This is a genomic window from Massilia sp. LXY-5, from assembly GCF_059801075.1.
The window spans coordinates 512,503-627,845 of the sequence record NZ_JBNNEH010000001.1; the positions used below are offsets into that span (position 1 = coordinate 512,503).

The 115,343-nt window shown below is 64.0% G+C and carries 94 protein-coding genes and 1 tRNA gene (2 of these 95 only partly in view); 39 read left to right on the top strand and 56 right to left on the bottom strand.

Annotated features, from left to right (window positions below; genetic code table 11):
- The 6 genes from ACI48I_RS02305 to ACI48I_RS02330 form a co-directional block, all read right to left on the bottom strand.
- Nucleotides 1-1,475, bottom strand: partial view of a glycosyltransferase family 2 protein gene (locus ACI48I_RS02305; RefSeq protein ID WP_498573217.1) — the 5' portion only. The gene continues 43 nt to the left of window position 1, outside the view; only the first 1,475 of its 1,518 coding nucleotides appear in the window; the start codon lies at nt 1,473-1,475; its stop codon lies beyond the left edge, outside the window.
- A gap of 8 nt (nt 1,476-1,483) precedes the next feature.
- Complete coding sequence (locus ACI48I_RS02310; RefSeq protein ID WP_498573218.1) at nt 1,484-2,341, bottom strand: hypothetical protein; 858 nt, start codon at nt 2,339-2,341, stop codon at nt 1,484-1,486.
- Nucleotides 2,338-5,283 carry a glycosyltransferase gene (locus ACI48I_RS02315; protein ID WP_498573219.1) on the bottom strand — a complete coding sequence of 982 codons (2,946 nt, stop codon included), beginning with the start codon at nt 5,281-5,283 and terminating at the stop codon, nt 2,338-2,340. The genes ACI48I_RS02310 and ACI48I_RS02315 overlap by 4 nt, the downstream gene beginning before the upstream one ends.
- 8 nt (nt 5,284-5,291) lie before the next feature.
- Nucleotides 5,292-5,573: a hypothetical protein gene (locus tag ACI48I_RS02320; RefSeq protein WP_193688461.1), complete on the bottom strand. Its 282-nt coding sequence runs from the start codon at nt 5,571-5,573 to the stop codon at nt 5,292-5,294.
- 2 nt (nt 5,574-5,575) lie between these two features.
- On the bottom strand, nt 5,576-6,466 hold the full coding sequence (locus ACI48I_RS02325) for a sulfurtransferase (RefSeq protein WP_498573220.1): 891 nt from the start codon (nt 6,464-6,466) through the stop codon (nt 5,576-5,578).
- A 61-nt stretch (nt 6,467-6,527) separates the two neighbouring features.
- Nucleotides 6,528-8,708, bottom strand: coding sequence for a glycosyltransferase family 4 protein (locus ACI48I_RS02330; protein WP_498573221.1), 2,181 nt, complete (start codon nt 8,706-8,708; stop codon nt 6,528-6,530).
- Nucleotides 8,709-8,856: 148 nt separating this feature from the next.
- Here ACI48I_RS02330 and dnaE point away from each other — a divergent pair, with 148 nt between their 5' ends.
- Nucleotides 8,857-12,354 (top strand): DNA polymerase III subunit alpha, encoded by a 3,498-nt coding sequence (dnaE, locus tag ACI48I_RS02335; RefSeq protein ID WP_498573222.1) that lies wholly within the window; start codon nt 8,857-8,859, stop codon nt 12,352-12,354.
- A 152-nt stretch (nt 12,355-12,506) separates the two neighbouring features.
- Here the strand turns inward: dnaE and ACI48I_RS02340 are convergent, their stop codons facing one another.
- Entirely contained in the window at nt 12,507-13,577 is a 1,071-nt protein-coding gene (locus ACI48I_RS02340) for a glycosyltransferase family 2 protein (protein WP_498573223.1), read from the bottom strand.
- A gap of 182 nt (nt 13,578-13,759) precedes the next feature.
- Here ACI48I_RS02340 and ACI48I_RS02345 point away from each other — a divergent pair, with 182 nt between their 5' ends.
- Nucleotides 13,760-15,022, top strand: coding sequence for an O-antigen ligase family protein (locus ACI48I_RS02345; RefSeq protein WP_498573224.1), 1,263 nt, complete (start codon nt 13,760-13,762; stop codon nt 15,020-15,022).
- Nucleotides 15,012-16,742: a lipid A export permease/ATP-binding protein MsbA gene (gene msbA, locus ACI48I_RS02350; protein ID WP_193688467.1), complete on the top strand. Its 1,731-nt coding sequence runs from the start codon at nt 15,012-15,014 to the stop codon at nt 16,740-16,742. The genes ACI48I_RS02345 and msbA overlap by 11 nt, the downstream gene beginning before the upstream one ends.
- Here msbA and ACI48I_RS02355 read toward each other — a convergent pair.
- Both ACI48I_RS02355 and ACI48I_RS02360 read right to left on the bottom strand, forming a co-directional pair.
- Entirely contained in the window at nt 16,739-17,470 is a 732-nt protein-coding gene (locus ACI48I_RS02355) for a glycosyltransferase family 25 protein (RefSeq protein ID WP_193688468.1), read from the bottom strand. The genes msbA and ACI48I_RS02355 overlap by 4 nt on opposite strands.
- Before the next feature lie 125 nt (nt 17,471-17,595).
- Complete coding sequence (locus ACI48I_RS02360; RefSeq protein ID WP_498573225.1) at nt 17,596-19,857, bottom strand: family 1 glycosylhydrolase; 2,262 nt, start codon at nt 19,855-19,857, stop codon at nt 17,596-17,598.
- Between the two features lie 247 nt (nt 19,858-20,104).
- Between ACI48I_RS02360 and ACI48I_RS02365 the strand changes: the two genes are divergently transcribed.
- Nucleotides 20,105-20,341, top strand: a complete 237-nt coding sequence (locus ACI48I_RS02365; protein WP_193688470.1) for a hypothetical protein — start codon at nt 20,105-20,107, stop codon at nt 20,339-20,341.
- An 87-nt stretch (nt 20,342-20,428) separates the two neighbouring features.
- On the opposite strand, the gene ACI48I_RS02370 is transcribed toward ACI48I_RS02365, so the two are convergent.
- The 6 genes from ACI48I_RS02370 to ACI48I_RS02395 all read right to left on the bottom strand — a co-directional run bounded on the left by ACI48I_RS02370 (nt 20,429) and on the right by ACI48I_RS02395 (nt 25,099).
- Nucleotides 20,429-21,115 (bottom strand): hypothetical protein, encoded by a 687-nt coding sequence (locus ACI48I_RS02370; RefSeq protein WP_498573226.1) that lies wholly within the window; start codon nt 21,113-21,115, stop codon nt 20,429-20,431.
- Nucleotides 21,112-21,642, bottom strand: a complete 531-nt coding sequence (locus ACI48I_RS02375) for a DUF2515 family protein (protein WP_407943888.1) — start codon at nt 21,640-21,642, stop codon at nt 21,112-21,114. The genes ACI48I_RS02370 and ACI48I_RS02375 overlap by 4 nt, the downstream gene beginning before the upstream one ends.
- Nucleotides 21,560-22,264: a hypothetical protein gene (locus tag ACI48I_RS02380; RefSeq protein WP_498573227.1), complete on the bottom strand. Its 705-nt coding sequence runs from the start codon at nt 22,262-22,264 to the stop codon at nt 21,560-21,562. Before ACI48I_RS02380 ends, ACI48I_RS02375 begins: the two co-directional genes overlap by 83 nt.
- A complete protein-coding gene (locus ACI48I_RS02385; RefSeq protein WP_193688474.1) occupies nt 22,261-23,331 on the bottom strand; it encodes a DUF2515 family protein in 1,071 nt (356 codons plus the stop codon). Before ACI48I_RS02385 ends, ACI48I_RS02380 begins: the two co-directional genes overlap by 4 nt.
- A 13-nt stretch (nt 23,332-23,344) precedes the next feature.
- Complete coding sequence (locus tag ACI48I_RS02390; RefSeq protein ID WP_193688475.1) at nt 23,345-23,896, bottom strand: PAAR domain-containing protein; 552 nt, start codon at nt 23,894-23,896, stop codon at nt 23,345-23,347.
- Between the two features lie 126 nt (nt 23,897-24,022).
- A complete protein-coding gene (locus ACI48I_RS02395) occupies nt 24,023-25,099 on the bottom strand; it encodes a substrate-binding domain-containing protein (protein ID WP_193688476.1) in 1,077 nt (358 codons plus the stop codon).
- Between the two features lie 121 nt (nt 25,100-25,220).
- On the opposite strand from ACI48I_RS02395, the gene ACI48I_RS02400 reads away from it, so the two are divergent.
- The 7 genes from ACI48I_RS02400 (at nt 25,221) to ACI48I_RS02430 (ending at nt 34,603) form a co-directional block, all read left to right on the top strand.
- The gene (locus ACI48I_RS02400; protein WP_193688477.1) at nt 25,221-26,864 is read left to right on the top strand and encodes an OFA family MFS transporter; all 1,644 of its coding nucleotides are present in this window, start codon (nt 25,221-25,223) and stop codon (nt 26,862-26,864) included.
- A gap of 153 nt (nt 26,865-27,017) precedes the next feature.
- Complete coding sequence (locus tag ACI48I_RS02405) at nt 27,018-28,733, top strand: NAD(P)H-dependent oxidoreductase subunit E (protein ID WP_193688478.1); 1,716 nt, start codon at nt 27,018-27,020, stop codon at nt 28,731-28,733.
- On the top strand, nt 28,730-31,531 hold the full coding sequence (gene fdhF, locus ACI48I_RS02410; RefSeq protein ID WP_193688479.1) for a formate dehydrogenase subunit alpha: 2,802 nt from the start codon (nt 28,730-28,732) through the stop codon (nt 31,529-31,531). Before ACI48I_RS02405 ends, fdhF begins: the two co-directional genes overlap by 4 nt.
- On the top strand, nt 31,528-32,415 hold the full coding sequence (locus tag ACI48I_RS02415; protein ID WP_498573228.1) for a formate dehydrogenase accessory sulfurtransferase FdhD: 888 nt from the start codon (nt 31,528-31,530) through the stop codon (nt 32,413-32,415). Before fdhF ends, ACI48I_RS02415 begins: the two co-directional genes overlap by 4 nt.
- A gap of 7 nt (nt 32,416-32,422) precedes the next feature.
- Nucleotides 32,423-33,130 (top strand): ABC transporter permease, encoded by a 708-nt coding sequence (locus ACI48I_RS02420; protein ID WP_498573229.1) that lies wholly within the window; start codon nt 32,423-32,425, stop codon nt 33,128-33,130.
- Nucleotides 33,127-33,810, top strand: coding sequence for an ABC transporter ATP-binding protein (locus ACI48I_RS02425; RefSeq protein ID WP_498573230.1), 684 nt, complete (start codon nt 33,127-33,129; stop codon nt 33,808-33,810). Before ACI48I_RS02420 ends, ACI48I_RS02425 begins: the two co-directional genes overlap by 4 nt.
- Nucleotides 33,797-34,603: an ABC transporter substrate-binding protein gene (locus ACI48I_RS02430; protein WP_193688483.1), complete on the top strand. Its 807-nt coding sequence runs from the start codon at nt 33,797-33,799 to the stop codon at nt 34,601-34,603. Before ACI48I_RS02425 ends, ACI48I_RS02430 begins: the two co-directional genes overlap by 14 nt.
- Nucleotides 34,604-34,664: 61 nt before the next feature.
- On the opposite strand, the gene pepA is transcribed toward ACI48I_RS02430, so the two are convergent.
- The 13 genes from pepA to ACI48I_RS02495 all read right to left on the bottom strand — a co-directional run bounded on the left by pepA (nt 34,665) and on the right by ACI48I_RS02495 (nt 47,282).
- Nucleotides 34,665-35,540: a flocculation-associated PEP-CTERM protein PepA gene (gene pepA, locus ACI48I_RS02435; RefSeq protein WP_193688484.1), complete on the bottom strand. Its 876-nt coding sequence runs from the start codon at nt 35,538-35,540 to the stop codon at nt 34,665-34,667.
- Between the two features lie 302 nt (nt 35,541-35,842).
- Complete coding sequence (locus ACI48I_RS02440; RefSeq protein ID WP_193688485.1) at nt 35,843-37,306, bottom strand: DUF7125 family protein; 1,464 nt, start codon at nt 37,304-37,306, stop codon at nt 35,843-35,845.
- Between the two features lie 11 nt (nt 37,307-37,317).
- Nucleotides 37,318-37,647, bottom strand: a complete 330-nt coding sequence (locus tag ACI48I_RS02445; RefSeq protein ID WP_193688486.1) for a hypothetical protein — start codon at nt 37,645-37,647, stop codon at nt 37,318-37,320.
- Between the two features lie 157 nt (nt 37,648-37,804).
- Nucleotides 37,805-38,695: a sensor histidine kinase gene (locus ACI48I_RS02450; RefSeq protein WP_498573231.1), complete on the bottom strand. Its 891-nt coding sequence runs from the start codon at nt 38,693-38,695 to the stop codon at nt 37,805-37,807.
- Between the two features lie 229 nt (nt 38,696-38,924).
- Nucleotides 38,925-40,388 (bottom strand): ribonuclease G, encoded by a 1,464-nt coding sequence (gene rng, locus ACI48I_RS02455; RefSeq protein WP_193688488.1) that lies wholly within the window; start codon nt 40,386-40,388, stop codon nt 38,925-38,927.
- Between the two features lie 193 nt (nt 40,389-40,581).
- On the bottom strand, nt 40,582-41,199 hold the full coding sequence (locus ACI48I_RS02460; RefSeq protein WP_193688489.1) for a Maf family protein: 618 nt from the start codon (nt 41,197-41,199) through the stop codon (nt 40,582-40,584).
- Nucleotides 41,200-41,212: 13 nt separating this feature from the next.
- Complete coding sequence (gene rlmH / locus ACI48I_RS02465; protein WP_193688490.1) at nt 41,213-41,683, bottom strand: 23S rRNA (pseudouridine(1915)-N(3))-methyltransferase RlmH; 471 nt, start codon at nt 41,681-41,683, stop codon at nt 41,213-41,215.
- A 16-nt stretch (nt 41,684-41,699) separates the two neighbouring features.
- A complete protein-coding gene (gene rsfS / locus ACI48I_RS02470) occupies nt 41,700-42,407 on the bottom strand; it encodes a ribosome silencing factor (protein ID WP_498573232.1) in 708 nt (235 codons plus the stop codon).
- On the bottom strand, nt 42,407-43,066 hold the full coding sequence (locus ACI48I_RS02475) for a nicotinate-nucleotide adenylyltransferase (protein WP_498573233.1): 660 nt from the start codon (nt 43,064-43,066) through the stop codon (nt 42,407-42,409). The genes rsfS and ACI48I_RS02475 overlap by 1 nt, the downstream gene beginning before the upstream one ends.
- Entirely contained in the window at nt 43,063-43,974 is a 912-nt protein-coding gene (gene hemF / locus ACI48I_RS02480; protein WP_193688493.1) for an oxygen-dependent coproporphyrinogen oxidase, read from the bottom strand. Before hemF ends, ACI48I_RS02475 begins: the two co-directional genes overlap by 4 nt.
- A gap of 187 nt (nt 43,975-44,161) precedes the next feature.
- Complete coding sequence (purD, locus tag ACI48I_RS02485) at nt 44,162-45,427, bottom strand: phosphoribosylamine--glycine ligase (protein ID WP_193688494.1); 1,266 nt, start codon at nt 45,425-45,427, stop codon at nt 44,162-44,164.
- 35 nt (nt 45,428-45,462) lie between these two features.
- Nucleotides 45,463-46,191, bottom strand: a complete 729-nt coding sequence (locus tag ACI48I_RS02490; RefSeq protein ID WP_193688495.1) for a YebC/PmpR family DNA-binding transcriptional regulator — start codon at nt 46,189-46,191, stop codon at nt 45,463-45,465.
- A 203-nt stretch (nt 46,192-46,394) separates the two neighbouring features.
- A complete protein-coding gene (locus ACI48I_RS02495) occupies nt 46,395-47,282 on the bottom strand; it encodes a DUF2182 domain-containing protein (protein WP_193688496.1) in 888 nt (295 codons plus the stop codon).
- A gap of 143 nt (nt 47,283-47,425) precedes the next feature.
- Between ACI48I_RS02495 and ACI48I_RS02500 the strand changes: the two genes are divergently transcribed.
- Genes ACI48I_RS02500 through ACI48I_RS02515 form a run of 4 tightly spaced genes read left to right on the top strand, consistent with a single transcriptional unit; the run spans nt 47,426 to nt 49,877 of the window.
- Complete coding sequence (locus tag ACI48I_RS02500) at nt 47,426-48,349, top strand: DMT family transporter (RefSeq protein ID WP_193688497.1); 924 nt, start codon at nt 47,426-47,428, stop codon at nt 48,347-48,349.
- A gap of 18 nt (nt 48,350-48,367) precedes the next feature.
- Complete coding sequence (locus ACI48I_RS02505; protein ID WP_193688498.1) at nt 48,368-48,763, top strand: methylglyoxal synthase; 396 nt, start codon at nt 48,368-48,370, stop codon at nt 48,761-48,763.
- Nucleotides 48,763-49,737: a quinone oxidoreductase family protein gene (locus ACI48I_RS02510; RefSeq protein ID WP_498573341.1), complete on the top strand. Its 975-nt coding sequence runs from the start codon at nt 48,763-48,765 to the stop codon at nt 49,735-49,737. The genes ACI48I_RS02505 and ACI48I_RS02510 overlap by 1 nt, the downstream gene beginning before the upstream one ends.
- Nucleotides 49,734-49,877, top strand: a complete 144-nt coding sequence (locus ACI48I_RS02515) for a hypothetical protein (RefSeq protein ID WP_193688499.1) — start codon at nt 49,734-49,736, stop codon at nt 49,875-49,877. Before ACI48I_RS02510 ends, ACI48I_RS02515 begins: the two co-directional genes overlap by 4 nt.
- Before the next feature lie 67 nt (nt 49,878-49,944).
- On the opposite strand, the gene ACI48I_RS02520 is transcribed toward ACI48I_RS02515, so the two are convergent.
- The gene (locus ACI48I_RS02520; protein WP_498573234.1) at nt 49,945-50,592 is read right to left on the bottom strand and encodes a DUF4136 domain-containing protein; all 648 of its coding nucleotides are present in this window, start codon (nt 50,590-50,592) and stop codon (nt 49,945-49,947) included.
- Between the two features lie 207 nt (nt 50,593-50,799).
- Between ACI48I_RS02520 and pepN the strand changes: the two genes are divergently transcribed.
- The 4 genes from pepN (at nt 50,800) to ACI48I_RS02540 (ending at nt 55,580) form a co-directional block, all read left to right on the top strand.
- Nucleotides 50,800-53,445 (top strand): aminopeptidase N, encoded by a 2,646-nt coding sequence (gene pepN, locus ACI48I_RS02525; RefSeq protein ID WP_498573235.1) that lies wholly within the window; start codon nt 50,800-50,802, stop codon nt 53,443-53,445.
- A gap of 28 nt (nt 53,446-53,473) precedes the next feature.
- Entirely contained in the window at nt 53,474-54,475 is a 1,002-nt protein-coding gene (locus ACI48I_RS02530; RefSeq protein ID WP_498573236.1) for a class 1 fructose-bisphosphatase, read from the top strand.
- Between the two features lie 102 nt (nt 54,476-54,577).
- Nucleotides 54,578-54,653: transfer RNA gene (locus tag ACI48I_RS02535), tRNA-Thr, on the top strand.
- A gap of 237 nt (nt 54,654-54,890) precedes the next feature.
- Nucleotides 54,891-55,580 carry a hypothetical protein gene (locus tag ACI48I_RS02540; protein ID WP_498573237.1) on the top strand — a complete coding sequence of 230 codons (690 nt, stop codon included), beginning with the start codon at nt 54,891-54,893 and terminating at the stop codon, nt 55,578-55,580.
- Nucleotides 55,581-55,668: 88 nt separating this feature from the next.
- On the opposite strand, the gene ACI48I_RS02545 is transcribed toward ACI48I_RS02540, so the two are convergent.
- Complete coding sequence (locus ACI48I_RS02545) at nt 55,669-56,001, bottom strand: helix-turn-helix domain-containing protein (RefSeq protein ID WP_498573238.1); 333 nt, start codon at nt 55,999-56,001, stop codon at nt 55,669-55,671.
- A 91-nt stretch (nt 56,002-56,092) separates the two neighbouring features.
- Here ACI48I_RS02545 and ACI48I_RS02550 point away from each other — a divergent pair, with 91 nt between their 5' ends.
- The 5 genes from ACI48I_RS02550 to ACI48I_RS02570 all read left to right on the top strand — a co-directional run bounded on the left by ACI48I_RS02550 (nt 56,093) and on the right by ACI48I_RS02570 (nt 64,407).
- Nucleotides 56,093-56,782: a hypothetical protein gene (locus tag ACI48I_RS02550; RefSeq protein WP_498573239.1), complete on the top strand. Its 690-nt coding sequence runs from the start codon at nt 56,093-56,095 to the stop codon at nt 56,780-56,782.
- Nucleotides 56,783-57,073: 291 nt separating this feature from the next.
- Nucleotides 57,074-58,627: a type I restriction-modification system subunit M gene (locus ACI48I_RS02555; RefSeq protein ID WP_498573240.1), complete on the top strand. Its 1,554-nt coding sequence runs from the start codon at nt 57,074-57,076 to the stop codon at nt 58,625-58,627.
- The gene (locus ACI48I_RS02560; protein WP_498573241.1) at nt 58,624-59,925 is read left to right on the top strand and encodes a restriction endonuclease subunit S; all 1,302 of its coding nucleotides are present in this window, start codon (nt 58,624-58,626) and stop codon (nt 59,923-59,925) included. Before ACI48I_RS02555 ends, ACI48I_RS02560 begins: the two co-directional genes overlap by 4 nt.
- Before the next feature lies 1 nt (nt 59,926).
- Nucleotides 59,927-63,097 (top strand): type I restriction endonuclease subunit R, encoded by a 3,171-nt coding sequence (locus ACI48I_RS02565; protein ID WP_498573242.1) that lies wholly within the window; start codon nt 59,927-59,929, stop codon nt 63,095-63,097.
- A gap of 287 nt (nt 63,098-63,384) precedes the next feature.
- Nucleotides 63,385-64,407, top strand: a complete 1,023-nt coding sequence (locus ACI48I_RS02570) for a J domain-containing protein (RefSeq protein WP_498573243.1) — start codon at nt 63,385-63,387, stop codon at nt 64,405-64,407.
- A gap of 1,226 nt (nt 64,408-65,633) precedes the next feature.
- Here ACI48I_RS02570 and ACI48I_RS02575 read toward each other — a convergent pair.
- Nucleotides 65,634-66,206: a recombinase family protein gene (locus ACI48I_RS02575; protein WP_498573244.1), complete on the bottom strand. Its 573-nt coding sequence runs from the start codon at nt 66,204-66,206 to the stop codon at nt 65,634-65,636.
- A gap of 304 nt (nt 66,207-66,510) precedes the next feature.
- Between ACI48I_RS02575 and ACI48I_RS02580 the strand changes: the two genes are divergently transcribed.
- Together ACI48I_RS02580 and ACI48I_RS02585 are read left to right on the top strand one after the other, a co-directional pair.
- The gene (locus ACI48I_RS02580) at nt 66,511-67,209 is read left to right on the top strand and encodes a PEP-CTERM sorting domain-containing protein (RefSeq protein WP_498573245.1); all 699 of its coding nucleotides are present in this window, start codon (nt 66,511-66,513) and stop codon (nt 67,207-67,209) included.
- Nucleotides 67,210-67,443: 234 nt separating this feature from the next.
- Nucleotides 67,444-68,694, top strand: coding sequence for a hypothetical protein (locus tag ACI48I_RS02585; RefSeq protein WP_498573246.1), 1,251 nt, complete (start codon nt 67,444-67,446; stop codon nt 68,692-68,694).
- 12 nt (nt 68,695-68,706) lie between these two features.
- Here ACI48I_RS02585 and ACI48I_RS02590 read toward each other — a convergent pair whose 3' ends face one another.
- The 8 genes from ACI48I_RS02590 to ACI48I_RS02625 all read right to left on the bottom strand — a co-directional run bounded on the left by ACI48I_RS02590 (nt 68,707) and on the right by ACI48I_RS02625 (nt 76,068).
- Nucleotides 68,707-69,246: a hypothetical protein gene (locus ACI48I_RS02590; protein ID WP_498573247.1), complete on the bottom strand. Its 540-nt coding sequence runs from the start codon at nt 69,244-69,246 to the stop codon at nt 68,707-68,709.
- 71 nt (nt 69,247-69,317) lie between these two features.
- Nucleotides 69,318-69,710 carry a hypothetical protein gene (locus tag ACI48I_RS02595; protein ID WP_498573248.1) on the bottom strand — a complete coding sequence of 131 codons (393 nt, stop codon included), beginning with the start codon at nt 69,708-69,710 and terminating at the stop codon, nt 69,318-69,320.
- 206 nt (nt 69,711-69,916) lie between these two features.
- Nucleotides 69,917-72,628: a hypothetical protein gene (locus ACI48I_RS02600; protein WP_498573249.1), complete on the bottom strand. Its 2,712-nt coding sequence runs from the start codon at nt 72,626-72,628 to the stop codon at nt 69,917-69,919.
- 6 nt (nt 72,629-72,634) lie between these two features.
- On the bottom strand, nt 72,635-73,102 hold the full coding sequence (locus ACI48I_RS02605; RefSeq protein WP_498573250.1) for a hypothetical protein: 468 nt from the start codon (nt 73,100-73,102) through the stop codon (nt 72,635-72,637).
- The gene (locus ACI48I_RS02610) at nt 73,099-73,311 is read right to left on the bottom strand and encodes a DNA-binding protein (protein ID WP_498573251.1); all 213 of its coding nucleotides are present in this window, start codon (nt 73,309-73,311) and stop codon (nt 73,099-73,101) included. The genes ACI48I_RS02605 and ACI48I_RS02610 overlap by 4 nt, the downstream gene beginning before the upstream one ends.
- Before the next feature lie 135 nt (nt 73,312-73,446).
- Nucleotides 73,447-74,358, bottom strand: coding sequence for a hypothetical protein (locus ACI48I_RS02615; RefSeq protein ID WP_498573252.1), 912 nt, complete (start codon nt 74,356-74,358; stop codon nt 73,447-73,449).
- 120 nt (nt 74,359-74,478) lie between these two features.
- On the bottom strand, nt 74,479-75,774 hold the full coding sequence (locus ACI48I_RS02620; protein WP_498573253.1) for a tyrosine-type recombinase/integrase: 1,296 nt from the start codon (nt 75,772-75,774) through the stop codon (nt 74,479-74,481).
- Nucleotides 75,775-75,933: 159 nt separating this feature from the next.
- Entirely contained in the window at nt 75,934-76,068 is a 135-nt protein-coding gene (locus tag ACI48I_RS02625) for a hypothetical protein (RefSeq protein WP_498573254.1), read from the bottom strand.
- A gap of 415 nt (nt 76,069-76,483) precedes the next feature.
- On the opposite strand from ACI48I_RS02625, the gene ACI48I_RS02630 reads away from it, so the two are divergent.
- Nucleotides 76,484-77,356: an ElaB/YgaM/YqjD family protein gene (locus ACI48I_RS02630; RefSeq protein WP_498573255.1), complete on the top strand. Its 873-nt coding sequence runs from the start codon at nt 76,484-76,486 to the stop codon at nt 77,354-77,356.
- Between the two features lie 85 nt (nt 77,357-77,441).
- Nucleotides 77,442-78,371, top strand: a complete 930-nt coding sequence (locus tag ACI48I_RS02635) for a hypothetical protein (protein ID WP_498573256.1) — start codon at nt 77,442-77,444, stop codon at nt 78,369-78,371.
- A 290-nt stretch (nt 78,372-78,661) separates the two neighbouring features.
- Here the strand turns inward: ACI48I_RS02635 and ACI48I_RS02640 are convergent, their stop codons facing one another.
- Both ACI48I_RS02640 and ACI48I_RS02645 read right to left on the bottom strand, forming a co-directional pair.
- Nucleotides 78,662-81,775 (bottom strand): efflux RND transporter permease subunit, encoded by a 3,114-nt coding sequence (locus ACI48I_RS02640; RefSeq protein ID WP_498573257.1) that lies wholly within the window; start codon nt 81,773-81,775, stop codon nt 78,662-78,664.
- A 10-nt stretch (nt 81,776-81,785) separates the two neighbouring features.
- Nucleotides 81,786-82,919: an efflux RND transporter periplasmic adaptor subunit gene (locus ACI48I_RS02645; RefSeq protein ID WP_498573258.1), complete on the bottom strand. Its 1,134-nt coding sequence runs from the start codon at nt 82,917-82,919 to the stop codon at nt 81,786-81,788.
- A gap of 151 nt (nt 82,920-83,070) precedes the next feature.
- Between ACI48I_RS02645 and ACI48I_RS02650 the strand changes: the two genes are divergently transcribed.
- Nucleotides 83,071-83,451, top strand: coding sequence for a hypothetical protein (locus tag ACI48I_RS02650; protein ID WP_498573259.1), 381 nt, complete (start codon nt 83,071-83,073; stop codon nt 83,449-83,451).
- Nucleotides 83,452-83,721: 270 nt separating this feature from the next.
- On the opposite strand, the gene ACI48I_RS02655 is transcribed toward ACI48I_RS02650, so the two are convergent.
- From ACI48I_RS02655 to ACI48I_RS02700, 10 genes are all read right to left on the bottom strand, one after another.
- Nucleotides 83,722-84,459, bottom strand: a complete 738-nt coding sequence (locus ACI48I_RS02655; protein WP_498573260.1) for a 2OG-Fe dioxygenase family protein — start codon at nt 84,457-84,459, stop codon at nt 83,722-83,724.
- 53 nt (nt 84,460-84,512) lie between these two features.
- Nucleotides 84,513-86,546 (bottom strand): TonB-dependent receptor, encoded by a 2,034-nt coding sequence (locus ACI48I_RS02660; RefSeq protein WP_498573261.1) that lies wholly within the window; start codon nt 86,544-86,546, stop codon nt 84,513-84,515.
- An 8-nt stretch (nt 86,547-86,554) separates the two neighbouring features.
- The gene (locus ACI48I_RS02665) at nt 86,555-87,043 is read right to left on the bottom strand and encodes a DUF6702 family protein (RefSeq protein ID WP_498573342.1); all 489 of its coding nucleotides are present in this window, start codon (nt 87,041-87,043) and stop codon (nt 86,555-86,557) included.
- On the bottom strand, nt 87,043-89,421 hold the full coding sequence (locus ACI48I_RS02670) for a M1 family metallopeptidase (RefSeq protein ID WP_498573262.1): 2,379 nt from the start codon (nt 89,419-89,421) through the stop codon (nt 87,043-87,045). The genes ACI48I_RS02665 and ACI48I_RS02670 overlap by 1 nt, the downstream gene beginning before the upstream one ends.
- A 90-nt stretch (nt 89,422-89,511) precedes the next feature.
- A complete protein-coding gene (locus ACI48I_RS02675; protein ID WP_498573263.1) occupies nt 89,512-91,923 on the bottom strand; it encodes a M1 family metallopeptidase in 2,412 nt (803 codons plus the stop codon).
- Nucleotides 91,924-92,033: 110 nt separating this feature from the next.
- Nucleotides 92,034-93,482: a serine hydrolase domain-containing protein gene (locus tag ACI48I_RS02680; RefSeq protein ID WP_193688511.1), complete on the bottom strand. Its 1,449-nt coding sequence runs from the start codon at nt 93,480-93,482 to the stop codon at nt 92,034-92,036.
- A 110-nt stretch (nt 93,483-93,592) separates the two neighbouring features.
- Nucleotides 93,593-94,720: a HupE/UreJ family protein gene (locus tag ACI48I_RS02685; protein ID WP_193688512.1), complete on the bottom strand. Its 1,128-nt coding sequence runs from the start codon at nt 94,718-94,720 to the stop codon at nt 93,593-93,595.
- Nucleotides 94,717-95,889, bottom strand: coding sequence for a tetratricopeptide repeat protein (locus ACI48I_RS02690; RefSeq protein ID WP_498573264.1), 1,173 nt, complete (start codon nt 95,887-95,889; stop codon nt 94,717-94,719). Before ACI48I_RS02690 ends, ACI48I_RS02685 begins: the two co-directional genes overlap by 4 nt.
- Before the next feature lie 58 nt (nt 95,890-95,947).
- Nucleotides 95,948-96,229 (bottom strand): hypothetical protein, encoded by a 282-nt coding sequence (locus ACI48I_RS02695; RefSeq protein WP_193688514.1) that lies wholly within the window; start codon nt 96,227-96,229, stop codon nt 95,948-95,950.
- Between the two features lie 15 nt (nt 96,230-96,244).
- The gene (locus tag ACI48I_RS02700; RefSeq protein ID WP_307727402.1) at nt 96,245-97,810 is read right to left on the bottom strand and encodes a DUF4331 domain-containing protein; all 1,566 of its coding nucleotides are present in this window, start codon (nt 97,808-97,810) and stop codon (nt 96,245-96,247) included.
- Nucleotides 97,811-97,993: 183 nt separating this feature from the next.
- On the opposite strand from ACI48I_RS02700, the gene ACI48I_RS02705 reads away from it, so the two are divergent.
- Together ACI48I_RS02705 and ACI48I_RS02710 are read left to right on the top strand one after the other, a co-directional pair.
- Nucleotides 97,994-98,575, top strand: a complete 582-nt coding sequence (locus ACI48I_RS02705) for a sigma-70 family RNA polymerase sigma factor (RefSeq protein WP_498573265.1) — start codon at nt 97,994-97,996, stop codon at nt 98,573-98,575.
- On the top strand, nt 98,572-99,300 hold the full coding sequence (locus ACI48I_RS02710; RefSeq protein ID WP_498573266.1) for an anti-sigma factor: 729 nt from the start codon (nt 98,572-98,574) through the stop codon (nt 99,298-99,300). Before ACI48I_RS02705 ends, ACI48I_RS02710 begins: the two co-directional genes overlap by 4 nt.
- Before the next feature lie 56 nt (nt 99,301-99,356).
- Here ACI48I_RS02710 and ACI48I_RS02715 read toward each other — a convergent pair whose 3' ends face one another.
- From ACI48I_RS02715 to ACI48I_RS02725, 3 genes are all read right to left on the bottom strand, one after another.
- Entirely contained in the window at nt 99,357-99,944 is a 588-nt protein-coding gene (locus ACI48I_RS02715; RefSeq protein ID WP_498573267.1) for a PEP-CTERM sorting domain-containing protein, read from the bottom strand.
- Between the two features lie 22 nt (nt 99,945-99,966).
- On the bottom strand, nt 99,967-101,529 hold the full coding sequence (locus ACI48I_RS02720) for a DUF4331 domain-containing protein (RefSeq protein WP_193688518.1): 1,563 nt from the start codon (nt 101,527-101,529) through the stop codon (nt 99,967-99,969).
- A 307-nt stretch (nt 101,530-101,836) separates the two neighbouring features.
- The gene (locus ACI48I_RS02725; protein WP_193688519.1) at nt 101,837-102,229 is read right to left on the bottom strand and encodes a response regulator; all 393 of its coding nucleotides are present in this window, start codon (nt 102,227-102,229) and stop codon (nt 101,837-101,839) included.
- A 168-nt stretch (nt 102,230-102,397) separates the two neighbouring features.
- On the opposite strand from ACI48I_RS02725, the gene ACI48I_RS02730 reads away from it, so the two are divergent.
- On the top strand, nt 102,398-102,787 hold the full coding sequence (locus ACI48I_RS02730) for a response regulator (protein ID WP_193688520.1): 390 nt from the start codon (nt 102,398-102,400) through the stop codon (nt 102,785-102,787).
- A 74-nt stretch (nt 102,788-102,861) separates the two neighbouring features.
- Here the strand turns inward: ACI48I_RS02730 and ACI48I_RS02735 are convergent, their stop codons facing one another.
- Nucleotides 102,862-103,926, bottom strand: coding sequence for a M29 family metallopeptidase (locus tag ACI48I_RS02735; RefSeq protein WP_498573343.1), 1,065 nt, complete (start codon nt 103,924-103,926; stop codon nt 102,862-102,864).
- Between the two features lie 228 nt (nt 103,927-104,154).
- Between ACI48I_RS02735 and ACI48I_RS02740 the strand changes: the two genes are divergently transcribed.
- The 6 genes from ACI48I_RS02740 (at nt 104,155) to ACI48I_RS02765 (ending at nt 112,507) form a co-directional block, all read left to right on the top strand.
- Nucleotides 104,155-105,636: a hypothetical protein gene (locus ACI48I_RS02740; RefSeq protein WP_498573268.1), complete on the top strand. Its 1,482-nt coding sequence runs from the start codon at nt 104,155-104,157 to the stop codon at nt 105,634-105,636.
- A complete protein-coding gene (locus ACI48I_RS02745) occupies nt 105,576-107,117 on the top strand; it encodes a hypothetical protein (protein WP_498573269.1) in 1,542 nt (513 codons plus the stop codon). The genes ACI48I_RS02740 and ACI48I_RS02745 overlap by 61 nt, the downstream gene beginning before the upstream one ends.
- A 26-nt stretch (nt 107,118-107,143) precedes the next feature.
- Complete coding sequence (locus ACI48I_RS02750; protein ID WP_193688523.1) at nt 107,144-107,569, top strand: hypothetical protein; 426 nt, start codon at nt 107,144-107,146, stop codon at nt 107,567-107,569.
- 12 nt (nt 107,570-107,581) lie between these two features.
- A complete protein-coding gene (locus ACI48I_RS02755; RefSeq protein WP_498573270.1) occupies nt 107,582-111,232 on the top strand; it encodes a tubulin-like doman-containing protein in 3,651 nt (1,216 codons plus the stop codon).
- A gap of 138 nt (nt 111,233-111,370) precedes the next feature.
- The gene (locus tag ACI48I_RS02760) at nt 111,371-112,087 is read left to right on the top strand and encodes a hypothetical protein (protein ID WP_193688525.1); all 717 of its coding nucleotides are present in this window, start codon (nt 111,371-111,373) and stop codon (nt 112,085-112,087) included.
- A gap of 66 nt (nt 112,088-112,153) precedes the next feature.
- The gene (locus ACI48I_RS02765) at nt 112,154-112,507 is read left to right on the top strand and encodes a hypothetical protein (protein ID WP_227496691.1); all 354 of its coding nucleotides are present in this window, start codon (nt 112,154-112,156) and stop codon (nt 112,505-112,507) included.
- Between the two features lie 24 nt (nt 112,508-112,531).
- On the opposite strand, the gene ACI48I_RS02770 is transcribed toward ACI48I_RS02765, so the two are convergent.
- Nucleotides 112,532-114,538 carry a GGDEF domain-containing protein gene (locus ACI48I_RS02770; RefSeq protein ID WP_498573271.1) on the bottom strand — a complete coding sequence of 669 codons (2,007 nt, stop codon included), beginning with the start codon at nt 114,536-114,538 and terminating at the stop codon, nt 112,532-112,534.
- A 353-nt stretch (nt 114,539-114,891) separates the two neighbouring features.
- Here ACI48I_RS02770 and ACI48I_RS02775 point away from each other — a divergent pair, with 353 nt between their 5' ends.
- Nucleotides 114,892-115,343: the start of an ATPase domain-containing protein gene (locus tag ACI48I_RS02775; RefSeq protein WP_193688527.1), read on the top strand. 1,108 nt of this gene lie beyond the right edge of the window; the window shows 452 of its 1,560 coding nt (coding positions 1-452); its start codon is at nt 114,892-114,894; its stop codon lies beyond the right edge, outside the window.

The following is a 115,343-nucleotide window of genomic DNA, read 5'->3' on the forward strand; positions in this document are numbered from 1 at the left end:
CCGTCGTAGTGCAGGTCGTATTCGCGCGCAAGGCGTTCACGCAGCGCCTGGCTGGCCCCACGCAAGCCTTGTGACTGGCGCAGCAGGGCCAGTTGCAAGGGGGGCAGGTTCAGGGGCAGGTCGGGCTCGACGTGCAAGATCATTGGCCAGTCCTCGTCCAGCAGGGCGGCCGCCTCGCCCGTTGCCAGCTGCGCCTCGACAGCGTCGACAGGGCGGTGCGTGGCGATGCGACGCAGTTCGTCGCGCGCTGCCACAGTCCAGTTCCAGGCCTCCGGCGTCATGCCCGGCGCGAGGCCGGAAACCGGCAAGGCGGCGCGTGCTGCTACGATCCTGTGCATCCACACGCCTTCCTCGAAATCGACGCGATTGAAATCCGGGCTGGCCGTGATGACGCACACGATATGGCCCTGCGCAGCCAGGTCGCGCGCCAGCTTTGCTTGCGGCTCAGGCAACTCGCGCGCAATGAACACCAGTGCCTTCGGCGCACCCGCCACGATCACCCGGTCGAAAGCAAGGAAATCGCCCGCGCGGGCGCGCTGCTTGTCCGGCGTGATGTACTCGTAGGCACCGGACAGCCCGCGCGTCATGCCACGTTCCCACGCGCTGCGCACTTGTCCGGCCAGCGCCTCGCGCTCGCTCGCCGGCAAGCGTCCCGCGGCGATATGGCTCTCGACTTCCTGTCTCTGTTCGTCGACGAAGCGCCGGCTGTCCTCGAGAATATCGGCCAGCGTTACGTACTCGCGCCCATGCTTGAGCGCGAAATACAGCTTGTTCTTGATGACCGGATAGCGGTAACGCGTGATCTTATGCTCGTTGCGGATATTACTCGGCGCGAACTTGTGATGCACATAGGCGTTGGGCAGCTGGCGGATCAGGTAGCCGGCATCGACCAGTCGGCAGCACAGCTCGGTCTCGTCCAGGTAGTACTCGATTTCCTCATCGAAGCCGCCCACCTCGAGCAGGGCGCTGCGCCGGAACGAGGTATTCGTGCCTTGAAGGTAGGGGAACTCGAAAGCGCCCGGATAGGCCAGGTGGTCGGCCGGACGGGTCAGGCGCCAGTTGGCGTTCGCCAGCCGCGTCGCACTGGAGTATTCGTACTGGTAGCTGTAGCCGGTCTGGTCGAACACCAGGCCGCCCGCGGCGCCCACTGCGGGGTCAATGTAGGCGCGGGCCAGCTGCTCGAGCCATTCCGGCTCGGGAATCGCGTCGTCGTCGATGAACGCGACGATGTCGCCGCGCGCCATGCAAATGCCGATGTTGCGCGAGACCGAGAGGTTCGCCACCTCGCAGCGGCCGGCGCGGATCGCGGGCAGCCAGGCGTCGATCACTTCCTGCGAGTGGTCGGTAGAGGGACCGTTGACGACGATGACTTCGAAACGGCCGCGGTATGTCAGCCAGCGCAGGCTCTCGAGCGTTTTCGCCAGCAGCGTCGCGCGGTTGAGGGTGTTGATGACGATCGAAAAGCTCGGTGGCATGGCAGGTTTCAGTGCGTGCTTGAGGACGGCGACGGCTTGTCGGCGACAGTTTCGAAGGCAGGGCGCCCATCGCGCATGCCTGTTTCCACGAGATCCGTTACCGTGAAGCCGGCTTCGCCCAGCAGGGAACCCAGGCTGGCCGGGCTGAGCATGTTCAGCTGCAGGCGGCCGTCGCGATCCGCCGTGCCGTACAGGATGTCGCGCAGCGCGTCGTAACCGCATTCGCCTTGCGCATAGGCGGCAAGGGCGGCGCCGGCGTCGGTGGCCTGCACGCGCAGTCGTCCACCATTTTGCAGGCAGGCGTACAGGTGCGGCAGCACGTGATTGCGCAGCTCGGCCTGGGTAAAGGTCTCGAACAGGCAGGCGACCTGGATTTCCTCGGCAGCGCCCGGCATGAGCGGCACGCCGCCAGCCGTGTCGTCGAAGCTGGCGCTCACGTAGCCGGCTGGTGCGGGCTCGCCCTGGCCCAGGTACAGGCGCAGCGGCGCGGCGGCTGCCTGTTCGGGCGCGACGCAGAGACGCGGGGCCTGGCCGCCGGGCGGGACCGCGTCCTTCTCCTCGCCCAGGCCGGCCGCATCGAGCCGCTGGCGCAGCGCATGCACTTCGCGGGTCAGCCGGCGCAGGGCGACCGGCACCGAACGGGTCAGGTTGACGTCGCCGGCTGTGCTTTCGCGCAGCTCGTGGACGGCGCGCCAGAGAGCCGGCTGAGCTGTCTTCGGCCCCTGCTCGTAGCTGCCGGATGCGAGCCCGATGACTTCGGCGCGCAGCTCCGGTAGCCGGACGATGGCGGCCGCAATGCGCACCAGGCGGCCAAGCACGGGCACGGTCTTGGCGCGGCGGGCGGTCTTCTTGAGGAATGTTTTCATTCTGTGGCTGGTGAATGCAGGTCGGCCAGCACGGCTGCCAGGCGCTGCGCCAGGTCGTCCGCGGCCGCGTCGCTCGGGTCGAGGCTGCAGGCGAGGACGCCGCGCGCCAGCCATTTCGCGGGCACGGTTCCAGGCTTGCTCTCTCCCGATGTGAGCCAGACGTCGCCGGATCCCGCCTCGGCGACCGCGTCTTCGATCCGCAGGTCAGGACGGCCGATCAGGTCGAGCGCGAAGCGCCGTGCGTAGCGGTGACGCGCGCCGTCGTGCCGCACCGGTTCGATGCGCCAGGCGCGCGGCGCCTGCATGATCAGCGCCCGCAACAGCGCAGGCTCGAATCCCGCCGTTTCGATATCGACCAGCACCTGGCGTGGGCCGCTGCGCGGCCGGTTGGCCCCGATCGCCGCTGCTGTCTGCATCAGATCGGGCGCGGCCACCCCGGCGCTGGAAGCGGCGATCGCCGCGATCAGGTCCTGTTCCGCCTGGCCACGGCTGTCGTGCGCACATTGCGCGACCGCGTCGCGGTAAAGCGCCGCGATCCGGGCCGGCGCATGGGTCGCCTCCATATAGGCTGCAGCCGCATTGCCCAGCCGTGCACGTAGCGCGCCGTCGCCGCGCAGGCGCTCGAGCGCGGCGCGCAGCGCTTCCTGGGTGAACGCGTCCTCCAGGCGCAGGCACGCGTGCTCAGGCACTTCCGCGGCCGAGCCATGGGCGTTCACGATCGTCGGCAGCCCGTACGAAAGGCAGTCGAAGACGGCGCCCGAGGTCTCGCCGCGCGAGCTGCCGCGCAGCTGGACCGCGGCGTCGGCGGCGGCCAGGTAGCGGCGGTAGAGCGGGGTGTCGGCGTAGCCGGTGACTTTTATGCGCGGGTGCGTGGCGATGCGGTCGCGCAGCGCGATGCCGAAACGACCTTGGGCGATTTCGCCCACGAATACCAGGTGACAGTGGGGATCGCTTCCGAGCGTGCTGTCGATCCAGGCCTCGACCAGGCGGTCGTTGCACTTGGGTGCCGACAGGATGCCGAATGAGCAGACCACGTAATCGCCGGGGCCGAAGCCGAGGTCCGCGCGGACCCGGTCCCGGTCGGCCGTGTCGCTGCCGGGACGCAGGCATACCAGCGGCAGCACGCGCCACTGGTCGCCGTAACCGGCGCCATACCAGCGCTCCGCCAGCCCCACCGCATGGCGGGAATGCACGATCACGCCGGTTGCGCGGTCGAGCACTTGCTTGTTCGACGGGTAGCGCATGACCGACTCGGTGCGCCCCGCGTCCTTTTCCTCGACCAGCGCTCCATACCCATGCGCCAGGTAGAGCGAGCGGCAATAATGGTTGGGCAATTCATGCTCGGCTTCGGCATGATGAAGGACGCCGCTGAGGAAGAAGTCGTGCAGCACGACCACGCCGGGATGGCGATCGAGTAGCCCGAACATGTGAGAATGGAATTCCGAATTGCCGAACTGGTAGACGATGTGGTCGAAGGCCTGCGCGTTGGCGTCGAACCATGCGGTCGTGCGCTGGGGGAAGCGGGTGGCAGGGCCCATGTCGTCGACGCTGTCCTGCTCCAGCACCAGCTCGATGTCGAAGTGTCGCGCCAGTTCCGGTAGCAGATCGGCGCTGTAGGCTGCGATGCCCGAGCGCACAGGCGGCAGCGGCGAGACATAGGCCAGGCGCGGCTTGCGTGTGGGCTCGGCGGGCATTGGCGACGCGCTTGCGCCGCACGCGGCACGCCGTTGGTGCGCCTCTTCGAAGGCCTCGATCGCACGGCGGGCGCTGGCATCCCACGAGAAGCGCCGCGCCTGGGTCAGGCCATGCTCGCGCAAGGACGCCTGGCGCGCCGGATCGAGCAGCACCTGCGCCATGGCGCCGCCGATGGCGTCGATGCTGGCTGGATCGAACAAGGCATCGGGCCGCCCGATCACTTCCGGGATGCTGCTGGTGTTCGAGCCGATCACCGGGGCGCCGCAGGCCATCGCCTCCAGCGCCGGCAGGCCGAAGCCTTCGTGCAGCGAAGGGAAGACGAAGAGTGCGGTGCAGTTATATAGCGAAACCAGGTCGTCGTCGGGAACGAAGCCGGTCAGTACCAGGTCGTCTTTGGCAAGACCGAATTTGGCGGCCAGGCGCTCGAGGCGGAAACGGTCGGGATTCTGGATGCTGCACACGACCGCCAGCTGGTATTGCTTGCGTAGCGTCGCTGGCAGCCGGGCGTAAGCCTCGACCAGGCCCTCGATATTCTTGCGATAGTCGATGCCGCCGGTGTACATGATGAACGGCCTCGAAAGGCCGTAGCGCGCCAGCAGCGCAGCGCGCGCGTCGGGTGCCAGTGCGCGCGGCTGGAACATGCCGTCCACCGCCGACGAGATGTTGACCACGCGTTCGGCGGGCATGCCCAGCAGCGCGATGCCTTCCTCGCGCGCCGAGGCGGAAATGGCCAGCAGCAGATCGGCCTTCCGCATGCCTTCGAGCTTGCGGTGATACCAGGCCGCGACGTTCGGGTCGCCAAGGTAGCGCTCCTTGCGCATCAGGGGAATCAGGTCGTAAAGCGTGACGGCGGTATCGAAGCGGCCGCCCGGGCGCGGTACCGAGCTGACGGCATTGTCGCCCAATCCCTCGAACAGGCTCGCCACATGCACGACGTCGGGCCGCAGGCTGGCCAGGTAGTGTTCACGGATGCGTGCGGCCGTGCGCACGCGCCAGGCATTGCGCGGATCTACTTCGCCCGCAGGCACCGGCACGCTGAAGGTCGAGATGTGCGACTGCGGCAGCAGCCCGTCGAAGGCCCGGCGCAGCGTTGCGACGGTATCAGGATAGTCGTCATTGAGGACGATGCGCAGCTCGTGCCCGCCGCTGTTGCGCGCCATGGCCAATGCCAGTGCCATCGAATAGCGGCCAATGCCGCGGTGCATGCTGGAGGCCTGGCAGGCCTGCAGGTCGAGGAGAATACGCATCTGGGCTCTTATTCTGGGCGGGGATGGTCGATGGCGCGGCGCAGGTCGCGCAGCACCTGGCGCGCGCTGTCGGTCAGCTCGGCTTCGTCGGACAGCAGCACTGGCAGCGCCTGCCAGTCGGCACGCCGCGAGTGGGCGACGGCTGCGCGCACCCGCCCGGCGAGCCCGGGAAATCGATAGATCTGGCGGCGCAGGAAGTCATCCAGGCGCGGACGCGCCACGACGAACGCGACCGCGCGCAGCGCGATTTTCTTGACGAGCTGGCGTGCGCCGGAGGGGCCACCTGCCATTCTCAGGCCACCGTCGTGTCCGCGCAATGCGGACACGACACTCCATACACATACTGCGGCGACAGCTGCTCGCGCGGCGTCACCACGGCGCGGCAGGCGAAGCACTGGGTCGTGACGGTCGGCTCGAGCTTCGGATTGAGCGCGGTACGGTAGTCGAAGACGAAGCAGTCGCCCGTATAGTGGGCGCCGCCGACGTCCTCGAAATACTTCAGGATGCCGCCCTCGAGCTGGTAGACGTTGTCGTAGCCGATGTTCTGCATGTGGATCGCCGCCTTTTCGCAGCGGATGCCGCCGGTGCAGAAGGTGACCACGGTCTTGCCGGCGAAATCGTCCTTGTGGGCGGCGATCACTTCCGGGAACTCGGTGAACTTGGCGATCCGGTAGTCGACGGTGTTGTCGAAGGTGCCGACGTCGACCTCGAAATCGTTGCGCGTGTCGACCATCACGACCGGCTTGCCGTTGTCGTCATGGCCCTGGTCGAGCCAGCGTTTCAGGGTGGTCGCTTCCACCGACGGCGCGCGGCCCAGTTCCGGTTTGATCAGCGGCATGCGCATGGTGATGATTTCCTTCTTGATCTTCACCAGCATGCGCTTGTGCGACTGCTCTTCCGAGTGGCTGTACTTGACTTCGATGTCGGCGAAGCGTGGATCCGCACGCAGCCAGGCGAGATAGGCGTCGATGTCGGCCGGCAGGCCGGACAGGAACATGTTGATGCCTTCCGGCGTCAGCAGGATCGTGCCGCGCAGGTTCAGTTCGGCGCAGATCGCCTGGAACTGCGGACGCTTTTCCTCGGTATCGTCGAAGCTGACGAATTTGTAGGCGGCGATGTTGACGTAGCGGCCGGCGCCGGCGCTTGCGTTGGCGGCGGCCGTTTGATGGGGGGTGGTTTGCATGATTGCCAAGTAGCTCAATTCTGGTCAACCGCTATTATAAGCCGTCGCGCCCGGGCGGAAATCATGCCGGCCCGGTTGCCTGCCTGGAAGCGCGCGAATCCGCCGCCAACTGTTGTGCAATCGCCTCCGTGGCGCACAGCAGGCGGTCGGCGGCCGCCGCGGCGGGCGGCAGCGTGCCGCCGTCCAGGCTGCGCACCAGCAGGTTGACGATGACGCCGCGCGCGCGCCAGGCTGCCAGGAGGCCGGCGTCGAAGGCCGCCGCCACGGCGGCGGCGGCGGTATCCGGTGCATAAAACACGTCGCCGGCGTGGACGTCGACGACCGGCTCGTCCTGTTCCGGCCAGCCCAGGCCCAGCAGGCGCCCGATGGCGTTGCGCGCCTGGCGCCAGCGCGGCGCGTCCCCGGCGGTGTCGAGCCAGACCGGTTCCACGCGCAGGTCCCCCCGCGTCCGGGCGAGCAGTTCGGCCAGCTGGCTTGCCGCCAGCGGGTCGGGACGGGTGCCCGGGCGCGACCAGGCGCTGACGTCGACCAGCACCTGGCGGCCTGCGGTCGATTCCTGTGCAGCCAGCGTGGCGGCGAGCAACTGCATCTGTCGCTCGTCCGCGGGGGCGGCCGCGGCCAGCGCCGTGCGCCAGGCCGCGTGCCGCGCATGCGTGGCGGCGCGTGCGGCGGCCAGCGTGGCGAGGTACAGCGCGGCGCAGCGGGCCGGCCGGAACTGCGCGTCGAGCAGCGCGACCGCGCCCTGGCCGAGTGCCGCCCGCCGTGCCGGATCGCGGCGTAGCGTTTCCAGCGCCGCTACAAGCTCCCCGGCCTCGAACGCGTCGGGCAGGCGCCAGACGGCGTCCGGCGGGAATTCGGCCATCGAGCCATTCGCATTGACGATCGTCGGCAGCGCGTAATTCATGCAATCGAGCACCGCCCCCGAGCTTTCACCGCGCGCATTCGTGCGCAGCTGGACGCCGACGTCGGCCGCCTGCAGGTAGTGCCGGTAGGCCGCGTCGTCGAGCCAGCCGGCGATGCGGATGTTGGCATCGGGTCCGGCGCTGCGGATGAGGGCTTCGACTTCGACGCCGTAGGGGCTGTCGTGATTCGCGCCGGCCAGCACCAGCGCGCAGCGGGGATCCGTGTGCAGGCTGGAAGCGATCCAGGCGCGCAACAACTCGTGGGTCAGCTTGTTCGGGGCGACGAAGCCGAAGCTGCAGACGAGGAAGGTATCGGCATCGATGCCGAGCGCGGCGCGTGCGGCGGCGCGGTCCTTGACCTCCGGCGGGGTGCGCGGGTGGGGGATGATGTCGATCCGGCGCGCGGCGTCCGCGCCGAACCAGTCGATGGCGAGCTGGCGCGCGTGGTGGGAGTGGACGATGGTGCGGGTCGCGCTCTCCAGCACCGGCAGGCTGCAGGGCCAGTCCTTGTGCGCCTGGACTCGCCCGTCCGTCGTCCGGCTCGCGCGGACGGCTGCATAGCCGTGCGAATACAGCAGGGCTTCGCTCCAGGCGCGCGGATCGGCGCCGCTCATCTGGGCGTGCGTCAGGGCGCCGCCAATGAAGAAGTCATGCAGCACGACGACGCCGGGATGGCGCGCCAGCAGCGCGAACATGTGGCTGTGAAACGGGCTGTTGCCGATCTGGTAGAGCACCTGGTCGTATTCGTCGCCGTGCTCGGCGAACCAGGCCGCCTGGCGCACGGGCAGGTGCGCGAGCGCCGGCGGCAGCCTGACGTCGAGCTGCGCGACGACCAGTTCGATCTCGAAATGCGCGCTCAGTTCTGCCAGCAGCTCGGTCGCGTACACGGCGACGCCGGTGCGCTCGGGCGGCAACGGCGAGACGAAGGCCAGGCGCGGGCGCGCGCCCGGCTGGCGCGGCGCCGCGGCCTGAAGGCTCTGCAGGCGGCGCAGGATCGCGTTCGCGCGCGGCGACAGCGTATCGACCCGGCCGGGCTGGACATCCGCACCCGCCGCCGCCGCGCTGGCGCCGGAGGCCATCATCATCCGGTAGGCCCGCGCATACAGGGCCGGGGAGCGCTTCAGGATGCGCAGCGCCAGCTGGCGCACTTGCGGCCGGCGCAGCACCACGCGCGCCGCCAGCAGCAGGGGTGCGGCCAGGCGGCGCAGGCCGGCGCCGGCGGCTGGGGCGGCGACGGCCGGCGCCAGGCCGGGTGCGGGCGGCGGCAGGACGGCGATACTGCCGGCGGCGGCATCGTCCGTCAGCAGCTCGAACAGGGTGGGGGACGCGGGTGCGCGCATGGGCGGCGGCGTCATCGGAGCAGGAAGCAGGGTTCGAATGGCATGGACACTATTATAAGAGGCGACGCACCGGAAAGCGTCTTGTTGTCTAGTTGCAACTACGTCCGCGGCCGGCGCCGATGAGCCGCCGGCGGGTTAAAATACGGGTATGACTTCCCCGACTTTCACCCACCTGCGCGTCCACTCCGAATACTCGATCGTGGACGGCCTCGTGCGCATCGACGACCTGGTCGGCGCCGCCGCCAAGGACAAGCAACCGGCCCTCGCCGTCACCGACCTCGCCAACATGTTCTGCATGGTGCGCTTCTACAAGGCGGCGCGCGGCAAGGGGATCAAGCCGATCGTCGGGGTCGATGCCTGGATCACCAACGACGACAACCGGGATAAACCCTCGCGCCTGCTGATCCTGGCGAAAAACCATACCGGCTACCTGCAGCTGTGCGAGCTGCTCTCGAAAGCCTGGCTCACCAACCAGTACAAGGGCCGCGCCGAGTTCCGCACCGAATGGCTCGAAGCACTGGCCACGTCCACCTCGACGCTGCACCCGGAGGCCGACCAGAGCAATGCCCTGATCGTGCTCTCGGGCGCCTGCTTCGGCGACGTCGGCCAGGCGATCGACAACGGCGATATCGAGCGCGCGGAACGCAATGCCGAGCGCTGGGCGCGCATCTTCCCCGGCCACTTCTATATCGAGATCCAGCGCGCGGGCGCGGCCAACCAGGAGCAGGCCGTGCGCCATTCGGTGGCGCTGGCCGGCCGCCTCGGGCTGCCGGTGGTGGCAACCCACCCGGTGCAGTTCATCAGCAAGGACGAATTCATCGCCCACGAGGCGCGCACCTGTATCGCCGAGGGCGAGATGCTGGCCAACGCCAAGCGCGTGCGCCGCTTCAACGAGGAGATGTGCTTCAAAACGCAGGCCGAGATGGCGCAACTGTTCGCCGACCTGCCGGGCGCGCTCGCCAATTCGGTGGAAATCGCCAAGCGCTGCAACGTCGTGCTCACGCTCGGCAAACCGCAGCTGCCGGACTTCCCGACGCCGCCGGGCATGACGATCGACGAGTTCCTGGTCGCCGAAACGAAGAAGGGCCTGGAGGAGCGCCTCGAGCAGCTGTTCCCGGACCCGGCCAAGCGCGAAGCGGAGCGTCCGCGCTACGAGGCGCGCCTGGAGTTCGAGAACAACACCATCATCAAGATGAAGTTCCCGGGCTACTTCCTGATCGTTGCGGAGTTCATCCAGTGGGGCAAGAATAACGGCGTGCCGATCGGCCCGGGCCGTGGTTCGGGCGCGGGCTCGCTGGTGGCCTACGCGCTGAAGATCACGGACCTGGACCCGCTGAAATACAACCTGCTGTTCGAGCGCTTCCTGAATCCGGAACGCGTCTCGATGCCCGACTTCGACATCGACTTCTGCCAGGAAAAGCGCGAGCTGGTGATCCAGCATGTGAAGGACCTGTACGGCCGCGATGCCGTGTCGCAGATCGCCACCTTCGGTACCATGGCGGCCAAGGGCGCGATCCGCGACGTCGGCCGCGTGCTCGACTACGGCTACAACTTCTGCGACGGCATCTCTAAGCTGATCCCGTTCAAGCCGGGCAAACCGGTCTCGATCGCCGAGGCGATCGAAGAGGAGCCGCTGCTGAAGGAACGCCTCGAGAACGAGGAAGAGGTCAAACAGGTGCTGGAGCTGGCGCAGCAGGTCGAGGGCATCACCCGTAACATCGGCATGCACGCCGGCGGCGTGCTGATCGCCCCCGGCAAGCTGACCGACTTCTGCCCCCTGTACACCCAGGGCGGCGATGCCGGCGTCGTCTCGCAGTACGACAAGGACGACGTCGAGGCCGTCGGCCTCGTCAAATTCGACTTTTTGGGCCTGACCACGCTGACCATTCTCGACCGCGCGGTGAACTACATCCGCGCGCTCGATCCGGTGGACGCCGAATTCAACCTCGAGTCGCTGCCGCTGAACGACCGGCCGTCCTACAAGCTGCTGTCGGATGCGAAAACCGTCGCAATCTTCCAGCTGGAGTCGCGCGGCATGCAGGGCATGTTGAAAGACGCGCGTCCCGACCGCTTCGAGGACATCATTGCGCTGGTCGCCTTGTACCGTCCGGGCCCGATGGACCTGATTCCGGACTTCTGCAAGCGCAAGCACGGCGAAAAATTCGATTATCCCGATCCGCGCACCGAGTCCATCCTGTCCGAGACCTACGGCATCATGGTCTACCAGGAGCAGGTCATGCAGATGGCGCAGATCGTCGGCGGCTATTCGCTGGGCGGCGCCGATATGCTGCGCCGCGCGATGGGCAAGAAGAAGGCCGAGGAGATGGCCGAGCACCGCGAGATCTTCCGCGCCGGCGCCGCCAAGGACGGCCTGTCGACGGAGAAGGCGGACGAGATCTTCGACTTGATGGAGAAGTTCGCGGGCTACGGTTTCAATAAATCGCACGCCGCCGCCTATGCGCTGCTGTCCTACCATACCGCCTATTTAAAAGTGCACCATACGGCCGCCTTCATGGCAGCCAACATGTCGCTGGCGATGGAAGACACGGACAAGATCAAGATCCTGGTCGAGGACGCGATCGACGTCTGCAAACTGACGCTGCTGCCGCCGGACGTGAACGAATCGCAGTTCCGTTTTACGCCGGAAGGCCAGCCGAAGTCCGTCACCGGCAAGCAGGTCAGCAATATCCGCTATGGCCTGGGCGGCGTGAAGGGCGCCGGCCAGGGCGCGATCGAGGCGATCGTCGCCGCGCGCAAGGAAGGCGGCAAGTTCAAGGACTTATTTGACTTCTGCAAGCGCGTCGACCGCAAGCAGATCAACCGCCGCACGATCGAGTCGCTGATCCGCGCCGGCGCCATGGACTGCTTCGGCGTCGACCGCGCGATCCTGCTGGCCTCGGTGACGTTCGCGATGGAAGTGGCCGGCCAGGAAGCGGCCGCCGCGAACCAGGTCAGCCTGTTCGGCGGTGATGATTCCGACCTGGTCGCGCCGCCCGAATACGTCAAGGCGCTGCCCTGGACCGACCGCCAGAAGCTGTCCGAGGAAAAGACCGCGCTCGGCTTCTACTTGTCGGGCCACATGTTCGACATCTACGCCCAGGAAGTGCGGCGCTTCGCCCGCACCCGCCTGCAGGACCTGGAGCCCTCGCGCGAGCCGCGCATGCTGTGCGGCGTGATCACCGGCGTGCGCACGCAAATGACCCAGCGCGGCAAGATCCTGATCGTCGCGCTCGACGACAAGACCGGCGTGGTCGAGGTCACGGTCTACAACGAGGTGTTCGAGGCGAACAAGAACGCCTTCCGCGAAGACGAATTCCTGCTGGTGGTGGGTAAAGTGTCGGAAGACCGCTTCAACGGCGGCCTGCGCATCACGGCGGAGAAGGTATTCGACCTGGCCAGCTCGCGCATCCAGTACGGCCACAAGCTGGAGATGGACCTCGAATGCACGGTCAGCCCGGCGAAGATCGCCGAGGTGATCGCGCCCTATAAACACCCGGACGGGCTGCCGGTCAGCCTGCGCATCAAGCCGAACAACGTCGACTGCATCCTGCAGCTGGGCGACGAGTGGAGAGTGGCGCCGTCGGACGCCCTGAAGCAGGCGCTCGAGCTGACGCTGGGGGCGAAGGCGGTGGCGGTCGAGTACTGATCGTCGCGTAGGGTGGGCTCCGCCCACGCGGTGATACGCGCGGGCTCCGTGTTCGTGCCCGATGATCTTGCGGTTACGTATCACCGCGTGGGCTCAAGAGCCCACGCTACGGTACTTGGCGGCCAACGAAACGTTACCGGCTTGCGCTTAAATCACGCGGCGGCCTTGCGCTGCCAGACCTTGATCTTGCGCGCCACCAGCTTGCCGAGCACGAAGCCGGGATTGCCGGCCAATAGCTTGCGCATCTGCGAGGCGGCGCGGCGGTCGGCACGGCGGTCGTGGCTGTCCAGCACTTCGCCCGCCATCGCGTCGAGTACCGTTTCCAGCGGATTGAACAGGTTCTGCAGCAGCAGGGCCCTGACGTCGGCGCGCGCGGCGCGTCCCTCGCGCCACGGCATTTCGTAGGTGCGCTTCAGGATCACGATGTAGTAATGGACGGTGGCGGCATCGATGTGCAGGCGCAGCGCAGCGCTCACCGGCAGCGTCTCGAAGTGGCGGCGGGTATGCAGCACGGCCTGGGCGAAGTCGGTGCACCATTTGTGCGACAGGCCGCGCTTCATGCTGCCCGGATGCTGGCGGTAGTCGAAGCAGGGGCGCGCCAGGCGGACCAGGCTGGCGCAGCCGGCGATCAGCTGCGGCGTCACCGTGATGTCCTCGAAGGTGCGGCCCGGCGGATACAGCGGCGCCGGCTGGCGCGCATAGATCTCGCGCCGCATCACGTTGGCCCAGGCATAGCATTGGCGGTCCATGAAGAAGGTGCGCAGGATCGCTTCGCGGTCGGTGAGCAGCGTGGCGGCCGGGTAGCCGCGCTCCATGCGGCGCGTGCGGCGCATGTTGTGCGGATGCCAGTCGTTGAAGTCGCAGGCGATCACGTCGGGCCGGTGCGCCGCGATGATGGCGTCGAGTTCGGCCAGGGTGCCGGGCAGGACCAGGTCGTCGGCATCGAGGAAGAGGATGTATTCGCCCGCGGCCGCGTCGAGCAGGCGGTTGCGGGTCGTCGCCAGGCCCGCGTTGTCCTGCCGGATCAGCCTTGTTTCCAGCGCCGGATACGTCGCCTGCAGGCGTCGGGCGACCTCGGACGTGGCGTCGGTCGAGCCGTCGTCGATGACGACCAGTTCATGGTCCGGGCCCATTTGTTCCAGCACCGAGCGCAGGGTCGCGTCGAGATGCTGCTGCGCGTTGTACGCGGGGACGAGGATGGAAAGCCTTGGTGCCGTGTTCATTCGTGATTCTCTTTCTCCGCTGCGCCGGCCCGGGCCGTGTGTTGGCAGTTGTGGCGGCATCAGCGATAATGCGGTGAAAATTCTTGTCGGCGCGGCGCAAACACGCCGCCGGCGCGCCTCGCCGCCGCCTGGTCCCCATGCGGCCTTCGCCGGGCCCGACAGAATATCTTATATGCAGAACAATGGACAATATGCTGACGAAGACGATGGCCCCGTTGCGGGTATGGACCGGCGCCCTGGTTTTCGCAGTTCCTTCCCTGATCCTGACGACCGGATTCGGCATCGGCCTGGCCAGCTTCCTGTTCATCCTGACCCTGCCGTTCGTGTGGACCGATGCCCGGGCCGCGCTGGCGCGCCACTGGCCGGACCTGCGCTGGGTGGTGCTGGCTTTCCTGTTCAATTTCGCGGTCGTGCTGCTGTACTTCCTGGTGCGTCCGGAAGAGCCGCTCCACAGCCTGGAAAAACCCCTGCGCATGTTCTGCGCGGTGAGCGCGCTGATGGTGGTGCTGGCGGCGCGCCCTTCGCGCCGGATGCTGTGGTGGGGCGCCGTGGCCGGCGGCGTCGGCGCCATGCTGCTGGTGGGCTACCAGCGCATCGTGCTGGGCATCGAACGGCCGGGAGGGCTGACCAACGCCATTACCTTCGGCGACATTTCCCTGTGCCTGGGCCTGGTCGCGCTGACGGCGACACTCGATGTTGTCAATAAGGTGCAGCCCGGCTCGCGGCAGCGCGTCCTGTGGCTGTCGCTCGGCGCCCTGGCCGGCCTGCTCGGTTCGGTGCTGACCGGCACCCGCGGCGGCTGGCTGGCGCTGGTGCTCGCCCTGCTGCTGCTCCTGCGCCAGAGCCACCTGGGGCATGGGCAGCTGAAAGTCCTGCTGGGCGGCGGCGTGGCGCTGGTCGCCTTGCTGTATTTCGTGCCGGCCAGCGGCATCCAGACGCGCATCAACGAAGGCATCAGCGACGTGCGCAGCTGGAACGCGGGCGGCAACAAGTTCACCAATCTCGGCATCCGGCTCGAACTCTGGAAGGGCGCCGGCATGCTGATCGGCGAGCACCCCCTGTTCGGCACCAGCGTCAAGGCCGGCCATGCGCGCTTCGAGCAGTGGGTGAAGGAGGGCCGCCTTGCCGATGTGGTACTGACACCGCTGCACATGCATAACGATGCCCTGCAGGCCCTGAGCACCGGCGGCGTGCCCGGCTTCATCGGCTGGCTGGGCATCCTGGGCGCGCCCTTCGCCTTTTTCGCGCGCGCCGCGCACCGCGGCGCCGCTGCCGGACACCCGAACGCCGCCGCGCTGGCGGGCATGCTCATCCCGCTCAGCTACTTCGCCTTCGGCCTGACCGAAATGATGTTCTGGTCGGGCAGGGCCTGCATGTTTTACGCACTCATGGTCTTCGTGCTCATGGGGCTCACCCTGAATTCGGAAGAAGAACATGGAAACTAGGACCATCGTCAAACGCCTGCTGGCCATCGTCAAACCCTACCAGGGACGCGCCTTCTTCTCGCTGCTGGCGATGGCCGGCACCGCCGCCACCCAGCCGGCGCTGGCCAAGGCCCTCGAACTCCTGCTCGACAAGGGCTTCGGCCCGAACAAGGTCGCGTTCAGCCTGTGGCTGGTGCCGGGCATCCTGATTTCGATCTTCGCGCTGCGCGGCGTGTTCACCTTTTCCACCGCCTACCTGAACAACTGGGTGATGAGCCGCGTGCTCAACGATTTGCGGCGCATGGTGTTCGAGCGCGTGCTGCGCCTGCCGGTGGCGCGCTTCCATGAAGAGTCGACCGGCAAGATCATCAACACCGTGATCGGCGACGTGCGGCAAGTGGTCGACATGATCAATTCGGTCTTCGTCGCTTTCGTGCGCGACGTGCTGGTCGTGCTCGGCCTGCTGGCCGGCCTGCTCTACCTGAACTGGGCGCTGACCCTGATCGCCATCGTCGTCGTGCCCCTGACCGCCGTCATCGTGCGCACCACGACCGGACGCCTGCGCCGCCTGAACCGCGAGAACCAGCGCGTGACGGCGGAGATGACGCAGGTGGTCGAGGAAGCCACGCGCGGCCACCAGGTGATCCGCGTGTTCGCCGGCGAACGCTACGAGCGCAAGCGCTTCGAGCAGCGCAGCGAAGCCCTGCGCGGCTTCTCGCAGCGCATGACGGTCGCCTTTGCCGCCACCACCCCGATCACGCAGGTCGCCACTGCGGTGGCGGTCTCGGTGGTGATCGTGATGGCGATCCGTTCCGACATGACGGTGGGCGAGTTCACCAACTTCACGACCATGATGCTGATGCTGCTCACGCCCCTGAAATCGCTGGCCGAAGTCAACGGCCCGATGCAGCGCGGGATCGCGGCGGCGGAAACCGTGTTCTCGATGGTCGATGCGCCGGTCGAACAGGACTCCGGCACCCGCGTGCTCGGGCGCGCCGCCGGGCGCCTGCAGTTCGAGGGCGTGACCTTTACCTATCCGGGCGCGCACGCGCCGGCGCTGTCGAACGTCTCGCTCGAGGTGGAGCCGGGCCAGACCGTCGCCCTGGTCGGCGTCTCGGGCGGCGGCAAGTCGACCTTCGTGAACCTGGTCACGCGTTTCTACGATCCGCAGGCTGGGCGCATCCTGCTCGACGGCGTGCCCTATGAGGAGCTGGCGCTGGCCAGCCTGCGCGCGCAGCTGGCGATGGTCAGCCAGAACGTGGTCCTGTTCGACGACACCCTGGCCGCCAACATCGCCTACGGCGCCGAGCGCATCGACTACGAGCGGCTGGCGGCGGCAGTCAAAGCTGCGCACCTGACCGACGTGGTAGCCAGGCTGCCCGAAGGCGTCGATTCGATGATCGGCGAGAACGGCATGCGCCTCTCCGGCGGCCAGCGCCAGCGCGTGGCGATCGCGCGCGCGATCTACAAGGATGCGCCGCTGCTGATCCTGGACGAGGCGACGTCCGCGCTCGACAACGAGTCCGAACGCGCCGTCCAGGCGGCGCTCGACACGCTGATGGCGGGCCGTACCACGCTGGTGATCGCGCACCGCCTGTCGACCATCGAGCGTGCCGACCGCATCGTCGTGCTGGAAGGTGGACGGATCGCCGAGCAGGGCACGCACGACGAGCTGCTGGCGGCCAACGGCATGTATGCGAGTCTCTATCGCCTGCAGTTCGCCGCGACCGTCAGCGCTTAAAACCGGCGCAGCCCGTTTGCAAGATTGGTAAACAGGTTGGCGAAGCGGTAGAAGGTTTTATAGGCGAAGCGCTTCAGACCCAGCAGCGTGCCCTTTTCGCGCTGGTTGCGCACGTCGATCCCGATCACGGAGTCCTCGTGCGTCGGGTACACCCCGTGCGGCACGATGGCGTGAATCAGCTCGCCATGGTCGAAGGTGTATTTCAGGAACAGGTCGATCGGCGCCCGGATCGTGGCCGCATGCTCCAGCAGCCGCTGCGCGCCACGCGGGGTGATCACATAGCCGGTCATGCACATGCCGACGTCGAGCTGTTTCACGAGGCTGAAACGCTCGCCCTTGTCCGAGGTGAGAACCGTGTGCTTTTCCAGCGGCTCGAGGCGCACGAACGAGACCCGGTCGGCGAAGCGCTCGAGATAGGCCAGGCCCGCTTCGAAATCCGGCGTCAGCTGGAAATCGTCTTCCAGCACCACGATCGGCTCGCCCAGCGCCACGCATTTTTCCCACGCCAGCAGGTGGCTCACGTAGCAACCCAGTTCGCCGGGAGCGGCCTTGCGCCGCCGGTGCACCAGGAAGCTTTTTTCGTCGTAGCGTTGCAGATAGGGGTGGTGGTCGACGCGGCCGTCGACGGCGTCGATGAAGGCGAAAGGCAGCTTGCGCTCGCCGAGCTTCTGCGCCACGAGGGCGCGCCGCTCGAGGCTGGACGGAAGACTGATAACGAATATTTTCAAGATAAGCCTGTAGGGATGCGACATGGAAGGGTCCGGAGCGCGCACGCGATCCGGACCATCCCGAATGTTACATCATCGGCCGCGCAGGGCGTTCGGCAGAACCGCCCTGTACCAGCCGGCGGGCCTCAGCGCGCGTAATGCGCCGCTTCCCCCACCATCGCGCCGTCGTCGACCGCGTGCTCCTCGAGCGCATGCAGATAGCGTCCCAGCGCGTCGTCGAGCGAAGGCAGCAGCATGCCGCGTTCGCTGCCCAGCGCAGAGTAGTGCGGACGCACCGCCACATAGCCCAGCTCCGTCGCCGGACGTTCCTGCAGGGTGCGCGGATCGACGCCGGCCACCGCGCAGGCCTTGCGCGCCAGCTCGGCCCAGGTCACGGCTTCGCCATTACTCAGGTGCCAGACGCCGCGCTCGCGGTCGATCAGCAGGTCGAGGCTGACGTTCACCAGGTCCGGCACATAGGTCGGCGTCACCACCAGGTCGTTCGAGGCCGTGAACGGCCGGCCGGCCTTCAGGGCGCCGAGGGCCTGGGTGACGAAGTTGTGCTTGTCCCAGGGGCCGAAGAAGGAACTGGTGCGGATGATCAAGGCCTGCGGATCCGCTTCCAGCACGCGCCGCTCGGACTCGGCCTTGCTGCGGCCGTAGACGCCCAGCGGCGCCACCGGATCGGATTCGACATAGGGCGTGTCCTTGGCGCCGTCGAACACCAGGTCGCTCGAGAAGGTCATGAAGCGCAGCGCGTGGCGGATGCAGGCCAGGGCCAGCACCGTCGGGCCGTGCGTGTTCCCGTTCATGCAGCCTTCGACATCGAGTTCGGCCTCGTCGACACGCACATAGCCGCCGGCGTTGATGATCGCCCAGGGTTTGAAACGCTGGATCGCCGCTTCGACCGAGGCCGGATCGGTGATGTCCATCTCCTGGCGCGTCAGCACGTGGTGCGCCAGGTTGCGCCGCTCGCAGATGCGCGCGAAGGCCGAACCGAGGGTGCCGGTGGCGCCCGTGATCAGGATCGGCTGCACGTGGTTCGATTTGAACTGGCTGCGCACCGCGATGTCGGCCACCGCCGTGCGCGTGGCGACCGGCTTGCAGAAGAAGCGGCCCGGCCGGCGCCACCAGCCCTGGCCCTGCAGCACCGGGTTCGACAGCGGACGGCCGCTGGCCAGTTCGCGCATCATGTTGGCGAGCGCCGTCGGCCGCGGTTGCGGGCCGCGCACGTCGAACGGACCCGGCTCGTAATAGCCGCGGCATTCGGTGACCAGGCAGTTCCAGTCGTAGGAGCCGAGCAGCGCCCAGACCGTGACGGCGCGGATGTCGGCGCCGGCCGCCCTGGCCTTGCCGGCGGCGTTCCAGATCTCGAGCAGCCAGCGCAGCTGGTCTTCGCGGTTGGCGTCGATGTGGGCTTCGGTGACCGCGACCGGCAGGCCGTAGCGCTCCCAGGTTTCCATCAGCAGCGGGCCGATGCCGGGCGTCGGCGTGGCCAGCGCGCGCGGGGTCTCGATGTCGGCGTGCAGGTGGCCGTCGTAGGTGTGGACGCGGTCCTGCGGATAGCGCTCGGTGCGGTGGTCGAGCCAGCGCTCGCTGGTGGCATAGTAGTTGGCGCCGATGATGTCGGGCGGGCAGGGGTTGTCGCGGAACCAGAGCAGTTCTTCCGGCGTGGCCTCGGCCTCGAGCAGGTAGGTCCACAGCTTGTGTTCGGGATCGACCTTCCCGCACAGGATGTCCCAGGCCAGCCAGCGCCGTTCGTTGAAGAAGTTCGCCAGCCAGGCCATCTCGGGCGTGCCGTAGGTTTTCGAGAGGTCGTCGGTCTGCACCAGTTTGGCGTCCGGGTTGACGGCGCGGATCGCGCGCATCGACAACACGGTGGCCTTGCATTGATGGAGAAGGGCGCGCACGAAAGTCGCGTGGCTCTTTCCGTGCGGGTACCAGACGCCGGCCAGACCGGAAAAGCGCGCCGTCGTCAGGATTTCGTTGACGGGGGTGTAGTACTCGACCCAGGGGTAGCGCTGGGCTACCGCGCCGGCGTACTCGGCGAGCTTTTCGGGGAAGGCCGGATCGACCAGACTCGTATGTTCGGGACCGCTGCCATGGTGGATCAGTCCGACGATGGGGGTGACGCCCAGGCGCTGCAGCGCGGGCAGGCGGGCGTCGGACCAGGACCAGTCGGCGCTGTCGATGCCGTCCGGAGCGGTGCGCTCCCACAGGACTGGATAACGGATCGCCTTGATGCCGAGCGAGGCGAAGCGTTCGATGTCTTCCACGCGGTCTGCGTGGCCATTGCGTTCCATTTGACTGAAGTAATTGTCGCGTACACGATTGACCGTGCATTCAAGGCCGCCCCAAAGCGCCAGCTCGGTTGCGGTCTCAGGCTGGATCTGCTTGTCGATGTTCATGAGAAATACCTACTATTTATGAAACAGGCCCTAGACTAACGGTCCTGCGCAGCCTGTTATGTGAAACGGCGAACATATAAGAGACATTTCGGACTAGTCCTACTTTTTGGCTTCGTATCCATTTCCTCTGCTAAATATCTGCTAACTGCTGCGAAACCGTGCGCTTCTGTTTCCGCGAGGCGCGCAAAATTGTTGGCAAGATTGTTTGTTCAGCAATTCCGTCAAAACGCCTTTCTGGAGCGCTTGTATGTACATGGTGTACTGGACCATTATTGAGGAAACCGACTGCCGTCCACACGCCCAGGGTTTCGGCACCGAGGAGATGGTCAAGGCGATGGGCTTCATGGAAGACTTGCGGCGGCGCCAGCGCGAAGGCGAGGGCGTGCGCTTCATTACGATGTGTTCGGAGCATCCGGATGTGGTGGGGCATCCGGGGGTGGATGTGACGGGGCCGGATTACGACTGGAAGAAGCGGCGGCGGTGAGGCGGGGTGAACCCATGTTCGGAATCGTTGAGTCGGATGATGACGGCTGACTCCGTGATCCAGGTCGCCCCAGCCGCTTGCGGAGTCTCATTTCACACTGCCGCTCATGGCGGCAGCTTGAGGTCCCTCCGCGTTGCCCGGCATCCAGCCAAGCACGTCGTCGCTGAGCCCGATATCGATGAGGAAGAGGTAGGGCGGTTCCCGCGTCCAGCAGCCTTCATTGCACTTCAGCCGGAAGGTCATGCCATACAGCTTGGGGATGCGCAGGGTTGCCTCCTGTGCGTAGCCCGGTTCGAACATTCTTGCATACAGCCGCTTCCTGCCCTCCGGGGACAAGTCGAACCAAACGCTGTCGTTTTTCTCCCAGGGTTCCCAGCCGCCTGCCTTGAACTGGTTCTGCAGGTTGTCGAGCACGGCCACGGCCTCGTCGAAAGGTAGCGCATCGAGCATCGGCGACGTTGCAAGCGTAGCGACAACATTCCGCTGGTAGCTCAGCGCAGCAAACTTAGTCGGGGGCAGGGTGAACCCATGTTTGGAATCGTTGAGGCGGATGATGACCGCCGGCTCGGTGACCCAGGTCGCACCCCAGCCGCTGTCGGCATCCGGGATATTGGATCGCGCCAGGACTGGGAAGGTGGAGTCTTTCACCACCCCTTCGAAGGATTGCCCGGGTCTGAAAGAGAGGAGGGTCGGTTCAGATGTGCCAGAACGCCACCAGAAGGCGGTGAGGATGAGGCACGATGACATGACGAGGAATCGATACCAGCCTTTCATGCGACGCCTCCGCCAGCGGCGATCGCCCGGATCGACGCCTCGACATAGGGACGCTCGGGACTGTTCAGGAGCTGGCCGAATCGCTTTGCTGCCTGCTTCACGAACTGCATGCGCTCCTCAGCGACCCACAGCTTTGCGTCTTTGTTCTGTGGAAACCAAGCAGTAAAGCCTGTCCTGGCCCGGCACTCGGCCGACAAAGTCAGCTTTATCTCCTCATGGTCGCCAGTCGGAAATCCGGTTGCCCAGGCATACTGGTTCGTGGCAAGCAATTTCTGCAGCACGAGATCGTTGTACATGATCTTTTGTGGGATGTTCACCTGCTCATGTCGCGCGATATGCTCGACGCTCTCGCGGATGCTTCCCGCTCCGGGGAAAAGCTGGCGGACATCGAGCGCTCGTTGGCAATGTCCGGTGCCGGCATGCTGACTCGGCGATAGCGCGACTTCATTGCACGCTGCTGCCCGTGAGTGCCTTTTCGGGCAGCGTCCAACGCAGCGGTTGACCTGGCTTCCAGCCATATACGTCATCGCCGAGGCCGATATCGATGAGAAAAAGGTACGGCGGTTCTCGCGTCCAGCAACCTTCAGTACATTTCAGCCGGAAAATCATTCCGTAAAGATTAGGAACACGCAAATCGGTCGATTCCATGTATCCCGGCCTGAACATCCGCGCATAAAGCCTCTTCTTTCCTTCCGGAGTCAGGTCGAACCAGGTGCTGTCGTTCCGCGCCCAGGGTTCCCAGCCCCCTGCCTTGAACTGGTTCTGCAGATTTTCCAGGATGGCAACGGCCTCGTCGAAAGGCAGTGGGTCGAGCATCGGCGAGGTGGCAAAGGTGATCGCCTGGTTTTCCGAAAAGCTGAGGGCGGCGAATTTAGTAGGCGGGAGCGTGAACCCATGTTTCGGATCGGTGAACCGGACAATCACGGATGGTTCCGTGACCCAGATCGCACCGAACTTGTTTCCGTCCCAGTCGTCTCTGGGGCGGTTTGAGCGCTTCAGCGCTGGATAGCTGGAATCTCTGACGACCTGCTCGAAAGTCTGGCCAAGGCGAAAGGCCAGGACGGTCGGCTCAGGAGGGCGAGCATGCCAGCAGATGGCCGTAGCGATAAGGCCGGCGAGTATGGCAATGCGTTGATAGCTGCGCCTCATGCGACACCTCCGCCAGCGGAGATCGCACGGATAGATGCTTCGACGTAAGGGCGTTCGGCGCCGTGCAAGAGAGCATGAAATTGTCTGGCGGCGGTCAGCACGAACTGCATGCGCTGCTCGACCACCCACAGCTCCGCATTCTTGTTTCGGGAAAACCAGGAAGTGAAGCCCTGCTTGGCCCGGCACTCGGCCGACAGGGTCAGCTTGATCTCCTCGTAGTCACCAGTTGGAAATTCAATCGCCCAGGCATATTGGTTCATTGCGAGTAATCGCTGTAAGACGGGATCGTTGTACATAATCCTCTGCAAAATATTGACTTGCTCATGCTGGGCAAGCTGATCAACGCTTCGCTTCAGGTCGCCTGAATTGATGAGTCGGAATCCTTCCTTAATCTCGGCAAATGGCGTCCCAAACCGAAGCGTGTTCCTGTTGACCGCCCAATGCACCGGATACTTATCGTTCTGCCGCTTGGCAAGATAGGTATTGAACTCCTCCCATCCCCGCTCCATGAAAAACCTGTGCAGCGGATAAATATCCAAAAACAGGTGCGCATTCCCGAAGCCCAGCTTGCGGTACATGTACTGTGCCGCTGCCTCCGTGGTGGACTGCACCATGGTGGATGCCCCGGCGCCGGGATACGCGGCGAAGGCCCGCCCCACCTGCTCGCGCACGCGGCGGTTCTTTTCGCTGAGCTCGGCAGAATGCAGCAGCCCGCAACCGACCTGCTTCGAGGCGAACGCCGCTAGTCCGGCCCACTGGAAGCGATGATCGGCCAGCCATAATTTGGCGTAGGCCGCATTGATGCGCCGATTCCTCTCGCGGTCGTTGCCCTCGAAACTGCCGTTCACTTTCAGGATTTCCTCGGCCTCGGCCTGGAAGGTGCTCCATAGATGCTCGGGCGTGAGGATGGGCACGGCGATGGCCCGCTCCACGGTGGCCCCGGGCCCGACACAGTGATGCAGCTTGCATTCCCGGATCGGCTTGATGTTCCGGTAGACGGGAATGCCGTGGTAGGTGTGCCTGGCGAACCAGGGATTCGGCGCTCCGGGGACATAGCTGGCGGACACGGACGGTCCCGTCTCAGTCGGTGGCTGCATGCGGCTGCACGATGACGCCTGCATCCCGTTCGGTCTCGCTCAAGGGCTCGGTCCAGCCCTTGTGATCGAGCATGCCCTGCGCGCCTGGCAGGTCAAGCCGGTAAGGGAGCCCGGTGATGGCTTCCATGGTCCCCGGATCGATCAGGGCCAGCGGCAGGTCCTCCAGTTCGGGAACATCGAGATCTGCCGCGTTGGCTTGCGCCGCCGCCTGCGCGGCCGCGGCCTCCTGGCCGGCATACCAGTCGCTGTCGATCGATTGGCACATGAAGGCTTGCGAAGCGACCAAGCGCGGCGGCGGCTTGCACTTGCAGATGCACAGGTCGTCGTGCAGGGCGACCTGGCGGCCGTCGATCGATTCGGACAGGCGTGGCCCGTCGGGACGGATCACGCCTTCGGACAGACAGGCGGGGCACCAGCAGCTGTCACCTTCGACGGCCAGCGGCGCGCCGTTGATGGTCTCGAAGCGGCTGCTTGAAGTCACCTTGCCGCCGGCCGTGGTGGGCGCGCCGAGCGTGATGAAATATCTGTTGAGCATGGCGTCCCTGTCCGCACGGCGTGCGCGCAAAGACTCCAATCTATCGATGGACGAGACCGCTTAATTGAGGAAACTCAGGAGTGGTTTGTCGACCTTCGCAGAAGCGACGCCAGCACCTGTTTTGTCCTATGCCTGAAGCGAAAAAGCCTCGGCGATCGACACCAGTTCACCCGTGCCGCCGGCATCGTAGCCGGGCAGGGCGGCCACCAACTTGTGGTAGGAGGGATCGCGCATCAGCTCGAGCAGCTGGCGCATGATCGGTTCGTCGACGGCGTCGCGGCGCAGCGCAAAGTAATAATGCTCGCGCACCAGCGGCAGGAAATCGAGCTTGAACTGGGCGGCCGCGGCACGCATGCCGATGCCGGCGTCGGCCATGCCGCTGGCGATGTAGGCGGCCACCGCCGAATGCGTGAACTCGGCGCTGTTGTAGCCGTTGATGGATTCGAGCGGCGGGCCGTCGGCGGCCAGCATCATCTCCAGCAGCATGCGCGTGCCGGAGCCGGCCTGGCGGTTCACGAAGCGCACCTCGGGGCGCGCCAGGTCGGCCAGGCCGCGCAGGCCGAGCGGATTGCCGCGCGCCGTGATCAGGCCCTGCTCGCGGTCCGCCACGCGCACCAGGCAGTGCTGGTTCGGATCGAGCCAGCGCAGGTACCAGGCGATCGTCTGCGCCTCGAAGCGTCCGAGCGGGATGTGAAAGCCGGCCAGGTCGCATTCGCGCCGGGCCAGCGCGGCGACCGCGTCAGTGCTGGTGCGGTAGCGCAGGTCGAGCGGCAGGGCGTCGCGGTCGATGCAGCCGGTCAGCGCGGCCACCGCGAAGCCGTGACTGGCGTCCATGCGCAGGGTGCGCAGCTTGTTGGCGGTGATGCGCCCCAGTTCCGCTTCCAGCTCCGAGGCCAGGCTGTGCAGGGTGGGCGACAGGCGCGCCGCGATGCGGCGGTCGGCCCAGACCAGCTTCTGCGCCAGCGGCGTCAGGCTCGTGCCGCGTCCGCGCCCCGTCTGCAGCAATTGTTCGCCGAACAGGCTTTCGGCCGAGCGCAGCAAACCCCAGGCATAGCGGTAGGACAGGCCGACACTCTTTGCCGCCTGCGCGATCGACCCGGTGTCCTGGATCGACAGGAGCAAGCCCAGCAGGTCCTTGGTATCGAGCGGGCTCTCGCCCTTGACGCTGATTTCCCAATGTGGACGGATATGAACTTTGAGCATATGCTGAAAATAACCTATTTCGCTGCGAAAAACATCATGTTACCCTCCGCAGGCAATAAAAGATGCCTGATAGATATGCTTAAAAAAGCATATTCAGGAATGATAAAAACCGGAGGGGACAATGGGTTTATTCGATTTTCTAAGTAAAGAGCGCACCATCGCGGGACCGGGCTTCAACCGCTGGCTGGTGCCGCCGGCGGCGCTCGCGATCCACCTGTGCATCGGCATGGCCTACGGCTTCTCGGTGTTCTGGCTGCCGCTGTCGAAAGCGATCGGCATCACCGAGTCGCGCGCCTGCGCGGCCGACATGGGCTTCATGGCCGAGATCTTCTCGACCACCTGCGACTGGAAGATCTCGATGCTCGGCTGGATGTTCACGCTGTTCTTCGTCTTCCTGGGCCTGGCTGCCTGGCTGTTCGGCGGCTGGCTCGAGCACGCCGGCCCGCGCAAGGCCGGTATCGTGTCGGCCGTGTGCTGGTGCGGCGGCCTGGTGATTTCAAGCCTGGGCATCTACACCCACCAGATCTGGCTGATGTGGATCGGTTCCGGCGTGATCGGCGGGATCGGCCTCGGCCTCGGCTACATCTCGCCCGTGTCGACGCTCATCAAATGGTTCCCGGACCGCCGCGGCATGGCGACCGGCATGGCCATCATGGGCTTCGGCGGCGGCGCCATGATCGGCGCCCCGCTGGCCGACAAGCTGATGAAGCATTTTGCTACCGCCACCTCGGTCGGCGTCTGGGAAACCTTCCTGGCCCTGGCCGCGATTTATTTCGTGTTCATGGTAGCGGGCGCACTGACCTACCGCGTGCCTGCTTCGGGCTGGAAGCCTGCGGGCTGGACCCCGCCGGCGCAGACCGCCAACACGATGATCACCGCGCGCCACGTGCACGCCAGCCGCGTCTGGGGCATCCCCCAGTTCTGGCTGATCTGGGGCGTGCTGTTCCTGAACGTCTCGGCCGGCATCGGCATCCTGGGCATGGCCTCGCCGCTGCTGCAGGAAGTCTTCGGCGGCAAGCTGATCGGCGTCGACCTCGGCTTCAACGACCTCGACGCGGCGCAAAAGAGCCAGATCGCGGCCATCGCCGCCGGCTTCACGGGCCTGCTGTCGTTGTTCAACATCGGCGGCCGCTTCGCCTGGGCCTCGTGCTCGGACTACATCGGCCGCAAGGCGACCTATTTCGTGTTCCTGATCCTCGGTTTCTTCCTGTACGTGTCGATTCCGTCGATGGCGCACGCCGGCCAGCTGGCCTTGTTCGTCGGCTTCATTTGTATCATCCTGTCGATGTACGGCGGCGGTTTTTCGACCGTGCCTGCCTACCTGGCCGACCTGTTCGGCACGCAGATGGTGGGCGCGATCCACGGCCGCCTGCTGACGGCCTGGGCGGCAGCTGGCGTGCTCGGTCCGATCCTGATCAACTACATCCGCGAGTACCAGATCGCCCATGGCGTACCGAAGGCGCAAGCCTATGACATCACGATGTACGTGCTGGCCGGCCTGATCGTCGTCGGCATCGTGCTCAACACGATGATCCGCCCGCTGGCCGACAAGCACTTCATGACGGACGCCGAACTGGCGGCCGAGAAGAAGCTGGCGCATGAGCGCGACGTTTCCGCCGCGAGCGGCACCCGCGTCGGCGGCGGCAGCGGCAGCAGTGCTGCCAGCAGCCCGCTGGTCACGGCCTTTGCCTGGCTGGCGGTCGGCATTCCGCTGATGTTCGGCGTGTGGGTGACGCTGCAGAAGGCGGCGGTGCTGTTCAAGTAATCGCTGTTCTGGCGGTGAACGCGTGGGCTCGAGACCCCACCCTACGGTGCACAACAGTTCGTAGGGTGGAGTCCTGACTCCACGCGGTGCACCGTTCGCAACACCGCGGCATCAACGACCAACCAACGTAATATCGAACAACTGGGACGAATCATGAACCACCCCATCATCCCGATCGCCGTCGCCAACGCCGGCGCCAGCCGCCAGCGCAAACGCGAAGCCCCGAAAGGCCGCCGCGTCGACCCGCAGGCCCTCGCCGAAGTCCAGGCCCTGCTCGGCGGCGCGTCAACCCAGCGCGACCTCCTGATCGAGCACCTGCACAAGATCCAGGACCATTTCGGCTGCCTGTCGAGCGCCCACATGGCCGCGCTCGCGCAAGAAATGCGCCTGGCGCAGACCGAGGTCTACGAGGTCGCCACCTTCTACCACCACTTCGACGTGGTCAAGGAAGGCGAAGCCGCCCCGGCGGCACTGACGGTGCGCGTCTGCGCCGGCCTCTCGTGCGAGATGGCGGGCGCCCGCGAACTGCTGGACAAACTCCCGGCGCTGCTCGGCCGCGAGGTGCGCCTGCTCGAAGCGCCCTGCATCGGCCGCTGCGAACAGGCGCCGGCGGCGGTGGTGGGGCAGCATGCGGTCCCGCATGCGACGGCCGAGAAGGTGGCCGCGAAAGCAGCCGCCGGAGTGACGCCTGACGAGATCCCGGGCCATGCCGACTATGCGACTTACCGCCGCGCCGGCGGCTACCAGCTGCTGCGCGACTGCGTCGCAGGCCTGCGCGACGTCGAACAGGTGATCGGCACGCTGGAAGCCTCCGGCCTGCGCGGCCTGGGCGGCGCCGGTTTCCCACTGGGCCGCAAATGGCGCATCGTGCGTGCCGAGGCCGGCCCGCGCCTGATGGCGATTAACATCGACGAAGGCGAGCCGGGCACCTTCAAAGACCGCGTCTACCTCGAGCGTGACCCGCACCGCTTCCTGGAAGGCGCCCTGATCGCCGCCTGGGCGGTCGGCATCGAGGCCATCTACATTTATTTGCGCGACGAATACCACGGCTGCCGCGCCATGCTGGAAGCCGAGCTCGAAAAACTGCGTCTTGACCCGCCGGTGCAGGGCATGCCGCCGATTCACCTGCGGCGCGGCGCGGGAGCGTACATCTGCGGCGAAGAGTCGGCCATGATCGAATCGATCGAGGGCAAGCGCGGCATGCCGAGATTGCGTCCGCCCTATGTGGCGCAGGTCGGCCTGTTCGGCCGTCCTACGCTGGAACACAATTTCGAGTCCCTGCACTGGGTGCGCGAGATCCTGGAACGCGGCGGCGACTGGTTCGCCAGTTTCGGCCGCAACGGCCGGCGCGGGCTGCGTTCGTTCTCGGTCTCGGGCCGCGTCAAGGAGCCGGGCGTCAAACTCGCCCCGGCCGGCATCACGATCACGGAACTGATCAATGAATACTGCGGCGGCATGCAGGACGGGCACAGTTTCTATGCCTACCTGCCGGGTGGCGCCTCGGGCGGCATCCTGCCGGCCAGCATGGGCGACATCCCGCTCGACTTCGATACGCTGCAGCCCTACGGCTGCTTCATCGGCTCGGCCGCCGTCGTGGTGCTGTCGGATCGCGACAGCGCCAGCGCCGCCGCCCGCAACACGCTCGCCTTCTTCAAGGACGAGTCCTGCGGCCAGTGCACGCCCTGCCGCAACGGCACCGCCAAGGCGCTCGACATCATCAACAAGCCGGTCTGGGACGTGCCGCTGCTGGGCGAACTGTCGCAGGTGATGCGCGACGCGTCGATCTGCGGCCTCGGCCAGGCCGCGCCGAATCCCTTCGACTGCGTCATCAAGTACTTCCCGCACGAGCTGGAGGCAGTGAAATCATGAATGCGATTATCCGTACCGTTTCGTTCGAACTCAATGGCCGTGTCGTCGAGGCGCTGCCGCACGAGACCCTGATCGAGGTCGCAGGCCGCGAGGGCATCGAGATCCCGCGCCTGTGCTACAAGGAAGGCCTGGAGGCCGTCGGCAACTGCCGCTCCTGCATGGTCGAGATCGACGGCGAGCGCGTTCTCGCGCCATCCTGCTGCCGCCACCCGAGCCAGGGCATGAAGGTCAGCACCGACAGCACGCGTGCCGTGTCCGCGCAAAAGATGGTGCTCGAGCTGCTGCTGGCCGACATGCCGGAAGCCGAGTACACGCGCAAGAACGAAGTCGACCTCTGGGCCGAAAAACTCGGCGTCGGCAAGCCGCGCTTCGTTTCCACCCGCCGCCAGCCCCAGATCGATGCGACCCACGCCGCGATCACGGTCAACCTCGATGCCTGCATCCAGTGCACCCGCTGCGTGCGCGCCTGCCGCGACGAGCAGGTCAATGACGTCATCGGCCTGGCATTCCGCGGCGAGAACGCGAAGATCGTGTTCGACCAGGACGACCCGATGGGCGCCTCCACCTGCGTGGCCTGCGGCGAATGCGTGCAGGCCTGCCCGACCGGCGCCCTGATGCCGGCGCGCGAGGTGGCGCTGAACATCCCGGACAAACAGGTCGACTCGGTCTGCCCGTATTGCGGCGTCGGCTGCCAGCTGACCTATAACATCAAGGACAACAAGATCCTGTACGTGGAAGGCCGCAACGGCCCGGCCAACCTGGGACGCCTGTGCGTCAAGGGCCGCTACGGCTTCGACTACGCGCACCATCCGCACCGCCTGACGAAACCGCTGATCCGCCGTGAAGGCATGCCGAAGAACGGCGAGTTCACGATGGACCCGGACCGCGTACTGGACGTCTTCCGCGAAGCGACCTGGGAAGAAGCGCTGGCGCTGGCCGGCGGCAAGCTGGCCGCCATCCGCGACACGCATGGCGGCAATGCGCTGGCCGGCTTCGGCTCGGCCAAGGGCAGCAACGAAGAGGCCTACCTGTTCCAGAAGCTGGTGCGCACCGGCTTCGGCACCAACAACGTCGACCACTGCACGCGCCTGTGCCACGCTTCCTCGGTCTCGGCCCTGCTGGAAGGGATCGGCTCGGGCGCCGTCTCGAACCCGGTGATGGACGTGACACGCGCCGAGGTCATCCTCATCATCGGCGCCAACCCGACCGTGAATCACCCGGTGGCCGCCACCTGGATCAAGAATGCCGTGCGTACGGGCGCGAAACTCATCGTGCTCGATCCGCGCCGCTCGGAACTGGCGCGCCACGCGCACCGCTACCTGCAGTTCAAGCCCGACATGGATGTGGCGCTGCTGAACGCCATGATGCACGTGATCGTGACCGAAAAACTAGTCGACGCCGACTTCATCGCCAGCCGCACGGTCGGCTACGCCGACCTCGAAGCGAACGTTGCCGACTACAGCCCGGAAGCGATGGCCCCGATCTGCGGCATCGACGCCGAGACCATCCGCTACGTGGCGCGCCTGTACGCCACCTCGAAGGGATCGATGATCCTGTGGGGCATGGGCGTCTCGCAGCACGTGCACGGCACGGACAATGCGCGCTGCCTGATTGCCCTTGCCCTGATGACCGGCCAGATCGGCCGTCCCGGCACCGGCCTGCACCCATTGCGCGGCCAGAACAACGTGCAGGGTGCGTCGGATGCCGGCCTGATCCCGATGATGCTGCCGGACTACCAGCGCGTCGACAACCCGGCCGCGCGCGAGAAGTTCGAGAAGGCCTGGGGCGCAACCCTCGATCCGAAGCCCGGTCTCACCGTGGTCGAGATCATGGATGCGATCGACCATGGCCAGATCCGCGGCATGTACATCATGGGCGAAAATCCGGCGATGTCCGACCCGGACGCGAACCACGCGCGCGCCGCGCTGGCCGCCCTGGAACACCTGGTGGTGCAGGACATCTTCCTGACCGAGACCGCCTACCTCGCCGACGTGATCCTGCCGGCCTCCGCCTTCCCGGAAAAAACCGGCACGTTCACCAATACCGACCGCCTGGTCCAGCTGGGCCGGCAGGCGATCGACCCGCCCGGTGACGCGAAGCAGGACCTGTGGATCATCCAGCAGATCGCGAACCGCCTCGGCCTGCCGTGGAACTACGGCCATGTGTCGGAAGTCTTCGACGAGATGCGCCACACGATGGCCAGCATCGGCGGCATCACCTGGGAGCGCCTGGAGAAGAATGGCGCCGTCGTCTACCCGTGCATGAACGAGGGCGACGTCGGTCAGCCGGTGGTGTTCACCGACCAGTTCCCGCGCGAGGGAGGCAAGGCGCGCTTCGTGCCGGCCGATATCATCCCGGCCGACGAGCGTCCCGATCTTGAATACCCGATGGTGCTGATCACGGGCCGCCAGCTCGAGCACTGGCATACCGGCAGCATGACCCGCCGCGCCACCGTGCTCGACGCGATCGAGCCCGATCCGGTGGCCCTGGTGCACCCGCTCGACCTGGAACGCCTTGGCATCGCACCGGGCGCGCCGATCACGATCGCCTCGCGCCGTGGCGAAGTGGTGCTGTATGCGCGCGCCGACGACAGCTCGCCGGTAGGTGCGATCTTCGTCCCGTTCTGCTACTACGAGGCGGCGATCAACCGGCTGACGAATGCCGCGCTCGACCCCTACGGGAAGATCCCGGAGTTCAAGTATTGCGCAATTAAAGTCACGCCGGGCGGGGAGGTCGCACACCAGAGCAGCTACGGTGGCGGCCAAATTCTGGCCGGCATGGCACAATTGGCAACATGAACTGTCCCGACCTGCCACCGTCTTTACCAAATGCGCGCCCGATCCTCTCCGATGCACGCGCCCACCTTACCCACGAGGTAAGCGTGCTCGACGAGCGAGGCCGCGCATCGACGATCTCGATTCCGGCCGAGCGCCCGCTGACGGTGTACGTCGACAAGCGCGAGCTGGTCACCCTGATGACCCTCGGCGGCGCGCCCGAAGCCCTGACCCTGGGCTACCTGCGCAACCAGCGCCTGGTGCGCTCGATCGAGGACGTGGTGTCAGTGCAGGTCGACTGGTCGGTCGATGCGGTGGCGGTCGTTACCCGCAACGGCATCGCCGACGTCGAAGAGCGCACGGCGAAGAAGGTCGTCACCACCGGCTGCGGCCAGGGGTCGGTCTTCGGCGGGCTGATGGATGAAGTCGACAAGATCGCGCTGCCTGTTGAGGCGAGATTGAAACAGTCGGTGGTCTACCGCATCGTCGACACCATCCGCACCCAGCAATCGATCTATAAACAGGCGGGCTCGGTGCACGGCTGCGCGCTGTTCTCGAACACGGGCGAGCTGCTGTATTTCGTCGAGGACGTGGGCCGCCACAACGCCGTCGATGCGATCGCCGGCCTGATGTGGCTGGAAGGGATGCGCGGCGAAGATAAAGTGTTTTATACGACGGGCCGCCTGACCTCGGAGATGGTGATCAAGGGTGCCCAGATGGGCATTCCCTTCCTGCTGTCGCGCTCGGGCACCACGCAGATGGGGCATATGGTGGCGGAGAAGGTCGGCATGTCGCTGCTGGCGCGCTGCACCGGCAAGCATTTCCTGCTGCTGGCCGGGCAGGAGCGGCTCGTATTCGAGCCCGAACTGCTCGAGCTTCCCCCCGCCGCACGGCCGGCCGCAGTGTAGCCCATCCATGCCGTTGTTCGACGCCACGGCGCACGCCTTCGCGCTGCTGTTTTCCGGCGACGCGGCCCTGTGGCGCATCATCTGGGTCTCCCTCAAAACCAGCGTCATCGGCCTGCTGCTGGCCACGCCGCCCGCCGTGCTGCTCGGTTACGCGATCGCGATGCACCGCTTCCCGGGCCGCCGCATCGCGATCTGGCTGGCGCAATGCGCCTTGTCCCTGCCGACGGTCCTGATTGGCCTGCTGCTGTATTTGCTGCTGTCGCGCCGCGGTCCGCTCGGGCCGCTGGAATGGCTGTTCTCGCAGTCGGGCATCATTCTCGGCCAGTTCGTGGTCGGCCTGCCGGTGCTGCTGGCCTTTACGCTGGCGGCGGTGCAAGCGCTCGACGCCCGCTATGCCGAGACCGCACGGGCGCTGGGCGCCTCGCGCTGGCGGGTCATGGCCACCGTGCTGCACGAAGCGCGCTACGGCGTGATGGCGGCCGTGATCAGCGGCTTCGGACGCGTCCTCTCGGAAGTCGGCTGCGCCCTCATGGTGGGCGGGAACATCGAAGGCGAGACGCGCACCATCACGACCGCGATCGCGCTCGAGACCAGCAAGGGCGACTTCGCGCAGGGCATCGCGCTGGGCATCGTGCTGGTCGCGCTGGCGCTGCTGATGAACGGGGCCCTGATGCTGCTGCAGGGCGAAGCGCATACGGCGGGAGGAAGAACATGAGTGCGCTCATGACCGTGCGCGGCCTGAAAAAGCGCCATGGCGAACGCCTGCTGTTCGACATCGACGAGCTGACCCTGGAGACGGCCAGCGCCTATGTGCTGACCGGCGCCAACGGCGTCGGCAAAAGCACGCTGCTGCGCGTGCTGGCCGGGCTCGACACCGCGCAAGTCGCGAGTGCCGCCTTCGAGGGCAAACCCGTCGCGCTGCATCCCTACCCGGCGGCGCTGCGCCGGGCCATCGTCTACGTGCACCAGCACCCGATCATGTTCTCAACCAGCGTCGCCGACAACATCGGCTACGGCCTGGCGGCGCGCGGCGAACCGAAGGCGCGCATTGCGCAGCGCGTGGAAGAAGCGATGGCCTGGGCGGGCGTAAGCTACCTGCAGGGCACCGACCCGGCGCGCCTGTCCGGCGGCGAGAAGCAGCGCGTGGCGCTGGCGCGGGCGCGCGTGCTGCAACCGCGCCTGCTGCTGCTCGACGAGCCCACCGCGAACCTCGACGGCGCGGCGCGCGAACAGGTGATCGCGCTGATCCCGACCCTGATGGAACAGGGCACGACCGTGGTCATGGCCTGCCATGACCGCGACCTGATCGGACTGCCCGGCGTACGCCGCCTGAAACTGCGCGACGGGCATCTCGAATACCGCACCAACAAAGGAGAAACCGATGAAACGCCGTAACCTGCTCGCCGTCCTGCTGTGCGCCGGCCTTGCTTCGCCCTTCGCCATGGCGCAGAACGTGCTGCGCCTGTCGACCACCACCAGCACCGAGAACTCGGGCCTGCTGGCGTATTTGCTGCCGGCCTTCGAAGCGAAGACCGGCATCAAGGTCAACGTGATCTCGGTCGGCACCGGCAAGGCGCTCGAGCTGGGCAAGAACGGCGACGTCGACGTGACCCTGGTGCACGCGCGGGCGCTGGAAGACAAGTTCGTGCTCGATGGCTGGGGCGTCGACCGCCGCGACGTGATGTACAACGATTTTATCGTCGTCGGTCCCGAGTCCGATCCGGCCGGGGTGAAGGGCAACAAGGACGTGATCGCCGCCTTCAACAAGATCGCGGCCAGCGGGGTGAAGTTCATCTCGCGCGGCGACAATTCCGGCACCGACGTGATGGAGAAGGGCTACTGGCAGGCGGCCGGCACCAGGCCGGCGGGCGCGCGCTATGTGTCGGCCGGCCTGGGCATGGGCGAGGTGCTCAACATGGCCGCCGAAATGCGCGCCTACACGCTGACCGACCGCGCCACTTATGGCGCCTACAAAGCCAGGACCGGCCTCGCCATCCTGGTCGAAGGCGACAAGCGCATGTTCAATCCCTACGGCATCATCGCCGTCAATCCGGCGAAGCACCCGGGGGTGAACTACAAGGGCGCGAAGCAGCTGATCGAGTGGATCACCTCGAACGAAGGGCAGGCGCGCATCGCCGCGTTCAAGCCGGCCGGCGAGCAGCTGTTTTTTCCGACCGCGATCCGCTGAGCGGTAGCTGCGGGAACGAAAAAAGCGGCCGAGGCCGCTTTTTTTATGTGCGCTTCGCCGCTTACTTCTGCAGGGTCTTGCGCTTGCGTGCCGTCGCGCCGGCGGCCAGCAGGGCGATGCCGAACAGGGCGATGGAGCCCGGTTCCGGCACTTCGTTCAGCTCGGCCAGCTTGAACTGGCCATTCGAGCTGATGAAGAAATACTCGCCCGGACGGTTGCGGTAGGTGGTACCGGTCGTGCAGCCCGGGCCGGTGAAGCCGGCGAACTGGCAGCCCACTTCGCTCACCAGGCGGCGGGTCGGCGAGCCGACCGTATTCGCATTGGTGAAGGCGAACGACAGGATCGACTCGGTCGACAGGTCGCGGCCGTTCTTGTTGAAGAAGTAGCCGGCGTCGAGCATGCCCGGTGCCGCCTGCGCGAACACGCTGACCTGGCCGTTCGTCGTCGGGCTGCCATTGGAATCAACCAGGCCGCCGCCGCCGGCCAGCACGTTGAACTCGGCGATCATCTCGCCCAGGTTCGCGCCATAGTAACCGCTGGTGCCGGCGTACTGGTTGTTGACGGGGTTCTGGTACATGCGGATGGTGCCGCCGCCGAAGCTGAAGGCGCCGCCGAACACGCCGTTGCCGGTCGCTTCGAAGGTGGCCGTGATATTGCCGCCGGGGTAATTCAGCGGGAACAGCCGGCCGTTGCTGTCCGCCTGAATGCTGTTGAAGACGGCCGTTTCCTTGAACGAGAAGGAATTGCCGCCAGTACGGGTCAACTGGATGAAAGCGTTGCCGTTGATGTCCAGGTATTCATTGATTACCTGGCCACCAGCAAAGCCGCCACCTGTCGGATTGAAGACCCAATTGTTCAGGACCGGACTCGCGATTGCGGCACCGGTCGTACCGAGCGCGAAGGCTGCGGCACAAATAAATGTTTTAACAAAGGGCATGTTACTCTTTCGACAAAATGTCATGAGACGGATGGACTTGAAGTAAAGCAATCCTCATGCCTAAAAAAATTTTTCTTTAGAATCAATTTACTAGCGGTATGAAATTTCACTTTCGTACATACGTGTAAAGTATTCCGACAAAGCGCATTTCTATTGGGAATTCATTATTATCAATATGCCTTGCCGGACCATCATTGCCTCGTTACGAGATGAAACTTTCGGTTGTGATTTAACAAAAAAACGCCAGCACAAGGCTGGCGTCGTCGTTTGTCGGGCGGCCTGTGCAGGCACGCGCTTGTTGCCTATGAATGCCTGGCGTGCGGACTACCCAGCAATACCCCGTCGAACGGTGCCGGTCCCTGGCCGATCCGGACTTCTCCGTCGTCGGTGATCTCGAAGGTACGGATCTGCCGGCTGTGCTTGCGACCGCGTACCTTGATGACCGAAATCACTGTGGACAGTTCGGACTGCGATTCGACATAGCGTTGCATGATCACCGCGTCGACCAGCACCGCGTTACCGTAAGGGCTGAAGCGCAGTTCCTGGTAGCGGTCTTCCATTTCGCTCGTCATCAGGACGGTGACGCCTTTCGCGCCCAGCACGGTGGCCATGCGGTACAGCGATTCGCGGAAGTCCTCGCGGTATTCCGGTGCCATCGCCAGCTCGAAGCCGGAGAGGGAATCGAGCACTACGCGGGTGGCGCCCGTGGCATCGATCATGCCGCTGAGTTCGTGCAGCATCTCGTCGACCGACAGGTCGAGCGCGCGCACGCTCATCATGGCTACCTGGCCGGAACGCACGATGGCGTCGAGCTTCTCGTTCATGATCTGGCTCGGACTGCGCTCGAACAGGGCGATCACGCCCTTTTCGCCCGCGGCTGCGCCGGCGGCCAGGAATTCGGTGGACAGCAGGGTCTTGCCCGAACCGGTAGGGCCGACGAGCAGGACCGAATAGCCGGCCGGGATGCCGCCGCCGAACATCTCGTCAAGCGCCGGCACACCGCTCGAGAGCAGGCCCACCGGTTCCTTCAGGGGCGGGACGGCGCCGATCGGCTCCGGTGCCGGCAGGATCCGCGGGAAGATCTCGATGCCGGCGTCCCCGATGCGAAACGCGTGCAGGCCGGGGCGCTGCTGTTGCCCGCGCATCTTGATGACCTGAAGCTTGCGCGACATGGCGTTGCGGTGCACGTACTGGTTCAGCCAGATCAGGCCGTCGGCCACCGTGAAGATCGGGTTCTGGTCGGCCTCGTTGGTCGTGTATTCGCCGATCAGGAAGCTGGTCGCGTTCCAGGTCGTCATGTGGGCGACGAGGCGCTGCACGAAGGTCTGCAGCGCGGCCACTTCCTGCTGGTCGCCGCGCGCGCCCTGCATGAAGGAGCGGAAGGAATCGATGAATACCAGGCTGGGGGAGTGCATCCGCACTTCCTCCAGGATCTGCGCCAGCACGGCATCGTAATTGCCTTCCTCGACCTGGGCCGCGAGGCTGATGAAGTTGACCGCGTCGCCGACCTTGTCGAAGTCGAAGAAGGAAAACTGCTGCTGGTAGCGCAGCATTTTGACGGGCGGCTCGCCCATGGCGGTGAAGAACAGGGCCCGACGCTGGGGTGTGGCCAGGCCGAACATGATTTGCTGGGCAAAGGTGGTCTTGCCGCTGCCGGGGGCGCCGCCGATGATATTGAACGACAATTCGGGCAGGCCACCGCCGAGGATGGTATCGAGTCCGGGAACGCCCGTCGCCAGCGGGCGCAGGTCAAGTTTGTCGGTCATGCCGCATACTCCTAAGTATTCTTGTTGGATTCATCATGTGGGAATGTCGCCTGCAGGAAGCGTGTGACCAGCCCCGCGCCGATCAGCTCGTTCAAGCCGGTCGTATAGGTCGCCAGCAAGGCAGTGTTCGCAGCGACGATCTCTTCAGGCGTGCGGTTGTCGAGGCAGCGTTCGAACTCTTCGAACAGCGGCCGCAGTGCGCCCGAGACGGCTTGGGGCAGCCATGGGAAAGTGTTTTCGTGCGCGGCCAGGCTGCGCGCGAACAGCAGCTCCGTGCTGAGTGGCCCGATCAAGGGGCCGAACTTCTTGAACAACGCACGCCATACCACGATTGCATCCATGGCCGTACCCGGACCGCCCCCTGGCGCCAGGCGGCCTGTCATTGTTGCGAACAGCTCGGTCGGTATGGGCATGACGTTCAGTCAACAGCAACATGGCCCGTCGACGATGAATTCGCCACGTCCCGGCCGGGTGAATGGATGTGTTTAGGACATCATTCTATCCGATTGCAGGAGGGCCGGAAGAATCTGCGGAGGCGGTCGCGATCGGAATGTCCAGCACCACCTCGGTACCGTGCGCGCGCGCTCCCTTCACGATGAGTTTGCCACCATGGCGGGCCACGCGCTCATGCAGGTCGAGCAGGCCGAAGCTGTTTGCCTTGCGCGGCGCGGCGGGATCGAAGCCGATGCCGTTGTCGACGATGCTCATCTCCAGCCTGTCGTCGTGCGCCTCCAGGCGCACATTCACCCGGCTCGCCAGCGAATGGCGAAACACGTTGTTCAGGCACTCCTGCAGCGCCCGGTAAAGGGTCACGATTTCTTCTTCGCCGATGGAGAGGTCGTCGATGCCGGGATTGCCGCTCAGCTCGCAGGCAATACCGCTGGCGCGGGTAAACTTGCGCAATTCCATCTCGACCGTGGCCAGCAGCCCCAGTTCCAGGCCCGAGGGACGCAGTTCGCCCAGCAACTGCTTGACCGAGCGCAGCGTGACGTCGACGTTGTCGAGTGCGGCGCCGATGCGGTCGCGCAGGCGGTAGTGCCGCTTGGTGGTTTCCTGGTGCATCATGACGATATCCATGCGTAGCGCCAGCAGGTTCTGGCCCAGCGTATCGTGCAGCTCGCGCGAAATGCGTTTGCGTTCGTCTTCGCGCGTGGCGAGCTGGTGTGCAAGCAGGTCGTGCAGTTTCTTTTCGGACGCGCGCAAGGCCGCTTCGGCCCGTTCGCAGGCGAAGATTTTTTCCACCAGCGCCTGATTGACCAGCATCTGGTCCTGCGTCAGGCGCAGCATCGCGGCCTCGTGTTCGGCGCCAATGTCCTCGCCTTCTTCACGCTGGTTTGTATGAGGCTGGCCACGCGCCTCGCTCTTGCGGCCGGATGGTTGTGTAAGCATATTACGCCAGTCAATTTGCCACAAAGAACGCTGTGACCCACACAGCTACCTTTTTCAACGCTAGGGAATTTCAGGCGGCGAGTCAAGTTAACAAGATGTAAAGCTAACGAAAAAAGCAGAACAAACACGGGACGCCAGTTGCACTGCAACTGTGACAAACATTTTGGGCCCTCGGCCGCCGAATGGTTCGTCATCGATCGCATCGAAGCGGCGCATTTTGCGGCGACCGCTACATCAGGATAACGTCATATTGTTCCTGGTGATAGCCTTTCTCGACCTGCAACGAAATCTTCTTGCCGATGAAGTCGCCCAGCATGGCCAGGTGCTGCGATTCCTCCTCGAGGAACAAATCGACCACTTCCTGCGAAGCGAGGATACGGAATTCGCGCGGGTTGAACTGCTTGGCTTCGCGCAGCAGTTCACGCAGGATCTCATAGCAGATCGTGCGCGAGGTCTTGACCTGACCCTTGCCGGCGCAGGCGGGACAGGGCTCGCACAGGATGTGGGCCAGCGACTCGCGGGTACGTTTCCTCGTCATCTCGACCAGGCCGAGGGCCGAGAAGCCGCTCACCGAGACCTTGGTCCGGTCGCGCGCCAGCGTTTTCTTCAGCTCGGCGAGCACCTGGTTGCGGTGCTCGGTGTTCTCCATGTCGATGAAGTCGAGGATGATGATGCCGCCCAGGTTGCGCAGGCGCAGCTGGCGCGCGATGGCATGCGCCGCTTCCAGGTTGGTTTTGAAAATGGTATCCGCGAAATTGCGGCCGCCGACATAGCCGCCGGTGTTGACGTCGATCGTCGTCATCGCCTCGGTCTGGTCGACGATCAGGTAGCCGCCGGACTTCAGGTCGACACGGCGCCCCAGCGCGCGCAGGATCTCTTCCTCGACCCCGTACAGGTCGAACAGCGGGCGCTCGCCCGTGTAGTGCTGCAGTCTCGCCAGCACGCTCGGCGTATAGACCTTGGCGAACTCGACCAGCATGGCGTGGTTTTCGCGCGAATCGACCTGGATCGTCGCCGTCTCGTCGTGCACGAAGTCGCGCAGCACGCGCTGGGCCAGGTTCAAATCCTGGTACAGCAGGCTCGTCGCGGGACGGGTACGGGCGCCGTTCTGGATCGCGGCCCAGGTTTTGCGCAGGTAGTCGATGTCGGCGGCCAGGTCCGTATCGGACGCTTCCTCGGCCTGGGTGCGCACGATGTAGCCGCCTTTTTCCTCGGCCGGCAGCAGGCCCGCCATGCGCGTGCGCAGCAGTTCGCGGTCCGCTTCCTTCTCGATCTTCTGCGAGATGCCGATGTGGTTGTCCTGCGGCAGGTAGACCAGCATGCGCCCGGCGATCGAGATCTGGGTCGACAGGCGCGCGCCCTTGGTGCCGATCGGGTCCTTGATCACCTGCACGGTCAGCACCTGGCCGTCGAACAGCAGCTTTTCGATGGGGGTGGGAGGTGTGCTCGAATTATCGTGCGGGCGCGCTTCCCAGATGTCGGCGACGTGCAGGAAAGCGGCGCGTTCCAAGCCGATGTCGATGAAGGCGGATTGCATCCCCGGCAGCACGCGCACCACCTTGCCCGAATAGACGTTGCCGGCCAGGCCGCGCGTGAGCGTGCGTTCGATGTGCAACTCCTGCACCGCGCCCTGCAGGACCAGCGCCACGCGCGTTTCCTGCGGAGTGATATTGATGAGGATGTCTTCGTTCATGGCACGCTGCGCACAGGGATATTGTTCAGAGTGTCATGATACACGCTGGGCAAGGGCGGCGGCGGGGAAGTGGGGACGTTAACGCCGGCTTAAGCCGGGGTGTGCGTGGACTCTCCGAACCCACGCGCTACGGAGCGTGATCGTGCGCATCGTGTCCACCGTCGACACGTCTGCAAACAATTTAGTTAAACGCTTAAATCAGCACGCCGGCCTTGCGCAGCAGTGCCGCCGTCTCGAACAGGGGCAGGCCCATGATGCCCGAATGGCTGCCCTCGATATGCTCGACGAACAGCGCGGCCAGGCCCTGGATGCCGTAGGCGCCGGCCTTGTCGTAGGGCTCCGGCGTGGCGCAGTAGGCGCGGATGGCCTGGGGCGTCAGTCTGGCGAAGCGCACGTTCGACACCTGCGTCACATGCTCGGCCATGTCGGTGAAGTGCACGGCGACCGTCGTCAATACCTGGTGCGTGCGGCCCGACAGGCGCTCGAGCATGGCCGTCGCTTCCGCCGGATCGGCAGGCTTGCCGAGGATCTCGTCGTCCAGCGTCACCGTCGTGTCGGCCGTGAGCACCGGACGCAGCGGCTGGCGGCGCTGCTGCAGCACGCGCCAGGCAAAGGCGCCTTTCTCGAGCGCGACCCGCACCACGTACTCGTGCGCCGGCTCGCCAGGACGCACGTCTTCGGTGACGTCGGCGCCGCGTGCAGGATCGCTGCGCAGCATCAGCAGGTCGAAGTCCACGCCGACCTGGCGCAGCAATTCGCGCCGCCGCGGGCTTTTCGAGGCGAGGTAGATTTTCTTGTCTAGCACTTTCATGGGATGGATGCCGTCAGACGCGGTGGTACGGATGGTTTTGCGTGATGGACCACGCGCGGTAGAGCTGTTCGGCCAGCATCACCCGCACCACACCGTGCGGCAAGGTCATGCTGGAAATGCGGATCAAACCTTCGGCGCGCGCCTTGAGCTCGGGATCGAGCCCGTCGGCACCGCCGATCAGGAAGGCGGTATCGCGGCCGTCCTGCTGCCAGCCCATCAACTGCTGGGACAGGCCGACGCTCGTCAGGTCCTTGCCGCGCTCGTCGAGCGCAATGATGCGCACGCCTTTCGGCAATGCCGCTTCGATGCGTTCGCGTTCGAGCGCCATCGCGGTGGCGGCCGTCTTGCTGCCGGACCGTTCGACCGGCTTGATTTCCTTGAGCACGATGCGCAGCTCGGGCGGCATGCGCTTCGTGTACTCGGCGAAACCGGTTTCAATCCAGGCCGGCATTTTATGGCCGACCGCGGCGATGATCAGTTGCATGAAGCTGACTGGTTAATTACTCGGCGGCCTTCTTGACGACGCGCTTGATAACTTTCTTCACCGGTTCGCCGCTTTCGCTTGCCGGGGCTGCGACCTTGCGTTTCGGCGGCTTGGCCTTGGTCGCTTCGACGGCGGCGATTTCGCTCTTGCTCGGCGCGACCTTGATGGTCTTGCCGATGGCTTTCGACGCAGGCTTGGCGGCAGGCTTCTTCGCCGCCGGTTTCGCAGCGGTGGCGCTGGCCTTGACGGCTGTTGCGCGCTTGGCCGCAGGCTTACGCTCGTTGACAGGCTTGACTTCCGGTGCGTCCTGGTTCGCGGCCAGGTGCTTCGATTTTACTTTCGGCTCGGCGGCGTCAAGCGCTTCGGCGGTCGACTTGCGCTTGGCGGCGCCCAGCTTGACCGGCTTTTCGCCCCAGATTTCCTCGAGGCGGTAGTACTGGCGAATCGCCGGCTGCATGATGTGGACGATCATGTCGCCCAGGTCGACCAGCACCCATTCACCGGTGTCCTCGCCTTCCATGCCGACCACGTCGCCACCTGCCGACTTGACCTTGTCGCGCACCGAAGCGGCCAGCGCCTTCGTCTGGCGGTTCGACGTACCCGAGACGACCGCAATCCGGTCGAACAGGCTGGTCAGCCCGGTCGTATCGAACAGCATGATCTCCTGGCCCTTGACGTCTTCGAGGGCGTCGACGACGACCGTTTGCAGTTTTTTGATATCCATTAGTTCTTGTATAAATGATGTTGTTGAATATAGTCTAGCACTACCGGCGGGACGAACGAGTTTGCGTCAGTACACGAATCGCCCTCCGCGCGCAGCAGGGCGCGCACCTGGGTGGCCGAGATATCGACCGCCAGGGTATGCGCCAGGCACACCAGGCCGGCTGGCGTGGTGCGCACTTGTTCCGGTGACGCCAAACGCGGCGCCATTTCTTTCGCTACCGCGGGCGGCAGCGCTTCCTGTTCCAGGGTATAGCCCGGCCGCGCGGCCACCCCGATGTTCGCCAGTGCGAACAGCTGTTGCCAGTCGCGCCAGCTGTCCAGGTTTTGCAACTGGTCGGCGCCCATCAGGAACACGATCGATGCATCCGGCCCGAGTTCGTCGCGCAGGCCGCGCAGCGTCTCGACCGTGTAGGTCGGGGTGCCGCGCATGATTTCGCGTTGATCGATGACGACCGGCAGGCCGCTATCGCGAAAGGCCAGTTCCAGCATCGCCACGCGCGCTTCGTCGCTCGCCCGCAGGGACGATTTCTGCCACGGTTTCGCCGGCAGCACGTGCAGCGCATCGGGATGCAGCAACGCGCAGAACAGCCGCGCCAGCGCAACATGGCCGTGGTGGACCGGGTCGAAACTGCCCCCGAGCAGGGCGATGCAGGCGGTCACTGAGATAGCCAGTCGCGATGCGGCAGGAAGTCGGTGTACAGCGCGGCTTCAGGGCTGCCCGGTTCCGGGTGCCAGTCGTAGCGCCATTTCACGATCGGCGGCAGCGACATCAGGATCGCCTCGGTGCGTCCGCCCGACTGCAAACCAAAATGGGTGCCGCGGTCCCACACCAGGTTGAACTCGACATAGCGCCCGCGCCGGTAAGCCTGGAAGTCGCGCTCGCGTTCCCCATACGGCGTGTCCTTGCGGCGTTGCAGGATCGGCAGGTAGGCGTCGATGAAACCGTCGCCGACGCTGCGCACCATGGCGAAGGCTTCGTCGAAGGGCAGTTCATTGAAATCGTCGAAAAAGATGCCGCCGACGCCGCGTGCTTCCTTGCGGTGCTTGATATAAAAATACTCGTCGCACCACTTTTTGAAACGGCCGTGCAGCGCTGCGCCGTACGGCGTCAGCGCGTCGTGGCAGACCTGGTGGAAGTGGCGCGCGTCGTCGACGTTGCCGTAATACGGCGTCAGGTCCATACCGCCGCCGAACCACCAGACCGGCTCCTTGCCCTCGGCCGTCGCTTCGAAAAAGCGCACGTTCATGTGGACCGTCGGCGCGTACGGGTTACGCGGGTGCAGCACCAGCGAGACACCCATCGCTTCCCAGGCGCGCCCGGCCAGTTCCGGACGGGCCGCCGCCGCCGACGGCGGTAAATTCGTGCCGGTCACGTGCGAGAAATTCACCCCGCCGCGCTCCAGCACATTGCCTTCCTCGATCAGCCGAGACAGGCCGCCGCCGCCTTCCGGACGTTCCCAGCTGTCGCTCAAAAACGGCTTGCCGTCCACTTCTTCCAGGCCCGCGACGATGCGTTGCTGCAGGTCGAGCAGCCAGGCTTTGATGGCGGAAGGGGAGGGCGTGGACATGTCGGACGAGATCGGCGGCGGAAAAATAAGAGGGGGATTGTACACTGCGGCGGGGGGCAGTGGCGAAAGCCGGTGGCTGTTCACATGGGCGACCGCGTGGGCACAAGTGCCCACCCTACGGTGCACTGCCGTCGTAGGGTGGGCTCTTGAGCCCACGCGGTACACCGGTTCCGAAATCGAGATGCGCTTATTTAATCCCGCGCCACCCGATATCGCGCCGGAACTGGGCGCCATCGAAGTGGATCTTTTCGACGCCCTCATACGCCTGCTTCTGCGCCATCTTGACGCTGTCGCCCAGGCCGACGACGCACAGCACGCGCCCGCCATTGGTCTGCAGGGTGCCGCCGACGATCTGGGTGCCGGCGTGGAAGGTCACGCATTCCGGCGTCTCCGCAGGGATGCCCTCGATGACGTCGCCCTTGCGCGGGCTGTCCGGATAGCCCGCGGCGGCCATCACCACGCCGACTGCCGTGCGGCGGTCCCATTCGAGTTCGACGGCGTCGAGGGTGCCGTTGCAGGCGTGTTCCAGCACAGTCAGGTAGTCGCTTTTCAGGCGCGCCATGATCGGCTGGGTTTCCGGGTCGCCCATGCGGCAGTTGAATTCCAGCGTACGCGGATTGCCCTCGGCATCGATCATCAGGCCGGCGTACAGGAAGCCGGTGAACACGATGCCGTCCTTGGCCATGCCCTGGATGGTCGGGTTGATGATCTCGCGCATCACGCGCGCATGCATCGCCGGAGTCACGATCGGTGCCGGGGAATAGGCGCCCATGCCGCCCGTGTTCGGGCCTTCGTCGTGGTCCTTGAGGCGCTTGTGGTCTTGCGAGGTCGCCATCGGCAGGATGTGCTTGCCGTCGCACATGACGATGAAGCTCGCCTCCTCGCCGGCCAGGAATTCCTCGATCACGATGCGCGCGCCGGCGTCGCCGAAGGCGTTATCGGACAGCATGTGGTCGACCGCAGCGTGTGCTTCCTCGAGCGACATCGCGACCACCACACCCTTGCCGGCCGCCAGGCCGTCGGCCTTGATGACGATCGGCGCGCCGTTGGCGTCGATGTAGGCATGGGCCTGCGCCGCATCCGTAAAAGTCTGGTACTTCGCGGTCGGGATGCCGTGGCGCTGCATGAAGGCCTTGGCGAAGTCCTTCGAGCTTTCCAGTTGCGCCGCTTCGCGCGTCGGCCCGAAAATCTTCAGGCCGCGGGCGCGGAACAGGTTGACGATGCCGGCCGCCAGCGGCCCTTCCGGACCGACCAGGGTGAAGGCAATGTGTTCGGCGACGACGAAATCGGCCAGCGCGGCCGGGTCCGTGATCTCGACGTTCACCAGGCGTGGATCGACCGCGGTGCCGCCATTGCCCGGTGCGACATACACCATCTGGACGCGTTCGGATTGGGCCAGTTTCCAGGCCAGGGCATGTTCACGGCCACCAGAGCCGACTACCAGGATCTTCATAGGGTGCTCGCGCTTAATATTACTGATTCGTCAGCTTATTGCTCGTCGATGACGGCATTGGTATAGATTTCCTGCACGTCGTCCAGGTTTTCCAGCGCGTCGAGCAGCTTTTGCATCTTGATCGCGTCCTCGCCGGTGAACTCCGTTTCGGTGGCGGGCTTCATGATGACTTCGGCCACTTCGGCCTTGAAACCGGCCTTTTCCAGCGCATCCTTGACGTTCGAGAAGGCGAACGGATCGCACAGCACTTCGAAGCCGCCTTCCTCGTCCTGCACCACGTCTTCGGCGCCGGCTTCCAGCGCCGCTTCCATCAGCTTGTCCTCGTCCACGCCCGGCGCGAACAGGAACTGGCCGGTGTGCTTGAACATGAAGGCCACCGAACCCTCGGTGCCCATATTGCCGCCAAATTTGCTGAAGGCATGGCGCACTTCGGCCACGGTCCGCACGCGGTTGTCGGTCATGCAGTCGACGATGATCGCCGCGCCGCCGATGCCGTAGCCCTCGTAGCGGATTTCTTCGTAGTTCACGCCTTCCAGGCTGCCCGAGCCGCGCTGGATCGCGCGCGTGACGTTATCCTTCGGCATGTTGGCGTCGGCCGCCTTGTCGACCGCCAGGCGCAGGCGCGGGTTGGCGTCGATGTCGCCGCCGCCCATGCGTGCGGCGACCGTGATTTCCTTGATCAGTCGGGTCCAGATCTTGCCGCGCTTGGCGTCAGTCGCGGCTTTCTTGTGCTTGATATTGGCCCATTTGCTGTGTCCAGCCATGTCGAGAATTCCTTAGACGGTATGCAAGAATGGCCGACATTCTAGCATGCGCCCCGTCCGCCAAAGCCCCTGGAGCGCCTGACAAAATGCCCATGGCTGCGTTGCACCGTCTTGCCGGACAGTTGTACTGTCTTCGATGGTGCGCCTTGCCCTGAGCACGCTCGCCTAGCGGGCGTCGGTTTGGTTTGTCAGGCGCTCTCGCATTATGGAAACAACAACAGCGTTCCCCACGCAACAAGCGCCAGGCCGCTGACACAGGCAGCCACCGGACCTCCCGGCAACAGCTTTTCGCTCAGGACCAGCCCGGCGAGGGCGAGCAGGGCTCCGAGGTGGGTGACGCCGGCCGCGAACAGCAGCAGCACCAGCAGCCAGCAGCAGCCGACGCAGTGCAGGCCGTGGATGGCGCCCATGCGCAGGGCGCCGGGCCAGCCCGGCCGCCAGCCCGTCACCACAAAGGAGAGCGGCGCCCGGCAGTGCTGCAGGCAGGCGTGCTTGGCGGGCGTCCACTGATAGACCCCGGCCGCGACCAGGACCAGGCCGCCGGCGCTCGGGTTGGCGAAGGCCATGCCGGTATCGAGGGCGCCGGCGTCGTGCAGCACCCATTGCGCGAGCGTGGCAAGGGCGCCGAAGCAGCTCCACACGGCCAGGTAGCCAAGGACGAAGAAGAAGGTCCCGACATGCGGGAAGCGAGCCAACTGCGGCACCGGCTGTGCCACCGAGTGCGCCACCCGGGTGATGTGGGCGAACAGCAGGATGACCGGGGTGGCCGCCGGCAAGGTGATCGCCGAGAGCATCGCGCCCCAGGTCGCCAGCACCAGTACCAGTTCGGGCGCACGGTAGGGCGGCGGCAGGGCGCTCAGTGCCCTGCCCGGCAGGGACGGGTTGAGCAGGGTGTCCGCCAGCGCTGCATCGAAGGCCGCGATGCGCAGGGCACGAAACACCAGGCAGGCCCAGCAGATAGCCACCAGCATCGCCAGGCAGGCGATGACGAGCGGCCGCTCGCGGCCGGGCTGGGAATCGATGCGGATCAGGGCGCTCATCGGGATGCTCCCGGGCCGGCCTGCCCGCTCGGTGGCCGCGTTGGCGGCCATGGATGGCCTGGCGGCCCTTGCCTGCTCCGGTACGGCATTGTCCCTCCTCATCGATCATGACTGTCGAGGTTGGACTACGAACGAGCCCTTGCGTTCCGGGGTGCTGCCGAGCTCGATTCTGTGCTTGGTCGTACAATCGTCGGATGACCCAGCCTGAACCCGTCACGACTGCAACCTCCATACCACGCCCTGCCTTTGTCGCAGGCCTGGCGATCGCCATCGGTGGCGCTGTTTTGTTTTCCACGAAAGCCGTGGTCGCCAAACTGCTGTACCGATACCACATCGATGCGGTGACATTGATCGCCTTCAGAATGCTGTTCTCGCTTCCGGTGTTTGCCGGCGTCGCGCTGTGGAAGATGCGCACCGAAGCGCCGCTCAGCCCGGCGGACCGCTGGCGCCTCGTCGGGCTCGGCCTGGTCGGCTACTACCTGTCGAGCTACCTCGATTTCCTCGGCCTGCAATTCATTTCGGTCGGACTCGAACGGCTGATCCTGTTCCTGACGCCGACCTTCGTGCTGGTGATCACCGCCACTTTTTTCAAACGCCGGATCGGCGCGGCCGAGTGGGGCGCGCTCGGGCTCTCGTATTGCGGCATCGTGCTGGTCTTCCTGCACGATCTCTCCGGCGGGCAGGCCGGGAATACGGCCCTGGGTGCGCTGTTCGTGCTCGGCTCGGCCGTGTGCTACGCGCTCTACCTGCTGGGAACGGGCGAGATGGTGCGCCGCATCGGTTCGCTGCGCCTGGTGGCGTATGCGATGTGCGTCTCGAGCGTCGCCTGCCTGGCGCAATTTTTTATCCTGCGCCCGGTCGAACTGCTGGTGCAGCCGCTGCCGGTGTATGGCCTCTCGCTCGTGAACGGGGTTTTCTGTACTATCCTCCCGGTGTTCATGACCATGGCCGCGGTCGGGCGCATCGGTGCCGCCACCGCTTCCCAGGCCGGCATGATCGGCCCGGTGTCGACCCTGTTCCTGGGCTTTCTCGTGCTGGGCGAGCCCGTCACCACGGTGCAGCTGGCCGGCACCGGGCTGGTGCTTGCAGGCATCGCGCTGCTCTCGCTGAAAAAATAGGAAAGAGACGGACAACAAATGAAACCACGCATCGCGCTCATCGCCCACGACAAGAAGAAGGACGACATGATCACGCTCGCCGGGCAATACCGGGACTTCCTGTCCGGCTGCACGCTGACCGCCACCGGCACCACCGGCTCGCGCCTGATCAACGAACTCGGCCTCGTGGTCGACTGCAAGCATTCCGGTCCGTTCGGGGGCGACCTGCAGATCGGCGCCCAGCTCGTCACCGGCGACATCGATTGCGTGATTTTCCTGCGCGACCCGATGACCCCGCAACCGCACGAACCCGATATCAACGCCCTGGTGCGCGCCTGCGACGTCCACAACATCGCCTGCGCGACCAACGTATCCACGGCCCATCTGGTGCTGGACGGGCTGATCCTCACTACCAACAAGGAGAAACAGGCATGATGGCCAAGGCAATCCGCATGACCCGCACCGGCGGGCCGGAAGTACTGGAATACGTCGACGTCGAGGTAGGGGAGCCCGGGCCGGGCGAGGCGCGCGTGCGCCAGCATGCGATCGGCCTGAATTTTATCGACGTCTATTTCCGCACCGGCCTGTACCCGATGCCGCTGCCCTCGGGGCTGGGCCAGGAAGGCGCCGGCGTGGTCGAGGCCGTCGGGGAGGGCGTCACCCACGTGCAGCCGGGCGACCGCGTCGCCTATGCCGGCCGGCCGAACGGCGCCTACAGCGAGCTGCGCATCATGCAGGCCGACATCCTCGTCAAACTGCCGGACGCGATCGATTTCGAGACCGGGGCGGCCATGATGCTGCAGGGCCTGACGGTCCAGTACCTGTTCAACGGCACGTGGCAGTTGAAACCCGGCCAGACCATCCTGTTCCATGCGGCGGCCGGCGGCGTCGGCCTGATCGCCTGCCAGTGGGCGCGTGCGCTCGGCGTGAACCTGATCGGCACGGTCGGGTCCAGGGAAAAGGCGGAGCTGGCGAAGGCGGCGGGCGCGGCCCACGTCATCAATTACAACGACGAGGACATCGTGGCGCGCGTGCTGGACATCACGAACGGGGAGAAAGTGCCGGTCGTCTACGATTCCGTCGGCAAGGACACGTTTACCCGTTCGCTCGACTGCCTGCAGCCGCGCGGGCTGATGGTCAGCTTCGGTAATTCGTCGGGCGCGGTGCCGCCGTTCTCGCTGGGCGAGTTGGCCTCGCGTGGTTCGCTCTACATCACGCGGCCTTCGCTGGCGGCCTATGTGGCCACCCGTCCCGAGCTCGAGGCACGCGCGGCCGACCTGTTCGGCATGGTCCAAAGCGGCAAAGTGAAAATCGACATCCGCCAGCGCTTTCCGCTGGCCGACGCCGCCCAGGCCCACATCGCGCTCGAAGCACGCCGCACGACCGGCTCGACCATCCTGCTGCCATGAGGGAGTTCAGCGACGATAACGAGCCGCAGGAGCCGGACACGGTCGGCGCGCCGAAGTTCGGGCGCTTGCTGATCGTGCTGGTGCTGGCAGTCCTGCTGATCGTGGCGATCACGTTTGCTTCCGAGGCGTATTTTTCGTAAGGACAATAAAAAACCGGGGCGCTGGCCCCGGGTTTTTATTGATGCCGGCTTCACTGCCGGCTGCGCATCACCCCTCCTTGCGCTGCACTTCCACCAACCGCGACGCGCCGTTCGGCCCCGGGAAACCCGTGAACGCGCTTTGCACCAGGGCCGGCATCACGACCGGGGTCGACAGCTCGCGGCTCACGTTGTGCACGGTGACGTCGAACAGGCGCTTGTCGCCCTTGTCCTTGATCGACACCTGCAGTTCGCGCCGGTACTGGTGCTCGATCGACACCTCATAGGCCGGGAATGGGCTCCAGAACGGATCGTAGAACGGGTGGTACCAGCCGGCAAAGCGGCCGCGCGGGCCGAAGCGCGGGCTATAGCGCGGACCGAAGCGGTAGTACGAGTAGTCGTAAAACATCGGCATCGCCGGCTGGACCACACGCACCGGTACGTCAGTGGTCGTAAACCGCATCGCCACTTTCAGCGCTGCCGCGCCGGCATTCGCCTCGCGGAAACCAAGCTGGGCCAATTGCCCGCGCACCAGGTTCTGGTAGCTCTGGTATTCGAGCGTATTGTCGAAGCTCGGCGGTGCGTCGAAGACATAGCTCTTGTCCTCGATCTGGGCCGGCCACTGGTGGAAGGTCGTGACGTCGGAGCGGATGGTGGTGGCACACCCGCCAAGCAGCAGCGCCGTGAGCGCGACTGTGACTGCGAACAAGCGTTTCATGCGATTCATCTCCAAATATTTGTACGGACTTTGCCCAGCGTCAGATTGCGCCTTTTCCGTAATTCTCTCAGATAAATTTACACACGGTTACGAACGCCACATGAGGACACATTTGAAGACACATTTCGCTCCCGGGAAATCGCGCGAACCCGGTGGACCCTTGTTGGTAAAATAAGAGCTTCTTCGACTGTATTTTTCGGACATCCCATGCGCACCGACACGCCCCAGACGATTTACCGGAAAGACTACACCCCGCCCAGCTACCTCGTGGACACCGTCGAACTCGGCTTCGACCTCGAACCCGCGCGCACCATCGTCGCCAACCGGATGACGATGCGGCGCAACCCCGACAGTGCCCAGCGCGAAATCGAGCTCTACGGCGAGAACCTGGAGCTGGTGGCGCTGCGCATGAACGGCAACACCCTGAGCGACAAGGATTACCGCATCGAAGGCAGCCTGCTGACGATTCCGGATACCCCCGAGGAAGTCACGCTCGAGATCGAGACGATCTGCGTGCCGGAACAGAACACGACCCTGAGCGGCCTGTACACCTCGAACGGCAGTTTCTATACGCAATGCGAGGCCGAGGGCTTCCGCGCGATCACTTATTTCCCGGACCGCCCGGACGTGATGGCCGTGTTCACCGTGATGCTGCGCGCCGACAAGGAAAAATACCCGGTGCTGCTGTCGAACGGTAACCTGGTCGAAGAAGGAGAACTGGGCGACGGCCGCCACTATGCCAAGTGGGAAGACCCCTTCAGGAAACCGTCTTACCTGTTCGCGCTCGTTGCCGCGCGCCTAGTCTGCCAGGAAGAAACCTTCCGCCTGAAAGACGGCCGCGACGCCCTGCTGCAGGTCTGGGTGGAGGAGGGCAACCTCGACAAGACCGATTACGCGATGCAGTCGCTCAAGAACAGCATCCGCTGGGACGAGGAACGCTGGAACTTGGAACTCGACCTGGACCGCTTCATGATCGTTGCCGTCGGCGACTTCAACATGGGCGCGATGGAAAACAAGGGTTTAAATATCTTCAACACGAAATTCGTGCTGGCCAATCCGCGCGTTGCCACCGATATCGATTTTCAGGGCATCGAAGCGGTCGTCGGCCACGAATACTTCCACAACTGGACCGGCAACCGCGTCACCTGCCGCGACTGGTTCCAGCTGTCGCTGAAGGAAGGCCTGACGGTGTTCCGCGACCAGGAATTCTCGGCCGACATGATCGGCACCGAGAGCGGCCGGGCAGTAGGACGCATCGACCAGGTCCGCACCTTGCGCCAGGCCCAGTTCCCGGAAGATGCCGGCCCGATGGCCCACCCGGTGCGTCCCGACTCCTTCGTCGAGATCAACAATTTCTATACGGTGACCGTGTATGAGAAGGGCGCCGAAGTCGTGCGCATGTACCAGACCCTGCTGGGCCGCGAAGGTTTCAGGAAGGGCATGGACCTGTATTTCGAGCGCCATGACGGCCAGGCCGTCACCTGCGACGATTTCCGCCGCGCCATGGCCGATGCGAGCGGCCGCGATTTGAGCCTGTTCGAGCGCTGGTACAGCCAGGCCGGCACGCCCGTCGTACGCGCCGAGACCCGCTACGACGAGGTCGACAAGACCTACACGATCACCATGTTCCAGTCCTGCCCGCCAACCCCGGGCCAGACCAGCAAATTCCCCTTCCACATCCCGATCGCCGTCGGCTTGCTGGGTGCGGACGGGCGCGACATGCCTTTGATCATCGGCGGCAAGGATGCCGGCACCACGACGGTCCTGGAATTGACCGAAGCCGAGCAGAGCTTCGTCTTCGAAAACGTGCAGGAACAGCCGACGCCATCGATCCTGCGCGATTTTTCGGCGCCGATCATTCTCGACTTTAATTATGGCGACGCCGACTTGCTGCACCTGTTCAGCCACGACAGCGATGCCGTGAACCGCTGGGAAGCCGGCCAGCGCCTGGCGATGGGCCGTCTATTGAAACTGACGGGCGAAGCCGGCGTCGGCGCGCCCCTGATGCTGGACGACACCTTCCTGCTGGCGCTGGGCAAGATGCTGAGCGACGAGGCGCTCGATCCCGCCTTCCGCGAACAGGCCTTGCTGCTGCCGTCGGAAGGCATGGTGGCCGAGCAGATCGAGGTCGTCAATCCGATGTCGATCCACCTGGCGCGCCAGTTCATGCGCGCGAATATCGGCGCCCGCCTGCGCACGGAGTTGCTGGCGCAATACCAGGCCAACCAGACGCCGGGCGAATACAGCCCGGATGCCCTGTCCGCCGGCAAACGCGCCCTGAAAAACCTGTGCCTGGCGTATTTGACCGCGGCCCAGGACGAGGAGGGTCTGCAACTGGCCCAGCAGCAATTCGACGAGGCCGGCAACATGACCGACCGCGTCGCCGCCCTGAGCGCGCTGATCCATGCACGGGCACCAGGCGCGGAAGCGGCCTTGCAGCGTTTCTACGACGAATTCGAGGACGAAGCACTCGTCATCGACAAATGGTTCATGCTGCAAGCGTCGGCGGCGACCACCGACGTGGGCGCTGTCCGCAGCCTGATGCGCCACCCGGCCTTCAACCTGCGCAACCCGAACCGCGCGCGCAGCCTGATTTCCAGCTTCTGCGCCGGCAACCCGGTCCAGTTCCACGCACCGGACGGCAGCGGCTACGCCTTCTGGGCCGAGCAGGTGATCACGCTCGACGCCCTGAACCCGCAAGTGGCGAGCCGCCTGGCACGCGCCATGGACCGCTGGCGCCGCTACACGCCGGAGTTGCAGGAACACATGAAGAAGGCGCTGCAGCAGGTCGCCGGACAGCAGCGTCTTTCCAATGACGTGCGCGAAGTCGTCGGCAAAGCGCTCGCCAACTAAAACGATTCAATCCAAGCAAAGGAAGTTCATGAAACGCGTCAGTCTCACGCAACACCTGGTGGAGCAGCAACGCCTCCACAATTCCATCCCGGCCGAGCTGCGCCTCCTGATCGAGGTCGTGGCCCGCGCCTGCAAGCGCATCAGCTATGAAGTCAGCAAGGGCGCGCTGGGCGACATCCTCGGCAGCGCCGACACCGAGAACATCCAGGGCGAAGTGCAGAAAAAACTCGACGTGATCTCGAACGAGATCCTGCTCGAGGCCAACGAGTGGGGCGGCCACCTCGCGGCGATGGCATCGGAAGAGATGGAAAGCATCCACCCGATCCCGAACCGCTACCCGAAGGGCGAGTACATGCTCCTCTTCGATCCGCTCGACGGCTCGTCGAACATCGACGTCAACGTCTCGATCGGCACCATCTTCTCGGTGCTGAAAGCCCCGGAAGGCATGGGCGAACCGACCGAAGAAGCCTTCCTGCAGCCCGGCTCGGCACAGGTTGCCGCCGGCTACGCGGTCTACGGTCCGCAAACGATGCTGGTGTTGACCACGGGGCAGGGCGTGCACTGCTTCACGCTCGACCGCGAACAAGGCTCCTGGGTGCTCACCCAGAGCAACATCCAGATCCCCGCGGCGACCAAAGAGTTCGCCATCAACATGTCGAACAAGCGCCACTGGCAGCCGCCGGTCCAGCGCTACATCGACGAAATGCTGGCGGGTAAAACCGGTCCACGCGGCAAGGATTTCAACATGCGCTGGATCGCTTCGATGGTGGCCGACGTGCACCGCATCCTGAACCGCGGCGGCGTCTTCATGTATCCGGCCGACATGCGCGATCCGTCCCAGCCGGGCAAGCTGCGCCTGATGTACGAAGCCAACCCGATGGCGATGATCGTCGAGCAGGCCGGCGGCGCCGCCACGGACGGCAGCGGGCGCATCATGGACATTCAGCCGCACAAGCTGCACCAGCGCGTTCCGGTCTTCCTGGGTTCGAAGGAAGAAGTCGAGCTGGTGACCCGCTACCACGCCGAGTAAGTGAATTATTGGCAAATCCGGCGAGAAATTGCAGAGTCGGACTAGCAAGTTTGACGTGTTGTTTGCTAGAATACGGCTCTTCGTCGGGTTTGCCCGCGTAGAGCCGCTGTAGCTCAGTCGGTAGAGCAGCGCATTCGTAATGCGAAGGTCACCAGTTCGATTCCGGTCAGCGGCACCAAGAATAAGTTAGTCAGATCAAGGGGTTACATGCTTTTGCGTGTAACCCTTTTTTCTTTGATTTAGCCATTTCTTCTTCGTGTAACCGCTGTGTAACCCGGCCGGCTATATACCGTTGTTTGCTGAGCAGGAACTTCGCGGCCTGTATCTGACCTGACATTGCGGCGTTATCATAGCCGCCATGACTAGTTACACATCTCCTTCCGTCCACGTTTGCCCAGGGTGCGACGCTTTCTATTTGCGACAACGCCTGCGCAGCGCCAACTTTTTCGGCGCGCGGGATTGGTCCGATGGGGTGCCGACCATGGGGTGGCAACAGGAACCGCTTGTCCGCTGTGGCGCCTGTGCGGCGCTGTTCTGGCTGGATGATGTCGAGGCTGTCGGCATCATGCCGGAGCCACCAATGCCCATCGGTCGAATGACGCGAGCGTGGTTACGTTGGTTTGGTGACCCGGAAGGAAGACTTCAGGAGCACGAGGACTGGGCAGGGACGATGAAGTCGTGGGGGCGTGCGCAGTATATCGGCAGCGTCAATTTCGACGACGTGGTCCACGTGCTGTCGCGATCGAAGGGAGTCAGCAGCAGCCGAATCCTGTGGCTGAGAAAGCGTATCTGGTGGGATCTAAACGACCGCTACCGCGTGCGTGTCGACGGCTCGCCTTATCCCGACGTACCCGTTTGGCCAGCGGCAGCAGAGCGCAACAACATGGAAGCGATCCTAGGTATGCTGCAGGATGGCGAGACACATCCAAGGAACATGATTCAGCAAGGGGAGCTGCTGCGCCTGCTGGGTCGTTTTGACGAAGCTATAGCCATTCTCAAAGCCGTGCCGCCAGACGGCCACAGCGAGGTAAGGGCGGCGAAGATCGAACGGCTGGCGCTCAGCGGCGACAGGCAAGTGCGGATGTTGAGTCCCCCGACATGGTGAGTTTTATTCCTGCTGGCGAAAATCGGCCGAGGCCGAAGCTGAAGAGGGGGCGTGGTATCGAGGTGCGACTGCATCATACGAGCAGGACTTAATGTTCGGCCAACTCGACTGCTTTCGTGTGAAGCGCCTGCCGATGGGCTTCCGACATATCTGCATAGGCGAGGATGATTTCCGCCAGCCTGTCATCGCTGCAAAAGAAATACGCCGCAGGTACACCCAATACCTTGGCCAATGACTCCGTGAAGCTCAGGGGCGGCTCATGCACGCCGCTCTCGTAGCGGCTGATGCGGGCACTACTCGATGATTCTTCCAAGCCAGCCAAAACACCAAGGCGGTCCTGCGGCAAGCCCGCACGTTCCCGTGCTAGACGAAGTCGTCGTCCAACGGTTGAGCTGCTAGAGGAGGTGCGGCTGCCATGCATCCTCCGATAATCGTAGATCGCCTTGGAATATTCTCTACGAAAAACGTAGAATGGCCGCTTTCTCGTTTTTCGACGGACGAAAGGACACGCCGTGCGTACATACTTTGAAACTCTTCTGCATCGCAAACAGGGTGCATACGGCCCGCTGTGGCTTTTCGAGTTGGATTCGGGCGCTTGGGCGATCGTCTGGGAGGAGTGCCTTGATGACGAAGAGACCTGTCGTTTGGTCTTGTCAGAGGATCAGAACTGGTTCAATCGAGAGTGGCACAAGGACGGCCGGCGCCCAAACCCAACGTACGAGACGCCTTGCCAAGCGCTGGCGGAAATCATCAGGTCGCTGCAAGCCATGAAAGAGGTCTTTGACAAAAATGATGTGAAGCGAAGTCATTATTCGGCTTACGTTGCGCTGGCTGAGTATCATTTGCACACGCTGCAAGTCGAAGAACGTTCGCCTCCGCTTCGTGCGGACGAGCTGCCGATCCCTGACTTAGAAACCCCATTCCAGCCCCTAGAAGCCCCACGGTTGGGCGAGGGAGCTGAGCCCTCGCCTGAACCGGAGAAAACGTCTTTTGCGCCCGCTCAGCAGGCCGCAGAGGCCAAGAAGCCTTGGGAGCTGTTCACGTCCGCGCCGACCGCGATTCTGTTCAAGCCCGACGCCAGCCTGCACGCGAAGATGGCGTGGATCTGCGATAACGTTCCTAAAATGTCCCGCTTGCGCATCCTGCGGGAGGGGGGCGAATTGCTGTGCAGCCAGCTCATCGAGAAGCACTATCGGTTGTGAAGGCACCTATGCTGCAGGCTCGGAACGGACTCCATTCCAAGAATAACGTCACGACTTGTTCTTCTTGGCGCAGTCGAACTTGCCGAGTATCTTTCGAATCCAGTAGAAGCTGTCCAGACGCGGCCAGAGTAGCTACCGATGCCTGACCTCCCACCTGTTGGCCATCCAGTGTACGAAAGAAACCGCAACGTGGCCGGTAGAGGCCATATTACATCCAGGCATTGATATAATCGCCGAGCGCGGCGGTCGAAATTTGCTCATCAGACGGCGCATGACCATTTAGGAGGAACATTGGCAGTCGATCTTCAAGACCTTTCTCGACGCCTGTTTGCCACGGCGAATCAACTCTGGACCAATACCGAACTAAGGCCGGATCAGTATGCCCAGCCGGTATTGGCGCTGATTGCTCTGCGGCAGATGGAGGCAAGGTTTGATGTCGTCGATGCCGAGCTTCCCCGCGGCGGGCGGCTCGGTAACCCTACACCACCTGATTACCACGCAAAGGGCGCAATCTTCCTGCCGCCACATGCACGCTTCTCCTATCTGCTCGCTCTGCCGGAAACAGAGAACTTGGCCGAGGCGCTAAACGAGGCGATGAAGGCTATTGCCGAGCACAATTCCGATCTCGCCGGTGTGCTGCCGCAGGGCTACGGCTCTCTGCCTAATTCGGTGCTGCGCGAACTGCTGCGGCTGCTGCAACCGCTCTCGATTTCAGGCGACGCCTATGGCCTAATCTTTGAATATTTCATGGGCGAGTTCGCCTCCGCGTTCATGCAGAAGGGTGGGGAGTATTTCACACCTTCCAGCATAGTGAAGCTGATCGTCGAGGTCATTGAGCCATTCCATGGCCGCATCCTCGATCCAGCCTGCGGCTCCGGCGGCATGTTCGTCCATTCTGCCGAATTCGTGAAGCGACACAATGAGAATCCGGCGCGTGCCATCAGTGTGTACGGCGTTGAAAAGATGGCCGATACGCAAAAGCTGTGCCGGCTCAACCTCGCAGTTCACGGGCTTTCCGGTGATATCCGCGTCGCCAGTAGCTATTACGAAGACCCGCACCGGATGGTTGGCAAGTTCGATTTCGTGATGGCCAACCCGCCGTTTAACCAGAAAGAGGTGGATATCGCCCGCTTGCTAAACGAGGCCGGGGATGTGGACGCGCGCTTTTCACTTGGTATGCCCAGTGTCAACAACGCTAACTACCTGTGGATCGGTCTATTCAATGCTGCGCTTAACGATCAAGGTCGCGCCGGCTTTGTCATGGCCAATTCTGCCTCGGACGCGAGCGGCTCCGAGCGGGAGATGCGGCGCAAGTTGATTGAGAGCGGGGCAGTCGATGTGATCGTCTCCACTTCGCCCAACATGTTCTTCACCGTTACGTTACCAGTTACGTTGTGGTTCCTCGACAAGGGCAAGAGGGAAAGTGCTCGCGAGGATCAAGTGCTGTTTATCGATGCGCGCCATATTTTTCGGCAGATTGCCCGCGCGCATCGTGATTTCACCTCAGACCAGATAGAGTTCCTGGGCAATATTGTTCGCCTGTGGCGCGGCGAAGCTGTGGAACTGGCGGCGGGCAGCAGCACGGCAATGGTCGCGCATTTCGGCGATGAAGGCTACAAAGACATTCCCGGTCTGTGCAAAGTCGCCTCCCGCGCCGAGATTGCCGCGCAGGGTTGGAGCCTGAGCCCAGGGCGTTACGTGGGCGTTGCGCCGGGCGAGCAGCCTGACGACGAGGATTTCCGCGAGCGGCTCGAGACTTTACAAGAGGAATTGGAAGGGTTGAACGCGGAGGCGGCGCGCTTGCAGGAGGTGATCGCGGTAAATGTCGCGGAGGTGCTGACGTGAGTGAATGGTCGACGGTGCGCTTTGGCGACCTGTTCCAAATCAAACATGGCTTTGCGTTTAAAAGCGAGCACTTCTCCGATGAGCACGGTCCTGTCGTCCTAACACCAGGAAATTTTGAAGCAAGAGGCGGACTTAAGCTGCGGCCGGGGAAAGACCGCTCCTATGTTGGTCAGTTCCCAGAGGCTTTTAAGCTCAACGCCGGTGAATTGCTCGTCGTAATGACTGACCTCACCCAGGAGGCAGCAATCCTAGGTGCACCGGCATTCGTTTCATCCGATATCGCATGCCTTCATAATCAACGTCTTGGCAAGATCGTTGATTTGAAAGCTGATCGCCTCGACCTACGGTTTCTTTACTATCTCTGCAACACGCATGAATACCGTGAATACCTCAGGTCCACCGCGACAGGGTCGACAGTCAGACACACATCGCCGGGACGCATTTGCGATTTCGCCGTCGGCCTACCTCCCATTGAAACGCAGCGTCGAATAGCAGGGATTTTGGGAGCGTATGACGATCTAATCGAAGTTAACCAGCGACGGATCGCGGTGCTAAAACAGATGGCGCAGGCGCTGTTTACCGAATGGTTTACCTACCTCCGCTTCCCCGGCTATGAGGACGCGGTTATCGAAGACACGCCTAAAGGCCGCCTACCTGCGGGGTGGGTGATTGCAACGTTGGGTGAACTATGCGCCGGTAAGTCTGGTATCCAAACGGGCCCCTTTGGAAGCCAACTCCATCAAGAGGATTATGCGGATGAAGGTGTGCCTGTTGTGATGCCCAAGAATATCATTGATCTACGGGTTGAAACTGATGGGATCGCCCGCATCCCTCCAGCAATTGCAAATAGCCTTGGACGTCATCTTATGGTTGAAGGAGATGTGGTGTATGGTCGGCGCGGCGACATCGGGCGGCGCGCGCTTATTTCCAAGGCGGAAGCCGGATTTTTTTGCGGTACGGGCTGTTTGCGGCTCCGTCCAGACAAGAACAAAGCTTTGCCACATTACCTGTTCATGGCACTTGGAGCGCCAGAAACGGAGGGGGCAATTAAAGCGCGAGCGACAGGGGCCACAATGCCTAATTTAAACGTAGGCGTGATGAAGGATGTGCCTGTACTCACCCCGCCCATCTTAATGCAGCGGAAATTTGACGCGATCATCGGACCGATTCAAGAAAAAGTCACCAACTTGGTTAGCGCAAGTGCGAGGCTCGCTGCTGCTCGCGACCTACTTCTCCCGCGCCTAGTTTCCGGCAAGCTTTCTGTCAGCCAAGCCGAGCGGGAACTGGAGGCAGCTTAAGATGGCACTGCCTCCGCTCTCCAATGAGTTTTCTGAAGACGGCGCTGTAGAGCAGCCGGCGCTCGCACTACTGCAGCAGTTGGGCTGGCAGCATTTCAACTTGATGGAGGAAAAGCCGGGGCCGGGTAATCCTACTGGTCGCACCGGCTTTCATCAGGCCTGGCTTCCCACGCGGCTGCGTGCGGCGCTAGCCAAGCTCAACCCCGGCCTGCCTGCGGAGGCTCTCAAGCAGGCCGAGGAAGTATTGACACAGGATCGCTCCGCGCTGTCGCCCATTGCCGCCAATCGCGAGCTGTACCACCTATTGCGCGCTGGCGTTCCTATCGAGGTCAAGCATCTGGAGGACGGCAAAAGCGAAACCGTCACCATCCGTGTGATCGACTGGTGCGATGTGGCGGCGAATGATTTCCTCATCGCAAGCCAAGTCTGGATCGCGGGCCTACTGCACAAGCGCCGCCCGGACACCATCGGATTCGTTAATGGCTTGCCGCTGCTGCTGGCTGAGTGGAAGGCCATCTCTAAGCCGGTGTTCAACGCTTATGACGAAAACCTTCGCGACTATCGCGACACTATCCCGCAATTATTTCCCTTTAACGGTTTCGTGATCCTCTCGAACGGCCATGAATCGTTGATGGGCGGCTCACATACCGATTTCGACTTCTTCGCGCCATGGAAACGCCTTGATGAGGACGGCCCGGAAGACCCGAGTCTTGAGACGATGCTGCGAGCCACCTGCGAGCCGAGGCGCTTTCTCGACCTGCTCGAAAACTTCCTGCTATTTGATGAAGCCAAAGGCGGGTTGCGCAAGGTGGTAGGCAAATACCATCAGGTGTTGGGCGTAAACCGCGCGATGGCGGCGGTAAAGCATGTCGACCAGAACAAAGGCCGCTTAGGCGTATTTTGGCACACGCAGGGATCGGGTAAGTCTCTCTCCATGGTGATGTTTGCCGAAAAGGTGTTACGGCGCCTGGGGGGTAATTACACGTTCGTGATCGTAACCGACCGCACCGAGCTGGACGACCAGATCTCCAAGCAATTTGCCTCAGTCGGAGCGCTCACCAAAGATACGCAGCAGGTGCAAGCGAACAGCCGGGTGCACCTGCGCCAATTACTGGCAGGCAATGAGCGCTACGTCTTCACGTTGATTCAGAAATTCTCGACCGCTGATCGGGAGCTGATGCCGGCGCTCTCCGAACGTTCAGACATTATCGTTATTACGGATGAGGCGCACCGCAGCCAGTATGACCAACTCGCCGCCAATATGCGTGCAGCGCTGCCCAACGCCGCGTTCATTGGCTTTACTGGTACGCCGCTGATTCAGGGCGAGGAAAGCCGCACGCGTGAGGTATTCGGCGATTATGTCTCGGTCTACGATTTCGCTCAGTCCGTCCGTGATGGTGCAACGGTACCGCTCTACTATGAATCGCGCAAACCGGAGCTTCAGCTCAACGCTGACGAGCTGAAAGAAGAACTCGACGAACTGCTCGATGAGGTGGAGTTGACCGAGGAGCAGGAGACCAAGCTCCAACGGGAGTTCGGCCGGCAATATACACTTGTTACCAACCCCGACCGGCTTGATAAGGTGGCCGATGACGTAGCGCTGCACTTTGCCATGCGTGGATATCGGGGCAAGGCAATGTTTGTTGCCATCGACAAGGCGACAGCGGTTTCCATGCATGACCGCGTCAAGGCGTCGGTCGCCCGGCTGATCGCGGACGACGAGAAGGCGCTCAAGATTGCGCATGAGGCGGAAGGCGCGGCTATTGCCGAGCGACTCTTATGGTTGCGTGAGCTTGATATGGGGGTGGTTGTCAGCCAGAGCCAGAACGAGATCGGCGACCTCAAGAAAAAGGGTCTCGATATCCTCCCTCACCGCGAGCGGATGCAGAAAGAAAACCTGGAGGAGAAGTTCAAGGATAAGAATGACCCGCTGCGGCTCGTCTTCGTCTGCGCGATGTGGATCACTGGCTTCGACGTGCCCAGCATCGGTACCGTCTATCTTGATAAGCCGATGAAGAACCACACGCTGATGCAAACCATCGCGCGCGCCAACCGCAACGCGCCGGGCAAGACCAGCGGTGTCATCGTCGATTACGTAGGCGTGTTCAACAATCTGCAAAAGGCGCTTGCGATTTACGCGGGAAGCGCAGGCGGCGCGAACAAAGACGAAACGCCAATTAAGGATAAGCAAGCCTTGGTGGCAGCGTTGGAGGAGGCACTGAGGCGGGCGCATAGCTTCACGCAGCCGCTAGGGGTCAACACCGATTCAATCATGGCGGCCGATGCGCTCAAGCGATTGGGCCTTATCGCCAAGGCCGTAGACGTGCTAATCGCGCCGGATGAGCGGCGAAGAGAGTTTGGCCAACTTGCCGGAATGGTGACCAAGGCATACAAGGCTTTGTTGCCCGATGAGCGGGCTGCACCCTACCTCAAACCGGTGGCTGTGTTCCATATGCTGGCGGATGCGGTGAGGGCTAAGCTGGGGCCGACAGACATATCGGCTATCCAAGCGAAAATAGCCGAACTCTTGGACGAGAAATTGGAAGGCGTCGCGATCCTGACGCCTATCGTTGAAGGTGCAGGCGCTGACGGGCGCGTCGATCTCTCGGGCATCGACTTCGACAAGCTGGCTGAGCTGTTCGAGACAAGTCCCAAGGTTGCTGCCGAACGCGCCCGGGAACACGCTGAGGGCAAGGCAAAGAAGATGGCTGAGGCTAATCCCACGCGTATCGATTTGGTCGGCAAGCTAGAAAAGCTTGTTGCCGAATACAACGCCGGATCTATCGACGCGAAAAAATTCTTCGAAGCGCTGAAGGAGTTCGTCGCCGGTCTCTCTGAGGAGGAGGAGCGCGCTTCCCGCGAAGGGCTAACGGAAGAGGAACTGGCGATCTTCGACCTGCTTACCACACCAGAGCCGACGCTGACAACGGCCGAGGAGACGGACGTAAAACGCGTAGCGCGGGCACTGTTAGGGAAGCTCCACGAGCTAGTGGACAACGTGGACTGGTTGCGCGGCCAGGAAATGCGAGGTGCGGTGTGGTCGGAAATTCGCCAGCGGCTAAACGAATTGCCGCAAGAACCCTATCCGGACGCCCTGTGGAACTCAAAAGTCAGTCAGATGTGGGATTTTGTAACGCGGCGCTATGCCGGCGGTGACCCGCGTACTCATTAAGGCAGACCGACGGAACGACCACTTCGCACGCGTGGCAGCAAAAAGGGCCCGTGGATCGTTGCCATCAGTCCGCCAGTTTCCGGAAGTGCTCCATGCTGGCATTGTCAGTGCTGATAATGCTTGGCACACGGGATGACATGCTGCTCGCTAGACCTCCGGCCTGTCTGAATATAGTCACGGCCTCCCGATCTGTCGGCGCTGGAGCCATGCATCGATGAGGAGAGGCGGATAACGCTGGGCTTTGATCGCTCTACTGGCTGACGACGAAAAAAATCGAAGGATGCAAGTTGAAAAATTATTACTTTGTTCTGGGAGTAATGCCGACCGCGGCGCAAGTGGTTATCCGCGCCGCTTACCGGGCGCTGTGCCAGATATATCACCCGGACAAGTACGAGGGTGACAAGCAGTATGGCGAAGTGTTGCTCATGGAATTCAACGAAGCTTGGTCCGTCTTGTCTGACCCAGAGCAGCGTCGTGAATACGACAAGCGCCTCGCAGAGGGGACGAACTCTCTTGACGAATCGTCAGGCGCAACGGACTCGACTCCATTTAAAGCTGTCCTGCTCGACGTTTTCCCCGACCTGGAAACGGTTGCTGACTATTATCCCGACATTTGGGAGATCGTCGCCGCGTTGCAGGCGGTCTCCAGGCAGCTGGCGGGAGGCTATGTCGCCGCTTTGTTAGAGACGAAAGCGTTCAAAGACAGGCTCGCCTTGGCGGACGTTCTCAGAGATCAATTCTTCCAATCCTATTTCGGCAAAAATGCCGAGATCCTGCGGTTTGCCGAACTACTCGTGCAGCACAGGGAGAAGGATGCCCTGAAAGAATTAAACCGGGCCGTCAATCTTTTTGGGACGGGCATCGAACCGGAAAACGTCATCAACCGAATCGACCAGAAATACAAAATACGGATGAAAATCGGCGAGCGCAACGCTGAGGAAATGAAGAAAAAGAAAGAACAATTAGCGGCCGATCTCGCCCGCCAGGCTGAACAGAAGGACGTCGCACGAAAACGCGCCCTGTGTGAGGCTACGACAGCGGCCCTGCAGCGCCTCGATAGGGCGGGCGGGCAAGCCGCACCATACTCGCCTGGCGAATGGATTGAACTGACCAAGCCGCTGCGTGAGCTACTAAACATGTCGCTGCGCTTCGATAAGTCTGGCGGCGGCTTCCTCAGTTCATTCAGCGACGTGGCAGTGTTCGCAAACGACGCCGCCCATTGGCGTGTGCCATACAAAAGCGGTCCACTGTCTGAATGGATTGCCCAAACTCTGGTGCCAATGGCAAAGCGTGCTCTTGCTTGCGAATAACCATCCTCCTAGTTGGGACGAGCTGCGTCGAGGCGGCCACCCGCGGTATCAGGCACTAAGGCTCGCGCGCCGCTCCACTTTTTCTTGGACCCATTTGACGCGGCTGCCGACAGTGTAAACTCTGCGCACCGGGGCCAGGTATTTATTCGCCATGCCCGCGCCGCTCGCCAGCGTGTTCGCCCGGCCCGGATGACGTTGTCTGCGGCGGTCGTTTTCGGCAAGCCAGCAGGGGCACGCCGAGTACCTCGCAGAGTACCCACCTACGAGCCGCGCAAAAAAATTTTTGAAGTTTCTATACGCTGAAAATTTTTGAGGGCCGCACCTATGAAGACACGGAAGCCCAGGGGTGACTTCGGCCTCCCCCCGGGGGGACCTCGCATGAAAGCGAGTCAAGCGCGCCCGGAAACGCTACCATATCTTCATGACTAGGCTATCCCCACCTTCACTATACCGCTGTCCCGCATGCGCTGGATTCTTTACTCTCTCGGTTCTCACCTCTCTGCACTACTATGGTGACGTGCCGCACTGGTCTGATGGTAAGAATGAACAGTGGTGGGCCGGACTTGGTGGCCGGGCTGGGCGGTGCCCGACGTGTCTTACCGTCGTTTGGGTTGATAGCGATATTAGGTTGATGGAGGAGCGCCTGGAGCCTTACGCGATAAGCCGGTTGTCAAGACTATGGCACCTAATGACGGGGGATCGGAGCGGCCAGGCTTCGGATGGAGCGGGAATGGGCTTCGTTGCCGCGCGAGATGCGAGAGGCCGAATGTCTCGACAGCCTCAACACCGCCCAGGACTACGTCGATGCTCTGGCGCAGCTCGTTCCTTTGCTGCCTGATCGAGAAAAATACTTGCGCAGGAAGTTATGGTGGGCCTCCAATAACCACCTTCGTAGGGAAAGCGGTGGTCCGGCCTTGGAGGAATACGCTGCACGAGCCAACATGGAACGTTTGCTCGGCCTATTGCCATCGACTGCACAGGTTTTAGAACGAGTGGAACTGTGTCGTCAGCTAGGTCGATTTCAAGAGGCGCTTGACTTGATTCCCTTAGTACCGCCTGATCAGCAGTAAAAAGCGCGCTTGCAGTAGCAATGGGCCGAGGTCGGAGATTCAGTCATGAAAGTTATTCCACGGCAACAAGCAACGCCCCTTCGCAGGCCGCGAAGGGAGATGTCGACTGATAGCTAGGCACTGGAGATCACCTACTGGCCGGCGGTCAGAAGATCGTCAAGCAGGTGCTTTCACGATCGCCAAGACTGTGGACCTGGAAACGGCGTATAGCCTCGCCAAGGCGCTAACGCTCTGCTTGGCCGCATACCCTTGGACGATCGCCTGCCGTTGCGCTGGCGTCGTTTTAGTGGGTCGGCCAAGCGTCTTACCGTCTGCCTTCGCGCGAGCAAGTCCTGCTTGGGTGCGCTCAACGATTAAGTCACGCTCCATCTCTGCCACAGCGGCCAGCATTGTCACCAACAGCTTGCCGGCCGTGGATGTCAGATCCACCTTGCCAAGCTGCAGAACGACGACCTCGACCTCAAGTAGCGCCAGGGACTTGATTGTAGCAAGCACGTCCACCGCATCCCGGCCGAGCCGATCCAGCTTGGCCACAACCAGCGTGTCTTTCTTCCGCAGCTTCCCTAACATTTCACCGAACTGGCTCCGCTGAGCGGCATGCGCCTTGCCACTGATTGTGTCGGCGTACCAGTAATCCACTTGATACCCGGCCCGCTCGATCTCCAAGCGTTGGTTTTCTGCAGTCTGTCCCATTGTCGACACCCGTCCATAACCGAACACGGCCATCATTTGCTCCTTCGCATGTTGGTAAACGGTATGAATATATATCAACATGTTGAAAAAGAGAAAACCTATTTTATTAACAGGTCAAATTGGGCTACTGATGGGTGTTGGAAAACGGTCGGTTTCCACCACGTACAAAGAACATTTCAAGGTTGCCAGAAGAGGAAAATTGCCCGACAGACTGTCGGCAAAATTTACACGTCGCCCTAGGGAAAACACTTAGATGAGCACAAGCTGTTGATTTTAATAAACATTTTCTAATGGCACAAATATTGCTTATAGAAAATATTTTCACGCAATGACTAAACCAATGAAAAACATAAACCGGCTTCGTAGTGGTTTTTTGGTACTGCTAGGCGTATTTTCAGCTCATGCCGCCGCCGAAATAATTACCTTTCAAGACGTTCCTCTGTCGAATGGATTATATAAAGAATTTTCGTCTCGCGATGATGTTCTCATCTCTGGAAACTTCCAATTTCGCTTTAGTACGGATATAACGGCCTATATCACCAATGGACAGATCTGCTCCCCTTCTTGTCCCGTCAATGGGACAAAATTAGCACTTCTGCCACACGGAACTAACTCATTAGCTATGACTAGGGTCGGCGGCGGTACTTTTAGCTTGTTTGGTTTTGACGGGGCAGGCGCTTTTAATTTTAACGAATGGGGCATGCCGGAATACATTTCAAATCAGATTGATGTAAGAGGATACACTTATAACGGGTCCGAGGTGACTCAATCCTTTCTAATTGACAAATCGGTTCAATCTGGTTCGCTTGCATTTAGTTCGCATTCATTTAATCAGTCTTTTGAAAAATTAACATCGGCTATCTTCACAAGCAGCGGCTCAGTATTGTGGGATGGCGCCTTTAATGGCTTAGCCGTCGATAACATTTATGCTTCGTCGTCCGAGGTGCCAGAGCCAGCAACAACTGTTTTGCTTGGTTTGGGTTTATTCAGCTATATCGTGTCGCGTCGCAGACCATCGAATCCTGAAAAGGGAGCGTGATAGCAGCCTGTGAGACAGATAGGTCTTTAATGCTGATCTGTCCGTCGACATGGGTTGGGCAGCCTATTCACTTGGGCGAGCCTATCCTTTACCAACCAACACGGTTGTTGAAAACAATGCCGCAAACATTCGCTACGTTCGCCTTTTCGATCTGCGGCCTACACACCAGTGAAGTCCAACGGGAGCAAAATAGGGGAATGGGCGGCTCTGGCAACTCTCGCGGCTCCTATATTCATGAACGCATTCACATCTCCGATATTGATCGACCCGAGCGGCGTTGGCCAAACGCTGCAACGTATTTCTCTAGCCGGGGGCAGCGGCCAATACAGCGAACAATGGTTGCAGGAGCTGCTATTTAGCCATCCAAGCGCACTGCCGATTCGGGAGATTGACCCGCACGCCCGCGACCTGATTCCAGTGTGCACCGAGCTGAACACTAATGCAGGCCCTGCCGACATCCTGTACGTGACCTACACTGGTCAGATCGTGCTAGTCGAGACTAAACTGTGGCGCAATGCTGAGGCAAGGCGCACAGTCGTGGCACAGATTCTTGACTACGCGAAGGAGCTGGCGGACTGGACCTACGAGGACCTAAGCCGCGAAGCAGCGGCAGCAAGTGGACGTGGCCCTGGTTACCTTCTTGAGACTGTGCGAGCAGCCCATCCCGACCTGGACGAAGCTGCGTTTGTCGACGGCATCAACCGCAGCTTACACAGTGGCGACTTCCTCCTGATCATCGCCGGGGACGGGATTCGTTCTCGGGCTGAGGCGCTGGTAGGCTTCATTGATCGCTTCGCCCATCTGCGCTTCGGCCTCGCGCTGGTCGAGGTGGCGACTTACCTCTGCCCTGGAGGGGCTATCCTCCTGCAACCACGGATCTTGGCGAAAACCGAACTGCTGGTGAGGCACGTTGTCGTCGGGGCCGAACGAATCGCCATACGCGCTGATGTGGAAGCTGAAATCACCGCCCAGCCGCAGGACGCCACCCAGAAAGCACGTGCTGCAGCTGAAGCACAATGGTGCGAATTGTTCTGGACTGACTTTTTGAAAACCCTGCGGCTCGACGACATCAAGCAACCGCCACCATCGAAGCCAGCCCGTACTACTGGCACTGCGTTCTACATGCCGCCCGGAGGTAATACCGTATGGATCAGTCCGTATATCGCACGAGCGTCCGGCGGGGCCGGAGTTTTTCTAACCTTCGGTAGAAACTTTGTGTCTGCAGCTGATTGGTACGATCAACTCCTCCTGCAGCGGGACCAGATCGACGCCGAGCTGCCGGGTCTGTCATGGCGCGTCGAGGCGAGCGGCAAGATCTGGATTGAAACGCCGCCAGTGCGCTACCAAAATCTTGATGCGCCAGCCGACCGCGCGCGCGTGATTGCCTATCTCGCCCAAAATACGAACGCCATGGTGAACGTTTTCAGGCATCGCCTTGAATCGTTGCAGCGCCAGCAGGAGACTGGCGGCCTCAGCGCTGCTTGAGTAGCGAAGAGGTTACGCGTGACGGTCGAGCCAAGCACGAAGATCGTCGAAGTGCACAGTTGTAAGGTGAGCTACCTGCGTTGCCTTGCGCAGATGGCGCTTGCGCCATTTGTATGGCTGGCGTTCCGGCAGGGCTTCATCGGGTTTTGCGCCCATCTCGCGCAGCAGCTTCGATCGCGCGATCCGTGCTCGGTCGGTCGCTGACGAAGCAACGTTCGATCGATACCGCAGCCGATGGCACAGGCGGCAGGCCAGCTCGCCGACACGAAAGTAAAGGGACTGGAAATTCCCCTCGTGCGCGCGAGGGCACTTTAGGAGGGGCCGTACATGGCCTTTGAGGCACTGAACGGGCACGATGTCTACCACCCACTGCCGGCCGGCCAGGAAGACCGCCAGGCGGCTCTCAGCAAGTACAGCGACGGTCCTCAGATCGCCATCGTCAAGGACGAGCCTAGACGACCCTGTGGCCGTCGCGGCCTTCATTAGCTTGGGCAGGTTCACCTCGAATGCATTCTCGAGGATCGGAACTCGGGCTGCTTTGGCTTTTTTCATCGACGGTACCTAAAAGAAAAGCGAACCTGGCAAATACATGCCGGGTTCGCGTGTACTGCAGTCTGTGCGTGTTAATGCTTTGGTTTTTCGGCCGCGATCACGAAGCAACGGCCCTGCATGCGGATGGCGATATGTCCGGTCAACGGCCCGAACACATCCTCCAGACTCGCCTTGAAATCCATCGCCTCGGCATCGCTCCAATTGAGCTTGTTGACGGTCGCAAACACCGCCTTAAGCGCTTCATATAGGTCAAACACATCGAGTCGATTAACAAGGATAGGAGACATGAAGCGGAATGCGCCGCGCTCGCGCAAGTAGCCGAAACCGAAGTGGGAGACGAACTTCTCGACAATCGCCACCGCTTTTTCACGCGGCAAGTCCAGGTAGTCCGCCTTGAGCGGCCAGAGGTGACGTGGCTCCTGCAAGAGCGCCATATTGTGGACGGGAGATTTGATAGTTTTCATGTTGATAGAATTGTGTGAGTTGTTATAGTTTTATTGTGGCGCTAGGGAATTTATTCGAGTCGCGATTTTTTTGCAGAGGTTGCAGGTGTTGCAGGGAGCGCTTGCGCAACCCGCCACGCTGGGCGTAAATTTATCCAACTCAACCTGATTTCACTTCAGGTCAAAACAACCCTGCAACACCCTGCACTCCCTGCGCCCCTAACTGTTTAGGCTTCGCTGATCCCCCACAGCACTGAGTTCGTGCGGCTCATTCCCTTACGCTTGAGACTGGCGCCGTTTACGATGCGGCCTTCACGTTTCTGCATCCACTTACCGAGGCGACGTGCGTCAATGCCACCATGGTCGCCGGCGATCTCCTTCAGCAAGTCGGCCCACCCTTCAGTCGAGAGCGAGCGCTTGATCAGTTCGGCGACGGTAAACTTTCCATTGGCTCCGAACATCGTTTTCGCCATTTCGAGCACGCCGGCCAACGCAGCAGCCTCAGGGTCGTTGGCGCTGTCACGCAGCAACGCGACCTTTGGGTCAACGAAGCCTGGAGCGACGCCTTGCTCGCACAGCCAAACAATGGTGGAGCGGACCAACTTGTTCCAGTCGTCCATCGAGGCCAGTCCGTCGCACACCTTCGGGAAGCCGGCGCTGACGTAGCCCTGAATCAGCGTCAACGCAGCCGTGATCATTAGCAAGCGGTGCTGCAGGCAATAGCCGAGTGGCTCAACGTCAAACTGACGGCCCGCGACCTTCGACGACTCGACTTGCGCATCCAGGCGGCAGGTCAGAAAGCGGCGATTCAAGTCGCCCACCAGTTGCAGACCGTTGCCCGTGGCCAGCACCAACAAGCGGTGTTCAGCCTCGGCTTCGCGCGACTCCCCAAGAACGCGGCCTTTAATTGCTGGTGCCGTGGTCACGGCGCACAGGCTGGCCGATTCAATAGCATGTTCGGCGTTGTCGAACAGGAGGGTGCCAGCACCGGCGAGCGCGGAGCTGAACAGGCTCTTGGCCCATTCTTCCTCATGCGTGATTGGTGCGCTTACCGCAGGAGTCATGCCGTCGTACAGTGCGCCGATGCACTGGGCCAGCAACGTCTTGCCAGTGCCTGGTGCCGTCGCGCTGAACCCGAAGCCCGGCGCGGTGCGCAAGCAGCAGCGAACTGCAGCGGTCAGCGTGGCCGCCAAGGCGACGGATTTGTCCCCAGCCGAGACATAGGGGAATTGCTCGAACGGCTTCCACAAGGTCTGCAGCGCAACGTCCAAGTCACGTTTCGACGGCGCCTGGCGGATGGCCGGCCAGTTAGCGTACTGCTCGCTCATGAGCAGCAGACCGGATTGTTCGTCGTAGCCGGGCGTTGCGATCAGACGGCCATTCGCGTCCATGGTCGGGACATCGCGCACAGCTGTGAGACGCGGCATGCGGGTGTGCGCTGCGTTTGCCAGCAGGCCATTAACGACGCCTTGCGGGCAATCAACAACTACCATCTCCTGCTTTTTGACGTTGAACTGCTCAAACCGACACAGGCGGTGAACGAACACCTTCATCCAGGTTGCCATTGCTTGCACGATCTTGCCTTCGTCGCTGACGTACACCATGACGCCTGCGCGTTCGTACATCTGGCCGGATTTTTTCAAAAGCAGCGCCATCGAGTCCACCATGCGCGGCAACTCGCCGACATTCACTTCGATCAAGGCCGGTGCTCGGTCCAGGCGGTAGTGGGTTCCATGATGGAGATGCGAGTACAGGTAAGGTTTGCCACCGCTGCGCAGATTGAGCCACGCAACACGGCCGTCGACCTCGGGTTCCAGCGGGTCCGCAAATCGCGCACCATGCCACTTTTCCGGGTTGTCCATGACGGTGCCTACGGTGACCGACTTGCCGTCGGCCGTGATCAACGGGAAGTCACCCATCAAGGTGCGTTGCATCGTCGCACGTTCGAGCATGAGGCTGATGACAGCCAGGTCAGTATCCAAGCTCAGCTTCTTCAGTCGCTCCGCAATGACTGGCGCGACCTCCGTGATGTATTGCGCTTTTGCGGCCTGTACCTGAGGCGCCATCGCAGCGCGAGCCGCCGATTTGATTTCCTTCAGCTCGTTGGTTTCGGCCTCAGTCAGCTCGTGTACCTCAGCCACATCCAGGATGCCAGCACCCGTGATCTCCCCCTCGTAGCAGGTACGCACGATGTCATTGTTGAGCACCGGCTGTGCTGCGAAGTCGAGACCTTCTGGCTTCCACACGGATGCGTCAACGGGTCCGCGCTCCAACAGCTGGCCCGATTTGCTGATTGCGTAGTAGCCGAAACCGGCGAGCCAGAGGCGCTCGAAGATCAGCTTGCCAATACGTGGGATTTCGCTGGCCTTGCTAACGATCAGGTAGATACGTTGCCCGGTGACGCCCGAGCCATTGATGCCCGACGACGCACTTGCGCGCCAGAGCATTTCCACACCCGAGAGGGCTGGGCAGCAATTGCGGACGATTTGCATCAGTTCCCTTGGCGAGAGCGCCGGCGCACCTTTCGGCGGGTCGTAGTCCAGCATGAGAATGCCAGCGTTGTCTCCGAACTGGAAGTTTTGACGAGTGCGCGTGATTGCCCCCGTTGCCGGATTCGTCACGCCTTGGGCAACGACGTCGCCTTGGTCAAGCATCGGGCGACCGTACGTCGCGGCCTGGGTAGGCGCCAACGTGTTGAGGATGGCGTCCAGCTCTGCCAGATTGGTTACGTCGCGAACCTGGTAGCTGCCGTAGACGAGCTTGGCGGCGGCCTGTTTGCGAACCATTCCGTTTTCATCGAGGAAAAACGTTTTCGTCAGGTTGCCGTTGGCATTGGTGAGCACAGTGAGCGCTGCGTCGCACGTAACTGCGGCCTTTACTTCATCCGGCGCGCTTGACATGCCGTACACCGCCGCAGAGGTTTCATTGTTAGTCAACATGTCGCCTCACTTCGCCGCTTCGTCTTGCATCACACGCTTCGGTTCCGTGTGGGCGACGTTGTGGTCGAGGTCGACTTCCAACACGTTCGACAGTTTGATACCGTTGAAGTGGTATTGGCCAATGACGGTCACGAACACCACATGGCCAATGAAATTTTCGATTGCTGCAGTCGACGCAACTGGGATTCCATCGATTTTGAACACATGGAGCGGCAGCTCGAACATACCCTTGTAGGTCTTCGTCGCACCCGTGAAGAAGCGGATTTCAATAGCGACAATGCTGCCGTGTGCGCTGGCAGAGAGGACTACCCCGTACTCGTCGCCTTCGGGCTGGAAGCCGTACACGGTTCGCAGATATGCCTTGTGCGCGTTCCCGCAGGCAGCGGCGTGTTTAGCAGCGGTACGTGGATTTTTTTCGCACAGGACGACTGGCGCTCCCGCACGCTGACCGATCATATAGTCCAGTGCCATCATACGCGGCCACCCTTGAGCAGTTGCTTGATCTGCGCGACGGGCCACGCGAGGCGACCATGGATGCGGATTGGACGGATCGGGCCGTCTTCGTAGCATGCCCACTGGCGGAGGGTCTGTGGGCTACGGCCGAGATGGAAAGCCGCTTCGTTGGTGTTAATTGCGCTACGCGTCTCTTCGACGAGTGCGATGTATTTTGCTTGGGCGTTCATTGTCGTTCCTAAATGTTGATCGGATACTGCGACAACGAAAGCTACGCATGGCAACCAGTCAAACTGGTTGCGGCAACCAAAGAACCCAGCAACCATGCGGGTTCCAAGTTGTTTTGTGCAACTTGCTAATGCAACCTATTTTTTTCGGCTCCTCGAGCCAAGGGCGTCAAATGGCGATGGTTTGCGCGCGTTGAAGAGGCCTTTCGCCGTGGCGAGCTGCTTGCCGATGAACTGGCGCGAAACGCCATATTTTTCTGCTAGGGCCGCATGGGTATTCCCTTGAATCAGGCTCTCTTCCAGCAAGCGGCGAAGATCATGGAGATCCCAGGTGTTCGTTTTCTTTGCCTGCGGTGTCAAGATGGCTCCGCCCCGCGGTGACGCGGTAACTGACGACGTGGCTTCAGCGACGGTCGCCGAGACGATGACCGAGGGCTCTGGATTCTTCGCTAGAGTCCCTTGCACCGCTCCTTGTCCGTCTTCCACCAGTACAGGCGAAGTCAGCGGGTCGGCCCTGTGCATGAGAGCTGTTTGCGAGTCAGCGACCGCTTCGTTCAGCACCAACTCGGCAATAGTATGACGTGGCACGACCAACGTAGACTGCGCGGTGACCTGGACGGGCTCGGAGAAGAAATATTCGTCCGACTGCCCCATCCATTCGCCCTGATCGGTTTCCCAATGGCCGAGCACGCGATGGTCACCCTTGCGGAACGTGACGATTTCATCCCAAGACTGGTACGGCTGGTCTCCCCAGAGCCAAGCTGGTCGGTCCGTGACAACCTGAGGTCCAAGGCTGTAGGCCAGTTCCTCAATCTCAGCTTGTAGCAGAGTCACGTATCGGGCAGTCATCGAAGGCTCGGCAGTAATGGCCAAACGACCGTCAACATATCGCTTGGACACGATCGCCGCGTGGTATGGTGCGGCCGCGTAGATCGGAAGGCGAAGACGAATTACGGCACGGGTAAATTCGGCCTCGGTCCAGGCACGCTTGGTCAGGGCACTCAGGACTAGGACGGCTTCACCGATTGAACAAACTTCACCAATATGCATCTCGACCTCGCTCGTTTTGGCCCCGCACCCTAGCAGCGGTGGCACGAGTCGTCAATGTCACTATGCGGAACCCGTCAAGCATGCGGTAGGAGCACAGTAGCAGGCGCTATTCGCCGAGCGCTATACAGCAGCCCATTGTTTATCGTTCTGGAATTCGACGCCGGCTTGCTCAAGCATCCACGCTTCAATCTTCGTGTGCCACATCCGCAGTAGGTCGATCGGTCGGCGAATGTAGTGCTTTTCTGCGATGGCGCTGGGCTTGTGACCCATGATCTGCGCCACGACGCCAGCCGGGCACTCCACCCACTCGCTTAGCGTGCCAAACGAACGGCGCAGACCGTGAATTGATACGTGGGGCAGACCAGCCGCCTCCAGAACGTTGTTATGGGCCTTACGGGGCTCCTGGATGCGACCGCTCGCAGCAGTCCGGCTGCTGAACACCCATTCATTAGTGCGGGGGAGGGCATTCAACAGGGCAGACACGTATGTGGTCAATGGAATCGTTCGGTTGGCTTCCACCTTGTCCTGTAGCACCATCGTGCCCCACTTGAAGTCTACGTCAGCCCAGCGAAGGCCAGCCATCTCCTCCCGGCGGGCGCCAGTCACGAGAAGCGCTTGCAGATAGGCGCTGGCGACCGGATTTTGAATTGTCCGGACGTGCTTGAACCAGGTAGCCAATTGCTCGCGCTGGAGGCAATCGGACTTCGCTGCCGGCTTGGGGAGTTCGTCCTTGGCGACACATGATGCGCATGCGTTGGAGCTGACCTCGGTCTTATAGTCCGCCCGCGTGGCGCACCAGTTCAGGAACGCACGCAGGCGCACGAAGGCATTCATCGCAACGGTTGTCCTGTGCGCTTCACCAGTCAGCCACTTCCGCACGAATTCCGCGTCGATTTCGCGGAGCGGACGGGCAAGCACCGGCACCAGCACGCCGGGAAGGGTGGTTTCTCCTTCGCCTTTCTTGCGCCCCCGGGTCTTTTCCCGTCCGCCGGGATCAACCAAGCGCTGGTGGTCCAGCAGGCTGCGCGCACTCCAGCGGCTTTTTCGGGCGGTCATGTAGGCGTCCCATGCGTCACGAGCGGGCGTTTCAGCGCGGCGGCTGGCGTCTCGCTTCGCTGCCTGCTCAGCAACAAGCTCGGCCTTCTGAACCCGTGGATCATGCCCGCCATCCACCAGCACCTTGAGACGTCTTGCTTCGGCTTGGGCGGCTGCGATGTCCCAAGTCGCCGGCGAGCCAATCGTCATCCGTATGGTTTGATTGTTGAGCTTCGCCTGGAAGACGTACGCCTTCACGCCGCTAGAGACTACACGAAGGCCGAGGCATGGGGCCGTAGCATCCCACATGAACGCCTGTTTGCTGTCGGACGGGCAAGTGAAGCCTTCAACTCGTGACGCAGTAAATTTTATTTTTGCCATATAGCTCAGTGTCGTGTAACCGCTGTGTAACCCGGCTGCGAGTATATTGCCAGAAGTTGATCAACACAAGCTCTGCTGCAAAATACTGTAAGCTACTGATAAATAAGGATATGTCTTGGTTGTCAATATGACCCAAGACACTTCCATATACTGTGGACTTCACATTCGTAATGCGAAGGTCACCAGTTCGATTCCGGTCAGCGGCACCAAGGATACAAAGAAAAAGCCCAGCTTCTGCTGGGCTTTTTCTTTTTCTGCCGGGTAGTTCAGTCCAGGCTTTCCAGTAATACCCATTAATTTCCCCTACTCATCGAAACGCCGGCGAACACGCCGGCTTTCGCTTCTATTTCCCTCCGGACCTCACCGATCCGGTAGCTCTGTTAGTCAACGCACGGTCCTGCTACCCCATTCGTTATATTTTTTGTATCGCACGTGGTAACCCGACAGCTGCAATCGTGCGGTATGCCGCTTGGGCGTACTCTTGCAAAACGGGATGCGAAAGTGACGTGGCTTGTTGACGGAACTTTTCATGTTGTTTGAGGTCATCGATGCAAATCCTTGACCGAAGGCATGATCCGAATGATCCATTGATATAGCGCAGTTCATTTTCGCGCCTCCGTTTTGTTTCGAGCGGAATCGAGGAAGAATGTGGTGATGGTCGGGTACCGGTCTACTCCGCGTTGGTCTACATTTTACAAGGACAAAAGTCATGGATAATCAGAAGTCGAGCGAGGGAAAAGGCGTTGACGCGAGCAAGCAAAACAGCGGCAACAGCATGGGTAAAGACCAGTCGAGCCAGAGCAAGGACAGCTCGAGCAGCCTGAACAAGAGCAGCACCGGTTCGTCGGCCAGCGCCGGTTCGTCGGGCAGCATGAGCGGCAGCTCATCGTCGAGCGCCAGCCCGTCCACGGGTTCGGGCGCCATGGGCGGTGCAAGCAGCTCGGGCAACGCCGGCGCCACCGGCGGTTCGAGCGCAGCAGGCAGCAGCGGCGGCCTGGGCGGTTCGTCGGGTTCGTCGCTGTCGGGTACCTCGGGATCGTCGAGCACCGGTTCGTCGAGCACCGGCTCGAGCACCACGTCCTCGGGCGCCATGGGCAGCTCGTCGTCGGGCACCGGCACCATGGGCGGCTCCTCGTCGGGCACCGGCGCACTGGGCAGCTCGTCCGTGACCGGCGGTTCGGGTTCGACGGGCGGTTCGTCGTCCTCGGGGGCACAGGGCGGCTCGACCGGCGCCAGCTCGGGCACCGGCAGCGATTCGTCCTCGAAAGAGGGCATGATGGCTGCGATGAAGCCGGAAGAGATGCACAAGACGATCGACAAGGCCGCCGAGGCAGCCCAGCCGATGGTCGACCGTGTCGTTTCCTCGGCCCACGCCGGCGTCGACAAGCTGAGCGGCCTGCTCAGCGGCGCATCGGAGCAGTTGAGCAACCGTTCCGCACAAATGAACGACACCTACCAGCAACTGGCTGATTCGGGCCGCGAATACGTGCGCAACAAGCCGGGTACCGCCGTGGCAATCGCCCTCGGCGCCGGTTACATCCTGGCCAAGCTGCTGGGCGGCAGCCGCCGCCGCGACTACTAATCAGTAGCGCTTCACCGGACGTATCCCGGCCGACACGACGTTCGGCCGGGGTCCGGTTCCACGAATAAAAACAACGAGGGAACTTATGCAAGCTCAATCATCGAGTTCGACGACGCACGTCCCTACCCAAGGGATCGAGGCGGTCGAAACTGCGCGCTCAGGCGTTTCCTGGGGCGCGATCCTGGCCGGCGCGGCCGCCGCCACGGCGCTGTCGCTCGTGCTGTACCTGCTGGGCTCCGGCCTCGGCCTCTCCGCCGCCTCGCCCTGGTCCGACAATAGCGGCGTTGCCTTCGGCATCGGTGCCATCCTCTGGCTCACGCTGACCCAGCTGGCGGCCTCGGCCATCGGCGGCTATATGGCCGGCCGCCTGCGTACCAAGTGGGCCAGCATCCATACCGATGAAGTGTATTTCCGCGATACCGCGCACGGCCTGCTGACCTGGGCCGTGTCGACCATGCTGGCCGCGGCCCTGTTTTCTAGCGTGATCAGCAAGATGACCGGCACGGCAGTGGACGCCGGCGCCGGCGTGGCGAAGGCGACGCTGGCCAGCGGCGCGGCGGCAACGGCTGCCGCGGCGAAAGACGGCGGCGACAGCGCCGGCGTCAACCCGCTCGACTACTTCTCGGACATGATGCTGCGTACCGACAAGCCTGATGCGGCCGGCGGCAGCGGCGAGCTGCGCCAGGAAACCATGCGCATCCTCGCCAACAGCATCAAGAACGGCAGCCTGGCCGCCGACGACCGCGCCTATCTCGCCAAGCGCATCGCTGCCCGTACCGGCCTCGACCAGGCCGCGGCCGAGAAGCGTGTCGATGACGTCTATGCCCGTGGCGCCGCCGCCGCTGCCAAAGCCAAGGCCACCGCCAGGGAAGCCGCCGACACCGCGCGCAAGGCAGCAGCCGGCACGGCACTCTGGCTGACGGCCGCCCTGCTGATCGGCGCCTTCGTCGCCAGCTGGTGCGCCACCCTCGGCGGCAAACTGCGCGACGGCCTTGCCGGCGTGTCCCATCGTTAAATCAAGGAGGACGGCATGCGTTCGATTCTGTTGTGGCTCGTGGGGATTCCGATTCCGATCATTATTTTGATCGCGATTTTGACCTAAGCATTCAGGCAGTAAGGACAACGCCGGCATTCGTGCCGGCGTTTTTGTTTGGCGCACGTAACGCGAGGACACGAGTGCCCACCCTAGGGTGCACTACCGTTTCAGGCAAGCATTGCGGCCGTCGCATAACGTAGGGTGGGCATGCCCACGCGTGCACCATCAATGATGTGGCACGCCGGACGACGGCCGATAACGCCGGCGATTCACTTCATCGCCGACGGCTCGCTCACCCGCACCGGCTCCTTCGGATGCTTCCTCAACCTGCGCACCCCGCGATCGAGCCAGCCCTTGAAATCGTCGACATAGGTAAACACCGCCGGCACCACCAGCAGGCTCAATAAGGTGGACGTGATCAGCCCCCCGATCACGGCAATCGCCATCGGCGACCTGAAGCTCGGGTCGCCCGAGAAGCCCAGTGCCAGCGGCATCATGCCGGCGCCCATGGCGATGGTCGTCATGATGATCGGCCGGCTGCGCTTGTGGCAGGCGTCGACCAGGGCCTCGAAGCGGCGCATGCCCGCCTCGCGCGCAAGGATCGCATAATCGACCAGCAGGATCGAATTCTTCGTCACGATCCCCATCAGCATGATCAGGCCGATCATGCTCGGCATCGAGAGCGCGCTCCTGGTGAGCAGCAGGGCGATGAAGGCGCCGCCGATCGACAGCGGCAGGGCCGCGAGAATCGTGATCGGCTGCATGAAGTCGTGGAACAGCAGCACCAGCACGCCGTAGATGCACAGCACGCCGATCGCCATCGCGACGCCGAAGCTGGCGAACAGGGCCTGCATCTCCTGGGCGTCGCCCAGTTCCGCGATCTGGACCGAGGCCGGCAGCGCCGTGAAAGCGGGCAGGGCGCGCGCTTCGGCGTTGACCTCGCCCAGCGTGCGTCCGCCCAGTTCGACGTTGAGCGTGACATTCCGGCTGCGGTTCAGGCGGCTGATCTCGGCCGGGCCGCTTTCCATCGTGATGTCGGCCACGGTCGACAGCAGCACCGGGCCGTTCTTGCCCGGCACCGTCAGGCGTCCGATCGCATCGAGGTCGGCGCGCACGGCGTCGGGCAGTTTTACCCGGATCGGCACCTGGCGCTCCGGCAAATTCATCTTCGCCAGCACCTGCTCGTAGTCTCCGGCCGTGGCCACGCGCACCGTTTCGCCGATGGCGGCGGCGGTGACGCCGAGATCGGCCGCGCGCGCGAAGTCCGGGCGCACGATGATTTCGGGACGCACCAGCGAGGCGCTCGAGCTGACGTTGCCGATGCCTTGCAGTCCGCGCAGTTCGCGCTCGGCGCGCTGGGCGGCGGCGGCCAGGGCAAGCGGGTCTTCGCTGCGCAGGACCAGCTGCAGCTTGCCGCCAGTGTCGGCCTGGCCGACCGAGAAACGGGCACCCGGAATGGCGGACAAGCGTGTCCGGATCTGGCGCTCGAGTTCCGGCAGCGATTCGTCGCGCTCGCGGCGGTGCGATGTCGTCACCGTCAGCACCGCGCGCCGCGCTTCGGCAGCTGCGCCGGGCGCAAACGCGTCGCCGCTCGACCCGCCGCCGATCGAACTGAAGACACTCTTCACACCGGGCACCTGCATCGCCACCAGGCGCGCCTGTTCGGCCACGCCATGGGTTTGCGCCAGCGTCGAACCGGGCGGCAGCTCGACGTTGACGATGGTCTGGCCGCGGTCGGCCGGCGGCACGAAGCCCGTCGGCAGCAGCCCCACCAGCGAGATCGAGCCGGCGAAGAACAGCAGCGAGGCGATGACCGTGATGCCGCGGTGGCGCAGGCACCACTGCATGGTCGCCATGTAGCGCCGCATGATGGCGCCATCCTGTTCGGCGTGCGCCTTGGCCGGCTTCATGATGTAGGCCGCCATCATCGGTGTCAGCAGGCGCGCCACCAGCAGCGAGGCCAGGATCGCCAGCACCGCGGTCCAGCCGAACTGCTTGAAGAAGCGCCCCGGGATGCCGCCCATGAAGGCGGTCGGCAGGAACACCGCCACCAGCGAGAAGGTGGTCGCAATCACCGCCATGCCGATTTCGTCGGCCGCTTCCAATGCCGCCTGCATCGGCGTTTTCCCCAGCTGCAGGTGGCGCGCGATGTTCTCGATCTCGACGATGGCATCGTCGACCAGCACCCCGACCACCAGGGCCAGCGACAACAAGGTCACCATGTTCAGCGTGTAGCCGAACAGGTACTGGCCAAGGAAGGCCGGAATCACCGACAGCGGCAGCGCGGCCGCGGCGACCAGCGTCGCGCGCCAGTCGCGCAGGAACCACCACACCACCAGCACGGCCAGCACCGCGCCTTCGTAGAGCATCTCCATCGACGCGTCGAAGTTTTCCTGCACCGGCTCGGCGTTGTCGACGACTTCCTTGAGCACCACGTTCGGATGCGCCTTCTGCAGCTCGGCGACGGCGGCGCGCGCGCCCGCGGCGACTTCGGTCTCGCTGGCGCCGCGCGTGCGGAAGACTTCGAAGCCGACGACTTTCCTGCCGTCCTGCTCGGCCAGTGCGCGCTGCTCGGAGACCGTGTCGCTGACGGTGGCGATTTCGTCCAGGCGCACGCGGCGCCCGTCCGGCAGCGGAATGTTCATGCGCCCCAGCTCCTGCGCGCTGGACACCGTCGCCAGGGTACGCACGGACTGCTCGGCGCCGCTGACGTCGCCGCGTCCGCCCGGGGCCTCGCGCTGCACGTTGCGCAGCTGGCGCGACACGTCCAGCGCCGACACCCGCAGCGCGGCCATGCGCGCATCGTTGAGTTCGACCCGCACTTCGCGGTCGACGCCGCCGACCCGTTTGACGGCGCCCAGGCCCGGTACGCTGAGCAGGCGCTTGGCAGCCGTGTTGTCGACGAACCAGGACAGTTCCTGGTCATCGAGGCCGTTGGTGCCCGGTTTGGCGGAGGCGGTGAAGGTGAGGATCGAGCGGCCGGCGGTGGCGGCCTTGGTCACGCTCGGCTCGCGCATCTCGCCCGGCAAGTCGGCGCGCACCTGCGAGACGGCGCCGCGCACGTCGTTCTCCGCGTCCGACAGGTTCTTGTCGAGGATGAATTCGACGGTGACCGTGGCCACGCCGTCGAGCACCTTGGTGTGGATATTCTTGACGCCCTGCAGGGTCGCGACCGAATCCTCGATCTTGCGCGCGACCTCGGTTTCCAGCTGGGCCGGGGCGGCGCCGTCGAGCGTGGCGGTGACGGTCACGATCGGCAGTTCGATATCGGGGAAGAACTGGACCTTGTTGGCCTTGAAGGCGAGCAGGCCGGCCAGCGTCAGCAGGGCGAACAGCAGGATCGCGGGAACCGGATTGCGGATCGAGAGGGCGGAAAAATTCATGATCCTGTCCTCAGCGGGTCGCGACCTTGGCGGGGGCGGCGGCCGGCGCGGGTACATTCCGTACCAGGTCGCCGTCGTTCAGGAAGCCGGCGCCCTGGATCACGATCGGCGTATCGGCCGCCAGCCCGGAGACGACCTCGATCCGCTCGCCCAGCCGGCGGCCGGTGTCGATCTTGACCCGGCTGACGCGGCTGTCGGGATTCAGGCGGAAGACATAACTGAACCCGTCGCGCACGGCGATCGCCTGCTGCGGCACGGTCAGCGCGTTCGAGGCGCCGAGTTCGAATTCGCCGCCGGCGAACATCCCGGCCTTCAACGGCGCGTTCGAAGACAGTGCAGGCGGCAGGTCGACATAAACCAGCGTCGTGCGCGTCTGCGCATCGACCGTCGGCGCCACGGTCCGCACCTTGCCCAGCACTTCGCTGCCGTTCGCCCCTTTGACGCGCACGCGTGCGCCCGGTTGCACGCGGCCGATATCGGATGCCGGCAGTTCGGCACGCCACTCGAGGCGGCCCTGGCGGATCAGGCGAAACAGCTCGGTACCGACGCCGACCACGGCGCCGACGGTGGCGTTGCGCGCCGAGATGATGCCGCTGTCGGGCGCAAGCACCTGCGTGTGCTGCAGGCGCAGCTGCTGCTGGGTGAGTGTGGCCTTTGCCGCCGCGACGCGCGCCGCGGCCGTGCGCTCCGCGGTGAGGTATTGCGTGACTTGCTGCTCGCTGAGCGCGCCGGAACTCTTCAGCGCCAGGCCGCGCCTGGCGTTGGCGGCCGCCTCGGCGGCATTCGCCTGCGCTTCCTGCAGCGCCGCCTTCGCCTGGCCGACGTCGGCGTTGACCGTATCGGCCGAGAACACGGCCAGGGTCTCGCCCTTCCTGACGACGTCGCCCACGTTGACACGCACTTCCAGCAGGCGCAGCCCGCCCGACTCGCTGCCGACGATCGCTTCCTGCCAGGCCGCGACGTTGCCGTTGGCGCCGAGTTTGACGGGCAGGCTCGCCGTGGATGGGCGCGCGGTGGTGACGGTCAACGCCGGCGTCGCCGGTGCGTTCTTCTTCTTGTCGTCATCCTTGCCGCAAGCGCTGAGCAGAAGGGAGAGGAGGGCGGCCGAGCCGATGAAAACGATGCGTGATGTCGATGAGGGCATGTGCGTGGTTCCGGTTCCGTAAGCAAGCGGGACGCCGTGACGTGGACGGCAATGGAGCAGTTTATCAAACAGCATCATGCGTTGACGCGAATTCAATAGTGGCATTGTTCTACCCGGGCATGGGTGGAATCGACTTGTGAAGGAGACCGCGATGAACAAACCTGTACTGCTGGCGGCCATGGCGGCCATGGCGACCGTGACTGCCGGGCTGCCGCTCGGCGCATTCGCGCAGGAGGGCGGGCCGGGCACCACGCCGCCGCAGCCCGGCTGCGCCGCCCGCGCCGAAGCGCCCCGTGCCGACAGCGCCCTGCCGGCACGCGCCAGCGACAAACCCGAACCGCAACTGGGCACTGTGACGCCAACTACACGGGTGCCCTCGCACACCGACACGCCGTCGAGCCGCGCAATGGCGGCGGCGTCGGCACGCGCGGAAAAAACAACAGACGCGGAAAAAAACGCACAAGGCCATTGCGCCGGCGGCGCCGTGCCCCCTGCACCCGGAAACAGCAGGGCGAAGCCGGAGGGCGCCTGAACGTTGACATTTAGGGCAGCATGGCTTGGATTCGCACTGCGATGGTGCACTGCGTCATAAATCGCCGCAGCCAAGACAAAGCGTCAGAAAACGCCTACGAATTGAGGAGGAGTTGTCCCAGGAGGCCGGTAGTTTTACCGTATTGCGGCGCACAATAAATCGCGCTATATTGGAACTGTCTCCTCCAGTTTTTCTCCGAAATTCTGGATTGCCGCCCGCTACCGCAAGGTACGCGGGCGTTTTTTTTTGCCGCTGTTACGAGTAGGGCATTCAGGCGTCTTCGCCCTGGAAGGCCCCCGCGCGCCAGGTCAGCACCAGCGTATCGCGGTAGCCGTGCTCGCCCAGCGGCTGGATCGGGGTCGACTCGTGGATCACGGCGGCGTCGTCGAGGAGCAGCAGGGTCCATGGTTCGGTCATGGTAAAGCGCTGGCCGCGCGGGCCGTCCGCTTCGAAGACGCGCGTCTCGCCGCCCTTGATGCCGGCACGCTTGACCAGGATCACGGCGACGAAATCGACTCCGTCGCGGTGCGCGCCTTCGGGCGTCGGGCGGCCGATGCCGTCGGCGGTATCGATGCGGAACTGATGCGCTTCCACATACCAGGGCTGCGCCGGCTTCGCTTGCGAGCAGACCGCGCCGAGCGAACGCAGCAGCTGGCGCCAGGCCGGCTGGGCGACGGTGCCTGGCGCGATCGGCGCGAACAGGCGGTGCATGCCGCCGTGCAGGGCGTTGTACTCGACCGGCTGCCAGTGCGCGCGGTGCGGCACCTGGGTCAGGTCGCGGCCGTCGTCGACGAAGCAGGAATGGCGCCGGCGCCGGTAGCGGCCGCCGTCCTTCAGGTAGTTGTCGAGTTCCAGGTGGTCCCAACTCGGCACGAGCGCATCGAGGTCGGCCAGGGTGCAGCCGGCAAGGCGCGCGACGTCCTGGGGACGCAGCAGGGCATAGCCGTCGCCGAGCAGGGCTTCGGCAAGGCGGGAAGGATCGCTGTAGGGCAGTTCGGATGGTGTCATGCCCGGTAGCGTAGCATTTTTCGCAGGGGCCGGTGGAGGAAGGCCCGCATCGCTCACCAGGTCTTGGTGAGGGTCAGACGCAGCGAGCGCGGTTCGATCGGGTGGAAGTGGATATCGTTGCGCGGCGCCGCTTCTGCTGCCAGCTGCGAGGCATAGTAGTAATCGATGGCCGAGGCGCGGCGGTTGGCGAGGTTGAAGGCTTCGAGCTCGAGCTGCAGGCCCTTGTTCACTTTGTAGCCGATGCGGCCGTTGAGCGTGGTGCTGGCCTGCGAGCGCACGCTGTCGTCCTCGATGAGCGGACGCGGACCGAAGTAGCGCAGGCGCAGCGCGCCGGACCAGGGACCGAGCTTGTCGACCGTGAGCGCCAGCTGGCCCACGCCTTCGACGGCGCCGGGGATCCGATCGCCATTGCGCGCGCGCGCCCGCGCAAACGCGGCGTCGAAGTCGACCGACAGCCATTTCAGGGGCCGCCAGTAGTTCGAGAACTCGATCCCGACGCGGCGGCTGGCCTCGCCCGCTTCCGTCATGCCGGCGTCGCCGACATAGGTCAGTTCGGAATCGAAGTCGAGCCGGTAGAGCGAGACCGCCGTCTGCATTTGGGGAAGCGCTTCGGTCCGCAGGCCCAGCTCCATCCCGCGCGAACGCACCAGGCCCGGCGCGCGTTCCAGGGCTTCCATGGTTTTCGGATCGAAGGCCGCCACCGTGCCGCGCGCATCGTTGCTGTGGAAGCCGTGGCCATAGTTCAGGTAAAACTCGGTCGATGCCAGCGGCGCGTAGACCAGGCTGAACGACGGGCTCAGTTGCGTATCGTTCGCCCGTCCCGAATTGGCTGCCAGGTCGCTCGCTACATCGAAGCGGTAGCGGTCGGCGCGTACGCCGGCCTTGGTGCGCAGCGACTCGCTCCAGCGCGTCGTGCCTTCGACGAACACGCCGCCGCTGGTCTCGATGATGTGGTCTTCGCGCGTGGTTGCCAGGCGCCGGCGTGCCCGCGTGTCGTATAAACCGTTGAAGATATTGTCGTTCTGGAGGCGCGCGCCGACAGTCAGGTCGGACGCCATTGCCTCGCCGCGGTGCAGGTGCCAGGTGTGGGTCGCATCCAGGCCGCTGGTCACGCGCCGGTCAGGCTGGGCGAACTGGTCGCCGTTGACCGGGTCGTTCATGAAATACGTAAAATTCGAGTACAGGTCGAGCTGGTTGCGGATCACGTAGGCACTGAGCTTCGAACTGGTGTCGGTGCCGGTCTGGCGCCAGATACCCGATACGCTGTAACGGCGCGCATTGCCGCCATCGGTATCGTCGATGCCGTCGAAGCGGCCGAGCGAGCCGTCTTCGACTGCGCGCAGCGGTATCTGGTCGGTCGCGTTCCAGCTGCCGCGGTAGGCCATGGCGGTGACGCTCCAGCCGTTGTTGGCGTAGCCGCGGCTGTAGCGCAGCATGCCGTTGCGCTTGCGGTAGTCGTCGGGGCGCGTCCACGGCCCGGCGTTGTTCAAGGATTCAATCGCATACAGCAGGGTACCGCCGAGCAGCTCGGGCGAACCCGCCAGCAGCGCGCGCCGGAAACCGTCCTCGCCCAGCGTGACGCTGGCGATCTCCTTAGCCAGCCGGTTGGCGTAGCTGATCTCGGCGCTGCCGGCCGAGGCGAAGTCGGCGTCGCGCGCCGAATACGGCCCCTTGCGGTAGTCGAGACGGCCGACCAGTTCCGGGATCAGGAAGTTCACGTCGGTCCAGCCCTGGCCATGCGCATGGCTGCGCTGGTTGACCGGCATGCCGTCGACCCAGGTGGCGAGATCGGTGCCGTGGTCCAGGTTGAAACCGCGCAGGTAGAACTGGTTGGCCTTGCCTTCGCCGCTGTGCTGGCTGGCGATCAGGCCCGGCATGGCTTCCAGCATCTCGCCCGGCCGGTAGGTGGTGCGTGCCGCCAGTTCCTTCTGCCCGACGCTGCCGGCATTGGCCGAGTCGGCGATGCCGAGTTGGGAGAGGCGCGAGCCTTCGACCAGCACGCGCTGCAGCACGAGGTCGTCGGCCAGGACCGGGGAGGCGGCAAACAGGGCGAGGAGGGCACAGGGCAGGGGGCGAAGCTTGGGCATGAGTTTGGTCAGCGCGCCGGCTGCTCGTTGTGATTGCGATCGAAGGTCAAGGTGCGTACCGCATTGCCTTCGTTCAGATTGACGGTATTGACCTGCTCGGGAATGAAATCGACCAGCACGCTGTCGCGGATGGCCGCGGCCTTCCACAGCGGGGTCTGTTCGATTTCCTGGAACACGGTGACGCGCTCGGCGTCGGCATTCACGCCAACCCAGCGCAGGGGCAGGCGCGCCTGGTCCTGTCCCAGGATGGAAAAGCGGCCCTCGACATACTTGCGCAGCACGTCCTGGTCGTCCGGATCGGTGAGATCGAACTGGCGTCCGTACAGGTTCGCCAGCAAGGCCTCGACATCGTGCGCCATATAGGTGTGCACGACCTCGGTGTTGCCGGTGCGGGCGTTGAAGGCGATGTCCGTGATCCCCGCGTGGAAGCGGTGGGCGGACACCGCCGCGCTGCACAGCAGCAGCGCGGCGGCAATGGCGGTCCTCAAGCCCCGCATCATTGCGCCGCCTTCGTTTCGGCTTCGGGCTTCTTCAGCGTCGCATTGAAGTCCTTCATCATGTCGCCTTGTTCGCGCTGCGACTTGAACAGCTCCAGGCGCGACGGCGTCAGCTTGCGCGGCCAGGCGTTGTTGTCGACGTTGATATCGGCCGTCTCCCAGTACGGGTCTTGCGTGAGGCCGACCATCGGCTCGTCGGTGACGATCAGTTTCGTGATCTTCGATGGCGAATGGCGCCAGACTTCGGCCGGAATACGCTCGATGTATTTTTTACCGCTCGCGAGCTGGATCTCCAGGACCAGTGGCGTCACCAGGCCGCCGACATTCGTGAAATCGACCAGGTACAGGTGCTTGTTCGAGGCGAGCAGCGCCTTTTCCCAGTCTTCCAGCTTGTCCTGCGACTCGTTGAACTTGTTGCGGTCGGCATTCGTGACCGTGAAGTCGTCGTGCTCGTTGTAGAAATCCTTCAGTTCAGGATGCGCGTCGACGCGGCGCGGCGTGCCCTTGTTGCGCTGGTCGGTCAGCGATATCGGCTCCGCTTCCTTCAGCTTGCGGCGCCATGCCTTCTCAAGCTCCGGATTCTGCGAGCTGATCGTGTATTCGCTGATGCCGTCCACGCTCACGTCCACGGCGTCCGTCGTGTAGAACCAGCCGCGCCAGAACCAGTCGAGGTCCGTGCCCGAGGCGTCTTCCATCGTGCGGAACAGGTCGGCCGGCGTCGGCCGCCTGAACTTCCAGCGGCGGCCGTATTCCTTGAAGGCGAAGTCGAACAGCTCGCGCCCGAGCACGGTCTCGCGCAGGATGTTCAGGGCCGTGGCCGGCTTGCCGTAGGCGTTCGGGCCGCGCTGCAGGACCGATTCCGAATTCGTCATGATCGGCGTCTGGTTTTTACTCCGCATGTAGTCGGTGATGTCGCGTGGCTCGCCGCGGCGCGCCGGGTAGTTCTCTTCCCATGCCTCTTCGGCGAGGAATTGCAGGAAGGAGTTCAGGCCTTCGTCCATCCAGGTCCACTGGCGCTCGTCGGAGTTGACGATCATCGGATAGTAGTTGTGGCCGACCTCGTGGATGATCACGCTGATCAGGCCATATTTGGTCGCCTTCGAATACGTGCGCTCGCCGGTCTTTTTATCCCTGGTCGGACGCCCGCCGTTGAACGAGATCATCGGGTATTCCATGCCGCCGATCGGGCCGTTCACGGAAATCGCGGTCGGGTAGGGATAGTCGAAGGAGTATTTGCTGTACTGCTCGATCGTGTGGACGACCGCCTGGGTCGAATACTTTTCCCACAGCGGATTGCCTTCCTTCGGATAGTAGGACATCGCCATCACGGGATTGGCGCCGCTCCTGATGCCCTGCGCGTCCCAGATGAACTTGCGGCTCGAGGCAAAGGCGAAATCGCGCACGTTGTTCGCCTTGAAGCGCCAGGTTTTAGTGGCGCCGTTGCTGATGCCTGCGCGTGCCTTTTCGGCCGCTTCGGCCTCAAGCTGGGTGACGATGATCACCGGCGTCTTCGCCGTGCGGGCTTTCGCCAGGCGCTCGCGCTGGGCGGCCGTCAGGACCTCGCCCGGGTTCTGCAGTTCGCCGGTCGCGGCGACGATGTGGTCGGCCGGGACCGTGAGCGCGACATCGTAGTCGCCGAATTCGAGCGTGAATTCGCCGTCGCCCAGGTACTGCTTGTTTTGCCAGCCGGCGGCGTCGTAATAGGCGGCCATGCGCGGGAACCACTGGGCGACTTCGAACAAGTCGTTCTTGTCCTCCTTGTCGAAACGCTCGTAGCCGGTGCGGCGGCCGACGATGTTCGCCTCGGGAATGTTGAAGCGCCAGTCGAGCGCGAACGAGAAACGCTGGCCGGGCCGCAATGGCTGCGGGAGGTCGATGCGCATCATCGTCTTGTTGACGACGTGGCGCAGGGGAGCGCCGCCCGCCGTCCTCACGTTGCCGACCTGGATGCCGCCATCGAAGGCGCGGCTGTCGAAAGTGGCGCGCAGCGCATCGAACTTCACGCCGTCCGCGCCCGTCTTCTGCCAGGCCTCGCGCGAGGGAATGGTCGCGATGTTGCGGTTGTCGGAATCCGCGCGGAACATGTTCTGGTCCAGCTGCAGCCACAGGTATGTCAGGGTGTCGGGCGAATTGTTGTGGTAGGTGATGGTGCCGGAGCCGGTAATCGAACGCTTGTTCTCGTCGAGCGCCGCGCGCAGGGTGTAGTCGGCGCGCTGCTGCCAGTAGGCGTGGCCCGGCGCGCCGGAGGCGGTGCGGGTGCTCGATGGCGTCGGCAGCAGCTCGTCGAGCTGGCGGAACTTGTCGTCGAATTTGTCGGCGGCGTGGGCGCCGGCGGACAGGGCCAGGCTCAACGCGGCGAGGCGGGCAAGATGCTTCATGCTTGTCTTATCGTGTACTAAAAAATGGAAACCGGCGGCTGCGCTTCGCACGCAGCCACCGGCTCGAACCCTACAGAGTACAAAGGCCGATCACTGCACCTTCGGCACCGTGTCCTTTTCCTTCTTGGCGTCCTCGGCCGCTTTTTCTTCCCTGGTCTTCAGCTTGGTATTGAAGTCCTTCATCATGTCGTTGCCCTGGCCACGTTCCGACTTGAACAGCTCCAGGCGCGACGGCGTCAGTTTGCGCGGCCAGGCGTTGTTGTTCTGGTCGATGTCGGCCGTTTCCCAGAACGGATCCTGGGTCAGGCTCGTCATCGGCTCGTCGGTGACGATCAGCTTCGTGATCTTCTTCGGCGAGTAGCGCCAGACTTCGGCCGGAATGCGCTCGATGTATTTCTTGCCGCTGGCGAGCTGGATCTCGAGGACCAGCGGCGTGACCAGCCCGCCAAGGTTCGAGAAGTCGACCAGGTACAGGTGCTTGCCCGAGGAGAGCAGGGCCTTTTCCCAGTCCTCCAGCTTTTCCTGCGCCTCGTTGTACTTGTTACGGTCGGCATTCGTGACCGTAAAATCGTCGTGCTCGTTGTAGAAGTCCTTCAGTTCAGGGTGCGCATCGACGCGGCGCGGCGTGCCCTTGTTGCGCTGGTCGGTCAGCGACATCGGCTCGGCGTCCTTGAGCTTCTTGCGCCAGGCCTTCTCGATTTCCGGATTCTGGCTGCTGACGGTGTACTCGCTGATGCCGTCCACGCTCACGTCCACCGCGTCGGTCGTGTAGAACCAGCCGCGCCAGAACCAGTCGAGGTCCGTACCCGACGCGTTTTCCATGGTGCGGAAGAAGTCCGACGGGGTCGGGCGCTTGAATTTCCAGCGCTGTGCGTATTCTTTAAAAGCGAAATCGAACAGGTCGCGGCCCAGCACCGTTTCGCGCAGCACGGTCAGTGCGGCGGCTGGCTTGGCGTAGGCGTTATTGCCGAACTGGAGGAGCGACTCCGAGTTGGTCATGATCGGCACCTGGTTGCGGCTCTTCATGTAGTCGGTAATCAGGCGCGGCTCGCCGCGCATTTCCGGCCAGTTCTCTTCCCAGGCTTCCTGGGCCAGGGTCTGGACGAAGGAGTTGATGCCCTCGTCCATCCAGGTCCACTGGCGCTCGTCCGAATTCACGATCATCGGGAAGTAGTTGTGGCCGACTTCGTGGATGATCACGCCGATCAGGCCATATTTCGTGCGCTTCCCGTAGGTCAGCTCGCCCGTCTTCTTGTCCTTGGTCGGACGCGGACCGTTGAACGAGATCATCGGGTATTCCATGCCGCCCACCGGACCGTTCACGGAAATCGCGGTCGGATACGGATAGTCGAAGGAGTACTTGCTGTACTGTTCGATGGTGTGGACCACCGCCTGCGTGGAATACTTCTCCCACAGCGGATTGCCTTCCTTCGGATAGTAGGACATCGCCATGACGTCGTTGTCGCCGCTCCTGATGCCCTGCGCGTCCCAGATGAACTTGCGGCTCGAGGCGAACGCGAAGTCGCGCACGTTCTTCGCCTTGAAGTGCCAGGTCTTGGTGGCGCCGTTGCTGATGCCTGCGCGCGCCTTTTCGGCCGCTTCCGCCTCGGCCTGGGTGACGATGATCACCGGGGTCTTCGAGGTGCGTGCCCTGGCCAGGCGGTCGCGCTGGGCAGCCGTCAGGACCGAACCCGGATTCTGCAGCACGCCGGTCGAGGCGACGACGTGGTCCGAAGGGACCGTGATCTCGACATCGTAGTCGCCGAATTCGAGCGTGAATTCACCGGCACCCAAGAACTGCTTGTGCTGCCAGCCGTAGACGTCGTAGTAGGCCGCCATGCGCGGGAACCACTGGGCGATCTCGAACAGGTCGTTCTTGTCTTCGTCGAACTTCTCGTAGCCCGAACGGCCGCCGAGCACCTTCTGCTCGTTGATCCTGTAGTTCCACTCAACCTCAAAACTGAAGCGCTGGCCCGGTTTCAGCGGCTGCGGCAGGTCGATGCGCATCATGGTGCGGTTGATGACGTAGGCCAGCTTGCGGCTCCCCGCCTTCACGCCCGTGATGTTGAAGCCGCCGTCGAAAGTGAGGCCTTCGAGCGTGCTGCGCATCGAGTCGAACTTCATCCCTTCTTCCGGGCTGCGCGGCTTGGCCCAGGCTTCGCGCGACACCGCGGTGGCCGACATGCGCGCGTCCGAGTTCGGCTTGTAGATGTTCTGGTCGAGCTGCACCCACAGATAATTGAGGGTATCAGGGGAGTTGTTGTGATACGTGATCGTCTCGGCAGCGCGGATCGAACGGTTCGCTTCGTCGAGCGTCGCGCGGATCACATAGTCCGCGCGCTGCTGCCAGTAGGCGTGGCCGGGCGCACCCGAGGCGGTGCGGATGGTCGACGGCGTCGGCAGCAATTCGTCGAGCTGACGGAATTTGTCGTCGAATGGATCGGCCGCAAAAGCGGACACGCTGAAGCACAGCGCGACCACGGCGATTGGCAAACGGATCATGTTTCCCCTGTTGTTATAGATAATTGGAGAAAGTATTCTAAGGGTATCTTTCAGGCAAGCCTTCGCCGGATTTGTAAAAAAGCTGATACATAATGCATATGCAACACGCATCACTCCGCCCGCCTGAAGGGCAGGTCGAAGGATCCCGACACGAGGCGCCCACCATCGCCCGCCATCTGCAGTTCGAGCTTGCGCGACAGGACGAACAGCACGTCCGGCGCGGCCGCGTACAGCGGCTCCCAGGCAGCGCCACGCAAGGCGACCATCAGCTGGCCGTCGCGGCGCGCGATGGTGAAGTCGCCCTGGCCGGGCACGAGGTAGCGGCCCGCGAGCTTCTCCTGCGCGGCCAGCTCCAGCGCCACCGCCTTGCGCTCTGTCGGCTGCTGGCTCGGCCACTTGTATTCCGCGGCCAGCGCGCGCAGTACGCTGTTGGCCAGTTCCCCGCCGTTGGCGCCATTCGTCATCACCACCGCGCCGTCTCCGTGCCTGGCATACGCGAACAGGGTGTTCTGGTAGCCCATGTTGCTGCCGCCGTGGGCAAAGCTCAGGGCCTGTCCCTCACCCTCGATTTGCAGGCCAAGGCCGTAGCGGTTGTCCACCGGTGCGATCATGGTGCGCGCCATCCGGGGCGACAGCACGCCTTTGCCGCCTTGTAGACTGCGCTGCAGGTCGAGCGCGAAGCGCGCCAGGTCGGCCGGCGTGGTCCACAGGCCGGCCGCGGCCAGTTCCGGATAGGTATGAGGTCCACCGGCGTAGGGCTGGCCCGCCTCGTCGTGAGGCAGCGCGGCGCGCCCCAGCAGGCTGGCCGGCAGCGGCTGGGCAAAGCGGCTGTCGGCCATGCCTGCCGGCTTGAGGACGGTCTCGAGCAGCAGGGCGTCGAAAGGCTTGCCGCTGCGGTCGATCAGCGCCTGCTGGACGATGGTGTAGCCGCCGCCCGAATAGCGCCAGGCGCTGCCCGGCACCGTGACGATGCGCACCGGTTTCGTGTTCGCCGGCGGCGCCCCGTCGAGTACTTGCACCAGGGTCGGCACCGGCTTGTCGGCCGCATAGCCGGGAAAGCCCGAGACGCTCGTCCCCGCCGTGTGCGACAGCAGCTGGCGTACCGTGGCGCTTGTGTTGCCGGCGCCGGGGCCGGGCGGCAGATGCCAGGTGGTGAGCACCGTATTGATGTCGGCATCGAGATCGAGCTCGCCGCGTTCGGCCAGGCGCAGCGCCGCCATCGCCGTCACCGGCTTGCTGATCGAGGCTGCCTGGAACAGGGTGTCGGGCGTGACCGCCGGTCCGCCCTCATAAACGACGCCGTAGCCGCGTGTCCAGGCGATTTTTCCGTTGCGGATCAGGGCGATGCTCACGCCGGGCACGTGCAGGCGCCGCATTTCTTCAAGCAGCGCGCGCGGCGCCGCCGGCTCTCCGGCAACGACCACCGGCGTGCGCAGCCCACGCTCGACGCGGGCGATCTCGTCATCGTGAGCGCTGGTGGAGGCGGCGAAGACGGGCAGGGCGGCAAATGCAAGGACAGGCAAGGCGTATGCGGCGGCGCGGATGGTTGCGATGGACATGGTCGGCAGGCTGTAGTTGAAAGAACCCATCCTGGCACGATCGCGTCCCCATTTTCCCGGACTTGCGACGAACTGCAGGATGGCGCGACAGGCGGCTGCCTGCTTCTCCCTCACGCCAGCAGCTTCAGGTCGAGCGCCCGCTCGGCCAGCCACACCATGGCAATCAGCGCAATCAGCGCCGAGCCGCCGGCCAGCACCACGCGCCGGTAGAACAGCCCGCGCCGCAATGCATAGGCCAGCGGCAGGAACAGGCCGACGATCGCCAGCTGCCCCAGCTCCACCCCGACGTTGAATCCCACCAGCGACAGCACGAGCGCTCCTTGCGGCAGCCCGAGGTCGGCCAGCACGCTGGCAAAGCCGAAGCCGTGGATCAGGCCGAAAACGAAAGCGACAAGCGCGCGCCAGCGGTGCACCAGCGGCCACAGGTTGTTCAGGGCGGCCAGGACCACCGAGGCGGCGATCGCCGATTCGACCAGCCGGGACGGTAGGCTGAGCGCGCCCAGCGCGGCCAGGGTCAAGGTCAGCGAATGCGCCAGCGTGAATGCCGTCACGATTTTCAGGACGTCGATGACCGACGCCTTCAAGGTCTCGCGTCCCTGCCAGCGGCCTTCATGGCGCACCAGTACCGCCGGCAGCAGCAACGAGACGAGGAACAGGATGTGGTCGAAGCCGATCCAGATATGCCAGACGCCGTGGCGCACGTATTCGGAAAACTGGCGCCAGCGCGAGGGCGCGGCCACCTGCAGCGTCTGGCTGCGCGCATCGGGCGCGAAGATCGCGGTGCCGGTCTTGGCGCCATGGGTCAGCCGCAATAAACCCTTGTGCTGCGGGTCGATGTCGAACAACAGGTTATAGCCGACCGTCAAAGCGGTTACCGGCGACGCGCAGGCCGCCTGCAGGCGCAGCACGGCATAGGCGCCGTCGGTATGGCTGTCGACCAGGTGCTCTGTGACGCGCAAGGGGCAGGCCGCGCCGCCGCTGGACAGCTTCAGGCGAGAGAGCGAATACGCGGCGATCGCCTCGTGGCGCGCGCGCACCTCGTCCCAGGTGATGGCGGCGTCGCCGTTCGCGTCGAGCCCGACGGCCATCTCGAGGTCGCGCAGGGCGATGTCCCACTGCCCGTCGATGCGGTCGCCCTGCACGTTCAAACTCAGGTAACTGTCGCTCGCCTTGTGCGCCTGCGCGGGCAGGGCGCAGCCAAGCAGCAGCGCCATCAAGATCAGGCAGCGCGCGATCATGCCTTGTTCCCCAGGAGCGCCGTGGTCGCGGCAAGGGTGGCGTCTTCGATGGCGCTGGTGTTGAGCCAGTTGCGGACGATGGCGCGCGCCTCCGGGTCGCCGCTGGCGGCGGCGGCCTGGGCGAGGATGCGCAGGTCCGCCGGCTCCTTCTGCACCGCCCAGTTCAGCTTCGCCAGGCGCACGGCGGCGGCCGTGTCGCCGCGCAGGACCAGCTCGAAGCGCGCCTGTTCGCGCTGGTGCACGCTGTCGCGGCGGCGCATGGCGGCGTCGAAGCGCGCCGCCAGTTCGGCGCTCGCACGGGAAGCGTCCGGCCGCCGCGCATCTTTCAGGGCGATCGCGTAGCGCAGCAGCAGCGCGTCGGCCGCGGTCTTGTCCTTCAGGAGCGTGACGACTTCCGCCGGGCGGCCGCGGTCGAGCAGGAAATCGGCGTAGGCGCCGAGCAGGTAGCTGTCGGCCGGGTCGAGGGCAAGCGCCTCGCGAAAACGCGATTCCGCCGCGTCGAGCCGGCCAAGGCGCGCGGCCATCTCGCCGAGCAGGGTGGCGACCCAGGCGCGCAGCATCGGGGAACTGTCGGCGCGCGCCGCATAGGTCTGGCGCAGGCGTTCGTAGCTGGGCGCCGCCTGGCCGCTGATGCTGCCCACGCTGGACAGGCAGGCCTGCACCACCAGTTCCGGCGCGCGCGAATACAGGCGCATGCAGCTGCTGCGCGCGCCCGCAAAATCGCCGGTGATCAGCTGCACCGTGGCGCGCGTCAGCCAGGCCTGGCTGTTGCCGCTGTCGCGTTTTAATACGGTTTCAAGGTCCGTCAGGGCAGGGGCGAACTGGTGGGTGCTCTGGCGCAGCGTCGCGCGCAGCACCAGGACCGGGGAGGGCGGCTGCGGCTGGGTCCACCAGGGGGCAAGGGCCGCCTGGGCATAGCCGAGATAGCGTGGATCGCCGTCGCGCCGGCTTTGTTCGATATAGCGCTGGGCCAGCCCGGTGGCGAGGTCCAGGTTGTGCGGATCGGCACCGAGCGCCGTGCGCAGGGTCTGCAGCTCGCGGCGCGCGGGATCGAGGCCGCCGGGCAGCCGTTCGAGCACCTGGGCGCCGCTCGCCGGAACATGGGGAGCCGCAGGCGCCGTCGCGATGACGCAGGCGCAGGCGGAGAAAAGCACAATCTTGCCGAGCATGGATACTCCGGAAGAAGAGCACGCGGGGCGCCTGGGCACCCCGCGCGGGAACATCAGATCAACCGACCGGTTTCGGTTCGGTGTCTTCGGGTGTCGTCGCGGTCACGCCGTCGGTCGCTTCCGGTTCACCGTCGTCGATCAGGGAGTAGACGCGTGCGGCGACGTAGTCGAAGAACGAGTCGCTCCCGAACGCCGGCGTGGTCGGCGTGCCGGCCGTCGGCGGCGGGTCGTGGCGCGGCGCGTCGCTGCCGCTGCCGCAGGCAGTCAGGACGAGTGCCGTGCACAGGGCCGCCACGCGCAGGGCGCCACGCGGCGGGCGGGGAAGAAGTTGCATGGACATGATCGTTCTCCTCGCTTACTGGTTGCCCGGCAGCGGCGTGTTCAGGTAAGGGAAGGCCGCCTTGAAGCTGTTGGCATCCTTGCGCACGCCGTCGGTCAGCGGCAGGCCGCCGGCCGGTGCGTCCGACGGCTTGCAGCCGACGCCGAGCGCATCGTTCGCGCCGGTCAGCACGCACAGTGCGCCCATCGCCACGCGCAGCGAGACATCGACGATATCGTCGGCCGGACGGCGTCCGTTCGGGAAGCCCGCATTGTCGCCGGCGGCGACGCCGAGCACATTCTGCGAGGCCTGGGCGGTCGGTTCGATGCTCGTATTCAGGCGCAGCATTTCGGACGCGACGACGTTCTTCGGCTGGTTCACGCCGGGAAGGCCCTTCAGGAAGGCGGTGACCAGGTCGGTGCGCGGGAAGTTGGTCGGCGCCTTGGCCGACGGGAACAGGGTCTCGACGACCGCCGGCAGCACCGGATTGGTCACGTAGTTGGCCCACTGGGCATCATCCCGCGGCTTGGAGGCGTTGAAGCGGTCCTTGTCGTCCATGCCGATGATGACTTCGTTCACGAGCGGCATGCCGACGCGCGAGACCTGCGTCCAGGCGCCGCCTTCCTTGACGGCGTTATTGATGCCCGATGCAGGGATCGGGTTGATCAGGCGTGCCTGGCGCATGCTGGCCGTGGCATAGGCGCCGATCACCGGATCGGCGGCGGTCGCCAGGCAGCCCACCGGCAGCTCGAGCGCGATCGAGCTGACGTTCTTGTTTTCCAGGTCGTTCTTGTTGCCGCCCGATTCCGCGCCGAGCGGGTTCAGGTTGAACAGGTCGAAGATCTTGCCGACCGCGATGTAGAAGGGCTCCTTGCGCTGGCCGACGAACACGCGGCCGGTGCCGCAGCCGGGAACGTTGATGTCGTAGATATGCTGGTTGGCATAGGTTTCGTAGCCGCCCGTGCCGCCGAAGACCTTGTCGCCGATGTTGTCCACGGGCTTGTCGAATTCGGTGGCGCCGTTCGCTGCCGCCAGGCGCGTGCGGGTGCCGCTGCGGCGGTCGCCCTTGACCATGTCGATGGTATAGGTTTCGCGCACGTTCAGCGAAGCCGGATTGACGCCGCTGATGGTCGACGAATTGATCAGGGGGATCAAGACCTGCTTGCCGCCGATGGTCAGCGCGGTGCGTTTCGAGGTGTTCTTGAAGCGGATCTGGAAGGTGATGTCTTCCTTGGCGTCGCCGTTGTTGTCGACGTGAATTTCGTACAGGGCGTTCTGGTCGAACTGGTAGAAGTTCGGGCCGCCCTGCGGATCCTGGAACGGAATGAAGTTCGCAATCATGGTCACGAAGCCGCTGCGGCCGGGAGCATAGCTGCGGAACATGTAGAAGTCGGTACCGTCGACTTTTGGTGAATTCGTCAAAAATGGGGCTTCACGGTGACTTGAGGCAACCGCCGGGCCGGACAGCGCAGCAAGCGCCGCACCTGCCAAAACGGCTAATGTCCATAGGGATTTCTTCTGCACTTGTCTCATCTCGCTCTCCGGTAAATAGGGTGGTTTAATTTTTAGTCGGCTTACTAATTTGATGATATTGATTATCATGCAAGTCGGTCGCACGATTGTGTGGACAGGAACATGTCCTCTCGCACAGCCGGCCGTATCGACATATACGCAGCCCCGGGCTTATTGGATTCAAAATATTTTCTTGCAATGTCTCAGCCGTAAATATGGTATTTTTCTTTTCATCATCACGAGCGCCATGACCATGATTTCCAGGGAAGCACATTGAGCACCGTCGCAGCACAATCCGATCCGGCGCAGTTGCGCGCCTGGCTGCACGGGGCGGCGCACCGCGACCGCACGGCCTTCCGCTCGCTCTACGACGCCAGCTCGCCCAAACTGTATGGCCTGGCCCTGCGCATACTCGGACGGCGCGAGCTGGCCGAAGAGGTGCTGCAAGAAAGTTTTGTAGCGATCTGGCACCACGCGATCGATTACGAAAGCGCGCTGTCCGCGCCGATGACCTGGATGACGACGATCGTGCGCAACCGCGCCTTCGACGTACTGCGGCGTACCCGCAACGACGACACCGACACGATCGACGGCGCGGCCCTCGAGTCCATCGCCGACCTGACGGCCACGCCGGCCGAGCGTCTGCAGATGAGCAGGGAAGCGCAGGCGCTGGCCGACTGCATGGCAACCCTTGAAGAAAGACACCGCGAAGTCATCGGCATGGCCTTCTTCCACGACCTGTCGCATAGCGACGTCGCCGACAAGCTGACGCTGCCGCTCGGTACGGTGAAAACCTGGATCCGGCGCAGCCTGGCGCGCCTGCATAGCTGCCTGAGCGCGCGGGGGGCCGCATGAACCTGCGTGGCAACGAAGCCTTGCGCGAACGCCTGGCGGCCGAATATGTGCTCGGTACCCTGCGCGGACGCGCGCGCCGCCGTTTCGAGAGCCTGATGTACAACGATGCGGCCCTGCGCCGCACCACCCGCGAATGGAACGAGCGCATTGGCGCGATGGCCGAATTCGCACCGGCAGTAGCACCCGACAAGCGCGTCTGGCGCGCTATCGAGGACCGGCTGGATCTGCGCCCGGCCGCCCCGGGCTGGCAGTTCTGGCGCCATGGCTCGCTGGCGCTGTGGCGCGGCTTCGGCCTGGCCTCGTCCGCCGTCGCTGCACTGCTGCTGGTCGCGGTGCTGGCCGTGCGGCCCGATACCGGGTACCTGAGCGGGCACCTGGGCGCGCGGGTGAGCGACATCGCCAGCCTGACGGATGAAGGCGCGCGTCCAGCCGTGGTGGTCACGGCCGACCGCCAACGCAATCTGATGACGGTAAAAGTTGTCGCGAGCGTCGCCTTGACGCCGCAGCAGGCCTTGCAACTCTGGGCCGTGCCGCGCGACGGCAAGCCGCGTTCGCTCGGCGTGCTGGGCGCGCGACGCGAGCTGACCCTGCCGCTGCCGGCGAATGCCATCGGCGCGGACGTCGCGCTGCTGGCGGTCAGCCTGGAACCGAAAGGCGGCTCCCCCGATCCGAACGGGCCAAGCGGCCCGATCCTGTACAAGGGCAGCTGGGCGCGCCTGCTGTAAGCGCTCGCTGCGCCGTACCGGCAGCGCTGCCGCAAGCCTTGCGGCAGCGCTGTCCATCACGCTGCCAGGCCTGCCTTGCCTGCCGGGGCGGTCCTGCGCACCCCAACCAGTACGCCTATCCCAAGCAGGAGCAGCGCGACCGGGGCCGGTTCCGGTACCTCCCCGGCGTCGAGACGGATGTCGTCGATCACCAGGTCGCCGTCGGCCATGAAACGCAGCTCGGTCAGTCCGGTCCACATGGGCGCGGTGATCGGGCCCAGCTGCGACAGCGCCAGCAAAGTGCTGAGCTCGCTGTTGTCGCCGAAGATGCCCGTGATGCGCAGCGCGGCACTGCCCTGGGTGTCGAGCGATCCGGCGGCCAGTCCTGCAAAGCTGAACAGGCCACCATCGTTTGCCATCAGGCTGACCGTACTGCCGTCGAGCAGTACGAGCGCGCCGGTCATGGCACTGCCCAGGCCATCGATCGTGAGGAAGCCGGCTGCCTCGCCGCTCAGGGCAAAGCCGGCTTCGCGATACACGGCGCGGCCGCTGGCGTTGTCGATATCGATGAGTGCCGGGCTGTCGAAGTTGACGACGGCGGCCCCGGCAAGCTGGCTTGCGCCCAGGGCGCAGGCGGTGGCCAGTGCACCAAGTAGTTTTTTCATGTCGGTCTCCTGTGATGGATGCTTACTGCGCGCCTGGTAGCGGCGTGTTCAGGTACGGGAAGCCGGACAGGAAGGGCTGGACTGCCTGGTCGACCGCATCGTGCAGCCGGAAGGCGGTCGCACCCAGCGGCACGGCGGACGGGTTGCAGGCCGCGCCGAAGCCGAACGCGTTGTTGTTCCCGTTGGCCATGCACAGGCCGCCCATCGCCACCACCAGCGAGATGTCGACCACATCATCCTTCGGACGGCGGCCGTTCGGATAGCCGGCGTTGTCGGATCCGCCGGCGAGCACATTGCCCACGATGCCGAGCCGGTTCTGCTGGGCAAACGGCACCGCCGGGATCGACGTGTTCAGGCGCAGCATTTCGGATGGCGTCGGATTGAGCGGACGGTTGACGTTCGCGATGCCGGTCAGGAAAGCGGTCACCAGGTCCTGGCGCGGCAGGTTGCGCGGCGCGGCGCTGCCCGGCGCCAGTCCCATCGCAATCTCCACCAGTCGCGGCAGCGTCGGGTTGGTGACATAGGTGGCGAACTGGCCGTCATTTTGCGGCAGTGAGCTGTTGAAGCGGTCCTTGTCCGGCAGGCCGATGATCACTTCGTTCACGAGCGGCATGCCGAGACGCGAGACCTGGACGAAAGCGCCGCCATAGCTGACCGTGGTCTGGTGGCCGGAGGGCGGGTTCGCATTGACCAGCTGGCTTTGACGGATGCTGGCCGTGGTCCAGGTGCCGATCACCGGATCGGCCGTCGTCTTCGACAGCAGGCAGCTCTTGTGGACTTCCACCGCCAGCGAGGTCACGTTCTTGTTGGCCAGCGGGTTGGGCGCGGCATTGATCAGCGACGGATTGGTGATCACCGACAGCGGCGCGTTGATCAGGTCGAACACCGTGCCGAGGTTGACGGCAAAGCCTTCGCGCCGCTGTCCGGCAAACACGCGGCCCGGCACCGAGCAGCCGGGAATGGTCACCTCATAGACGTGCTGGGCTGCATACGCGGCATACTGCGGGATGGTCTTGGTGCCGATATTGTCGACCGGCTTGTCGAAACTGGTGGCGCCGCTGCCCACCCGCGCCAGCGCCGCTGCCTGGCCGCTGCGCCGGTCGCCACGGATCAGGGTGACGGTGAACTTTTCGTTGACGTTCAGCGCCGGCGAATTCGGTCCCTGCACCTGGCCTGCCTGGGTCAGCGGAATGGGTACGCTCTGGGTGCCGATCGGCAGCGAGATACGGTTGAAGACATTCTGGAAGCGGAACTGGAAGGTCAGGTCTTCCTTCGCATCGCCGTTATTGTCGATGTGAATCTCGTAGAGGGCGTTCGGATCCATTTTGAAATAATTCGGCCCGCCGAACGGATCCTGCAAGGGCTGGTAGTTCGCGATCAGGGTCACATATCCGGAACGCCCCTGTTCATAGCTGTTGAAGGCATAGAGATCGGTGCCGTCGACTTTCGGCTGGGTGGTGATGAACGGGGCTTCGCGGTGGCTCGATGCCTGGGCGGGCAGTGCCGCCACGATGGCCAGGAGAGGACAGCTTGCGGCGATGAGTAATTCACGGAACGATGGACGGCGTACGGCGTGGTCAACCATGATGCGTCTCCTTGATGAATTTAAATTGCCAAAATAATCAAATTTTTGCTTGTTTTGCAGTCTCCGGCTGAGAACCTGGCCCTCGATTTGCCAAAAATGCGGCTTTTGAAGCCGTAGGCATAAAATGTGCCACGATCCGAATTGCCTATGACACGTTCAGGCCGCCCAGCCGGCAAGGGTGGTCGCCTGTAAAGGATTCCGACAAATTGCAGTGCGAAAATTTCTAGGAACGGGGGGAAGGTGCTGCAGACAATGCAGGTGCGCTGACGGATTGCGGTCGGACCAGGAACCGGTTTCCGGCAGGGTTTTATTTGGCTGGCAAGGGGGGCAGGGTCGCGAGGATGGCCTCGAGCTTGACGGGCTTGACCAGGTAATGGTCGAAGCCCGCCTCGTGCGCCAGCCGGGCGCAGTCGGGCGACAGGTGGCCGGTGATGGCGACGATCAGCACGTCCGCCATCTGCGGCATGCGGCGCAGCGCCGCGCACAGGTCGAAACCGCTCTGGTCGGGCAGGTGAATCGCGGTGAAGACGGCTTGCGGGCGGAACAGGGGAGCCCAGGCGAGGGCTTCGGTGCCCGTGGTGACGGTCTTGACTTCATACCCCATGCTCAGGAACAGGGCCGCGAACAGGTCGCGCGTTTCCTCGCTGCGGTCGGCCAGGAGAATCCGGAAAGGCTGCTCTCCACATGTCGTTGGAAGCATCTCATTGCCTTTCGTAAACATCGAAACCCAGTATGGGCGTCGCGTCGCGGTAAACGCAAGGCATTTGTACTGCCGTGCACCGAAAAAGGGCGGGTCCTACGACAGTGCAATATGTAAAACATTCACATTGTCACGTCACGACACAATGCAGGTGCTGTAGGATGGGGCATGGTCAAAAAAGCCCTGATTGTTGATGACTTCCCCTTCGACGCCGAATTGACGCGCCGCGTCCTGCAGAGCTGCACCGCGGAGCATGAAATCGTCGTGGTATCGGATGGGGAAGAAGCACTGCGCGAACTGAACAAGGAGCAGGACTTCGACGTCGTCCTGCTCGACCTGAAGCTGCCCAAGGTGGACGGTTTCGAAGTCCTCAAGGAGATCTCCTCGAAGCCCTTTCTGTCCGACATCCCCGTCATCGTGCTGTCGAGCTCGCGCAACGAGGCGGACCGCATGCGCACGCGCGTGCTCGGCGCCGGGGACTTCGTCGAGAAGGCGATCGATTATGCGGTGTTCAAGGCGGAGTTGACGCGGGCGCTGGCGCAGTTCGGGTTCGCGTAAGCGGCGGGCGCCCGTCCTGCGCCTTTTCAAAGCTCATGCAGCGGTCCCGGTTCACCAGCCGACTGGTCAGCTGATCAGGCCGGCAGCGCCGCCGGCACGGTCCAGGCGCCGTCCGCATACACCCGTTCCTCGCCCAGGTAGACGGCATCGGTCACCACGAACACGTCGATGTGGTAGCGCGCATCCTTCCTTTTGAAACCCGGCTTCGGATACACGCCGTGCTTCGCGCCGAGCGAGAGGTGGATGCCGCACATGCGCTCGTAAGTGCCGATGTCGTCGACGCGGCGCTCGCGGGTAAAGGCGCGGTTCATGCCGAAGCCCAGTTCGCGCACCCAGACTTCGCCCTCGTCGGCGCGGATGTTGTCGAGGACCTGCCGGAAGGCGGGCGTCGCGTTTTCGGCCCCGACCACGCGTCCGCGCTCGACGACGATCGTCACCGGCACGGCGGGCCGGTTCGACAGGTAGGAGGTGTCGCCGAACACGTGGATCTGCGCGCGCCCGTTGACCGCTTCCAGGTCGAGCGCCTCGGTAAACACTTCGCCGATCGGGAACTGGCCGCCGACGTTGTTCATCTCGCCGTAGTCGCCCACGTTCAGCTTGGCCGGCTCCAGCGGCGAGGCAAAGCGCAGCTCTTCTCCGCCGCCGCAGACGCGCGCATGGGGCGCCGCGTCGATGCGGCTTTTCAGCGCGCGGCCGACGCCGCGGAAGTAGGCGGGATCGTAGGCCAGCGCTTCGATGTAGTGCTCGCCTTGCACCCCGGGCATGCGCGACAGGTGCACGTGCTCGACCACTTTCAGCCCGAGCTTGAACAGCTCGACGCGAATCCGGAAGGCCTCGAGGCGGAAATTGGTCGACTGGACCAGCACCACCAGGTCCTTCGGCGCCAGCTCGCGGAAGCGTTTTAAAACCTCGGCGTGTTCGACGCTGTCGAAGTCGAGGAAATCGGCCTGCGGCAGGTTGCGCCGGTAGGCTTCCACCAGTGCGCGCGCCAGGCCCGTGCGCGTATCGTAGACGACCAGCGCCCGCTGGTGCGGGCCGTGTTCGATGGCGATGGCGAGGACGTTTTCCAGGTGGCTGGCGGCGGCGTCGACGGCGTGCGGGGGCAGGTCGGGCGTGGGGGCGAGGGCGGGAGCGGTCATGGCGGGAGAGGGCACGGATGGACCCGGCATTATAAGGTTTCGGGCGCGGTTTTCACGATCGGGATTTTCCCAGGGGCGCATGAGTCGCCCCTTGCGGTGCCGCCAGGCGCTACCGGGCGAACGGCGCGCCGCGAAGGAGCCGGGGCAGTTATGATTTAGACAGCAATGACCGCCCGTCGCACCTGGGCGGTATGCATATCTCCAATCACTCGGGAACGGCGCAGCACGATGGCAACACGATGGGACACGCCAACCAGCACCTGGCTGGAAGACGAGACGAGCGGGCAGTTCGCGCTCCAGGCCACGACCGGCCTGGGGCCGATCGACTGGCAGGCGCATGCACGCGGCCGGCTGCCGGACGTCGCCCATCTGCTCGGCGCTTCGCTGCCCACCAGCTGCGCACACGCCGGCATCTACCCTGAAGGTTTCAGTTTTTGCCCCACCTGCGGCGCGCCGCTCGAACGGCTCGATGGCCAGGTCCGGCACCAGCCCGACTGGTGGGGCGCCGCCAGCGACCAGGCCCTGCCGCGCCACGTGCCGCACGGTTTGCCGGTGACCTCGCTGGCGCTGGGCGACCGCCTCGAAGGACGGCCCGCCGCCCCGGCAGTCAACCGCGCGGAACTGGCCATGCCGGCGCCGCCGAACGCGCATTGCGTCTTCATCGCCGGCACCTACGGCTTTCCCGAGCAGAGGTTGCTGGCCCTCGCGCCGGCACGCGGCGTGCTGCAGTACTGGGATCCGCTGGCCCAGCTGTGGCACGTGATGGGCGCCGAAGAAGCGGGCGCCGAGCTGCGCTTCAACGCCGGGGGCTACGGCTGGCTGCCCGCACTCAATCCCGCGCGCGGGGAGGTCGGCATCGTGCCGCTCGATACGGGTCTGTCTCGCCTGTGGATCAATCCGGTCAACGAAAGCTACCGCCTTGAGCTGCTGTTCGCCGGGCGCCTGGCCTCGAGCCCCGGCGTCATGCGGCGCCAGGTCGGCTGCCTGTACGTGGAAGACGGCGTACTGAACCTGCTCGATGCGCAGCTCGACTTCGTCAACGGCACGACCTGGGAATGCCCGGATGCGCCGACCTCGGGCTGGATGCGCCCGATCGGCTACGACAACCGCCTGTTCTGGCTGCATCCGCAAGGACAGCTGGTCTGGCGGCCGGGCGAAGAGCCGCGCTGGACGCCGTGGCCGCGCGGCTGGACGCCGAAGCTCGATTTCGGCGGCCCGACCCAAAGCCGCGACGGCCGCCTGTGGCACATCGGGCACGACGGCCAGGCCTATTCCTTCCTCGAACTCGGCGCCGACAATCCCCAGGTGGAACCGATCGACGGCGCCCGTCTCGGCTTTGCCAACTTCCTGTTCCGGCGCGGCCATCCGGTGCTCGATCAACCCTGGTCGGCCGAGCACATCGAAGACGCGGCCCAGGACGATTCGCTGGTGCTGCCGCTGCTGCGCAGCTTTAATAACAACCGCAGCCAGCCGAGCGGCCTGGTGCTGCGCTTTCATGCCTACACCGGCCGCGCCGAGGAGGCGCTGGCGGGCCGCACGATCGCGCGCACGACGATCGAATGGATCGGCAAGCGCAACCTGATCCTCGACGAGGTCGCGCGCCTGGCGCGGCCGCTCGACTGCGTGCCTTTCGTGTATGCCGGCGCGCTATGGCTGCACCATCCGAACTGGAACACGGTGCGCGGCTGGCGCCTGGAAGCCCTGACGTGATGGCGGCGCTGGCACGTATCCTCGTGGTCGCCGCGCTGCTGTGCGGCGCGGGCGCAAGCCGGGCCACGCCGCATGTCTTCCTGGTCCAGAACTCGGGCTGGATGGAGCCCTTCTACAGCGATCCCGCCTCGCCCTTCAAGCCGCTGGTGACGGAACTGGCGCTCGCCGTGGCTCAGCCGGGCGACGCGCTGGTAGTGGCCGCCTTCAACCAGTCGCAGCCGAATGCGCCGTCGCCGCGTGCGCTCGTCTCCACCACGGTCGACAAGGGTACGCGCACGGCCGTCACGCGCGCGCTGGCCGGCCTCGATACGGCCCATAAAGCGGGCGGCGCGCTGGCCGACACCGACCTCGGCGAAGCGGTGGGGGCCGCCCTGGGCCAGGCGCTGGGCGGCAAGGACGGCATCGTCTGGCTCGTCACGAACAACCGCAACAGCCCGAACAACGACCAGGCCACCGCCCAGCGCAACCGCGAGTTCTATCAGTTGATCCACCAGGGCGGCAGGATCCGCACCGCGCTCGCTTTCCCGCTGCGCATGCCGGTGAAGGGCGCGCACTACAGCGCGAACGGTCTGATGGTGTATGCCTTCGCCATCGGAGAGGGCGGCGCGCGCGCCCTCGACGGCTTGCTGGCCTCGGGCGCTGTGCGCAGGATCATCACCGAGCCGCCGGCGCGCCTGAAACCGCTCGACCGCGATACCGTGCGCCTGGTGCCGCGCAAGGTCGAGAATGCGCCGGGCGTCAGCTTCGCGATGGGCCAGAACGGCGTGCTGCGCGCCGACGTGGCGCCGAACGCGCGCTCGCCCAACGCGAAGATCGCCTGGCACCTCGAGAACACGATGTACCCGTACACCATCGTCAGCGCGAGCTTGAGCGCGCGCTCGAAGCTGGGCGGCGAAGACCGCGCCGTCACGCTGGGCAGCAGCCACGTGACGGCGCTGGCGCCAGGCAAGCCGCAGCCGCTGGGTTCTACCCTGCAGCTGCCGGTGGCGCAGCTGCCCGGGAAATGGTCGGTAGAAGCCCTGAAATCGGCCGGCTCGGCCTATGTGCTGCCGGGGACCATCGAGCTGCACCTGGCGGAGCAGAAGCTGGCGCTGTCCCAGGGGTTCAGGGAACGCATGACGGAACTGTTCCCGGGCGACCCCTTGCCCGACATTTTTACGCCGCCGGCCCAGGTGCAGGCCTCGACCGCCGTGCTGCCGATCGAAGTGCGGGTGCATTACGGTTCGGGCCCCTTGCTGGCCGCCGGCGGCGCCTTGCTTGCGCTGCTCGCTGCTGGTCTGGCAGCCGCCTACGGCTGGATGCGTCCACGCCGCGCACTGGTGACGGTCGAGGACGAGCAGCGCACCATGCATGCGCGTACCGGCACCGTGCAACCGATTTACGACAAGGCGGGCAATGAAGTGGCGCGCCTGAAGACCACCCTGTTCGGCCACCAGTTGATTGACCTGCGCGAAGGCGCGCAAGTCCGTCTTGGCCGCTGATCAATAAAGAAAAAAAGGAAAACACGATGCAAGCCCAAACCGATCCCGGATTCAAGCTCCCCGCCGATAAATCGACGCCGGACGACCCGCAACCAAAAACCACGCCCGAAACGGCGACCGGCCCGGTCGAGGTGGTGCCGGGCAAACTGGCGCCCGCCACCGACACCTCGACCCGCGACGTCGCCATCGGCGGCGCCATCTTCATCGTGCTGCTGGTCGTCTACTTCTTTGTTCGCAACGCCTACGTGCACCATATGGTCGTGCGCCGCGTGGCGCCGTCCACCGCCGGCAGCGCCGGCTGGATGCTGTTCGTCGGGCTTGCCTTCCTGTCGGCTGCCGTGGTGCTGGCGATCGTCAATGCGAGCAAATACCTCACCTTCGGCGTCACAGCGCCGCTGGTGGCAGTCGGCGTGGTGGCCTTGATTGCGGCGCTCGTCATCGGCCGCCGCTAAAGAAAGAACGACATGGCAGATATCCCCACCCTCGATCAAATCAACCGCAAGTCCGAGCTGAAGGTCGACCTGCGCCCGACGCTGTTCATCGGCGCCGGCGGCACCGGCATGGAAGTCATGATGCGCATCCGGCGGCGCATCCTGTCCGCGGTCTGGAACCGCCATCACCCGACGCGCGTCGAATCGATTGCCGACTTCCCGGTGGCGCGTTTCCTTCACTTCGACCTCGATTCGAACGCCGTCATCGACGAGGGTAAATCGCAGCGCACCGATCCCTGGTACGAGCTGGTCAAGCTCACCGATGAAGAGCGCCTGGTCGAACCGCTCGACCTGCCGCAATACCACGAGTCCGACGACAGCCTGGCGCGCTTCCCCTTGATCGAGAAATGGATGCCGCTGCGCCCGAAAAAACTGCGCTCGCTCGGCATCGACCCCTCGAAAGGGGCAGGCCAGATCCGCGCCGTGGCGCGGCTGTACTTGTTTGATAAATACCCGAAGCTGCGCGGCCGCATCAAGGGCGCATTGAACTACCTGGGCAGCAATGCCGGCATCGAACGCAAGGAGAATTACCAGAGACTGGGCCTGCAGGTCGACACCTCGAAATTCCGCATCGTCGTCATCGCCTCGAACGCGGGCGGCACCGGCGCCGGCAGCGCCATCGACCTGGGCTGGATGGCAAAAGCCATCGCGCGCCAGGAAGTGGCGGACAGCCAGGTCGACCTGGTCATGTTCATGCCTTCCGGTTTCGCCAAGGCCAACAAGGAGCGCACCGAGGCGAATGCCTACGCGACCATGATGGAGCTGGAGACCACCATGCGCGACATGAACGCGCAGGTGAAATGGATGGACCCGGACAGCATCACGGGCCGCGGCGCGCCCTTCGACGACGTGTATTTCGTCGACACCGCCAACCTCGCCAACAAGGCGACCCAGGACGTGAAGGACGTCTACCAGATGGTGGCCGACACCCTGTTCGAGGATTTCGCGTCGGCGGACTTTGCCAACCGCAAGCGCTCGGTCGCGGTCAACCAGCAGCAACATAAACTCGGGCCCTACAATCCGCGCGTGCCGGAAGGGCGCTTCGGCGACATGCGCCTGTCCTACTCGAAGGTGTATTCGGCCTTCGGCCAGTCGGTGCTCGACACCCAGCAAAGCCTGCGCGAGGATATCCGCGCCTACGAGCTGGCGGCGCTGATGGTCAAGGAATTCTTCGGCCTGGTGGGGCGCGACGGCGCGCTGGCGCGGCGCGCGGGAGACCAGGAACGCGACGGCTTCATGCGCGAGCACATGGACATGCGCGAGCTTCCCTTCGACGAATTCCCCGATTTTAAAAAGGGAACCGTCGACGTCACGCCGTTCCAGGAATACGCATTGACCGGCCTGCTCCTGCGCGACAAGGAAGGGCGCTCGCTGCTGGAACGCGTCGAGAGCAAGGTGAACCTCGAGATGGACCGCATCATGGCCGCCTTCGACGTGCCCCAGTGGCGCGAGCGCGTGGCGGAACTGCTGCCGAACCTCGAGCGCGACGCCATCCGCGAGGCCGGCGCCAGCGCCGAGACCAGCGAAGACCGCATCAAGCGCCACACGATCGAGCTCACCGCAGGACTCAAGGCGCGTGTGCGCGAGCGCCTGTACGCGCTGCTCGACGACCGCAAGCAGGGCGGGCTCGAATTCGTGCTGTCGCTGCTGGAGCAGGTCAAAGCGCGCCTGCAGCAGCGCGACCTCGCCAACGCCGAGCGCAACGGCCGCCGCTACCGCGACATCCGCGACGCGCTGCGCACGCGGCAAGTCGAGGAATCGCTGAACAACCTGTCGCAGGCCTCCGGCCGCCTGTTCGGCAAGGACGCGCAGGCGCGCGAGGTCATGGCGCATTTGAAACGCGACATCGCCGACTACCTGCGTTTTCATTTGCTGGCCGTGGCCGCCGGCCAGTCGATCGAGGTCATGCGCGGCATGTCGACCTGGCTGGGCGAACCGCAGTCGACGGACGAGCAGGGCAACGCCCAGTGGAGCGGCATCGCCGGCGAATTCCAGGAGGGACGCAGGCATGTGCAGGAGATCCTGCGCGCGGTCGACGGCCGCATCAGCCAGCTGCGTGCGGATGCGCGCCAGGAGCACGCCACCTACATCAAGCTGGCCGGCGACGTGATGCCGGCGCCGGTGCGCCTGACCGGGGATGTGAGCGCCTGGAGCGAAGAAGTGCTGCTCGAATTCGGCGGTTCCGGAAAACTGTTCCCACAGCTGGGCGACGAGCGTACGCGCGCGGATCTGTTATTAAAACTGTTCCGGCGGGCCCAGACCCAGCTCTCGAATACGGAGCTGGAAGGCGAGCCGACCGATCCGCTGCTCGACCGTCTGAATGCGATGACGCCGCAGGAACGCCAGCGCGTCTTCGCGGAATGGATCCGCAGCGCCATGCCTTGGGTGAACGCGCGCTTCTCGGCCGAGTTCACGCCGAATGCCGACCAGTTCAAGTGTTTTATCGGCGTCGGCGACGTGTCGGCCTGGCGCAGGATGGAAGGCGAGATCCGCGCCGCCGTGCCGACCGGGTATTTTCATGGCGACCTGGTCTCGGTCGTGAACACCGGCATTCCGGGCCGCGCGGTCTGCTATATCGAGCTGTCCGGTTTCCCGATGACGATCCTGCGCGGCCTGCCGACCTGGCGCGCCTCGTACCAGATCGAGAACCCGAAGATCCCGACCCACCTGCACTTCGATTCGACCCGCTTCCGCCACCCGATCTCGCCCTCGATGGACGAACTCAATCGCCTGGCCGACGATTACGAGTGGTTTTTACAGGCGATCGCGCTCGGCGTGATTCGCCGGAAAGTCGACGCGGGCGACCGCGAGGCGGCCTTCCAGCCGCGCGGACAATACCTGTTCGAAGTCGAGCCGGGTTCCGGCGAATGGCTGCAGATCGGGAACGAGTACGCGATCCGCTCGAACGGCCTGCCGCCGTATTACCGCGAGCAGGTGATCGCGGCCGTGCGCAACCGCCAGGCCGGGCTCGGACCGCACCAGTTGCTGCTGCTCGCCGCCCTGATGCGTCATTACCAGCTGCGCGTGTACGAGCCGCGCCTCGAGATGGACGAAACCGGCGCCCAGCTGCCGTCGCCGTCCCTGCCGAACATCACGGCGCGCCGCCTGTACGAGGCCTGGCTGCGGCGCGCGCAGGCGGCTGCCCCCACCTTGTCGAACGTGGCGGTCGATGCGGCCCTGGCCGCAATCGCGGCCTGGAGCGACACCGTGCCGGATTCCGCCATGGATGCCTACAGCTGGGAAGTCGAGCGCCCGATCGACAAGCGCATCGTCAAGCCCGAGATCCTGGCCAGCGAGGCGCGCGCCGCCGCGGCGCTGGAAGTGCGCGGCCTGGGCTCGCCCGTGAGCGTGGTGGCCACGATTCCCGATCCGGCGCCCGCACCGCAGGGCGCCCGCTACAAACTGTTCGTGGCCGGCGCGCAGCGCGGGCCGTTCGCGGTGGACGAGGTGGCGCAACAGCTGGCGCGCGGCGAGATCGACCTCGGCACGCGCGCCTGGGATATGGCGCAGGACCCGAAGTCCGGCAAGTGGGGACTGGTGTCCGACATTCCTGGCATTGCCGCCATGGCCGGCCATGCGCCATCGATTCCCGATCCGGACGACGGCGTCCCGGATCCGCAGTAACGGGGGAGGGCTGTGCAAGAAGATTCGATGGTCCGCTGTATCCAGGCCGCGTGCGGGCATGTCCTGCCGCGGCGCGTGAATTTCTGTCCGTATTGCGGGACCGCGCAAGGGGCGGCGGGAAGCACGCGGCTGCATCCGGTGGACAGGTCCGACGCCGTGCCGGACAAGCCGCTACCGGTCGCGGTCCCCGTGGCGGCGCCTGCGCCCGCAACACGTTCCGAACCCGCGGCGCCGGCATCGAGCGCGCCGGCGCCGGCCGCAGCGCAGAGTGCAACGCCGGCGCCGGCGCCGATGCCAACGCCGGCGCCTGTTGCGGCCGGCCCGGGCGTGCCGCCGCCACCGGCCGCCACGCCTTCACCCCAGCCGCCCCGTGCCGTGCCCGCCGGCGGCGCGGCGCCGCCGCGGCGCGAACCGGTGCGCCTGCGCTGGTGGCTGCTGGCGCTGGCGGCGCTATGGGCGATCTGGCTGATTGCCAAGCCGTCGAACCGGCGCATCGAGGCGCAAATGGACAAGGCGATCGCGCTGGCGGCCGAGTGCAAGGCGCGCGAAGCCCAGAGCGAACTGATCGCCCTGCGCGGCACCAGGGCCACAGCCGAGCAACTGCAGAAGGTGCAGGCGGCGCTCAACGAGGCGAGCGCCGCCTGCACCCGCAAGCGCCAGCGCGACAAGGCCTGGCGCGAGACGAAGCCGGCGATCGAATCGGCGCTGTCGGCTTCCTCGTTCGAACGTGCCCGTGCGCGCCTGCGCGCCTTTACCAGGCGCTGGGGCGAGGACGACGAGACGCGCGCGCTGAAGGAGCAGATCGACGCCCGCGCGCCCGAACATCGGCGCGCCGACGAGGTCGAAGGAGGATGACGCGCAGGGTGATGCAAAGCGCACGCAAGGTGTATGCTTCAGGAAACACGACTACAGGAGCAAAGCATGAAGAAGACGACCATGTTCGGTGCATTGCTGGTGCTGGCCCTGGCCGCCGGCTGTTCGCGCCAGGACCACGGCATGGGCCCGGCGCAACAGGCCGGCAAGGCGGTCGACGAAGCCGGCGACAAGGTGGCCGAAGGACTACGCGCACCATTGGAAAAGGCGGACGCGGCGGCGAAAAAGCTGGCCGAGCGCGCCGACCAGGAACGCCGCCAGCTGGCCGAGCGGACCGAGGACGCGCGCGAGAAGATCAAGGACGCGACCCAGGAAGCCGGCCGCGGGCTGCAGAAGGCGACCGGCAAGGTCGGCGAGAAGGTCGAGCAGGCCGGCGAGAAGTTGCAGGACGCGGCGCGCTGATAGCGTCGGCTGATCGAGGGAGGGCTACGCGCTGGCCCGCAACTCCGGATACCCACCTGTCACGATCGACAGATCGACAAACCCCGCGCGCCAGGCCTGTTCCAGGTTCTGTTCGACTTCTTCCATCGAGGTGCGCCCGAAATTGGCGAACCCGCGCACGCCGTAGGCGCGGTTGCGGCCGTGGCCCTTGGCCATGTACAGCGCCATGTCGACCAGGTTGACCGCGCGTTCCCAGGGCAGCGGCTTGCCGGCCGGCGCCAGCGGGTAGGGCGCAAAGCCGATCGACACGTTCACGGACAGCGTCGTGCCCTGGAACTCGATGCTGGTCTCGCTGATGCCGTTCAGCAGGCGGCGCGCCACCTCGTCCAGGCCGCTCGCCGGGATCGCGGGTAAAAAGGCGAGGAATTCCTCGCCGCCCCAGCGCACGATCATGTCGGTCTCGCGCAGGATCTCGCGCAGGCTCTCGGCAATCCTGATCAGGACCGCGTCGCCGGCGCCATGGCCCCAGGTATCGTTGATGTGCTTGAAGTGGTCGACGTCCATCAGGAACAGCGCGCTGACCATCGCCTCGCCCGAGGTGCCGGCGCCGCGTTTTTCGTCCACGCGGTGGCCGCGCATGAAGTCCTGGAAGTGGCGGCGGTTGTACAGCCCCGTGAGCGGATCGCGCACGCTCTGCTGCTTCAGTTCCTGGTTCTTCAGGTAGAGCTGCGCGTTCGCGTGGCGCACCTTGCGGTACAGGAGGCCGACCACGAGCGAGGCCAGCGCGAACACCACGACCAACAGCCACCAGACGCGCTGCTGCAGCCGGCGGTTGTCGATCTCGACCGACTTGACCTGGTTCTCGCGTTCCAGCAGGACGATCTGGCGCTGCTTCTTGTCGGCGTCGTATTTTTCGCGGAGTTCGAGCATCGCCTTCTGGCGGCGCTTCTCGAACAATTCGTTCGACAGGCTGCGTTCGCGGTGATACGCCTGGACTGCGCCGGCATAATCTCCCGCGCGCTCGAGCGCCGAGCCGTATTCGGCCAGCACGGTCTGCAGCTCGGGCTTGTCGCCGTTTTTTTCGTAGGCGGCCAGGCCCGCTTCGAAGCTGCGCTTGCCCTCGGCCAGGCGGCCGGTGGCGAGATAGGCCTGGCCCAGGTTGACGCGGGCGGTGGCCAGGCCATTTTCGTCGTTGATCGCGCTTGCCGCGGCGATCGCCTGGTTCGCGTAGGACGCCGCATGGGCGTAGTCGCGCATGCGCAGGTAGCAGTCCGACAGGTTCACCAGCGAGCGCGCGGCCAGCGCGTGCGCGCCGATCTGGCGTTCGAGCGCAAGGGCGGCCGTCTGTGCCTGCAGCGCGCGCTCGAGCTGTCCGGATTCGACCGCAAGGCCGTATTCGGTGCTCTTCAGGGTCGCTAGGCGACCCGGCGAATCGGTTTTTTCCGCAGCGACCAGCGCCTCGGCCAGCGCCTCGAAGCCCTTGTCGTACTCGCGCATCTGGCGGTACAGCCGCGCCAGCGAATTGAGCACGATCACCAGGTGGACCGGACCGCCATGCTGGCGCGTATAGGCCAGCGTCGCCTGCATTTTTTCGAGGGCGCGCGGGAAGTTGCCCTCCTCGGCGAAAGACTCGGCAGCCGACACGCCGACGCGCACGCGCAGCTCGACGTCATCGGTCGTGTTCGCGAGGCGCTCCGCTTCCCAGATCAGTTCATGCGAAGCGGACAGCTCGTTCCGGTCGTACTTGATGTAGCCCTTGCGTACCAGGCCCTTGGCCAGGGCGGCATTGTTCTGGTGCGCGCGCCCGAAAGCGATCAGCTCGTCGCAGGTGGCCAGCGCCAGTTCCTGCTTGCCCACCTTCTGGTAGGCGACGCACAGCTGCGCCAGCATTTCGCCGGCGTCCTCGACCGAACCCGCGCGCGCCTCGGTCTCGATCCTGAGCAGCATCGGCAGGGCGCGTTCGGGCGTAAAACGGTTGATTTCGCGGATCTCGGCCAGGCGCTCGCCAAGCGGCGCGGCGGCCTGGGCCCAGGCGCAGGAGCTCGCCAGCAATAACGAAGCCAGCAGCGTCGCGGTGCGACGGCGTGGCTGTCTGGACGTGCGTGCTGCCGGCATAGGTGATCTCTCGATGGGGTGGTCGGTCTCGCGTAGTCACGCGCGCCCATCTGTCATTATATTCTTGTTGCAGATCAGAAACTTCGCTTTTTTTCGTGCTATTCGCAAAAATGCGACGTTGAAAGGACAACGTTGGCGTTAGATTATGCCTCCTGCTTGCGGCCAGGCGGCGCCGTTGGCTCCCATCCCCCGATGCCACGAAGATGACGCAGGGTCCCTGGACCTGGCCGTCCCCTGAAGGTCACCCCGCCGCATGGTAAGCTGCGCGAACATATAAAAAGGGCAAGCGAATGAATGGATTGGTGAAGACCGGCATTGTCGGTCTCGACGAAGTACTGCACGGCGGCATTCCGCGTAACAACAACCTGATCGTCGAAGGGCCGCCCGGCTCGGGCAAGACCACGCTGGGCCTGGGTTTCATCTACCACGGCGCGCTTGACCACGATGAGGCGGGCGCCATCGTCTCGTTCGAGCTCGACCCTGCCAAGCTGCTGCGCGACGCCGCCGGTTTCAACTGGGACCTGCAGGGCATGATCGACCAGGGCAAGATCAAGATCATCCAGACCAGCCCGGCCGTGCTGCTGAGCGAGTTCCGCAGCGCCGACGGCGCCTTTGCCGCCTCGCTGGCCGCGATGGGCGCCAAGCGCCTGCTGATCGACGGCCTGACGCCGCTGCGGCTGTATGCCGAGGTGAACGACATGAATTTCCGCGAGGACGTGCACCTGCTGATCGAAGGACTGAC

Excerpts from the sequence above, each read along its gene's own strand:
- ACI48I_RS02310 (WP_498573218.1), bottom strand. The coding sequence starts at position 2,341 with ATGAAAACATTCCTCAAGAAGACCGCCCGCCGCGCCAAGACCGTGCCC.
- ACI48I_RS02315 (WP_498573219.1), bottom strand. The coding sequence starts at position 5,283 with ATGCGTATTCTCCTCGACCTGCAGGCCTGCCAGGCCTCCAGCATGCAC.
- ACI48I_RS02320 (WP_193688461.1), bottom strand. The coding sequence starts at position 5,573 with ATGGCAGGTGGCCCCTCCGGCGCACGCCAGCTCGTCAAGAAAATCGCG.
- ACI48I_RS02325 (WP_498573220.1), bottom strand. The coding sequence starts at position 6,466 with ATGCAAACCACCCCCCATCAAACGGCCGCCGCCAACGCAAGCGCCGGC.
- ACI48I_RS02330 (WP_498573221.1), bottom strand. The coding sequence starts at position 8,708 with ATGCGCGCACCCGCGTCCCCCACCCTGTTCGAGCTGCTGACGGACGAT.
- dnaE (WP_498573222.1), top strand. The coding sequence starts at position 8,857 with ATGACTTCCCCGACTTTCACCCACCTGCGCGTCCACTCCGAATACTCG.
- ACI48I_RS02340 (WP_498573223.1), bottom strand. The coding sequence starts at position 13,577 with ATGAACACGGCACCAAGGCTTTCCATCCTCGTCCCCGCGTACAACGCG.
- ACI48I_RS02345 (WP_498573224.1), top strand. The coding sequence starts at position 13,760 with ATGGACAATATGCTGACGAAGACGATGGCCCCGTTGCGGGTATGGACC.
- msbA (WP_193688467.1), top strand. The coding sequence starts at position 15,012 with ATGGAAACTAGGACCATCGTCAAACGCCTGCTGGCCATCGTCAAACCC.
- ACI48I_RS02360 (WP_498573225.1), bottom strand. The coding sequence starts at position 19,857 with ATGAACATCGACAAGCAGATCCAGCCTGAGACCGCAACCGAGCTGGCG.
- ACI48I_RS02365 (WP_193688470.1), top strand. The coding sequence starts at position 20,105 with ATGTACATGGTGTACTGGACCATTATTGAGGAAACCGACTGCCGTCCA.
- ACI48I_RS02370 (WP_498573226.1), bottom strand. The coding sequence starts at position 21,115 with ATGAAAGGCTGGTATCGATTCCTCGTCATGTCATCGTGCCTCATCCTC.
- ACI48I_RS02375 (WP_407943888.1), bottom strand. The coding sequence starts at position 21,642 with ATGACGTATATGGCTGGAAGCCAGGTCAACCGCTGCGTTGGACGCTGC.
- ACI48I_RS02380 (WP_498573227.1), bottom strand. The coding sequence starts at position 22,264 with ATGAGGCGCAGCTATCAACGCATTGCCATACTCGCCGGCCTTATCGCT.
- ACI48I_RS02390 (WP_193688475.1), bottom strand. The coding sequence starts at position 23,896 with ATGCTCAACAGATATTTCATCACGCTCGGCGCGCCCACCACGGCCGGC.
- ACI48I_RS02395 (WP_193688476.1), bottom strand. The coding sequence starts at position 25,099 with ATGCTCAAAGTTCATATCCGTCCACATTGGGAAATCAGCGTCAAGGGC.
- ACI48I_RS02400 (WP_193688477.1), top strand. The coding sequence starts at position 25,221 with ATGGGTTTATTCGATTTTCTAAGTAAAGAGCGCACCATCGCGGGACCG.
- ACI48I_RS02405 (WP_193688478.1), top strand. The coding sequence starts at position 27,018 with ATGAACCACCCCATCATCCCGATCGCCGTCGCCAACGCCGGCGCCAGC.
- fdhF (WP_193688479.1), top strand. The coding sequence starts at position 28,730 with ATGAATGCGATTATCCGTACCGTTTCGTTCGAACTCAATGGCCGTGTC.
- ACI48I_RS02415 (WP_498573228.1), top strand. The coding sequence starts at position 31,528 with ATGAACTGTCCCGACCTGCCACCGTCTTTACCAAATGCGCGCCCGATC.
- ACI48I_RS02420 (WP_498573229.1), top strand. The coding sequence starts at position 32,423 with ATGCCGTTGTTCGACGCCACGGCGCACGCCTTCGCGCTGCTGTTTTCC.
- ACI48I_RS02425 (WP_498573230.1), top strand. The coding sequence starts at position 33,127 with ATGAGTGCGCTCATGACCGTGCGCGGCCTGAAAAAGCGCCATGGCGAA.
- ACI48I_RS02430 (WP_193688483.1), top strand. The coding sequence starts at position 33,797 with ATGAAACGCCGTAACCTGCTCGCCGTCCTGCTGTGCGCCGGCCTTGCT.
- pepA (WP_193688484.1), bottom strand. The coding sequence starts at position 35,540 with ATGCCCTTTGTTAAAACATTTATTTGTGCCGCAGCCTTCGCGCTCGGT.
- ACI48I_RS02440 (WP_193688485.1), bottom strand. The coding sequence starts at position 37,306 with ATGACCGACAAACTTGACCTGCGCCCGCTGGCGACGGGCGTTCCCGGA.
- ACI48I_RS02445 (WP_193688486.1), bottom strand. The coding sequence starts at position 37,647 with ATGGATGCAATCGTGGTATGGCGTGCGTTGTTCAAGAAGTTCGGCCCC.
- ACI48I_RS02450 (WP_498573231.1), bottom strand. The coding sequence starts at position 38,695 with ATGCTTACACAACCATCCGGCCGCAAGAGCGAGGCGCGTGGCCAGCCT.
- rng (WP_193688488.1), bottom strand. The coding sequence starts at position 40,388 with ATGAACGAAGACATCCTCATCAATATCACTCCGCAGGAAACGCGCGTG.
- ACI48I_RS02460 (WP_193688489.1), bottom strand. The coding sequence starts at position 41,199 with ATGAAAGTGCTAGACAAGAAAATCTACCTCGCCTCGAAAAGCCCGCGG.
- rlmH (WP_193688490.1), bottom strand. The coding sequence starts at position 41,683 with ATGCAACTGATCATCGCCGCGGTCGGCCATAAAATGCCGGCCTGGATT.
- rsfS (WP_498573232.1), bottom strand. The coding sequence starts at position 42,407 with ATGGATATCAAAAAACTGCAAACGGTCGTCGTCGACGCCCTCGAAGAC.
- hemF (WP_193688493.1), bottom strand. The coding sequence starts at position 43,974 with ATGTCCACGCCCTCCCCTTCCGCCATCAAAGCCTGGCTGCTCGACCTG.
- purD (WP_193688494.1), bottom strand. The coding sequence starts at position 45,427 with ATGAAGATCCTGGTAGTCGGCTCTGGTGGCCGTGAACATGCCCTGGCC.
- ACI48I_RS02490 (WP_193688495.1), bottom strand. The coding sequence starts at position 46,191 with ATGGCTGGACACAGCAAATGGGCCAATATCAAGCACAAGAAAGCCGCG.
- ACI48I_RS02495 (WP_193688496.1), bottom strand. The coding sequence starts at position 47,282 with ATGGCCGCCAACGCGGCCACCGAGCGGGCAGGCCGGCCCGGGAGCATC.
- ACI48I_RS02500 (WP_193688497.1), top strand. The coding sequence starts at position 47,426 with ATGACCCAGCCTGAACCCGTCACGACTGCAACCTCCATACCACGCCCT.
- ACI48I_RS02505 (WP_193688498.1), top strand. The coding sequence starts at position 48,368 with ATGAAACCACGCATCGCGCTCATCGCCCACGACAAGAAGAAGGACGAC.
- ACI48I_RS02510 (WP_498573341.1), top strand. The coding sequence starts at position 48,763 with ATGGCCAAGGCAATCCGCATGACCCGCACCGGCGGGCCGGAAGTACTG.
- ACI48I_RS02515 (WP_193688499.1), top strand. The coding sequence starts at position 49,734 with ATGAGGGAGTTCAGCGACGATAACGAGCCGCAGGAGCCGGACACGGTC.
- ACI48I_RS02520 (WP_498573234.1), bottom strand. The coding sequence starts at position 50,592 with ATGAAACGCTTGTTCGCAGTCACAGTCGCGCTCACGGCGCTGCTGCTT.
- pepN (WP_498573235.1), top strand. The coding sequence starts at position 50,800 with ATGCGCACCGACACGCCCCAGACGATTTACCGGAAAGACTACACCCCG.
- ACI48I_RS02530 (WP_498573236.1), top strand. The coding sequence starts at position 53,474 with ATGAAACGCGTCAGTCTCACGCAACACCTGGTGGAGCAGCAACGCCTC.
- ACI48I_RS02545 (WP_498573238.1), bottom strand. The coding sequence starts at position 56,001 with ATGCATGGCAGCCGCACCTCCTCTAGCAGCTCAACCGTTGGACGACGA.
- ACI48I_RS02565 (WP_498573242.1), top strand. The coding sequence starts at position 59,927 with ATGGCACTGCCTCCGCTCTCCAATGAGTTTTCTGAAGACGGCGCTGTA.
- ACI48I_RS02575 (WP_498573244.1), bottom strand. The coding sequence starts at position 66,206 with ATGATGGCCGTGTTCGGTTATGGACGGGTGTCGACAATGGGACAGACT.
- ACI48I_RS02580 (WP_498573245.1), top strand. The coding sequence starts at position 66,511 with ATGAAAAACATAAACCGGCTTCGTAGTGGTTTTTTGGTACTGCTAGGC.
- ACI48I_RS02585 (WP_498573246.1), top strand. The coding sequence starts at position 67,444 with ATGAACGCATTCACATCTCCGATATTGATCGACCCGAGCGGCGTTGGC.
- ACI48I_RS02590 (WP_498573247.1), bottom strand. The coding sequence starts at position 69,246 with ATGAAAAAAGCCAAAGCAGCCCGAGTTCCGATCCTCGAGAATGCATTC.
- ACI48I_RS02595 (WP_498573248.1), bottom strand. The coding sequence starts at position 69,710 with ATGAAAACTATCAAATCTCCCGTCCACAATATGGCGCTCTTGCAGGAG.
- ACI48I_RS02600 (WP_498573249.1), bottom strand. The coding sequence starts at position 72,628 with ATGTTGACTAACAATGAAACCTCTGCGGCGGTGTACGGCATGTCAAGC.
- ACI48I_RS02605 (WP_498573250.1), bottom strand. The coding sequence starts at position 73,102 with ATGATGGCACTGGACTATATGATCGGTCAGCGTGCGGGAGCGCCAGTC.
- ACI48I_RS02610 (WP_498573251.1), bottom strand. The coding sequence starts at position 73,311 with ATGAACGCCCAAGCAAAATACATCGCACTCGTCGAAGAGACGCGTAGC.
- ACI48I_RS02615 (WP_498573252.1), bottom strand. The coding sequence starts at position 74,358 with ATGCATATTGGTGAAGTTTGTTCAATCGGTGAAGCCGTCCTAGTCCTG.
- ACI48I_RS02620 (WP_498573253.1), bottom strand. The coding sequence starts at position 75,774 with ATGGCAAAAATAAAATTTACTGCGTCACGAGTTGAAGGCTTCACTTGC.
- ACI48I_RS02625 (WP_498573254.1), bottom strand. The coding sequence starts at position 76,068 with ATGGGTATTACTGGAAAGCCTGGACTGAACTACCCGGCAGAAAAAGAA.
- ACI48I_RS02630 (WP_498573255.1), top strand. The coding sequence starts at position 76,484 with ATGGATAATCAGAAGTCGAGCGAGGGAAAAGGCGTTGACGCGAGCAAG.
- ACI48I_RS02635 (WP_498573256.1), top strand. The coding sequence starts at position 77,442 with ATGCAAGCTCAATCATCGAGTTCGACGACGCACGTCCCTACCCAAGGG.
- ACI48I_RS02640 (WP_498573257.1), bottom strand. The coding sequence starts at position 81,775 with ATGAATTTTTCCGCCCTCTCGATCCGCAATCCGGTTCCCGCGATCCTG.
- ACI48I_RS02645 (WP_498573258.1), bottom strand. The coding sequence starts at position 82,919 with ATGCCCTCATCGACATCACGCATCGTTTTCATCGGCTCGGCCGCCCTC.
- ACI48I_RS02650 (WP_498573259.1), top strand. The coding sequence starts at position 83,071 with ATGAACAAACCTGTACTGCTGGCGGCCATGGCGGCCATGGCGACCGTG.
- ACI48I_RS02655 (WP_498573260.1), bottom strand. The coding sequence starts at position 84,459 with ATGACACCATCCGAACTGCCCTACAGCGATCCTTCCCGCCTTGCCGAA.
- ACI48I_RS02660 (WP_498573261.1), bottom strand. The coding sequence starts at position 86,546 with ATGCCCAAGCTTCGCCCCCTGCCCTGTGCCCTCCTCGCCCTGTTTGCC.
- ACI48I_RS02665 (WP_498573342.1), bottom strand. The coding sequence starts at position 87,043 with ATGCGGGGCTTGAGGACCGCCATTGCCGCCGCGCTGCTGCTGTGCAGC.
- ACI48I_RS02670 (WP_498573262.1), bottom strand. The coding sequence starts at position 89,421 with ATGAAGCATCTTGCCCGCCTCGCCGCGTTGAGCCTGGCCCTGTCCGCC.
- ACI48I_RS02675 (WP_498573263.1), bottom strand. The coding sequence starts at position 91,923 with ATGATCCGTTTGCCAATCGCCGTGGTCGCGCTGTGCTTCAGCGTGTCC.
- ACI48I_RS02680 (WP_193688511.1), bottom strand. The coding sequence starts at position 93,482 with ATGTCCATCGCAACCATCCGCGCCGCCGCATACGCCTTGCCTGTCCTT.
- ACI48I_RS02685 (WP_193688512.1), bottom strand. The coding sequence starts at position 94,720 with ATGATCGCGCGCTGCCTGATCTTGATGGCGCTGCTGCTTGGCTGCGCC.
- ACI48I_RS02690 (WP_498573264.1), bottom strand. The coding sequence starts at position 95,889 with ATGCTCGGCAAGATTGTGCTTTTCTCCGCCTGCGCCTGCGTCATCGCG.
- ACI48I_RS02695 (WP_193688514.1), bottom strand. The coding sequence starts at position 96,229 with ATGTCCATGCAACTTCTTCCCCGCCCGCCGCGTGGCGCCCTGCGCGTG.
- ACI48I_RS02700 (WP_307727402.1), bottom strand. The coding sequence starts at position 97,810 with ATGATAATCAATATCATCAAATTAGTAAGCCGACTAAAAATTAAACCA.
- ACI48I_RS02710 (WP_498573266.1), top strand. The coding sequence starts at position 98,572 with ATGAACCTGCGTGGCAACGAAGCCTTGCGCGAACGCCTGGCGGCCGAA.
- ACI48I_RS02715 (WP_498573267.1), bottom strand. The coding sequence starts at position 99,944 with ATGAAAAAACTACTTGGTGCACTGGCCACCGCCTGCGCCCTGGGCGCA.
- ACI48I_RS02720 (WP_193688518.1), bottom strand. The coding sequence starts at position 101,529 with ATGGTTGACCACGCCGTACGCCGTCCATCGTTCCGTGAATTACTCATC.
- ACI48I_RS02725 (WP_193688519.1), bottom strand. The coding sequence starts at position 102,229 with ATGCTTCCAACGACATGTGGAGAGCAGCCTTTCCGGATTCTCCTGGCC.
- ACI48I_RS02730 (WP_193688520.1), top strand. The coding sequence starts at position 102,398 with ATGGTCAAAAAAGCCCTGATTGTTGATGACTTCCCCTTCGACGCCGAA.
- ACI48I_RS02735 (WP_498573343.1), bottom strand. The coding sequence starts at position 103,926 with ATGACCGCTCCCGCCCTCGCCCCCACGCCCGACCTGCCCCCGCACGCC.
- ACI48I_RS02740 (WP_498573268.1), top strand. The coding sequence starts at position 104,155 with ATGGCAACACGATGGGACACGCCAACCAGCACCTGGCTGGAAGACGAG.
- ACI48I_RS02745 (WP_498573269.1), top strand. The coding sequence starts at position 105,576 with ATGGCTGCACCATCCGAACTGGAACACGGTGCGCGGCTGGCGCCTGGA.
- ACI48I_RS02750 (WP_193688523.1), top strand. The coding sequence starts at position 107,144 with ATGCAAGCCCAAACCGATCCCGGATTCAAGCTCCCCGCCGATAAATCG.
- ACI48I_RS02755 (WP_498573270.1), top strand. The coding sequence starts at position 107,582 with ATGGCAGATATCCCCACCCTCGATCAAATCAACCGCAAGTCCGAGCTG.
- ACI48I_RS02765 (WP_227496691.1), top strand. The coding sequence starts at position 112,154 with ATGAAGAAGACGACCATGTTCGGTGCATTGCTGGTGCTGGCCCTGGCC.